This window comes from Nitrospira marina, from assembly GCF_059568365.1.
The window spans coordinates 173,015-288,357 of sequence record NZ_JCANTH010000001.1; the positions used below are offsets into that span (position 1 = coordinate 173,015).

Annotated in this window: 93 protein-coding genes, 1 tRNA gene and 1 pseudogene (1 of these 95 cut by a window edge); 63 read left to right on the top strand and 32 right to left on the bottom strand. The window is 49.5% G+C overall.

The features are described 5' to 3' along the window. Positions 1–64 precede the first annotated feature (64 nt). The 15 genes from LX98_RS00795 to LX98_RS00865 all read left to right on the top strand — a co-directional run bounded on the left by LX98_RS00795 (position 65) and on the right by LX98_RS00865 (position 20,787). Positions 65–1,261 carry an ATP citrate lyase citrate-binding domain-containing protein gene (locus LX98_RS00795; RefSeq protein WP_496427099.1) on the top strand — a complete coding sequence of 399 codons (1,197 nt, stop codon included), beginning with the start codon at positions 65–67 and terminating at the stop codon, positions 1,259–1,261. Positions 1,262–1,296: 35 nt separating this feature from the next. Beyond that, positions 1,297–3,123, top strand: coding sequence for a citrate/2-methylcitrate synthase (locus LX98_RS00800; RefSeq protein ID WP_496427100.1), 1,827 nt, complete (start codon positions 1,297–1,299; stop codon positions 3,121–3,123). Between the two features lie 75 nt (positions 3,124–3,198). Then, complete coding sequence (locus LX98_RS00805) at positions 3,199–5,445, top strand: aconitate hydratase (protein ID WP_496427101.1); 2,247 nt, start codon at positions 3,199–3,201, stop codon at positions 5,443–5,445. 77 nt (positions 5,446–5,522) lie between these two features. Beyond that, entirely contained in the window at positions 5,523–6,239 is a 717-nt protein-coding gene (locus tag LX98_RS00810) for a 2Fe-2S iron-sulfur cluster-binding protein (protein WP_496427102.1), read from the top strand. Positions 6,240–6,260: 21 nt separating this feature from the next. Continuing rightward, positions 6,261–7,838 (top strand): FAD-dependent oxidoreductase, encoded by a 1,578-nt coding sequence (locus tag LX98_RS00815; RefSeq protein ID WP_496427103.1) that lies wholly within the window; start codon positions 6,261–6,263, stop codon positions 7,836–7,838. A gap of 83 nt (positions 7,839–7,921) precedes the next feature. Further along, positions 7,922–9,097, top strand: a complete 1,176-nt coding sequence (gene sucC, locus LX98_RS00820; protein WP_496427104.1) for an ADP-forming succinate--CoA ligase subunit beta — start codon at positions 7,922–7,924, stop codon at positions 9,095–9,097. A gap of 50 nt (positions 9,098–9,147) precedes the next feature. Then, positions 9,148–10,020: a succinate--CoA ligase subunit alpha gene (gene sucD, locus LX98_RS00825; protein ID WP_496427105.1), complete on the top strand. Its 873-nt coding sequence runs from the start codon at positions 9,148–9,150 to the stop codon at positions 10,018–10,020. A gap of 275 nt (positions 10,021–10,295) precedes the next feature. Then, positions 10,296–11,147: a thioredoxin domain-containing protein gene (locus tag LX98_RS00830; protein ID WP_496427106.1), complete on the top strand. Its 852-nt coding sequence runs from the start codon at positions 10,296–10,298 to the stop codon at positions 11,145–11,147. Between the two features lie 163 nt (positions 11,148–11,310). Next, a complete protein-coding gene (locus LX98_RS00835; RefSeq protein WP_496427107.1) occupies positions 11,311–13,641 on the top strand; it encodes a serine hydrolase in 2,331 nt (776 codons plus the stop codon). Between the two features lie 123 nt (positions 13,642–13,764). Then, entirely contained in the window at positions 13,765–16,143 is a 2,379-nt protein-coding gene (locus LX98_RS00840) for a dickkopf-related protein (RefSeq protein ID WP_496427108.1), read from the top strand. Between the two features lie 544 nt (positions 16,144–16,687). Continuing rightward, complete coding sequence (locus tag LX98_RS00845; protein ID WP_496427109.1) at positions 16,688–17,218, top strand: hypothetical protein; 531 nt, start codon at positions 16,688–16,690, stop codon at positions 17,216–17,218. A gap of 159 nt (positions 17,219–17,377) precedes the next feature. Further along, positions 17,378–17,683 carry a hypothetical protein gene (locus LX98_RS00850; protein WP_496427110.1) on the top strand — a complete coding sequence of 102 codons (306 nt, stop codon included), beginning with the start codon at positions 17,378–17,380 and terminating at the stop codon, positions 17,681–17,683. A 111-nt stretch (positions 17,684–17,794) separates the two neighbouring features. Next, on the top strand, positions 17,795–18,496 hold the full coding sequence (locus tag LX98_RS00855) for a ribonuclease H-like domain-containing protein (protein ID WP_496427111.1): 702 nt from the start codon (positions 17,795–17,797) through the stop codon (positions 18,494–18,496). Between the two features lie 65 nt (positions 18,497–18,561). After that, positions 18,562–19,050, top strand: a complete 489-nt coding sequence (locus tag LX98_RS00860; RefSeq protein WP_496427112.1) for an FKBP-type peptidyl-prolyl cis-trans isomerase — start codon at positions 18,562–18,564, stop codon at positions 19,048–19,050. Positions 19,051–20,010: 960 nt separating this feature from the next. Beyond that, a complete protein-coding gene (locus LX98_RS00865) occupies positions 20,011–20,787 on the top strand; it encodes a hypothetical protein (RefSeq protein ID WP_496427113.1) in 777 nt (258 codons plus the stop codon). Between the two features lie 238 nt (positions 20,788–21,025). Here the strand turns inward: LX98_RS00865 and recQ are convergent, their stop codons facing one another. Further along, entirely contained in the window at positions 21,026–23,443 is a 2,418-nt protein-coding gene (gene recQ / locus LX98_RS00870) for a DNA helicase RecQ (protein WP_496427114.1), read from the bottom strand. A gap of 358 nt (positions 23,444–23,801) precedes the next feature. Between recQ and LX98_RS00875 the strand changes: the two genes are divergently transcribed. The 3 genes from LX98_RS00875 to LX98_RS00885 all read left to right on the top strand — a co-directional run bounded on the left by LX98_RS00875 (position 23,802) and on the right by LX98_RS00885 (position 26,460). Next, on the top strand, positions 23,802–24,137 hold the full coding sequence (locus LX98_RS00875; protein ID WP_496427115.1) for an anti-sigma factor antagonist: 336 nt from the start codon (positions 23,802–23,804) through the stop codon (positions 24,135–24,137). Between the two features lie 173 nt (positions 24,138–24,310). Further along, on the top strand, positions 24,311–26,095 hold the full coding sequence (locus LX98_RS00880; protein WP_496427116.1) for a M24 family metallopeptidase: 1,785 nt from the start codon (positions 24,311–24,313) through the stop codon (positions 26,093–26,095). Positions 26,096–26,148: 53 nt separating this feature from the next. Beyond that, positions 26,149–26,460, top strand: coding sequence for a hypothetical protein (locus LX98_RS00885; protein WP_496427117.1), 312 nt, complete (start codon positions 26,149–26,151; stop codon positions 26,458–26,460). Positions 26,461–26,495: 35 nt separating this feature from the next. On the opposite strand, the gene LX98_RS00890 is transcribed toward LX98_RS00885, so the two are convergent. After that, positions 26,496–26,699, bottom strand: a complete 204-nt coding sequence (locus LX98_RS00890; RefSeq protein WP_496427118.1) for a hypothetical protein — start codon at positions 26,697–26,699, stop codon at positions 26,496–26,498. Between the two features lie 127 nt (positions 26,700–26,826). On the opposite strand from LX98_RS00890, the gene LX98_RS00895 reads away from it, so the two are divergent. The 6 genes from LX98_RS00895 (at position 26,827) to LX98_RS00920 (ending at position 33,530) form a co-directional block, all read left to right on the top strand. Next, the gene (locus LX98_RS00895) at positions 26,827–28,056 is read left to right on the top strand and encodes a TraB family protein (protein WP_496427119.1); all 1,230 of its coding nucleotides are present in this window, start codon (positions 26,827–26,829) and stop codon (positions 28,054–28,056) included. A gap of 255 nt (positions 28,057–28,311) precedes the next feature. After that, on the top strand, positions 28,312–29,070 hold the full coding sequence (locus tag LX98_RS00900; protein WP_496427120.1) for an SIMPL domain-containing protein: 759 nt from the start codon (positions 28,312–28,314) through the stop codon (positions 29,068–29,070). A gap of 60 nt (positions 29,071–29,130) precedes the next feature. Then, positions 29,131–30,060 carry a GTP-binding protein gene (locus tag LX98_RS00905; protein WP_496427121.1) on the top strand — a complete coding sequence of 310 codons (930 nt, stop codon included), beginning with the start codon at positions 29,131–29,133 and terminating at the stop codon, positions 30,058–30,060. Positions 30,061–30,637: 577 nt separating this feature from the next. After that, the gene (locus LX98_RS00910; protein WP_496427122.1) at positions 30,638–30,934 is read left to right on the top strand and encodes a hypothetical protein; all 297 of its coding nucleotides are present in this window, start codon (positions 30,638–30,640) and stop codon (positions 30,932–30,934) included. A gap of 224 nt (positions 30,935–31,158) precedes the next feature. Beyond that, positions 31,159–31,329 (top strand): hypothetical protein, encoded by a 171-nt coding sequence (locus LX98_RS00915; protein WP_312644742.1) that lies wholly within the window; start codon positions 31,159–31,161, stop codon positions 31,327–31,329. Between the two features lie 155 nt (positions 31,330–31,484). After that, complete coding sequence (locus LX98_RS00920) at positions 31,485–33,530, top strand: PAS domain S-box protein (protein WP_496427123.1); 2,046 nt, start codon at positions 31,485–31,487, stop codon at positions 33,528–33,530. A gap of 224 nt (positions 33,531–33,754) precedes the next feature. Here LX98_RS00920 and LX98_RS00925 read toward each other — a convergent pair whose 3' ends face one another. From LX98_RS00925 to hflK, 3 genes are all read right to left on the bottom strand, one after another. Continuing rightward, positions 33,755–34,420, bottom strand: coding sequence for a pentapeptide repeat-containing protein (locus LX98_RS00925; RefSeq protein ID WP_496427124.1), 666 nt, complete (start codon positions 34,418–34,420; stop codon positions 33,755–33,757). 66 nt (positions 34,421–34,486) lie between these two features. Next, on the bottom strand, positions 34,487–35,344 hold the full coding sequence (gene hflC / locus LX98_RS00930; protein WP_496427125.1) for a protease modulator HflC: 858 nt from the start codon (positions 35,342–35,344) through the stop codon (positions 34,487–34,489). Beyond that, the gene (gene hflK, locus LX98_RS00935; protein WP_312644733.1) at positions 35,341–36,381 is read right to left on the bottom strand and encodes an FtsH protease activity modulator HflK; all 1,041 of its coding nucleotides are present in this window, start codon (positions 36,379–36,381) and stop codon (positions 35,341–35,343) included. The genes hflC and hflK overlap by 4 nt, the downstream gene beginning before the upstream one ends. Before the next feature lie 770 nt (positions 36,382–37,151). Between hflK and LX98_RS00940 the strand changes: the two genes are divergently transcribed. The 3 genes from LX98_RS00940 (at position 37,152) to LX98_RS00950 (ending at position 41,749) form a co-directional block, all read left to right on the top strand. Then, positions 37,152–37,754, top strand: a complete 603-nt coding sequence (locus LX98_RS00940) for a pseudouridine synthase (RefSeq protein ID WP_496427126.1) — start codon at positions 37,152–37,154, stop codon at positions 37,752–37,754. A gap of 490 nt (positions 37,755–38,244) precedes the next feature. After that, positions 38,245–40,386, top strand: coding sequence for a V-type H(+)-translocating pyrophosphatase (locus LX98_RS00945; RefSeq protein ID WP_496427127.1), 2,142 nt, complete (start codon positions 38,245–38,247; stop codon positions 40,384–40,386). 535 nt (positions 40,387–40,921) lie between these two features. Next, positions 40,922–41,749, top strand: coding sequence for an ATP-binding protein (locus LX98_RS00950; RefSeq protein WP_496427128.1), 828 nt, complete (start codon positions 40,922–40,924; stop codon positions 41,747–41,749). A gap of 362 nt (positions 41,750–42,111) precedes the next feature. On the opposite strand, the gene LX98_RS00955 is transcribed toward LX98_RS00950, so the two are convergent. From LX98_RS00955 to LX98_RS00990, 8 genes are all read right to left on the bottom strand, one after another. Then, positions 42,112–42,579: a helix-turn-helix domain-containing protein gene (locus LX98_RS00955; RefSeq protein WP_496427129.1), complete on the bottom strand. Its 468-nt coding sequence runs from the start codon at positions 42,577–42,579 to the stop codon at positions 42,112–42,114. Between the two features lie 176 nt (positions 42,580–42,755). Continuing rightward, a complete protein-coding gene (locus LX98_RS00960) occupies positions 42,756–43,409 on the bottom strand; it encodes an isochorismatase family protein (protein ID WP_496427130.1) in 654 nt (217 codons plus the stop codon). Positions 43,410–43,414: 5 nt separating this feature from the next. Next, entirely contained in the window at positions 43,415–44,308 is an 894-nt protein-coding gene (gene argB, locus LX98_RS00965; RefSeq protein WP_496427131.1) for an acetylglutamate kinase, read from the bottom strand. Between the two features lie 84 nt (positions 44,309–44,392). Continuing rightward, positions 44,393–45,796, bottom strand: coding sequence for an ATP-dependent protease ATPase subunit HslU (hslU, locus tag LX98_RS00970; protein WP_496427132.1), 1,404 nt, complete (start codon positions 45,794–45,796; stop codon positions 44,393–44,395). Positions 45,797–45,799: 3 nt separating this feature from the next. Further along, positions 45,800–46,336, bottom strand: a complete 537-nt coding sequence (hslV, locus tag LX98_RS00975; protein WP_496427133.1) for an ATP-dependent protease subunit HslV — start codon at positions 46,334–46,336, stop codon at positions 45,800–45,802. Then, positions 46,333–47,280 (bottom strand): tyrosine recombinase, encoded by a 948-nt coding sequence (locus LX98_RS00980; RefSeq protein WP_496427134.1) that lies wholly within the window; start codon positions 47,278–47,280, stop codon positions 46,333–46,335. Before LX98_RS00980 ends, hslV begins: the two co-directional genes overlap by 4 nt. Next, positions 47,280–48,596: a methylenetetrahydrofolate--tRNA-(uracil(54)-C(5))-methyltransferase (FADH(2)-oxidizing) TrmFO gene (gene trmFO, locus LX98_RS00985; protein WP_496427135.1), complete on the bottom strand. Its 1,317-nt coding sequence runs from the start codon at positions 48,594–48,596 to the stop codon at positions 47,280–47,282. The genes LX98_RS00980 and trmFO overlap by 1 nt, the downstream gene beginning before the upstream one ends. A 79-nt stretch (positions 48,597–48,675) precedes the next feature. Beyond that, positions 48,676–49,500: an inositol monophosphatase family protein gene (locus LX98_RS00990; RefSeq protein ID WP_496427136.1), complete on the bottom strand. Its 825-nt coding sequence runs from the start codon at positions 49,498–49,500 to the stop codon at positions 48,676–48,678. Positions 49,501–49,609: 109 nt separating this feature from the next. Between LX98_RS00990 and LX98_RS00995 the strand changes: the two genes are divergently transcribed. The 8 genes from LX98_RS00995 (at position 49,610) to LX98_RS01030 (ending at position 55,025) form a co-directional block, all read left to right on the top strand. Further along, the gene (locus LX98_RS00995) at positions 49,610–50,089 is read left to right on the top strand and encodes a hypothetical protein (protein ID WP_496427137.1); all 480 of its coding nucleotides are present in this window, start codon (positions 49,610–49,612) and stop codon (positions 50,087–50,089) included. Between the two features lie 370 nt (positions 50,090–50,459). Continuing rightward, positions 50,460–51,086 (top strand): carbon monoxide dehydrogenase beta subunit family protein, encoded by a 627-nt coding sequence (locus tag LX98_RS01000; protein ID WP_442432042.1) that lies wholly within the window; start codon positions 50,460–50,462, stop codon positions 51,084–51,086. Between the two features lie 142 nt (positions 51,087–51,228). After that, positions 51,229–52,440, top strand: coding sequence for a transketolase C-terminal domain-containing protein (locus LX98_RS01005; protein WP_496427138.1), 1,212 nt, complete (start codon positions 51,229–51,231; stop codon positions 52,438–52,440). A gap of 67 nt (positions 52,441–52,507) precedes the next feature. Then, complete coding sequence (locus tag LX98_RS01010) at positions 52,508–53,416, top strand: thiamine pyrophosphate-dependent enzyme (RefSeq protein WP_312644699.1); 909 nt, start codon at positions 52,508–52,510, stop codon at positions 53,414–53,416. Positions 53,417–53,445: 29 nt separating this feature from the next. Continuing rightward, positions 53,446–54,150 carry a 2-oxoacid:acceptor oxidoreductase family protein gene (locus LX98_RS01015; RefSeq protein WP_496427139.1) on the top strand — a complete coding sequence of 235 codons (705 nt, stop codon included), beginning with the start codon at positions 53,446–53,448 and terminating at the stop codon, positions 54,148–54,150. Between the two features lie 36 nt (positions 54,151–54,186). Further along, positions 54,187–54,465, top strand: a complete 279-nt coding sequence (locus LX98_RS01020; protein WP_312644694.1) for a pyruvate ferredoxin oxidoreductase — start codon at positions 54,187–54,189, stop codon at positions 54,463–54,465. Positions 54,466–54,581: 116 nt separating this feature from the next. Further along, positions 54,582–54,845 carry a hypothetical protein gene (locus LX98_RS01025; RefSeq protein ID WP_312644692.1) on the top strand — a complete coding sequence of 88 codons (264 nt, stop codon included), beginning with the start codon at positions 54,582–54,584 and terminating at the stop codon, positions 54,843–54,845. 104 nt (positions 54,846–54,949) lie between these two features. After that, a tRNA-Asn gene (locus LX98_RS01030) sits at positions 54,950–55,025 on the top strand. Positions 55,026–55,323: 298 nt separating this feature from the next. On the opposite strand, the gene LX98_RS01035 is transcribed toward LX98_RS01030, so the two are convergent. The 3 genes from LX98_RS01035 to LX98_RS01045 all read right to left on the bottom strand — a co-directional run bounded on the left by LX98_RS01035 (position 55,324) and on the right by LX98_RS01045 (position 57,555). Further along, entirely contained in the window at positions 55,324–55,575 is a 252-nt protein-coding gene (locus LX98_RS01035) for a hypothetical protein (RefSeq protein WP_496430552.1), read from the bottom strand. 3 nt (positions 55,576–55,578) lie between these two features. Further along, positions 55,579–56,172 carry an isopentenyl-diphosphate Delta-isomerase gene (gene idi, locus LX98_RS01040; RefSeq protein ID WP_496427140.1) on the bottom strand — a complete coding sequence of 198 codons (594 nt, stop codon included), beginning with the start codon at positions 56,170–56,172 and terminating at the stop codon, positions 55,579–55,581. Between the two features lie 186 nt (positions 56,173–56,358). Beyond that, positions 56,359–57,555, bottom strand: coding sequence for an outer membrane protein transport protein (locus LX98_RS01045; protein ID WP_496427141.1), 1,197 nt, complete (start codon positions 57,553–57,555; stop codon positions 56,359–56,361). A gap of 492 nt (positions 57,556–58,047) precedes the next feature. Here LX98_RS01045 and LX98_RS01050 point away from each other — a divergent pair, with 492 nt between their 5' ends. From LX98_RS01050 to LX98_RS01125, 16 genes are all read left to right on the top strand, one after another. Continuing rightward, complete coding sequence (locus LX98_RS01050; protein ID WP_496427142.1) at positions 58,048–58,740, top strand: cyclic nucleotide-binding domain-containing protein; 693 nt, start codon at positions 58,048–58,050, stop codon at positions 58,738–58,740. Between the two features lie 287 nt (positions 58,741–59,027). Next, positions 59,028–59,819 (top strand): MBL fold metallo-hydrolase, encoded by a 792-nt coding sequence (locus LX98_RS01055; RefSeq protein ID WP_496427143.1) that lies wholly within the window; start codon positions 59,028–59,030, stop codon positions 59,817–59,819. Positions 59,820–60,507: 688 nt separating this feature from the next. Further along, entirely contained in the window at positions 60,508–60,711 is a 204-nt protein-coding gene (locus LX98_RS01060) for a hypothetical protein (protein ID WP_496427144.1), read from the top strand. A 226-nt stretch (positions 60,712–60,937) separates the two neighbouring features. Next, complete coding sequence (locus tag LX98_RS01065) at positions 60,938–61,504, top strand: hypothetical protein (RefSeq protein WP_496427145.1); 567 nt, start codon at positions 60,938–60,940, stop codon at positions 61,502–61,504. 307 nt (positions 61,505–61,811) lie between these two features. Continuing rightward, positions 61,812–63,140 carry an ATP-binding protein gene (locus tag LX98_RS01070; protein ID WP_496427146.1) on the top strand — a complete coding sequence of 443 codons (1,329 nt, stop codon included), beginning with the start codon at positions 61,812–61,814 and terminating at the stop codon, positions 63,138–63,140. A gap of 182 nt (positions 63,141–63,322) precedes the next feature. After that, entirely contained in the window at positions 63,323–65,680 is a 2,358-nt protein-coding gene (locus LX98_RS01075; RefSeq protein ID WP_496427147.1) for a CHASE2 domain-containing protein, read from the top strand. A 550-nt stretch (positions 65,681–66,230) separates the two neighbouring features. After that, positions 66,231–67,511: an ATP-binding protein gene (locus LX98_RS01080; protein WP_496427148.1), complete on the top strand. Its 1,281-nt coding sequence runs from the start codon at positions 66,231–66,233 to the stop codon at positions 67,509–67,511. 157 nt (positions 67,512–67,668) lie between these two features. After that, positions 67,669–69,639, top strand: coding sequence for a CHASE2 domain-containing protein (locus LX98_RS01085; protein WP_496427149.1), 1,971 nt, complete (start codon positions 67,669–67,671; stop codon positions 69,637–69,639). A gap of 171 nt (positions 69,640–69,810) precedes the next feature. Continuing rightward, positions 69,811–71,376 carry a sigma 54-interacting transcriptional regulator gene (locus tag LX98_RS01090; RefSeq protein ID WP_496427150.1) on the top strand — a complete coding sequence of 522 codons (1,566 nt, stop codon included), beginning with the start codon at positions 69,811–69,813 and terminating at the stop codon, positions 71,374–71,376. A 1,192-nt stretch (positions 71,377–72,568) separates the two neighbouring features. Continuing rightward, positions 72,569–73,282: a hypothetical protein gene (locus LX98_RS01095; RefSeq protein WP_496427151.1), complete on the top strand. Its 714-nt coding sequence runs from the start codon at positions 72,569–72,571 to the stop codon at positions 73,280–73,282. A gap of 64 nt (positions 73,283–73,346) precedes the next feature. Then, positions 73,347–74,309: a hypothetical protein gene (locus LX98_RS01100; RefSeq protein ID WP_496427152.1), complete on the top strand. Its 963-nt coding sequence runs from the start codon at positions 73,347–73,349 to the stop codon at positions 74,307–74,309. A gap of 318 nt (positions 74,310–74,627) precedes the next feature. Further along, positions 74,628–74,999 carry a hypothetical protein gene (locus tag LX98_RS01105; protein ID WP_496427153.1) on the top strand — a complete coding sequence of 124 codons (372 nt, stop codon included), beginning with the start codon at positions 74,628–74,630 and terminating at the stop codon, positions 74,997–74,999. A 233-nt stretch (positions 75,000–75,232) separates the two neighbouring features. Further along, on the top strand, positions 75,233–78,466 hold the full coding sequence (locus LX98_RS01110) for a two-partner secretion domain-containing protein (RefSeq protein WP_496427154.1): 3,234 nt from the start codon (positions 75,233–75,235) through the stop codon (positions 78,464–78,466). A gap of 993 nt (positions 78,467–79,459) precedes the next feature. Then, positions 79,460–80,170: a C39 family peptidase gene (locus LX98_RS01115; RefSeq protein ID WP_496430553.1), complete on the top strand. Its 711-nt coding sequence runs from the start codon at positions 79,460–79,462 to the stop codon at positions 80,168–80,170. A gap of 15 nt (positions 80,171–80,185) precedes the next feature. Further along, positions 80,186–80,971, top strand: a complete 786-nt coding sequence (locus LX98_RS01120; RefSeq protein ID WP_496427155.1) for a hypothetical protein — start codon at positions 80,186–80,188, stop codon at positions 80,969–80,971. A gap of 540 nt (positions 80,972–81,511) precedes the next feature. Next, entirely contained in the window at positions 81,512–84,424 is a 2,913-nt protein-coding gene (locus tag LX98_RS01125; protein WP_496427156.1) for a two-partner secretion domain-containing protein, read from the top strand. Positions 84,425–86,268: 1,844 nt separating this feature from the next. Here LX98_RS01125 and LX98_RS01130 read toward each other — a convergent pair. Next, complete coding sequence (locus LX98_RS01130; RefSeq protein ID WP_496427157.1) at positions 86,269–88,617, bottom strand: CHAT domain-containing protein; 2,349 nt, start codon at positions 88,615–88,617, stop codon at positions 86,269–86,271. A 449-nt stretch (positions 88,618–89,066) separates the two neighbouring features. On the opposite strand from LX98_RS01130, the gene LX98_RS01135 reads away from it, so the two are divergent. Then, the gene (locus LX98_RS01135) at positions 89,067–89,918 is read left to right on the top strand and encodes a DUF928 domain-containing protein (protein ID WP_496427158.1); all 852 of its coding nucleotides are present in this window, start codon (positions 89,067–89,069) and stop codon (positions 89,916–89,918) included. A 541-nt stretch (positions 89,919–90,459) separates the two neighbouring features. Next, positions 90,460–91,122, top strand: a complete 663-nt coding sequence (locus LX98_RS01140; RefSeq protein WP_496427159.1) for an OmpA family protein — start codon at positions 90,460–90,462, stop codon at positions 91,120–91,122. 97 nt (positions 91,123–91,219) lie between these two features. Here the strand turns inward: LX98_RS01140 and LX98_RS01145 are convergent, their stop codons facing one another. Together LX98_RS01145 and LX98_RS01150 are read right to left on the bottom strand one after the other, a co-directional pair. After that, the gene (locus LX98_RS01145; RefSeq protein WP_496427160.1) at positions 91,220–93,028 is read right to left on the bottom strand and encodes a ShlB/FhaC/HecB family hemolysin secretion/activation protein; all 1,809 of its coding nucleotides are present in this window, start codon (positions 93,026–93,028) and stop codon (positions 91,220–91,222) included. A 219-nt stretch (positions 93,029–93,247) separates the two neighbouring features. Beyond that, positions 93,248–93,661, bottom strand: a complete 414-nt coding sequence (locus LX98_RS01150; protein ID WP_312644627.1) for a 2Fe-2S iron-sulfur cluster-binding protein — start codon at positions 93,659–93,661, stop codon at positions 93,248–93,250. A gap of 204 nt (positions 93,662–93,865) precedes the next feature. Between LX98_RS01150 and LX98_RS01155 the strand changes: the two genes are divergently transcribed. The 7 genes from LX98_RS01155 to iscX all read left to right on the top strand — a co-directional run bounded on the left by LX98_RS01155 (position 93,866) and on the right by iscX (position 99,386). Continuing rightward, positions 93,866–94,351 (top strand): RrF2 family transcriptional regulator, encoded by a 486-nt coding sequence (locus tag LX98_RS01155; protein WP_312644625.1) that lies wholly within the window; start codon positions 93,866–93,868, stop codon positions 94,349–94,351. After that, a complete protein-coding gene (locus LX98_RS01160) occupies positions 94,348–95,562 on the top strand; it encodes an IscS subfamily cysteine desulfurase (RefSeq protein WP_496427161.1) in 1,215 nt (404 codons plus the stop codon). The genes LX98_RS01155 and LX98_RS01160 overlap by 4 nt, the downstream gene beginning before the upstream one ends. Before the next feature lie 81 nt (positions 95,563–95,643). Next, the gene (gene iscU, locus LX98_RS01165) at positions 95,644–96,060 is read left to right on the top strand and encodes a Fe-S cluster assembly scaffold IscU (RefSeq protein WP_496427162.1); all 417 of its coding nucleotides are present in this window, start codon (positions 95,644–95,646) and stop codon (positions 96,058–96,060) included. A 41-nt stretch (positions 96,061–96,101) separates the two neighbouring features. Next, entirely contained in the window at positions 96,102–96,455 is a 354-nt protein-coding gene (locus LX98_RS01170) for an iron-sulfur cluster assembly accessory protein (protein ID WP_496427163.1), read from the top strand. A gap of 85 nt (positions 96,456–96,540) precedes the next feature. After that, positions 96,541–97,263, top strand: a complete 723-nt coding sequence (gene hscB, locus LX98_RS01175; RefSeq protein WP_496427164.1) for a Fe-S protein assembly co-chaperone HscB — start codon at positions 96,541–96,543, stop codon at positions 97,261–97,263. 26 nt (positions 97,264–97,289) lie between these two features. After that, on the top strand, positions 97,290–99,107 hold the full coding sequence (dnaK, locus tag LX98_RS01180) for a molecular chaperone DnaK (RefSeq protein WP_496427165.1): 1,818 nt from the start codon (positions 97,290–97,292) through the stop codon (positions 99,105–99,107). A gap of 60 nt (positions 99,108–99,167) precedes the next feature. Then, on the top strand, positions 99,168–99,386 hold the full coding sequence (gene iscX / locus LX98_RS01185) for a Fe-S cluster assembly protein IscX (RefSeq protein WP_496427166.1): 219 nt from the start codon (positions 99,168–99,170) through the stop codon (positions 99,384–99,386). 41 nt (positions 99,387–99,427) lie between these two features. On the opposite strand, the gene LX98_RS01190 is transcribed toward iscX, so the two are convergent. Continuing rightward, a complete protein-coding gene (locus LX98_RS01190; protein ID WP_496427167.1) occupies positions 99,428–101,827 on the bottom strand; it encodes a PBP1A family penicillin-binding protein in 2,400 nt (799 codons plus the stop codon). Between the two features lie 394 nt (positions 101,828–102,221). On the opposite strand from LX98_RS01190, the gene LX98_RS01195 reads away from it, so the two are divergent. Both LX98_RS01195 and LX98_RS01200 read left to right on the top strand, forming a co-directional pair. Beyond that, entirely contained in the window at positions 102,222–102,695 is a 474-nt protein-coding gene (locus LX98_RS01195; RefSeq protein ID WP_496427168.1) for a redoxin domain-containing protein, read from the top strand. Positions 102,696–102,728: 33 nt separating this feature from the next. Continuing rightward, entirely contained in the window at positions 102,729–103,112 is a 384-nt protein-coding gene (locus tag LX98_RS01200; RefSeq protein ID WP_496427169.1) for a thioredoxin domain-containing protein, read from the top strand. A gap of 122 nt (positions 103,113–103,234) precedes the next feature. Here the strand turns inward: LX98_RS01200 and LX98_RS01205 are convergent, their stop codons facing one another. From LX98_RS01205 to LX98_RS01235, 7 genes and pseudogenes are all read right to left on the bottom strand, one after another. Next, positions 103,235–104,029 carry a 6-carboxytetrahydropterin synthase gene (locus LX98_RS01205; RefSeq protein WP_496427170.1) on the bottom strand — a complete coding sequence of 265 codons (795 nt, stop codon included), beginning with the start codon at positions 104,027–104,029 and terminating at the stop codon, positions 103,235–103,237. 94 nt (positions 104,030–104,123) lie between these two features. Continuing rightward, positions 104,124–104,456 (bottom strand): annotated as a pseudogene (gene erpA / locus LX98_RS01210) (iron-sulfur cluster insertion protein ErpA); the annotation flags it as partial. 158 nt (positions 104,457–104,614) lie between these two features. Continuing rightward, a complete protein-coding gene (locus LX98_RS01215; RefSeq protein WP_496427171.1) occupies positions 104,615–105,196 on the bottom strand; it encodes a DUF3501 family protein in 582 nt (193 codons plus the stop codon). Continuing rightward, a complete protein-coding gene (locus LX98_RS01220; RefSeq protein WP_496427172.1) occupies positions 105,193–106,467 on the bottom strand; it encodes a heterodisulfide reductase-related iron-sulfur binding cluster in 1,275 nt (424 codons plus the stop codon). The genes LX98_RS01215 and LX98_RS01220 overlap by 4 nt, the downstream gene beginning before the upstream one ends. A gap of 91 nt (positions 106,468–106,558) precedes the next feature. Beyond that, complete coding sequence (locus LX98_RS01225; protein WP_312644598.1) at positions 106,559–106,987, bottom strand: rubrerythrin family protein; 429 nt, start codon at positions 106,985–106,987, stop codon at positions 106,559–106,561. Beyond that, complete coding sequence (locus LX98_RS01230) at positions 106,971–107,474, bottom strand: transcriptional repressor (RefSeq protein WP_496427173.1); 504 nt, start codon at positions 107,472–107,474, stop codon at positions 106,971–106,973. Before LX98_RS01230 ends, LX98_RS01225 begins: the two co-directional genes overlap by 17 nt. A 139-nt stretch (positions 107,475–107,613) precedes the next feature. After that, complete coding sequence (locus LX98_RS01235; protein ID WP_496427174.1) at positions 107,614–108,546, bottom strand: ABC transporter substrate-binding protein; 933 nt, start codon at positions 108,544–108,546, stop codon at positions 107,614–107,616. A gap of 263 nt (positions 108,547–108,809) precedes the next feature. On the opposite strand from LX98_RS01235, the gene LX98_RS01240 reads away from it, so the two are divergent. Further along, a complete protein-coding gene (locus LX98_RS01240) occupies positions 108,810–109,046 on the top strand; it encodes an Lrp/AsnC family transcriptional regulator (protein ID WP_312644591.1) in 237 nt (78 codons plus the stop codon). 224 nt (positions 109,047–109,270) lie between these two features. Here LX98_RS01240 and LX98_RS01245 read toward each other — a convergent pair whose 3' ends face one another. The 5 genes from LX98_RS01245 to LX98_RS01265 all read right to left on the bottom strand — a co-directional run. Continuing rightward, positions 109,271–109,750 (bottom strand): urate hydroxylase PuuD, encoded by a 480-nt coding sequence (locus LX98_RS01245; RefSeq protein WP_312741846.1) that lies wholly within the window; start codon positions 109,748–109,750, stop codon positions 109,271–109,273. Between the two features lie 295 nt (positions 109,751–110,045). After that, positions 110,046–111,152, bottom strand: a complete 1,107-nt coding sequence (locus LX98_RS01250) for a DNA-3-methyladenine glycosylase (RefSeq protein WP_496427175.1) — start codon at positions 111,150–111,152, stop codon at positions 110,046–110,048. A 259-nt stretch (positions 111,153–111,411) separates the two neighbouring features. Beyond that, complete coding sequence (locus tag LX98_RS01255) at positions 111,412–113,124, bottom strand: SagB family peptide dehydrogenase (protein WP_496427176.1); 1,713 nt, start codon at positions 113,122–113,124, stop codon at positions 111,412–111,414. A gap of 113 nt (positions 113,125–113,237) precedes the next feature. Then, positions 113,238–115,181: a DNA gyrase subunit B gene (locus tag LX98_RS01260; protein ID WP_496427177.1), complete on the bottom strand. Its 1,944-nt coding sequence runs from the start codon at positions 115,179–115,181 to the stop codon at positions 113,238–113,240. 68 nt (positions 115,182–115,249) lie between these two features. Next, positions 115,250–115,343 carry the final stretch of a DNA topoisomerase (ATP-hydrolyzing) gene (locus tag LX98_RS01265; RefSeq protein WP_496427178.1) on the bottom strand. It continues 2,321 nt past the right edge of the window, so the window shows 94 of its 2,415 coding nt (coding positions 2,322–2,415); its start codon lies off the right edge, out of view — the gene reads right to left on this strand; it ends in the stop codon at positions 115,250–115,252.

Sequence of the window (115,343 nt, forward strand, 5' to 3'; positions counted from 1 at the left end):
CAGGCGGGTTGTGCTACGTTTGTCCTTAACCATCATGATGAGTCCCTGAAGGAAGGGTTGGATTATGGCAAAAGTTCTTGAAGGCCCTGGAATGGGTTTACTTCGAAAATGGGGAATTTCAACTCCCAATTATGCTGTCGTGACCTCGAGTGATGAATTTGACCAGTTAGCTCAAGTCAATGATTGGCTCCAAAAAAGTAAACTGGTGGTTAAAGCGCATGAAGCGCTTGGTTCTCGTTTTAAATTGGGGTTAGTCAAGGTCGGCTTGGATTTGGCGGCTGCGAAAGCGGCTGTGCGGGAGATGCTTGGGAAAAAATTGGATACCCTGACGATTAGACAGGTGATTGTTTCCGAGGCGGTTGATCACAAAGAAGAATATTATGCCGCAGCCAAATCTACGCGTGATGGCGTGGACCTCCTGGTGGCAACCTGTGGTGGCATCGAAGTGGAATCTAATTGGGATAAGGTCAAGCATGTCTCCATCGAAACCGGTGAGACCCTGTCGGATTCAGCGCTTTCCTCCCTGGTAAAGGATGCGGGGTTTTCCGGCGATACGGCCGCTAAAATGGCGGAATTTTTGAAGAAATTATATGCCTGTTTTGATAATGAAGATGCTCAATACGTAGAAGTGAATCCAGTTGTGCTCAGTAGCCACGGGGAACTTATGGCTCTGGATGCGGTGACTCTTCTGGATGGTGATGCCAAGTTCCGGCATAAGGACTGGACTTTTCCGTTTGCGGCCGAATTTGGTCGTGCCTATACCAAAAATGAAGAAGAGGTCATGGCGGTTGATGCCAAGGTGAAAGGTTCAGTCAAGCTCATTGAGATTCCCGGCGGCAATATTGCGATGTTACCTGCCGGTGGTGGAGCCAGCGTTTATTATTCAGATGCGGTGGTGGCCCGTGGTGGCAAACTTGCAAATTATGCAGAATATTCAGGTGATCCACCGGACTGGGCAGTGGAAGTTCTGACGGAAAAAGTCTGCTCGTTGCCTGGCATCAAGCATATTATTGTGGGTGGAGCCATTGCGAATTTTACCGACGTCAAAAAGACCTTTGGTGGCATTATCAACGCGTTTCGCAAGGCTAAAGCGGAAGGCAAGCTTCAGGGTGTCAAGATTTGGGTGCGCCGCGGTGGGCCAAACGAATTGCAGGGATTAGCGGCCATGCGTGCGCTTCAGGATGAGGGTTTTGATATTCAGGTATTTGACCGCAAAACGCCGTTAACGGACATTGTCGATATGGCCATGGCCGCAAAATAACCTATTAGACCTTGAGGATGTAGGAGACAGTTTCGATGAGTATTCTTGCAACGAAAGACACGCATGTCGTCATTCAAGGGGGGGTGGCCGGGGTGAATGCCGCTCGTCGTATGGCTGAGTTCAGGTACATGATTAAGCAACCATTAAATGTCTCTGCGTTCGTATATCCTCCAGATGCGGGGAAGACCAACGAGATCATTTGTGGAACCGAGTTAATAATGATCCCCATCTATAAAACCGTCGCCGAAGCGACGGCCAAGCACCCGGAGATTAACACCAGTCTGGTCTATATCGGAGCAGACCGGGCCTATGCCGGTACCATGGAAGCCCTCAATGACCCGCATATTAAAACGGTCTCCATGATTACCGAAGGGGTGCCCGAAAAAGATGCCAAACTTTTGGGGAAGCATGCCCGTAAGCTTGGGAAGACCTTTAACGGCCCTTCCTCAATTGGGGTGGTATCGGCGGGAGAATGTCGCCTCGGAGTCATCGGGGGGGCGTTTGATAACCTGGTGGCGTGCAAGCTGTATCGTCCCGGTTCCTTCGGCGTAGTCACCAAGTCCGGGGGATTGTCAAACGAGATTATATGGATTTGTTCCCAATTTGCAGACGGAATCACAACGGCGATCGGTATCGGCGGTGATGCCTACCCGGGAACGGACTATGTCAGCTACCTGGAAATGTTTGAAAACGATCCGCAAACCAAGGCGGTGGTCATTGTCGGAGAAATGGGCGGAGATTTGGAAGAACGGGCTGCCGAATGGTATGGGGCCAAGAAACGCCGGATTAAATTACTCGCGGTCGTATCTGGGTTCTGTCAGGAGAGTCTTCCAAAGGGTATGAAATTCGGGCATGCCGGGGCGAAAGAAGGATTGAAAGGTGAAGGGTCTGCTCGGGCAAAGTCTGAAGCCCTGAAAAAGGCCGGCGCGATTGTGCCGGATACTTTTGGAGCTCTGGGGCCGGCTATCAAGGCCACCCATGAGGAGTTACTTAAAAGCGGACAGGTTAAGCCCATACCGGATTTGGCTCCGGCGGACATACCGAAGCTCCCCAAAACGGTTCAAGAGAGCATGAAGGAAGGGGAGGTGCTGGTGACGCCCCTGATTCGTTCCACAATCAGTGACGACAGGGGTGATGAGCCCCTGTATCAAGGTTATCCGGCTTCTGAACTGATCAATAACGGATATGACATTCCCCATATTATCGGCTTGCTATGGGACAATCGTCTTGTCTCCAAACAAGAAGCCGAAATCATCAAACGCATTATCATGCTGTCGGCCGATCATGGCCCTTGCGTGAGTGGAGCCTTGACGACAATTATTGCTGCTTGTGCTGGAATTGGATTATCTCAGGCGGTCGCGGCCGGTATGATTATGATCGGCCCGCGCTTTGGTGGGGCGGTGACGGACGCGGGGCGATGGTTCAAATACGCGATCGACAACAAACTTTCGGTCGATGATTTCCTCGTCTATATGAAGAAAAATGTGGGACCGGTTCCGGGAATCGGTCATCGAGTCAAAAGCTTGAAAAATCCGGATAAGCGGGTGAAGGAGCTGGTTGGGTACGTGAAAAGTTTGAACATGCCCACTCCGCACTTGGATTTTGCATTGGAAGTCGAAAAAATTACCGCTGTCAAAAAAGATAATCTCATTCTCAACGTTGATGGAACCATGGCGGCAGTGTTAGTCGATATCGGGTTTCCGGTAGATAGCCTCAATGGCTTCTTCATTTTGTCGCGAACCATCGGAATGATTGGACATTGGACGGATCAAAAGCGGCAAGGGAGTCGGCTCATCCGATTATTTGACTATCTGGTAAATTATGCCTCCCCAAAGCGTCGCGAGGTGCCACCGTTGAAGTAATGATGGTGTGAGTGGACTTTTTTGGTTGAATCTTATCCATTTATCCATGTTGAACCGAACCCAGGAGAAGGTGCTATGTCCCTAGAAATGGTCAAAAAACTATATGCTTCAATGCCGGGAATTGTGGACAAAGCTCGCAAAAAATTTGGGCGGCCTCTCACGCTGACAGAAAAGATTCTGGTCAGCCATGCGGATGATTTCGATACACAAGTCTGGGAGCGTGGAAAGGCCATGTTGGCTCTTCGTCCCGATCGAGTCGCGATGCAGGATGCGACAGCTCAAATGGCCATGTTGCAATTTATGCAAGCGGGAAAAGAAAAAGTTGCTGTTCCAAGTACCATCCATTGCGATCACTTGATCCGGGCTGAAGTCGGATCGGAAAAGGATCTTTTGCGCGCATGTGACGAAAACCGGGAAGTCTATAATTTTCTTGCCTCGGCTGCGAAAAAATATGGGATCGGATTCTGGAAGCCTGGGGCAGGGATCATCCATCAGGTGGTGTTGGAAAATTATGCATTTCCTGGAGGATTGATCATTGGAACCGATTCTCACACGCCAAACGGTGGCGGGTTGGGAATGTTGGCCATTGGGGTCGGTGGGGCCGATGCGGGGGAAGTGATGGCGGGTCTCCCATGGGAGGTCCTCCATCCTAAACTCATAGGCGTTAAGTTAACCGGAAAGCTGAGTGGCTGGGCCTCGCCAAAAGATGTCATTTTGTATATTTGTGGTCTTCTGACCGTGAAGGGTGGAACCAATAAGATCGTGGAGTATTTTGGCCCTGGCGCGGAAACCATCAGCGCGACAGGCAAAGGCACGATTACCAATATGGGAGCTGAGCTCGGCGCCACGACTTCTATCTTCCCGTTCGATGAAAAAATGGTGGCATATTTGAATATCACGGAGCGGGCTGACATTGCCAAATTGGCAGCTGCCAATCGGAGCATGTTGGTTGCGGACCCTGAGGTTTATCAGTCTCCGGAAAAATACTTTGATGAAATCGTCGAAATCGATCTGTCCACCCTTGAGCCGCATGTTGTGGGACCGCATACCCCTGATCTGGCACGACCCATCTCAAAAATGGCAGCGGAAGCCAAAGAAAAAGGTTACCCCGTTCAGTTAAAAGCAACTTTGGTCGGAAGCTGTACCAATTCTTCATATGAAGATATCGGTCGCGCGGCGCATATTGCCAAGCAAGGGTTACAAGCTGGGCTTAAAGCCAAAACGGCCTTTCTGGTCAGCCCGGGATCAGAACGGATTTACCACACCATGAAGCGGGAAGGATTTTTGGAGACCTTTGAAAATATGGGGGCTACCGTCCTGGCAAATGCCTGTGGACCCTGCATTGGTCAATGGAAACGAGCGGATGCCGTGAAAGGCAAAGCCGACTCTATTGTCAGTACGTTTAACCGGAACTTTCCTGGGCGGAATGATGGGGTGAGTGAGACGTTATCCTTCCTGGCCAGTCCTGAAGTGGTCACGGCTTATGCCTTTTCAGGTGATCTGGGCTTTGATCCGATCAAGGGAACATTGAAAACTGCAGATGGGAAAGATTTCAAGTTTGAGGCACCTCAGGGAGATGAATTGCCCGCCAAGGGTTTTGCCAAAGGGGAAGAAGGTTTGGTCGAACCTGCCGAGGATGGTTCAAAGCTTCAAGTGGACATTCCCCCTACAAGCGAGCGATTGCAATTACTAAAGCCTTTCCCAAAATGGGATGGAAAAGATTTCGAAAAACTGCCTCTATTAATCAAAACCAAAGGGAAGACGACAACTGATCATATCTCTCCCGCCGGTCCGTGGCTCAAATTCCGGGGACATTTGGACAAGATTAGCGACAACATGTTTCTTGGAGCCAACAATGCCTTTGCAGACGAGGCGGGGAAAGCCAATGACGTCTTAACCGGAGAGTCAGGATTGACTCCTGCACAAGTTGCCAGACGGTATAAAGAAAAAGGTTTGGGTTCGTTTGTGGTGGGAGATGAAAACTATGGTGAAGGGAGCAGCCGGGAACATGCAGCGATGTCTCCAAGATTTTTGGGCGTCCAAGCTGTCTTGACAAAAAGTTTTGCTCGCATTCATGAGACCAATCTCAAGAAGCAAGGCATCCTTGCACTGACATTTGCGGATCCAAAAGATTATGACCAAATTGAACAGGAAGACCGGATCAGTGTGAAAGGGTTAAGTGGACTTGCACCAGGCAAACCGGTTCAGGTCGTCCTTCACAAGAAAAATGGTCAGGAAGTGGTCATTCAAGCCAATCATAGTATGACCGAGCAACAGATCACGTGGTTTAAGGCTGGTTCCGCATTGAATGCGTTAAATTAATAACCATTTAAGTGGGCCGGGTGGTTGAAACGGACGAGGACAAATTTGTCGATTATATAAGGTACTATCTCTGACCTATGCCTGACACATTGGATAAGAAAAATACTCTGGATCAAGAAGAGAGTCTCCAACCCAAGATGGTTACCGTGGAGATTGAAGGGAAACCGTTCCAGGTTCCCGCCGGTATCACCCTGATCAAGGCCTTGTGGTATGCAGGGCAGGATGTGATTCGTGGAGTTGGATGCCTAGGCGGGTTCTGTGGAGCCTGTGCGACCTATTACCGTACGAAGGACGATCCCAAGGTCAAAACCTGTTTGGCCTGTTCGATGGCAGTCGAGGATGGCATGTCATTTTCGTTTATGCCGGCTTTTCCGGCGAGAAAAGCGACCTACAACCTTCTTGAGCTCAAAGACCCTAAGCAGGATTTGTTTACGCTCTATCCTGAAGCTCCCTTATGCCGGAATTGTAATGCCTGCACAGAAGCCTGCCCACAACAAATTGATGTGCGGGAAGGGGTGTGGAAAGCGGTGTTTGGCGATTTTAAAGCGGTCTCAGAAATGTTCATGGATTGTGTCATGTGTGGAATGTGCGCGCCCGTTTGTATTGCTGATATTGCACCCAATCTGGTCGCGCTCTATGCCAGTCGGGCTCAAGGCGTCCATTTCACCGAAAAACCGGAAGGCCTCTCGAAACGCATTCAAGAGATTACCGATGGACATTTTCAACAGGAATGGGATCGTATCCTCAAGTTGTCCGATGAGGAATTACAAAATACCTCCGCCGCCACAACCTAACCAGTTTTTCTTGCTTCTCTCATGGAACTTACCGATCAGAAAAATTTAGTTCATCAAACCCGAGACGCCCGTCGTTCTAAAAGTTTTCCCAAGCTTTCTCCAGCCGAACGGGATAGCCTTATCAAGAAATACCATCCTGATCATCGGGCTCATGCCTACCGGCCGATTATTTTTGGGCCGAATGCCGGTCAATCAACCGTGACCGAAGTGGCGACTCTGTTGGAAGGGGAGAGCCCGGTTCCGGCCGATCTTAATCTCACTCCCGATTACACCGTGGATGTCCTGGTCGTTGGTGGAGGAGGGGCGGGGTGCGCGTCGGCGCTCCATGCCCATGCCCAAGGAGCCAGTGTGTTACTGGCCACCAAGTTGCGCCTGGGGGATTCCAACTCGGTCATGGCCCAAGGGGGGATGCAAATTGCCGTCGGCTCGGACGACTCGCCTGTCCAGCATTTCTTGGACACCTTAAAGGGCGGGCACATGAAAAATGACCACCAGTTGTTAAAGGTCATGGTGGAAGAGGGACCGTCTATTGCGAAATGGCTGTTGGAATTGGGTGTCTTATTCGATCGGGATGCCGATGGAAATCTGCATGTGAAAAAAGGGGGAGGAAGCTCAAAAGCCAGGCTGTTAACCTGCTCCGATTACACCGGTTTGGAAATCATGCGAGTGTTGAAAGACGAAGTGCTGAACCAGAAGGTTCCGTTGTTGGAATTTGTCGCTGCGGTGGAATTGTTAAGTGATGCCAATGGGGCCTGCACGGGAGCGGTGCTGAAAGACTTAGACAACAATCGGTTCATCATCGTTGCCGCTAAAACGGTGATCCTGGCAACAGGCGGAATTGGCCGGTTGCACATTCAGGGATTTCCAACCAGCAATCATTTCGGGGCGACCGGGGATGCCCTGGTCCTGGCCTATCGTCTCGGCGTGCCTCTCGTTCAAATAGATACCTTTCAATATCATCCTTCAGGTGGGGTGTATCCGGAGCAATTAGTCGGTGCGCTGGTGACAGAAGGCATTCGCTCTGAAGGCGGCCATTTGGTGAATGGGAAGGGCGAGCGCTTTGTGAATGAATTGGATACCCGTGATGTTGTGTCCTCGTCGATCATTCGGGAATGTGAAGAGGGCCGAGGCGTTCGAACACCATCAGGAAGGGTGGGCGTCTGGCTGGATACGCCGTTGTTAGATGTGGAGCATGGACCGGGAACATTGGACAAACATTTTCCCGCAATGGTTCGGCAGTATGAGCGTTACCAGGTCGATATCCGGAAAGATCCGGTGCTGATCTATCCCACGCTGCATTACCAAAACGGGGGCGTCAAGATTGATGTGAATGGAGAAACGCCTGTGGCCAATTTGTTCGTGGCGGGAGAGGCTTCCGGCGGATTACATGGGCGAAATCGGCTCATGGGGAATTCTTTGTTGGACTTAATGGTGTTTGGCAAGCGAACAGGTATTCTTGCTGCAGAGCGGTCCAAGTCTCTGCCGAAAAGCTCGTTGACCTTAGACCATCTGAAGCGATTTCGAGACGAAGCCAAACGCCATCATGTGTCTGCCGGTATCATTTCACCTATGGTCTTGCCGTCTTACACCAACAAGTAATTATCAGGTCGATTGATCACCAAACGGGATGTTGTCATCGGCAAATATTCCGATTTGAGCTGTAGAACCTACGAAGAGGATTTATGAATATTCACGAGTTTCAAGCCAAACAGCTCTTTGCGCAATTTGAGATTCCTGTACCCAAAGGCAAGGAAATCAAAAACGTCAAAGCGGCTGAAAAGTGGGCCTCAGTTCTTGATACCCCGGTATTTGTGGTGAAAGCGCAGATTCATGCGGGTGGACGTGGTAAAGCCGGCGGGGTCAAATTAACCAAAAATAAATCTGAAGTGCCGGAACTGGCTAAGGAAATTCTCGGGAAAACACTGGTGACCCATCAGACAGGTCCCAAGGGCAGAAAAGTTCGGCGCCTACTGATTGAAGAAGGTGCAGGGATTGCGAAGGAATTGTATGTGAGTTTGCTGGTCGACCGTGAGTCAGGTTTTCCAACGTTTATTGCCAGTACGGAAGGTGGCATGGACATTGAGGAAGTGGCCGAACATACACCGGACAAATTGCTGAAAGAGTCCATTGATCCGGCGGTGGGATTCCAGGGGTACAATGGAAGAAATCTGGCCTTCGGGTTGGGACTTCCAGAGCTTGAGCCCGCGGTGGTGAAGCCGTTTTTTCAAATGTTGGAAAACCTGTACCGCCTGTTCATGGAAAAAAACGCCTCGCTCGTGGAAATCAATCCATTGGTCATCACCACGGATAAGCGTCTGGTCGCGTTGGATGGAAAAGTCTCAATCGATGACAGTGCACTATTTAAACATCCTGATATTCAAAAGTTCAGAGATTTGCACGAAGAAGAACCGTTGGAGATTGAAGCGGGTAGCAATAATTTAAACTATGTCAAACTTGATGGAGACATCGGTTGTATGGTCAACGGAGCGGGTTTGGCGATGGCAACCATGGACGTCATTAAGTTGGCTGGATCCGAACCGGCGAATTTTTTGGATGTGGGCGGTGGGGCGACCAAAGAGACGGTTGCAGCCGGTTTTCGCATTCTGTTGAAAGATAAAAAGGTCAAGGGCATATTCATTAATATTTTCGGCGGCATTGTGCGTTGCGAGCGGATTGCCCATGGAGTGATTGATGCGGCCAAGGAAGTCGGCATCAAGCTACCTGTTGTTGTTCGACTTCAAGGAACCAACGCGGAAGAAGGCCGAAAGCTTCTGGCCGAATCAGGTTTGAAGGTGGAAGGGGTCGCTGACCTCTGGGAAGCCGCTCAACGTATTGTTGCTCTCAGAAAAAAGAAATAGTCAACCTGATCTTGGAAATATTCTCCTTGATTGGTGAAAGGTGATGTGGCATGAGCATATTGGTGAATAAAAATACCCGGGTTGTGGTTCAAGGGATCACCGGCAAAGAAGGGTCATTTCACGCGACCCAGTGCAAGGCGTACGGAACGCAAGTCGTGGCCGGCGTGACGCCTGGCAAAGCCGGTCAGGAAGTAGAAGGTATCCCGGTGTTTAATACCGTTCGTGATGCCGTCAAGAAGACTGAAGCCACCACCTCATTGATCTTTGTACCACCTCCCTTTGCTGCCGATGCTATTTTAGAAGCCGCCGATGCCGGCATATGGCTGATCATCTGCATTACAGAGGGGATTCCTGTCAATGATATGGTTCGGGTCCAGCGGGCGCTTTATGGGAAGACCACGCGTCTGATAGGTCCAAATTGTCCGGGAATCATCACGGCCGAGGAGTGCAAGATCGGGATCATGCCAGGATTCATTCATAAAAAAGGGCGGGTCGGCGTGATTTCAAGAAGTGGCACCTTAACCTACGAAGCCGTCAATCAGCTCACCAATTTAGGTCTTGGCGAGACGACCTGCGTCGGCATCGGTGGCGATCCCCTCATCGGAACCGGGTATATCGATTTGTTGCACATGTTCCAGGAGGACGACGAAACGGAAGCAGTCGTGATGATTGGGGAAATTGGTGGCGATGCCGAGGAACGGGCTGCGGCCTATATTCAAAAAGAGATGACCAAGCCGGTCGTGAGTTTCATTGCCGGAATTACGGCACCTCCCGGAAGACGGATGGGCCATGCCGGCGCCATTATCACCGGAGGAAAAGGCACCGCAGCCGATAAAATGGCCGCCCTGGAATCGGCTGGTGTGACTGTCGTCAAGAATCCCGCAGAAATAGGGGAAACGGTCAGAAGCGTTCTACATGCCTAGCCATATTCATTCTTAACGACGCTCTCATTTTAAATTGGTTTTATCCTTTTCCATGAACACTAGGTGGACGGGTGCGTCCTGATTAGAACATGGAGTTAGAGGAGTTTTGATCACTCCTTCCACAATCCCTCTCCTCAAGCCCAACCTTTCCCCAATTTATACTCAATATTTGTCTTCATTCTATGCAATGTCTGCTAGGGTTCCATTATTTTTGCAATATTCTTTATTTTTTTTTAAAAGAATAGTAAGGTTCCTCACTTGAAAGGTGGGGACCGATGTCAAAACGACGCAATACTTCCACGACATATTTCACGTGGCGGATTGGTGGGGGGCTATTAGGATTCATTCTGCTCTTGCCTCTCCTGCTCTTTGCTCAGGAATCTCCGATTCCTTCCTCTGTTGAAGCAACGGATGTTTTTATCCTTCGGCAACTCATCGAAATTCAAAACGAACTGAGGGATGTTCGGAAAGAACTTGCAGAAGTTCGTAAATCGGTGAGCGAATTAAAGGGAAGCTCCAATCTCCCCCGTGCTGCGGCTCCACGTCCTTCTGCTATTGGCAATGTTGAACTCAATCCAGATGATCCTACCCTTGGTAGTCAGCAAGCGAAAGTCGCCATCGTCGAGTTTACAGATTATCAATGTCCCTATTGTGCTAAATATCATTCGGATACATTTGAAAATCTGAAAAAAGAATACATCGACACGGGAAAAGTGCAATATTTCCTTCGAGATTTCCCGTTGGACTTTCATGCCTATGCCAAAGGGGCGGCTATTGCTGCGAATTGTGCAGGTGAACAGGATGCGTATTGGCAGATGAACCATCAGCTCTTTTCCAATCAATCCGAGCTTGGGGATGGCTTATATCAAAAATTGGCCCAGTCTTTTGGACTCAACATGGATCAGTTTGAATCGTGTGTAAACAGCCATGAACAAGTACAAAAGGTTGATGCGGACGTGGTTTACGGGCAAGAGATTGGAGTGAACGGAACGCCGACATTTTTTATCGGACGAGTAGAAAACGGACAACTTACAGATGCCAAAGAAGTGAGTGGGACTCAACCTCTGTCAGCCTTCTCAAGAATCATTGAGCCGCTACTCGCAAGTGACGGGAATGTACGCGAATAGAAAAATGTTTCTAAAGGGAAAAAAGAAAAATTTGCAGGATTGTGATGGGGCTGCAGAGTTTTACGGTTGCGTGACTCTTAAGCTCTGTCAGAAAAAAAGCTGTACCGAGCCTCTGCATAAGGCCCTGAAATGATCGAATAAAAATGGGAGATTCATGAGATACATGAAGACCTTGCTGACTCTTATTGGTCTACTCCTCGTCATGGGTGCCGACGTGGCCGCCTACGAAGTGATTCCAAATGACGAGGCGGATGTCCTCTTCAAACAAATGGAAAAATCCATCTTTTTGTATGACAAGGATCCCTACACAATTAGCAAGGCCATGGAGAAAAACGACGTGGCTGGCATGTCTCTTGCCATTATCTATAATGGTAAGCCGGTCATTCATAAATGGTATGGAGACCGTAACCAGAAAAAGAAGGAAAAGACGACTGCAGACACGATCTACCAATGTGCCTCGACGAGCAAGATGGTGTCATCACTGGGCTTTGCTGCAGCTTCGCGGCGAGGGGAACTTAGCCTCGATGAGAGCGTCACGGATTTCAATAAGAAACATCCTGACACCATTATTACAAAATGGGTCGACAAAGTTTTCAAAGATCACAAGTCCTGGCCTGATGACATTACGTCCCGACGTCTGCTGAGCCATACGGCAGGTTTGGACACACATGGAATCGCGAATAAGCCATGGCTTCCCTCCAGCGACCCTCTCAAAGGGGTCATTCTTGGCAAAAACCTTGCGCATGATGCAGTTAAACCTATCCACGAACCAGGGACCAAGTATGACTACTCTGGAGGTGGGTACACTGTGGCAGAAGCTATGCTCGAAATCGCTACCGACAAACGTTTCGAGAACTATCTTCAACAGAATGTTCTTGAGCCCTATGGCATGAATAACAGCACTTTTGAGGATGGCAGTTCGGACATGGTCCATCTGGCTCGTGGGTGTAGTCGAGGTGTATGTCTCTATGATGTCCAAGTTTCTGAACTCAAAGCTGCAGGTGGATTGCTGTGCCATCCTGTAGATTACGCACGATTAGTTTCGCTGATGATGAACGATGGGGCAGAGTATCTTGAGAAAAATGCCGGAACACAGATCATTCCGAAGAATGATATTTTTGAAGTCCTGACCAAGGTGCCTCCTGCTGAGTATGGACTCGGAGTTGACATTTCGGGGTCTCAATTCTCTCACGGAGGCAAGCACCAAGGATTTGCGACGAACTTTTATGCGCATAGCGAAAAGCAGGTGGGCATTGTCGTGCTCGTCAATGGCAAGTATACATGGGCAAGAAATAAGGAAGTCTACGGAGCAGGCACCCTCAATAACGCGGTGGTCAAAGCGTTTAAAATTGCTTTTGGAGTTAGCAACGAATCAGGGCAACCCCTTAAACCAACCTGTAGCGAAGACGATGATTGTGCTGAGGGTCAATACTGTGACAAAGGCCCTGTCGCGACATTTGGGATTAACAAGTGTAAGTCAGGCAAGAAACGTAATGAAACCTGTAGCCGGAACGATGTCTGTGGCCCCGACCTCACGTGTTACGGCGAGCCGATCGGGAAATGTGGTTTCCTGGGAACGGTCGTCGTCGGCGATCAGTGCTTTAAAGACAAGGAATGCACATCCGGCAAGTGCGAAAAAGAGAGATGTGTGTGTAAGAGTGATGGGGACTGTCCCAATGGGCAAGCCTGTTATACCCCAATCGGGAAAGCCAACTATTGTGCCAGTACGAGTAAGGCCCTTGGGGCCAGCTGTTCCAAGAATAGCCAATGTGCCTCGGACAAGTGCCAACAGAGCAAGTGTGTGTGTAAGGGGGACGGCGACTGTCCGAACGGACAAGCCTGCTTTACCCCCGTCGGGAAGGCGAACTATTGCGCGAGTACAAGTAAGGCCCTTGGAGCCAGTTGTTCGAAGAACAGCCAATGCGCCTCGGGTAAGTGTCAACAAGACCAATGCGTGTGTAAGGGGGATGGCGACTGTTCGAACGGGCAGGCCTGCTATACCCCCGTCGGGAAGGCCAACTATTGCGCGAGTACGAGTAAGGCCTTGGGAGCCAGTTGTACCAAGGATAGTCAATGTGCCTCAGACAAGTGTGAACAGGGCAAGTGTGTGTGTAAATCGAACGGCGACTGTCCGAACGGGCAGGCCTGCTATACGCCGGTCGGCAAGGCGAACTATTGTGCGAGTACGAGTAAGGCCTTGGGAGCCAGTTGTACCAAGGATAGTCAATGTGCCTCAGGCAAGTGCGAACAGGACAAGTGTGTGTGTAAATCGAACGGCGACTGTCCCAATGGGCAAACTTGCTATACCCCCGTTGGGAAGGCGAACTATTGTGCGAGTACGAGTAAGGCCCTGGGAGCTAGTTGTTCGAAGAATAGCCAATGTGCCTCGGACAAGTGTGAAAAAGGAGAATGTGTGTGTAAATCGGACAATGATTGTCCGGGATCGCAGAAATGTAAAACACCTGTGACCAAAAAGAATTACTGTACGAAATGAGGTCAACCTGAAAAGGCCAAGAATAGAGGACAGAATTGGAATGTCATAAAAAAAAGGCTATGAGTAATACCCAAATTTCCCCCTACCGGTTTTATTGAGAACTTTTGACAAGGTGGGTGAACGATGAAACGAAGGTTGTGGTCTCAAATCACGATTTGTACCGGTCTAGCGATCATGTCGGGCAATCCCATCACTTCCAAGATCTATAAAAATAAAAAAAGCGAGCGACTGTTGCGAGTTTTAAGTGCTTTGTTTTTTCTTGCGATTTTTGGTGTGAACGAGGTATCGGCGAATTTATGTAACACGGTGAAGGATCTTTCGACGATTCAGGAGACTAAAGATGAGATTGAGTTGTATAAGGAACTTTTTCCCGATGCGGACTACCACGGCAGTCATGTCTATAACGGCTTTGTGCTGGAGTGTAATCGTAGGCGCGATAATAAGGGCGACGAAGTGAGAAAGATGCTCACGAATAAAGATTGGGCCGAGATGAAGAGCATTTTGAAAGAGAGCGATCTTTCGCCCTTTTTATTTTCGGCGAAGTATAAATTCTTCGGATTCGCCTGGTTTGAAATGAGCTACCTGATCTGGAAAGAGGGTGGTGTCTGGAAGATGGTGCTTCCCTATGATCCAATTATTAATGATGTGGTTGAAAACCGGATCGATTTTGACATGACCCACGCTGGGAATCTCTACGATAAGGATCAAGTCGACGAAGGCGGGAGTGGTTCGAGTAGAACGTATACCCTGAAATCAACCGCGCAGCCAATTAGCGTCACTAAATGTGCCACCACCACGTTCTTTGCTGGCAAAGAAAATAAGTACGATGGGCAACATGGTGTCGATGCCCATAAGAGGGACCCCGCCAATAAGCATATTAGCCTCGGAAAAATTCAATACTCTTATAAAAACTCCAGCGGAAACTATTGGGTGATGAATGGTTGTCGGGTGAAAAAAAATGAGCATCTCTATGGCACCAATCCCGCCACAGGAGATTTTGAAAAGATTTTGCCAGCGGATTGGATTTTAAATAATTTTGAAAAAGTCGCCGAGGATTATTGGAGTATTCCTGACAATTTTGACCTTTACGTTCTTTTAAAGGGTCATAATGAAGATCGACTCGATTCATCCGTAAAAACCAAAATCAATAATCATATTAAAAATAAGGATTATTTAACGATACGCTTTGGAACGAAGTTCCTTCCCGGCGCCAACCAAATGTATAAGACAAATGCCTGGCAGCCTAATAATTTTTCTACCATGACGGACGATGGAACCTATATTCACGAAGTCGGTCACGCCTTTGGTTTAGATGATGAATACGCACAAGGCTCACCAAGTAAAAATAAAGACCATTGTTCTCATTCCCAATTTGATCAATTTGATGGCATCTCGGGGTCAACCACTTACACCATCGACAATTACACCATGTGTAATGGTTATGGGAAACAAACCAATACCATTTATCATTATATAGCGGTCACCCGCTATATCTTGGGAGAGACCTGCAAGGAGGATTCCGATTGCGGAGGCGGTCGCTATTGCAATAACCGCATGGGACTCAACCGCTGCTTAGCGGACGGAACAAAAGATGTAAATCAGAGCTGCATTAAAGACAGGGAATGCACATCCGGCAAGTGCGAAAAAGAGAGATGTGTGTGTAAGAGTGATGGGGACTGTCCCAATGGGCAAGCCTGTTATACCCCAATCGGGAAAGCCAACTATTGTGCCAGTACGAGCAAGGCCCTTGGGGCCAACTGTTCCAAGAATAGCCAATGTGCCTCGGACAAGTGCCAACAGAGCAAGTGTGTGTGTAAGGGGGACGGCGACTGTCCGAACGGACAAGCCTGCTTTACCCCCGTTGGCAAGGCGAACTATTGCGCGAGTACAAATAAGGCCCTTGGAGCCAGTTGTTCGAAGAACAGCCAATGCGCCTCGGGTAAGTGTCAACAAGACCAATGCGTGTGTAAGGGGGATGGCGACTGTTCGAACGGGCAGGCCTGCTATACCCCCGTCGGGAAGGCCAACTATTGCGCGAGTACGAGTAAGGCCTTGGGAGCCAGTTGTACCAAGGATAGTCAATGTGCCTCAGACAAGTGTGAACAGGGCAAGTGTGTGTGTAAATCGAACGGCGACTGTCCGAACGGGCAGGCCTGCTATACGCCGGTCGGCAAGGCGAACTATTGTGCGAGTACGAGTAAGGCCTTGGGAGCCAGTTGTACCAAGGATAGTCAATGTGCCTCAGGCAAGTGCGAACAGGACAAGTGTGTGTGTAAATCGAACGGCGACTGTCCCAATGGGCAAACTTGCTATACCCCCGTTGGGAAGGCGAACTATTGTGCGAGTACGAGTAAGGCCCTGGGAGCTAGTTGTTCGAAGAATAGCCAATGTGCTTCGGACAAGTGTGAAAAAGGAGAATGTGTGTGTAAATCGGACAATGATTGTCCGGGATCGCAGAAATGTAAAACACCTGTGACCAAAAAGAATTACTGTACGAAATGAGGTCAACCTGCAACGATTCTCGGTTTTGCCGGGCCGGGAGTAGTGAACCCGAAGCAGCATGGCCTGAATTCTGGTATAGCGGGCCGGCTTGCATGCAGGTTTGAATTCAATGCGCCTGATTCCTTATACGGTTGAGAATTGGCGCGCATAATTGAGTATCTTGATGGGCGTATCGTTCATGGTGATGGTCATCCCTGATTATGAACGAAAATCGGACTCGGATAGTATCACCGTCATGGTCGGAACACATCATTCCTCTGATATAATCAGAATAACGGAAAAGGATCTCTTAGGCCTGTGCCCGCTGGCTGTTTTAGAGTAATACTTACTTCGAGCGCCCAGATGAAGCCGGGAGAGCACTTTTTCGGTATGTGGTGCATGCGATTTGGTTCACACAAAAAGAAAGTCGTCCTGTTTGGAGGCCAAAACTTTCTTTTCAGACCGATTGATGAAAAACACGAGAGCCTATTTGGTCATGAAAGAAATCAGAAGGCTGATGTGCGTCCTCGGAATAGTCTTTCCATTCCTGGGATGTGCCACGAAAATGACACCGTTGCCTGCCAGTCTTTCCGCCGATCAAACCATCGTGTTTGGGAAGGTTCAAACAAGTCTCACCGGACCTACCACCCGATGGTATACTCCGCAGGTTCGATTTTTTGAGCTCATGAATCACTCTACGAAGGAACGGTTCCGGGTGGATATTGAGTCTGCAGACTCGCCATTTTTTCTCGTACTTCGGCCGGGTGAATATGAGTTGGTGCGGCTCCAGATCAATGAAGGGGCTTTCCGATCTATGGCCCAATTGAATTTGACGTTCCAGGTGAGTCGGGGTGGACTGAATTATCTGGGAAGATGGGAAGTGAAAATACACCCCCCCACGTATCTTCGATTGATTGATGTTTCCGTGGAAACTGATTTAGAGGACGCAAAAGCCGAAGTTCGTTCACTTTATCCAGATTTAGCCGGTCTTCCTATCCAATCGCAAATCCCGACACCCAAGGATTTGGAAACGCGTTTAGTGGAAATATCTGCCTATCCTCGGGTATGGTGGTTTTGCCGCCATTTAACCTGTTAATTTTGGATATGAGGAACATCAGGTCTTAAAGATAGATTGCAGATGGGCAATTCCGATCCAAAAAACGAAGCCATCAAAAGCCGCCAATGAGGTTTTCTCGGTATTAGGGAAGTGGTGAGACAGCACAATCCTGTCGAACTTGATGATTGGAAAGTAGGAATGAGAAAATTGTCGTTTGTTTTTTTAGCAATTTTAGGGTTTTTCGCAATGGGCTGCGGTTCTTTTCCTCAGGGCCAAATGAATGGGTGGAATGGCGTGCATCGTGAAGAGCTTATTCGGGTCATGGGGCCGCCGACTAAGCAAACGGCCCTGCCTAATGGCGGACAACGATTGGAATTTATTCAACGCATTACTCGCCATCCCTTGGGGGGTGAAGTATATGGCACTTCGTATGAGTGTCATAAAACGTTTGAACTCGATACCGAAGGTGTCATTCAAAAAGCCGTTTCTGAACCGGCGTGTTGATCAAAAATCACTTACACCGCATTGTTCCAGAAAACCCAAAACAACTGTGGGATGGCGCGGGATTTGACCCCCAATCAGGCCATCCGGATCAATCGTGGGGAGGGTTGACCAATGTCCCGTAAATATCTGGCCTTTGATATCGAAACGGCAAAGATTTTGCCCGAAAATTTCGTTGACTTACATGATCATCGGCCGCTCGGCATCACCTGTATGGCGAGCTGGTGTAGCGATGAATCCTCGGCGGCGACGTTTTACTCGAAAAATCCAGATGGATCTCCTGCGCTGCAAATGAACAAGGTGGATGTTGCCGCCTTTGTCGAACATCTCAAAACCAAGTTGCAGGAGGGCTATACCATTATCACCCACAATGGGTTGGGATTCGATTTCGTGATTGTGGCGGAAGAATCCGGTCAGGTTGATGATTGCCGTGAATTGGCGATGAGCCACGTGGACATGATGTATCACTTTTTTTGCGGAAAAGGGTTTCCTGTCAAGCTCAACGCTGCGGCGAAGGCCATTGGTGTGAGTAAGCCCGCGAATGTGGATGGTTCCGTCGCCCCGAAGCTGTGGAAAGATGGCGACTTCCAGACGGTCTTGGATTATGTCGCTCAGGATTGTCGGTTAACGTTGGATGTGGCCGGAGCCAGTGAACAAGCGAAAAAGATTAGTTGGATAACCGGACGTGGCACAACATCCCATTTTGAATTGCCTGGTGGATGGCTGACCGTTCAAGAAGCCTCCAAGTTACCTTTGCCTGACACGTCATGGATGGATAAGCCATGGCCGCGATCAAAATTTATGGTGTGGTGGTGAGCGTGGAAGATGCACCTTTGCGTGTGTGAATGGTCATAGAAAAAATAGGAAAGGAAGGAGAGATTATGTCTGTATTGATTGGGAAGAATTCGGTAGTCAGCGTCAATTATAAGCTCACTGACGATGCCGGTAAGGTATTGGATAGTTCAGATGGGTCAAAGCCAATGGTGTACCTGCATGGTGGGGGGAATATCATTCCCGGGCTGGAGAAAGCGCTGGCCGGTAAAGGAGAGGGTGATGCTTTGAAGGTAAGGATTGAGCCTGCCGATGCCTATGGAGAGGTCATTCCTGACGGGATCAAGAGCATCGAAAGGGCTGCGTTTGAGGGGGTAGAATCGGTTGAACCGGGAATGGTGTTTGAGGCCCAGGCGCCGGACGGCACGACGCAGCAAATTATGGTGGTGAAAGTAGATGGGGATAAAGTCACCATTGATACCAATCATCCACTGGCCGGTATCGCGCTCAACTTTGATATTAAAGTTCTGAGTGTGCGAGAAGCGACAAAGCAAGAACTTGAGCATGGGCATACCCATGAGCACGGGCATGACCACTAGCAGGATGTTGAAAAAGTTCGCCAGCGGCGTTCTCGGCGCTTTGTCGTGCTCACGTACTTAGCGTGCGCTCCGCTCGCCCAATCGCCTGCGGCCTTGCTGGACGAGTCTTTTTGAACATCCTGCAGGATTGTATATCAATGATGGGAAATTCTAGCAAAGCAATGCAGACGGACGCGGCTTTGCCGCACCGCTGCTCCACAAGGCGTTATCCTCGGGTTCCCTAAGAAGGGCACAGCAGGATTTAATGTCCTCATAAACAATGAGCCAGACAATTTTATTTTCTGTTCAGGCGAATGCAAAAGGAGGGATACTAAGTTATTCTGGGCCCTTCAGCAGTATCAGAGTAAGTTCCAGGAAGGATATCGCATGCCAGAGCGTCTTCAATTTGGACTCAGATCCTTCGCCGTTAATTCAGGATGACGCTTGAATTGAAAACAATATGAGTTAAAAGTCATTTCTTATTTGCATTACAATATTTCAGGTTTTCCCATGAATGGTGCGGGAGAGGCGGAGTTGGTCGTAATCGTGGAGATCGCGGCATAGCTCTTTGGCGCCGGTGAGATTTCTAAACCCTAGTTTCTCAAAAGCCACTGTCATTTCTTATTCCTGCTCTGGTGTCCGGAGAGGGGTGGGGTCTAACGGCCCACCGCCTTGGATGGCTCGTTCCAGATCCTCATTGATAGTACTGGCCGCTCATCCCCCGTTGATTGGCGATGCCGCCTACAGAAATCCCCTTTAAAGAAGCGTAGTGTCTTTTGTGATGGTGCCACTCAGGGGCTTTGCCCTTGACCATTGGTTGAATCATCCCAAGCCAGAACGTGCGCGACTTACTAATGGGAGGGTGGGTCCCCTGGTATGAACAGTTTTCGGCCGTGGGTGAAATTATTTTGCTCCGTGGTGCTTTCCTTTTTCGAATAACCAACCGATGTATTATTCATAACCACACATTTGGAGGATGTTATGAATTTGGTCGATCGAAGAAGGAAAAGAACATCGGTATGGCTCAGTGCAGCTTTTACGGGTGTGTGTATTCTAGGAACGGGTCAAGTTGAAGCTGCCAAGATGCCTAAAGTGGAGATTTGCCATTTTGACGCGGATGAAGGGGTTTTTAAGAAAATTTCCGTCAGTGGTAACGCAGTCCAGAATCACCTGGCCAACCACGGGGACATATTTCCCGCAAGTTCAAATGGTGCTGGAACGATCACCCTGGATGCAGAATGCAACGAGGTCATCGCGAGGCATGTTTTTTCCCGGGCATACATCGATACAGACCGGGACGGTACGTACGACCCGCAAGTCGACGTTGAAATCTCGGAGCTTGTTGATGCCAACATGGACGGCGTTATTAATGCGGGCGACACTGTTGAATTCGGCCAATATCCAAAGACGTTTGACCCTTGCTCATCTCCCCCCGACGCCAATTGCCCGGATCTTGGCAATCTCAACCCCGCTCCAGTGGTTGTTACCCACGTTTTTTCCGCCACGCCCACTTCCATCATCGTACAATCTGCTTCAGGTTCGCTCTTCAACTGGGAAATTCCAGGTGAACTGGAAATAGTGCGGCTAGGAACAATACCCGAGCAAATACTATTTGATAGTTTTCTTGATCAACCGAATGATGCTATAAAAATTCCCTTAGGAGGGGAAGCCGATCCGAGTGATGCCATAGAAATTATGAGGCCAGGAAACGGCGCCAACGACTACTTCTTCAATGTCGAAATCAACCTCGCCCCTTAGTCTGATTGTCCATTAGCGAGCCCTTTTATCCTGCGGATAAAAGGGCTCGTCCGGGTATGACCTTTTTCATGTACCAGAATGAAACTCGGGGGCAACATAAACCGGCCGCGCCTGCCCGGGACACTCCTATGATATTTCGACTTCCAGCCAACGTAAACACCTTCTCCACTACTCCCCAATACGCTTGTAATAGGCACCCACTTGGAATATTAAATGCCTAAAATGGGATCTGATTCACTCATAACCCCCTTTTCCCATGAACGGCGCGGAAGAGCCGAAGTTGGCCGTAATCGTAGAGATTGCCGAGTAGCTCTTTGGCGCCGGTGAGATTGGCAAACCCCGTTTTCCCGAAGGCTTCTGCCATTTCTAATTCCTGCTCCGATGTCCACAGTTGGGTAAGGTCTACCGGCTCACCGGCTTGGATGGCATGTTCCAGATGTCCATAGATGGTGCTGGTGACCAAGCCGCGCTCACTGGCGATCTGTTCGATCGAATGCCCCGACCGAAAATAGCGCAACGTATTTTGGACGGTATCTCCAAGCGGCCTTCTGCTGGCCGGCCTAGTGAAAAAGTCCGCCGCCGGCGTTCTCGGGTCATGGTCGTCCTCCCGTAATTCCTTTGCGCTCCTGGCGCCCATTCCCCTGTGACCCGGTTGTACGAGCCCTTTAGAACTGTCCGGTCCTTCATAAGCATCTAATTCCTGCCGGTACTCAATATCTTTTTGATTGTTTGCCGGGTTTTGATTCCTTAAATAGAGTGCTGAAGTGGGATTGGATTCCTTTGGAATAGTCAGGGGAGCGAAGTTTTCCAGGTGCTTTGCGATGACTGCCAGGAACTTAGGTCCAAATTCCTGTAATTTCCGATTCCCGACTCCACTAATCTGGAGGAATTCCTGTTCATTGGTCGGATAGTCTCGGGCCATCTGCCGTAGTGCCACATCGGAAAATATGACGTAGGCAGGGACATCAGCCTCATCAGCTAATGTTTTGCGCAGTTGACGGAGGCGAGTGAAGAGCATCTCATCGTGACCAGGGTCCTGCCCAGAGAGCGCCTTGCGTTCCGGTGTGCTTATGGGCTTTGTAAGCATGAGCGTCTTGGGGTCTTGAAGAAAATGCTGACCCTGGTCGGTGACCTCCACCACAGTGAATGGGTCTGCCGATTGTCGGAAATATCCCAGCCGGATGAGTTCCCGGCTGATGGCGGCCCATTCGGGCCTCCGGTGGGCTTCCCCTTTCCCGTAGCTGGTTAATTGGTCATGACGCCATCGTCGGATTTTTTCGGTGTTGGCTCCGGTGAGTACGGCGATGACGTGATTGAGTCCGACGCTAAATCCACTTGTTCCACGTATCTCTTCAACGCAAGAGAGAACGGTCTGCGCGGCATCCGTGCCGTCGAAGATATCCCTGGGCGTCAGGCAGTTATCACATCCGCCACAGTTTTCGGATTCAACCTGTTCTCCAAAATATTGGAGCAATGTGCGGCGCCGGCATGTGGCACATTCCGCATAGTGCACCATTTCCTGTAATTGCCTGCTGGCGATCTGCTGCTCCTGGAAGTTAGATTTCTCATTGATGAAGCGTTGCTGCTTGACCGTATCCCCGGCGCTGAAGAGCAGGACACACTCGCTTGGCAGGCCATCCCGACCGGCACGCCCGGTCTCTTGATAATAGCTTTCGAGGTTTTTTGGTAAATCGTAGTGAATGACAAATCGCACGTTAGGCTTGTTGATTCCCATGCCGAAGGCAATGGTGGCGCAGACCACCTGGACTTCATCTCGAAGGAACAATTCCTGATTCCGGGTCCGCTCCTCGGCACTCAGGCCGGCATGATAGGGCAGTGCCTTCAGCCCATAATGCTGTAAACGATCCGCCACACTTTCTGTGGTCTTCCGGCTCTGGCAGTAGAGAATACCTGAGTCCTTGGGGCGTTTCCGGAGAAAGGCAAGGACTTGTCCAAACGGATTGTCCTTTGGCTGCACCTGGTAGGTCAGGTTGGGCCGGTTGAAACTGGCCACATAGCAGGCCGGGTCACGCAATCGGAGAAGTGTGACAATGTCTTTTTGCACCCGCTCCGTGGCGGTCGCGGTGAGCGCGATGATCGGAAGACTCGGGACCTGATCCCGGAGTTCCACAAGTCGCCGGTATTCCGGCCGGAAATCATGGCCCCATTCACTAATACAGTGAGCTTCATCAATAGCCAGCAGATTGACCTGAAAATTTCGGACCAGGCTGAGGTATCCGGGGACCATGAGGCGTTCCGGTGCCATGTAGAGGAGGCGGTAGTCACCCTGGTGCAGCCCCCGCAAGCGGGTCTGGGATTCCTGCGTGCTCAGAGTTGAGTTGAGATATGTTGCAGCAATGCCATTGGCCCGGAGCCCATCCACTTGATCTTTCATCAGCGCAATGAGCGGCGAGACGACGATCGTCAGGCCCGAGCGGGCCAGCGCCGGTAACTGAAAGCACAGGGACTTCCCTCCTCCCGTGGGTAACAGGGCCACCACGTCCCGCTCAGCGAGGACATCCCGAATGATTTCTTCTTGTAAAGGCCGAAAGGCCGTGAAACCAAAATGCTCTTTTAACAGAGACAGGAGGTGAGGTTGTATTGAGGGGTGCAGGTGACGGGAGTTGGTATGTTGAGGGGAGAGGTTGTTCTTCACAATCGGAGTTGTCGCAAATGTAGGAGATGTTGATGGAATGTCTTGATAGGAATATTCTGATCTGCCGAGAGGCTCATCTTGTGGGGGTATCCCTCGTGTGCCTCGGTTGCCTTTTCCTTGCCCACTCCAACAGTTTTCTGCCGCTCAGGCGCGATATTCTGTATTTTCTCTCAGTTTCCTCGTAAATTCAGTATGTTGTTTGCCGGTGAGCGGCCCAAGATCCGTCATAATGCTCTTTCCATAATGGTACTGTCTACCTGTGTAGGCACAAGACCCTCGACATCATGAGGAAATCTGGGGCATTCAGCAAGAATCGGAGGAAATTGCCGAAAATAACAAAATAACCCCTGGTGTCGAGATGCAAGTAGCCGAACGAATGCAAAATACAACGCTGGTCTTGATGATTTCAGGACGGGTGACCGCATACTCCCGGAAAGTGTTCCAGGGGATGGTGAAATCCGCCAGGTTCTCCGGCGCCAGGCATATCATTTTTAATATGGAGGGCGTCACGTTCATGGACACCATTGGGTTGGGGGGACTGGTGCTCGCCTACCTTGACTTGAATGACAATCATATGGCCATGAGTGTCGTAGAACCCCAACAGCCGGTGAAAACCTTACTCGAAGACGCAAAATTTCCCGAACTGATTCCGACATATCCCACTGAAGAGACTGCCTTGCAAGCCATCCAATAGATTCCCGGGTGCGCTTCCCTGTTTTCATCGTTTAAAATGAAGTGAGTCGATTTTCCTCGCCGGGGTACGTGTGTTAAACAATCGGCAGACAGTAGCGAATGTGTTATCCTCACATGGGGTTCGCTAAAGGAAAGGGGTGTAATCCAAATGCTTATGGTAATAGGAAAGTTGTGATGGCATCTGAGCAGCTTATGGCGTTGCGAGCGGAACTGGTCCGTCAACAATTGACGGGCTTTGTGGTGCCGCATACGGATGAATATCAGAATGAATATCTGCCTTCCTGCGCAGAGCGGCTTGCCTGGTTAACCGGGTTCACCGGTTCGGCGGGGACGGCGATTGTCCTACGGAATGAAGCCGCAATGTTTGTGGATGGCCGGTATACGCTTCAAGTGGCTGACCAGGTTGATGAGAAAAGCTTTACGCTTCACAATAGTGGGGACACTTCACCGGATGAATGGTTGGCACTTCGTGCAGCACCAACCGATCGAATCGGCTATGACCCTTCCCTGCATACTCCGCAGGATCTCGAACGGTTTCAGTCAGCAATCGAACGAGTCGGTGCACAACTCGTCCCCTGTGTCTCGAATCCTATCGATGTGGTCTGGCATGATCGGCCTCAACCACCCTCGGGTGTAATCAAGCCTCATCTCCTGGATTTTTCCGGTCAAAGTTCTCAGGTTAAGCGGGAGATCTTAAGCCGGAGGTGTTTAGAAGACCGGATCGATGCGGCCATCATTACGGCACCCGATTCTATTGCCTGGTTATTGAACATTCGCGGATCGGATGTAGCCCATACTCCATTACCTTTGTGCCGGGCTATTCTATATGCCACCGGGCGGGTTGCCCTGTTTGTCGATCCGAAAAAAATCAGCCCGGGCTTACAAGCGCATTTGGGTCCGGACATTTCCTTTGCACTACCGGAGGAATTTGAAGCTGGCTTACAACAGTTGGGAGTCCATGGGAATCGGGTGCTGTGTGATCCAGCCAAGACCAATTCCTGGATTTTCACCACATTACGCCGGAGTGGGGCTGACATTGTACATAAAAATGATCCCTGTGTGCTGCCAAAGGCCTGTAAAAATCCGGTGGAAATTGCAGGAGCCTATGCGGCGCATCAACGGGACGGAGTGGCCATGTGTCAATTTCTGGCGTGGCTGGCCCGGGAAGGACCCAAGGGGCTGGTGACTGAATTAGAGGCCGTGGACTATCTCGACGGCTGTCGTCGAAAACAGGCGTTGTGGGAGGATTGCAGCTTCCCTACAATTTCGGGTGCAGGGCCAAATGGCGCCATTGTGCATTATCATTCGACCCCGGAGACGAATAGCCGCCTGGAGCCAGGGACATTGTATCTGGTTGATTCCGGAGGGCAATATTTGGACGGAACGACCGATATCACCCGGACCATTGCGATTGGACGTCCTACGGACGAACATCGTGATCGTTATACACGCGTGTTACAAGGCCATATTGCTCTGGCTACGGCCAGATTTCCTGAGGGGACCACAGGCAGCCAATTAGATGCGCTGGCACGTGCGCCCCTATGGGCAATGGGGTTGGATTACGATCATGGGACAGGCCACGGTGTCGGGAGTTTTTTGGGGGTCCATGAGGGTCCACACCGAATCGGGAAAGCTGCCAATGCGGTTGCTCTGAAGCCGGGGATGATTGTGTCAAATGAACCGGGTTATTACAAAACCGGTGCCTATGGGATTCGCTTGGAAAACCTGGTGACGGTGGTGGAAGATGAGTCCTTCAAGAACTCATCGCGGAGGTTTTTTGCCTTTGATACCCTGACGATTGTGCCTTTTGAGCGAGCCCTTATCGCCATCGAAGTGTTATCGCTCAAAGAACGTCAGTGGGTGGATACCTATCATGCTCGCGTGCGGGCGGAACTCCAATCTGTCGTGGATACGGATACTCGTGCCTGGTTGGAGCAGGCAACGCAACCTCTCATCTAGATCCGCCAATTCCCTCCATGCTCTTCGCAACATAGTCAAACTGGAGTTATTATATGAAGACCCAAAAATCGAATGCAGAGATAGTGGATGCCATTAAAACCCAAATGGGGCAAAATCCTGAGATTACCGATGTGACTGTGAAGGGTCATCTTCTCCAACTTCATGTGACCCAGGGACTGTTTCATCGTTTGTCGGCCGATCGCGAACGAGGGCGGAAAATTATCCTGGTCCTCATGGAACAGATGAAGCGACTCACCGGATTATCGGATGTGGCGGTATGGGTGTATTCAGAGAACGAAAAAGTGATTGAGGGAACGGTCAAAGCCTTTGGCGGGGATAATGTCAACTTTCTATTTGACTTGTAAGTTTCCCAGGAGAATCTCAGTGCAAGGGGAGTTTCCTATTCCTGATTGTTGCTTTTTGGCCAGGAATCCAGGCTAGGAGGAAGTCCGGTTTTCCAAGATCCCACGCGTTTTCCCCCGAGACCAATCCGACAGGACCACACGCCGTTCGGTGTATGATTAATCCGCCATCGTCCTCCATCGGCACTGATCCACATCCAGACGGGAGGACGTTGAACGGGTCGTTGAGATTCAGTTGGCAATTAAACCTCCATGTTGTCGTGCTGAAAGGGTCTTGTGGTAGGCGCTGAATTCAATTTTAATGAAAGTATTGTGATCGATAACGATGAGGCTTGACAAGTTCCTTGCCGGATATGCCATGGTGTGCCCATGAAAAATTCAGATTATACCCCACCAGGAATTGTGTCGGAAGCATCCACAGGCTTGGTGGGACGGTACGAGGCTGATGTCTTGTGTCTGTCCGTGTATGGGAAGACTGTGATTCTTATTGGCACCGCTCATGTGTCACAAGAATCTGTGGATTTGGTCAAACTCGTCATTGAACAGGAGCATCCCGATCGTGTCTGTGTAGAATTGGATGCCAAGCGGTTTGAAGCCATTTCGCATCCCAATCGATGGGAATCGTTGGACATCAAGGAAATCATCCGCAAGCAGCAGCTCAGTACCCTGATGGTCAATCTTATTTTGTCTTCCTTCCAAAAACGGTTGGGAGATAAATTGGGCGTCATTCCAGGTACCGAAATGCTGGAGGCCATTCGTATGGCCGACAAGCATGATATTCCCGTGACCCTCGCTGACCGGGACGTGCGAGTGACGATGCGTCGGGCCTGGCGCAACACCCCATTTTGGCGAAAAAGCCTGTTAATGTCCTCGCTCATGCTGAGTATCTTTGATACCACTGAAGTCTCCGAAGAGGAGATTCGGAACCTGAAAAAGCAGGATGTGCTTTCAGAAATGATGAAGGACTTAGGGAAAGAGGTGCCGACGCTTAAAACGGTGCTCATTGACGAGCGGGATCACTATTTAGCTAAAAAAATTGCCGATGCGTCGGGGACCAGGATTGTCGCCGTAGTTGGCGCCGGGCATGTGGAAGGCATTTCCCGCACATTGCATGGCCGGGAGCAGGTGGACTTGGAGGAGCTGGAAAGCATCCAGCCCGTCTCTCCGGTCTGGAAAGCAGTGGGTTGGAGTATCCCTGTGCTGATTGTGGGGTCAATTGCTTGGATAGGATGGCAAAAGGGGTTAAGTGCTGCCGGAGAGAATTTATTGTTTTGGATTTTGGCCAATGGTATTCCGAGCGGGATTGGCGGGTTGTTGGCCATGGCCCATCCGCTCACCATCGCCGCCGCATTTATCTCGGCACCGTTTACCAGTCTCACCCCCGTTATTGGAGTCGGATATGTGACGGCGTTTGTCCAGGCGTATTTGCAACCGCCTTTGGTGCGGGAGTTTCAAACGGTGGCGGAAGATATTGCCATTCCACGAAAGTGGTGGAAAAGTCGACTCCTTCGTGTATTTTTAGCCTTTCTCCTTCCCACGATTGGGAGCCTCATCGGCACGTGGGTAGGGGGCACCCGCATTGTTTCCAATTTGTTTTAATCAGGAGCCAAACAACGCACCGCACCGTGAGGCTAGGGTTGGGGCGCGGGGACTTTCGACGTATGCTGGAAAATACATTTCGGGCAGGTATAGTGAATAAATCGACCATCGCCAACGAGACGTTTCAGCATAGAAGTTTGACACCAGGTGCAGAGACGGTCCGGCAGATCCGAGGTAGAAGGCCTCAAAGGGGGAAGAGAATCGGTGTTGGTCATGACTAGAAGCCATTCTCAAAAACATTCAGGGGGTTTGTCAATGTATACGACCATGAATGCCTCAAAAATAGTGAATGGTGTGGTGCTGGGATTTTTTTTGCTGCTCCCGGTATCGGGGTGGGCGGGAACGAATGATGAGGATCTTCCACGATTAACCGTTTCCGCAGAGGGGACGATCAATGTGGCTCCTGATAAGGCGGTGTTGAGTTTTGCGGTCGAAACAGTCGGAGAAAAGCTGTCCGATGTTCAAAAGGAGAATCAGGAGCGGGTAGCGAAGGTCTTGGAGGAATGCCGACGATTTAACATTCCGTCTGAGTTCATTCAAACGACGTCATTGAACGTCATTCCTGAATATCCACCCCCCCCTCGTCGTCCAACCGATGGAACGTTAGAGAACAGTGTTCCTCGTATCATTGGCTACCGTGTCGTCCACCACGTCAATGTGGAGGTGCGTAATCTTGATGTGGTGGGAAAGGTCGTTGACCGGGTCTTACAGGTTGGAGCCAACAGATTTTCAGGCATTGCCTGGGGCTTGCAAAATGAACAACCCACCAAGCTTGAAGTCTTGAAACAGGCTTCTGCCCAAGCCCAATCCAAAGCTGAAGCGTTGGCTCAGGCCTTGAACCTTAAATTGGTACGTATGATCATTGTCTCGGAAGGTGGCGTTTCTCCATCCCCTCCTGAGGGTCGATACCGCATGGCGATGGCGATGGATAGCGGTGGAGATGCATCGGTGTCGGCAGGTGAAATCTCAATACGTGGTTCCGTCCTCCTGGTGTATGAAATCAGTCAGAAATAATCAATTCTGTCTTTACCCGACTCCGGCCCCCGGTCCTTAGTGCTCAGGAGCGTTTCCTCCATGAACAATGAACAACCAGAAGCTGTTGCACGAACTGGAAAAGCTGGACCAGATCTTGGTGTTCCGGCATTGGTGGTGTCCGGTTTCCTTGGGGCTGGCAAGACGACGCTTGTCAAGCATTTGATTGCGGATGCTCAACAACAGGGGCTGAAATTGGCTGTGATCTCCAATGAATTTGGTGAATTAGGCATTGATCGGGCTCTGCTTCAAGAAGAAGGCGGTCCAGGCTATGTGGAACTGGAAGGAGGGTGTGTGTGCTGCCAGCTTTCCGGTGAATTACTCAACACGTTGCAGAATCTGTGGGAAACTATTCGTCCGGATCGAGTGGTGGTGGAAACATCCGGCGTGGCATTACCCTTCGAAACGCTCCTGACCTTTTGGCGTGAGCCCGTCACGGAGTGGGTGGGTGAGAGTTTAGCGGTGGTTGTCGTCAATGCGGAACAAGTGGCTCAAGGACGGGACTTGGAGGGCACGTTTGAGCAACAGGTATCTTCGGCAGATCTGTTGGTCTTCAATAAAGTCGATTTAGTTCCATCAGACTCAATCGGTCGATTGGAAAACCTTCTTCAGGATATGGCCCCTGGTGCTCCAGTGATCCGAAGCATTCAGGGTGAAATCGATACGACGATTGTTTTTCCTTCCCTCCCCGAAAAAAAGGTTTCACTTAACTCTCAACGAAAGCCTGAACTCCTTCCTCACACGCATGAGGAATTTGAGGCAGAGGAACTCTCTTTTTCTGACGACCTCACGCCTGAACAGCTCATACAACAACTTCAATCACTTCAAGCCCTTCGCATCAAAGGCATCGTGAACACCTCAGAAGGTCCGAAGCTGGTTCAAGGCGTGGGTTCCCGCATTGATCTGAGCTCGCCTCCCTCACAATTTCCCAAAGAAATGCTTGGCCGCTTGGTCGCCATCCGCCGAAAATAGAGACTTCGGCCTTGCCCATCTCCACGGATCGGGTTCTCATTCATGGAGGACTTGTGGGAATCATCAGCTTTTATTGTCGACTACCCCCGAGACACACATGGTGTTGCCTTGACACCCTCCTGTTTAAGGTATAGCGTAAAGGTATGACGTATGAACCTACGTTGACTCTCCTATCCCTCGCGCTCCAATTTTCCCTCCTGCGCGTCTGATTCTTCTGTCTCCGCAAGCCTACGCCTAAACTCTTCTCACCAATCGGTGCCGTCCAACGGCTTTGATTGTAACGCTGGTCGTCAGATCAGGTTTTGGGAGAGTTCATTCCTGACCCCTGCGGTCCCAGGAAAGAGGTGAACACTATGAATCCATTGGAAGCTCTCTTAGGCATTATGTTTCTCTTTTGGGGTGCGGCCATTTATGCGTCTTTCATCGAGAGGCCAACACCTCCTGTCTAGGGACCTGCCATCGAGAGAGTAAGAATCCCTACTTTCTAGGCAGGTTGCCAGTCTTGTTTGCTGCGTCACATGGACTCATGTGACGTGGGGGACACTTTTTTACACTATTTTTAGAAGGAGAGAATATCATGAAACACACTCTATTGATGAAACGCACCATTCTTGTTGCCGCTATGGCGCTCATCCCTTGGATTCTGCCGGGACTGACTTTGGCCGCCCCACAAGGGACAGAACCGATGTCTTCTGCCGAGGCACAGGCTCAAGGTCTCACGCAAATTGCGGCGGGAAGTGTCCAGGACACATTAAAAGCCTGTCTGGGAAGAATTCCCCAAGATGCCAGTAGCGGGCAACTTATGTTGGCGGAAGGAAGCTGCCAACAAGTTGAGACTGCCCGGACAATCAATCGGACGTCACTGACTTTCTGAGGCCCAATCCGGGTGCCCCTGCTTGTTGGTGTCCAAGGAGTCTTCCTGAGGCAAGTGTCTCACGACTGGCTCGGAGCAGTGAAGTTGAATCTCTGCCGTTGTTGAGTATGGCTCTTTCGCCTCACCGTTTCCCTCGGAAGGGAAGGGTGAGGTGAGAGCGTCCAACGGGAGATCCCCCTGCCTCATATCTAGACTTTTCTGAGCTAATTAAATGGAGGTGAAACATGGAACTGGTCATGTGGGCCCTGTTAGGAATCGTCATGGGCTTGGTGGGTCTTGTGTTGATTCCGGTTTTAGTGGTCGGAACCTGGTGGGTGGTCATGACTGTCATTTTGGGGTTGTCTGACGGGATCATATGGTTTCTTGATCGCAAATGGCGGACTTCTGCGCCGTAACGGGTATTTCAATACAGTTTTGATGGTTTAATTTTATAGAATTTTGTAATGGATTTCATAAGACAATGAAAAACACTCAATTGACAGAAAACGAACTCATAACAACCCACACCCATACATCAAAAGGTACGGCTTCCAGGAATTCTTCTAGGGAATTGACTCTGAAGTTGACAGCCAGTGAAGAACGGTTTCAATCTGTCGTACAGACCGCCACGGATGCCATTATTTTGTGGGATCAGCATGGCTCCATCTTGTCTTGGAATAAGGGTGCTAAAAGAATGTTTGGGTATGTCCGCGAGGAAATCGTGGGGAGGCCACTGACTCGCATTATCCCGGCTCGCTATCACGAAGCGCATCGCTATGGAATGGAACGGGTGGGATCAGCAGTCGAAGGGGGCGGTATCGTGAAAACCCTCGAGCTGCATGGCTTGAGAAAGAACGGGGAGGAATTCCCTATTGAGATGGCTCCTTCAAAATCAGACCTCGAAGATGAGACATTTTATTGCGGCATCATACGCGACATTTCTGAGCGGAAACAGGCTGAGAGGGTGCTGGAAGAACGGAACCGATTGTTGGCCTTTGAGGCGGAGGTGGGGCAGGTTCTGAACTGTGACCAAACATTGAGTGTCCGCCTGCAGGGTTGCGCGGATTCATTCATAAGTCATCTGGATGGGGCTTGGGCCGGCTTCTGGACAATGCCTTCTCTGGAGGAAGGATTGGAGCTGCAGGCTAGTGCCGGGCTTTCTACTCATTTGGCCGGTTCCGTGCCGTTTGGCCATTCGCAAATCGGTCAGATTGCCTTTGAGAAGAGGCCGTATCTGACCAATGCAATCATTGAGGATGCCGGGGTTCCAGAACGGGCATGGGCTACGAAAGAAGGGCTGGTGTCCTTTGCGGGGTATCCGCTGCTGGTCAATCAGGAAGTGGTGGGGGTCATGGCGGTGTTTTCCCGGCATTTCCTGACTAGTTTTACGTGGCACAGTCTGGGTTTAGTGGCTGATCGCATCGCCACGGCCATTGAACGTCAAAGAGTGATGGAAACACATCAAAATCTCGCGAGGCACTACGCACGAATCCTCGCCGCCTCGGGAGAGGGGATCTATGAATTGGATAGAGAAGGCAAAACCACTTTTGTGAATCCGGCAGGGGCTCTTATGCTGGGATACAAGGTCGAGGAATTAATTGGCGAGCCGATGCACGAGCTGATTCATCATACGAAACCCGATGGGTCACTCTATCCCAGAGAGGCCTGTCCTATTCATGCCGCGCTCAAGGAGGGAAGGGTTTATCATAATGATACAGAGGGGCTCTGGCGCAAAAATGGGACCTCTTTCCCCGTGGACTACTACATTTCGCCGATCCGGGAAAATGGAATTTTGATTGGGGCCGTGGTGACGTTCAAGGATATCAGCGAGCGGGTACGAATGACTGCAGAATTATTGGAAGAGACCAAGCTCGCTGGTGTGACGGTGATGCTTGGGGATATAGCCCACGATATTAAGAATATGCTCATGCCGGTGCTGAATGGCGCCAAATTGTTAGACGACGATCTACAAGAATTGTTTACGAAGTTCCCTGACGTGACTCCGAAGGAATTGTCCGCCTCAAGAAAATTTTCCAGGGAGGCGGTCGACATGATCGTCAAGAATGCCCGTCGGATTCAAGGTCGCATGCGGGAGATTGCTGATACGGTCAAAGGTATATCCAGCCCGCTGCGGTTTGCTCCATGCCAGGTGTCAGAAGTGGTCGAAGGCGTCTTTGGCATCCTTCGCTTCTATGCCACCGAGATGGAGGTTTCCCTGCACACGCAAGGTCTTGACGTCCTTCCGCCCATTCAGGCGGATGAGAACCGTTTGTTCAACGCCCTCTACAATCTGGTCAATAATGCCATTCCGGAAACCCCTGCCGGTGGATCAGTCACCATTGGTGGATCAGTAGGGTTAGATGGAAGAACTGTGGTGTTAACGGTCGCAGATACGGGTGGGGGAATGCCCCCTGAAATCCGTGACAGATTATTTACTAAAGGAGCGATTAGCGGTAAAGCCGGGGGAACCGGATTGGGGACGAAGATAGTTAAGGATGTGGTCGATGCTCATTCAGGAACGGTCAGCGTACAAAGTGAACCACGGAAAGGCACCACCTTCACCATCCAATTACCGATGACCCCAGAGATTTCGGGACCAGAAGGAATGCATCCATAGCGGGATTCTTGATCCAGGGGAACGGTCATTCATACGTGAACTTGGTCCATTGTTATACTTACCTGCGAATCTGTACCTTTCGCCTGCCAAAGTGCCAACCGCTTTGCTGAACAAGACTATTTCGACTACTTACCGACTTGCATCGATACGTACGATACTGTCATGGACAAAACTTCCTAAATTAATCGTTCCAAGGGAAAATTAAAATTGCCTGAAGCACTTTTCTATAAGTCAACTGGTTTTTCAAAAAGGTGAGAGTGGTATTGCAAAAGGGTTCCCTTTAGGTCCGGATCAAGTATGGTTTGATACAGAGATTTGGCTTTGGCGAGCAGATCAATGGAGATATGAGTAGCGCTTTGGAGATTGGCTTCCTGTAGGTTCGTCCCGGTCAGGGATGTATCCTGAAGTGAAGCCCCTTCCAGATTAGCCTGTATGAGTTGAGCCTCACGCAAATCAGTTAGGTGAAGCTTGGCTTTGGCCAGATTGGCTCGGGTAAGATTTCCCCATGGAAGCGAAGCACGTGTAAGGGTGGCCCCCTCAAGATTCGCGCCCTCCAGGTTGCAGGCAATGAGCCCGGTTCCAGACAAATCAATCCTGGTCATGGTGGCACGTGAGAGATTAGCCTTGATCAGATTGGCTTCCTGCACATCGGCTTCAGTGAGGTTCACGCCGGAGAGGTTGGCTTCTGTTAAATTGGCATGAAAGAGATAGGCGTCTGAGAGGTCTGCCCCTTCCAGATTGGCTTGGCTTAAATCAAGCCCGGTAAAGTCGTACCCGGAAAGATCAGCTCCGCCAAGATCGGGTTGAATCGTCTGATTTGTCCGTCGAAATTTGTTCCATTCCCCGACCCCCCCCTTGATGAGGCGTTCAACATGTTCAGGATTGGCCATGAGGAGAGTGTCGGGATTGAACGACGAACCGGATCGCCTGGCTGAAGGTGGTGGGTGTTTGTTTCTTTACCGTTTTTTGAGGTACTTGAGGAATTCCGAATCCGGGGAGAGAACCAACGTCGTATTGTTCGCAAACGTTTTCTTATAGGCTTCCATCGTTCGGATGAATTCAAAAAATTCCGGGCCTTGTTGGTAGGCCGTCGCATAGATTTTATAAGCTTTGGCTTCCCCGTCTCCACGTATTTCCTGGGCGGTTTTATAGGCCTCCGCCAAAATAATTTGTTTGTCTTTTTCGGCTTCTGATCGAATTTTTTGCGCTTCTTCCTCACCTTCCGCCCGATATTGCTTGGCCTGCCGTTCCCGTTCGGCCTGCATCCGTTGGAAAATAGCCTTTTCATTTTGCTCGGGCAAATCAGCCCGCTTGATTCGTACATCCAAAACTTCCAGCCCGTAGGCCGAGGCTTTTTCGTTGGAACGATCCGATACGACCTTCATAATCAATGCACGGTTGGCGGAAACGATTTCCGTCAGTTCATGCCGGCCCAACTCAACACGCAATTCCGAGTAAATGATATCGTCAAGGCGCTGGAGGGCTCCTCGTTGTGTCTGAAATGCCTGATAGACTTTTAAGGGATCCACTATGCGCCATTTGGCGAAATTGTCGATCACCATGGACTTCTTGTCACTGGTTATGACATCTCGTACGGGAGCGTCATAGTCCAAATAGCGCTTATCAAAAAAGGTGACTTGATGATAAAAGGGAATTTTAAACTTCAACCCTGGTTCCGTGATGGTTTGGACAGGTTTTCCTAATGCGACCACAATAGCCGTTTCGGTTAAGTCGACCACAAAAAATGGAGAAAGACCTAAGACCAAAAGCAGTCCAAAAACTAAGATGACACCCACGAGGAGATTTTGTTTCATCGGGAGTCCCCCCCTTGCGTGTTTGTTGCTCCGCGAGAGCCGGATTGGCGGTCTAACGGAAGAAAGGGCAGGACGTTGCCGGCTGCCTTAGAGTCCAGAATAATTTTTTCCGTGTTCGCCATGACTTCTTCCATCGTTTCAATGTATACCCGTTTACTGATGACATCCTTGGCCAGTTTGTATTCTTTTAAAGTCTGGAGAAAGTAATTGGCTTCTCCCTCCGCACGTGCAATCCGTGACTGTGCGCTCCCTTTGGCCTGGTTGATGCCTTGAGCCGCTTCCCCTTTGGCTCTGGGGATTAGATCGTTTCGGTAGCCGTGAGACTGGTTAATGAGTTTTTCACGGTCTTCCTTGGCGCTGGCGACATCTTTGAAAGCCGCGGCGACGGCATCCGGAGGATTCACATCCTGAAGTTGGATTGTGGCCACTTGTACGCCAGCCAGGTACTGATCGAGGATGCCTTGAAGCAGGTCTTGAGCTTCCTGTTGAATCTGGGCTTTGCCGATCGTTAGCGCTTCATCAATTTTACTTTTGCCGATGACTTCTCGCATGGCTGCTTCAGCGGCGTTGTGAATCGTGGACTCGACATCGGCGACCTTATATAGATAATTTTTAGCTTCTTTGATTTTATATTGAACGATGAACTCGAGAGACAGAATATTCATGTCACCGGTCAACATGAGGGCTTCTTTTGGAATGAATTGGGTGCGTCCTCGGTCGGTGCGGAATCCCACCTCTACTCGATGGAGTTTTTCAACTTTTGGGGTATCCACTGTTTCCACAAATGGAATTTTGAAATGTGGGCCGGATTCAACCTCGCGAACAATATCGCCAAACCGTTTAACCAGACCTTGCTCGTCCGGGGCCACAATAAACACCGATTGCCAGAGAGCCAGGACTGCTATGACGATGTAAATGATTGATTTGAAACCCCGGCCAGGCACGAGTCGAGTGAGTTGGTCTTGTGCTTTCCGAAGCGCTTCATCGAGGGGGTCTTGACCGCTTCCTCCCCACGGATCTTTAGGTTCCCATGCCATACGTTAGTCCTATAGTTTGAGTTACAAGCGGGACGTGCGAGGTGATTACTGTAGTTACAGTAAACCACGGTAACAGAAATTTTCGAATGGGGCAATAAAAGATCAATGAATCCTATTCCAAACAGGCAGGGAGTGCAGTGCTGCAGCTCTTTATCGGATAGAGATTCGTTCTATTGGCTTTTTGGTTAAGCGGGCCTCGTCAGAGACTTGGATTGGTATCCAGGAATAAAAATTCTCTTATTCCTGTTAGGACTAAACGAAGAAAATAACATATTTGTATGGTCTGATCTTTTCTTATGATATTTGAAGTGAATGGAGGCTGGGTTGATCGGTAGGAGACCTCCATACGGTAGTCAGGTTGGAGGCGTTTCTCACTTGCCCATAAGTGGTTGATGTTGATCCAATAGCCGCAGAGGGCTTGGTAATGGCAACGATGAAATAGGTTTTATTTTTTTGGGGAGGGATGTTTATGAGGACAGGGAGAAAACAATAAGTTGTCTGTTTAAGGCTTGTAAGTGTTTTGGGGGTGAGCCGAGCTTTTTCAGGTCCTGTCGTTTCTACCAATGAGCATCTTATTCCTGGTCGTTATCAAGGGGTGAGAGTTGACGGGGTGCAGGGAGGCATGTATGTGGTAGATACGGCGTCAGCTAAGGTGAAGTTTTGGGGTATCACTCCCGTCACATGTTCTCTTAAATAATTGAGTAAGGCAGTGGAAATATCATGGAGAAAGTTAGGAGAAGCGTTTGTTGATTGACCGGACGCGCAGACAAATGAAGTCCAAATTTCAAGCTGGGACATCCTCGCAATTATTTCATCGTCATCTGATGCTGCATAAGCCTTACGGGGTCCTGTCAAAATTTACCGATTCTGAAGGGCGTCCGACGTTAGCCGACTATGTAGCTGAGTCACGGGTGTATCCGGCCGGTCGATTGGATATGGATAGTGAGGGCCTCCTGCTCCTGACTTCCGATGGAGATCTGGCTCATCGTCTGACCTCGCCATTTCAAAAAGTTTTTAAAACCTATTTGGTGCAAGTGGAACATATTCCGGATGAACCTGCCCTCGTGGGGCTTCGGGAAGGCGTCATCGTCAAGGGCAGAAGGACCCGATCGGCTAAGGTGCAGCTTCTTTATGAGGAGCCAGAGGTCTATCCTCGTCCGGTCCCTATTCGTTTTCGCAAATCCATTCCTACGGCATGGTTGCGGATGGAAATTCAGGAAGGCATGAACCGGCAAATTCGACATATGACTGCTCAGGTGGGACATCCGACACTAAGGATTATTCGTGTCGCCATCGGGCCGATTCGGTTGGGATCTCTTGCGCCAGGACAATGGAGGGAGCTTCGAACAGGAGAATTGCGCGGGTTGTCTTAGGGCTTTCTGGGTCGCATGTGTGGACAGGAAAAATCCATTCGGATGAAATAATTACCAAGAGACGAAAACATACCTCAAGATTAACCTTGATCAGGGCATTGGTGTCGGTAAAAATGGGTATTAGGGTTTTTACCTTGAACATTGTTGCCCGGACAGGTAAAATTCAACGCTTGTCATCTAATGAACATGAGTTGATGACCGGCGGAATGGCGGCATGACACATTTTTAAATCAGGCCGATGTCATGATGGTGTCTGGTCGGTCCAGGGCAACCCCTCGCGCGCTGCTTTGTCCCCAAGCTAGAACGATAGAAGGAAGTTAATTAGAGAGTGAGGCATTTCTCTGTGGGCAAAAAGACGGTCGGGTCTTAGGTTGTGCCGTATGGTCTAAGCCCATATCCGGAATTCGACCATCTCATCCTATAGTTCCTGTTGAGCCGGTGCGAACAATTCACTATTGGTCACATACATAAGAATGGAGATATTCCTAACATGTCGGTAACTATTATTCTGGCTCTGTCTGTTCTTGGGTTAGCTGTTGCGTATTATTACTCTGCATCGGTCCTGAAGATCCCCATTGATATGGGTGTCGAAAATCCGGAAACCCGGAAGCGTCTGGCGAAAATCCATTCGGCTATTGCCACCGGGGCTATGGCATTCCTGAAACAGGAATACAAAATTATGGCCATCTTCATGGTGGTTTTTGCCGCAATCATTGCGGTGTTAATTGATGATCATCACACCGACTACGTGAATGAAGGTTTGTATACCGCTATTGCATTTATCTTTGGCGCCATCATTTCCATTGCCTCGGGTTTCATCGGGATGAAGATCGCGACACAAGGCAATGTGCGGACGACGGTTTCTGCCAATCAATCTCTCTCCACCGCATTCAATGTTGCGCTGCATTCCGGCGCTGTAATGGGCTTTGCCTTGGTCAGCTTGGCGGCCTTAGGACTCTTAATTATCTATCTTGGGCTCAAAAGTATCATGCCGGCTCAACTCCCGACGCATATTCTGATGGAAGTCATTGCCGGCTTCGGTCTCGGGGGATCGTCTATCGCGTTATTTGCGCGTGTGGGTGGTGGAATTTTCACAAAAGCTGCTGACGTCGGGGCCGATTTGGTGGGAAAAGTTGAAGCGGGGATTCCCGAAGACGACCCGCGTAACCCTGCGGTGATTGCCGATAATGTGGGCGATAACGTGGGCGATGTAGCCGGAATGGGGGCCGATCTATTTGGTTCTTGTGCGGAAAGCACCTGCGCCGCCATGGTGATTAGTGCTGTCGCCTTTTCCGGAATGGTTGATGCGTTGTTGTATCCAATCCTTATTTCTGCCATTGGCATCCCGGTGAGCCTTCTCACGCTGATGATGGTCAAGGTTACCTCCGAGGACCAGGTTGGCCCGGCGCTGAAAAAGATGCTCATCATCTCCAGTGCGTTGATGGCGGTGGTGATGTTATTTGTCACTAAGGCCATGCTTCCGGATACTTTTGAGATTGGTGGGCAGGCGTATACTGATCTGGGTGTGTATTTTTGCTTCCTGTCAGGTCTGATTGCGGGGCTTGCGGTGGGATTGATGACTGAGTACTACACTTCCCATGACTATGGGCCTGTACGGGAAGTAGCGAAATCATGTGAAACGGGTGCAGCCACGAATATCATTTTTGGACTGGCACTCGGCTATCAGAGTGCCGTGGGCCCTTATCTCGCCATTGGTCTCGCCATCTATATCCCGTGGATGTTAGCCGGTATGTACGGGGTGGCCATTGCCTCTCTTGGGATGTTGGGGACACTTGTCATTGCACTCACGATTGATGCCTATGGACCGGTTTCTGATAATGCCGGGGGTATCGCTGAAATGGCCGGTATGCCCGAACATGTTCGTAAACGGACGGATGTGTTGGATGCTGCCGGAAATACTACTGCCGCCATCGGGAAGGGCTTTGCCATCGGTGCAGCTATCCTGACGTCATTGGCCCTGTTTGCGGCGTTCCTTACCAGGGCGGATTTACTGCTGAAGGAACAACATGGCCAGGATTATGATCTGTTAGGCAGTATTAATTTGCTGGATCCCCTAGTGTTTACCGGGTTGTTTATCGGTGCGGTGTTGCCTGCCTATTTTTCCGCTATGACGATGAAATCGGTGGGGTCGGCGGCTTATAAGATGATTGAAGAAGTCCGACGTCAGTTCCGCACCATTCCCGGCCTCATGGAAGGAAAGGCCGAGGCTGATTATGAGCAATGTGTCGCGATTTCAACTCAAGCTGCCCTGAAAGAAATGATTGCACCAGGCATTCTGATCATGGGAACGCCGTTGATCACTGGATTCCTGTTTGGCATTCAAGCGGTGGCTGGGGTGCTCGCCGGATCCCTTGTCGCCGGTGGGGTCATCGCCATCTCCTCATCGAATAGTGGTGGGGCTTGGGATAATGCAAAGAAATATATTGAGGCTGGAAATCTTGGGGGGAAGGGTACGGACACCCATAAGGCCGCAGTCGTTGGTGATACCGTGGGTGATCCCCTGAAAGACACCTCAGGGCCCTCGTTAAATATCCTGATCAAACTTTCAGCTATTCTGTCATTGGTGTTTGTGCCCTTTTTCGTTCAGTACGGGGGGCTCTTGATAAAGTAATTTCCACAGATCAGGGGGCCGCCCAACAGGACCGGATCTCCCCTTTGTGTTGTTGGGCCGAATGCTGCTCTCCTTGTTATAATGGTTGATGTAGATGATGGTGTTTCCATTTTAAGTTATATCGCGAAACTGACCTTGCCTTTGTAGGGTGTCTTCATTTTTATCTTGATGTTGTGTTTGTCATTATTCCATTCCTTGTACAGTTTTTATCTCTCTCTTCATCCCCTTTTTCTTTCCTTTGCGGTGGTTGACCAAGATGGTCATTCCATCGGTTTTTCCCCTCTTTTTTTGGCCTCATTTCAACAAAGATTAATGTATTAAAATTTTAAGGGCGAGATCTCTGTTTTGATGATACTGAGAGTCGCAATGAGGCACTCCCGTTGTTCTCATTCGTTGTTCCGGTACTTTTAGAATTTCAGGGACGACGCTTTCAGAGGGACACGGCGATCTCTCTCCATTGGCATATGTCCTGCCAAGGTCCGGTAGGCGGGTTTCTAACTGACTGTGATGGCGGGCGGAAAAGGAGTCACCCGGTATGGAGCCACCCAAACAACCAGGAGATGTTTCTTTTCAGAGGAAGACAAAATCTGAGGCGGTTTCCTCCACAGATGTGGATCTGTTGTTACAGGTGATCTCCCAGGATCTTCCTGCCTCACTGACAACTATCCAGGACGCCTGTCAGACACTCACCATGGCATGCAGTTGGCTGGATGCATTGTTTGAGGAGGAGGTGCTGTCCCATTATGCGCGGGAGCCACTCGGTGCTCTCCCCACAAAAGATATTCCCGAGGCCGTACAACGTATTCAGGGTGAGGTGGATCATGTGCGTGGTATCACGTCGGGACTTCTTCAGTTTATCCGGCTTGGGCAGATTGGCCTTCGGTGGGAGGGCCTGGACGTGAATCACCTTGTGATGGGAATCGTGACTTCGATGGAGAGAAAACTCAAGAGCAGGGAAGTTCTTGTGCGGATTGAGGATCTTCCGGATTGTATGGGGGATATGGTGTTAGTGACTCAAGTTTTTTCGATTTTGATTGATAATGCCCAGAAATATCTCGATCCTGCACGTCCGGGAGAAATTATTATCTCCGGTAAAACGAGGCATGGTTGGTCGGTCTATTCTGTTGGGGATAACGGAACCGGGATTGCGGGAGACCATCATGCCGGAATTTTTGAGGCATTCTCCCATCCTGCCGTGGAGCCGGGTAGTCGTCAGGGGGTGGGGTTGGCCATTGTGCGTCGCATCATAGACCGGCATCAAGGAAACATTGAAGTCGATTCAATTCCGGGGCAAGGCTCGACCTTTCGGGTGTATTTTCCTCGGGCAATTATTGTCGAGGAGGGAGAAGGGAAAGAAAAATGAATCGAAGAAAATGAAGACGTGTTTTTCCCAGCACTCAGTCAGCCACTTAGGCAGAGGCCCTGGCCTGCTTCAAATGATTTTCTGAGGTTGTTGTTAGTTGCGGTGTGTCTGAAATCTTCTTGCAGTACTCCGGGAATCGAAAGATTTTTGCGGAGGTTTGCATATAACATTCCCTTGGAGTTTGCTTGTAATAGACAGAAAGGTCCTCTGAGCTGAACGTGGTGGTGAATGGCAGTGGAAGGACGATCTCTAAAGAAAGTTGAGAAGATATCGAGAAATGAAGCACGAAAGGGATATTGGCCAAAAGTCGAAACTGACCTCTCGGTCATGGCGGATTGAAGTGACCTCCATCGAAAAATTTCTTATCGATGGCGGCGGGATTGGCCTAAGCGCCGGAGGCGTGGTTGGGTCGTTCTACTGTTTTTTTTAATCCTGCTGATTTTCATTTTATTTTTCCAACCCAAACCTCGCAAAATCCGACTCACATGGTCGGGGTGATACTTGACCCCGAAGCATTGGCGAATCATCCGGCCAATCAGGCGACAGGTCCAATGATCACTCCGCATCTTTGCGGCTTGTGGTCCGCGTTTGAGCATAAGAAGGAGATGTTGGCGTTGTTTGGGCGAAAGGCGGGATGGACGACCGGTATGGGGTTTAGACTTTAAGGCATTTTTCCCCCCTTGTTCGAGTGCATCTTTCCATCGTTTGACGGACGAGGGGGCTGCCCCGATCGTTCGTGCGACCTCGCGAATGCCTCGGCCTCTGGCCAACAGACTGGCAGCTAATCGGCGTCTCGACTCTAGTTTTGCTGCACTACCCTTTGGTCTCATAAATCCACTTCTCGGATTTCTCCATACAACTCTTGAGGATAAATGTGCACCACTGGTTAAAAGATCAAAAGAAGGGTTCAGGAAAAACGCGGATGTAATGATCGCGCAATTTTCCCAAGTCGAAGCATAGGGAAATCACCCTCCGTATGGTAATTAAGGAGTGGGGCAGAAACTGGTCAGCGGAAAGAGGCGGGGATTCCGATATCGCGACTATGGGCGAGATAGGCGCCTGCATCGGTCATTTCTTTGAGGACATTCGGGGAGACCTCCTGTTGGAGGTCGCTCCCTTTTGTGGCATCAGTGAGCAAGACGACTCGAAGCCCGCGTTGACAGCCATCGAGAACCGTGTGCTTGACGCAGTGTTCGGTCGGTAGTCCCAGGACATAGATTGTTTGGACGTTGAGATCTTCCAGTCGGTCGGCCAGACTCGTACCGTCAAAGCCGGATCTCGAATCTTTCTTCGGGTCGGTTCCTTTAGAAATGACCATCATCCCGGGAGGAAGGACCAAGTCGGAATGAAATTGAGCTCCGCGTGACCCTTGAACTCCGTGGACCGGCCAAGGCCCGTGTTGTTCGGTGAAGGAGCTGTGATTAGCGGGGTGCCAATCTCTGGTTGCCAGTATGGGCCAGCCTTGCCGGCTAAAGTGCTTGATGTAGGCGTTGATGAGAGGAATAAGGCTGTTTGCCTCGGGAACGGCCAGTGCTCCACCCGGAAAGAAGTCATTTTGTAAGTCGACTAAAAGGAGCGCGGAATGCTGATCGGGTTGGGGAGCGGCCGAGGTCTGAAAAGGTGAAGAATCCGATGAAGAGGAATGCTTGGAAAGCTTCATGTTCGTTATGCCACAATTTCTGTCCCGATACCTTTATCGGTGAAAATCTCGAGTAACACCGCATGAGGCACCCGTCCATCAATAATGTGCGCCTTACGGACACCACCCTGAAGGGCGGTCAAACAGGCATGAACTTTGGGGAGCATGCCTGCACTGATGACCTGCTTTTTGACCATGCGTTCCATGTCTTTTCTGGAGAGGGTAGAGACGTGCCGATTATTGGCATCACGAATGCCTTTGACATCGCTTAAGACCAGTAATTTTTCGGCTTGAACCGCTGCAGCTACGCTGCCGGCTACCAGATCGGCATTGATGTTGTGCGTTTCCCATTTGGCGTCGACCCCAATTGGCGCAATGACCGGAATGAAATTCGCCTCTTGGAGTGTATGGAGTAAGGTGGTGTCGACATGGCTGACCTGGCCGACGAAGCCGTAGTCTTCAGGGTGCAGCACATCGGTTGATCCGCTGTAGGTGTGAATCAGGCTCTTGGGATTAAATGGTTTCGTGGTCAGGAGGCGACCATCCTTGCCGGTGAGTCCGACGGCTTTGGCACCATGCTGGTTCAGCAACGACACGATTTCTTTATTAATTTTTCCACCGAGGACCATTTCCACGACTTCCATAGTTGGCTTATCCGTGACTCGAACTCCATGCAGGAATTTTGCCTCAATGCCGAATTTATCCAGTATCTTGTTTATTTGTGGTCCACCGCCATGAACGATAATCGGTTGCAACCCGACATATTTTAATAAGACCACATCTTCGGCGAAGCCTTCCTTGAGTTCTTCATGGACCATTGCGCTCCCTCCGTATTTGATGACCACGGTTTTTCCAGCCAGGGTCCGAATATAGGGAAGCGCTTCAATCAGGATGTCCGCTTTTTTAATCAGTTTGTTCATGCAACCTACTCAAAAGCTCCAGGGTTTAGGGGGAAATGGGAAAGGCGAAAGGGAAATATGACCATAGTAACAGAAGTGTGGATTTTAAAGAATGTACCGGCTGAGGTCTTCATCCTTTACAATACTTTGAAGGTGATCCCGCACATACTGCGCGTTGATCACGACCTCTTTTTCCTGAAGATCTTGCGCTTCAAACGAGACATCTTCCAATAACCGTTCCACGATGGTGAAGAGCCGTCGTGCGCCGATGTTTTCGGTTCGGTCATTCACCTGCACAGCGGTCGCCGCAATTTCTTCGATCCCGTCTGTGGTAAATTCCAACGCGATCCCTTCGGTGCTCAGTAACGCGTGATATTGTTTGACCAGGGCATTTTTGGGCTCGGTTAAAATGCGGATGAGGTCATCCTTCGTGAGGGGCTCCAGTTCTACACGGATAGGGAACCGGCCTTGTAATTCCGGAATTAAGTCCGAGGGCTTGGCCACGTGAAATGCTCCCGCGGCAATAAACAAAATATGATCGGTTTTGACCGGCCCGTGCTTGGTGTTGACCGTCGACCCTTCTACGATCGGGAGGAGGTCCCGCTGCACGCCTTCCCGGGAAATGTCGGGGCCTGTGTGTTTCTCCCGTCCGGCAATTTTATCAATCTCGTCCAGGAAGACGATGCCAGATTGTTCCGTGCGGGTAATGGCCTCCTTGGTGACTTCTTCCATGTCAATAAGTTTTTGCGCTTCTTCCTGGGCCATGAATTTCAAGGCTTCTGAGACTTTCATCCGCCGATTTTTCTTTTTTCCCGGCATTATGCCGCCGAGCATATCCCGAAGGTTGTGCTCAAGATCTTCCATTCCCCCAATATTTGAAATGATTCCGACCGGAAGTCCTCCTCGTTCTTTAATTTCTATTTCCACCATTCGATTATCCAATTTGCCCTCGCGAAGTTGGAGCCGCAGTTTTGAGCGGGTGGAGTCCTGTTGATCCTGTTTTTGTTGTGTAGAAGGGGCTGCTGACTCCTCAGTGGTCTCAAACGAGGGGCTCGACGGCGAGGGCGGAAGCAGCATATCTAAGACCCGCTCTTCGGCCATTTCTTCAGCCTTTTTTTGAACCTTTTCCAGATAAGCCGTCTTGACCATATTAATGGATAGATCGGTGAGGTCACGAATCAGAGATTCCACGTCCCTGCCGACGTACCCTACCTCGGTAAATTTGGAAGCCTCAACTTTAATGAATGGCGCATCTGCTAATTTTGAAACTCGTCGGGAAATTTCTGTTTTCCCCACCCCTGTAGGGCCAATCATGATGATATTTTTCGGGACGATTTCATCCCGGAGTTCCGGGCTGAGCTGTTGGCGCCGCCAGCGGTTTCGTAAGGCGATCGCGACCATACGCTTGGCGTCCCGTTGTCCAATGACGTAGCGGTCTAACTCCTCTACGATTTGGCGTGGGGTGAGGGAGTCCAGATTTTTGGGTGTTGGTGAGGTTCCTTGTTCCATACGTTATGACGATAACTCCTCGATAACAATGTGATGGTTGGTATAAATGTCGATTCCGGCCGCGATTTGCATGCTTTGTTCGACAACCTGTGACGGTTGGAGTTGGGTGTGAGCCAGGAGGGCACGAGCAGCTGATAACGCGTATGGTCCTCCTGATCCAATGGCCAAAATCCCGTCTTCCGGTTCGACCACATCACCTGTGCCGGTAATAAGAAATGAATGCTCGCGGTCGGCCACCGCTAACAGTGCTTCTAATCGTCGAAGGACCCGGTCGGTTCGCCAATCCTTCGCCAGTTCAACGGCGGCTCGGGTCAGATTCCCTCGATATTCTTCCAGCTTTGCGTCAAATTTTTCAAATAAGGTAAACGCATCCGCGGTGGCCCCGGCAAAGCCAGTCAGTACCTTGTCTTGATGCATTTTCCGGAGTTTCTTGGCGTTACTCTTCATAATGGTGCTGCCGACGGTGACTTGGCCATCACAGCCCATAGCCACTGTAGGCCCCTTGCGTACGCACAAAATCGTCGTGGATCGAATCTTCATTGTTTCAGAGGGTCTCCTTCTGGGGGTATGGAGTGAGAAGAGCCGGATCGGGGGTGTGCCCGGTCATAAACGGCCATGAGTTGATCAGTTGCCACATGGGTGTATTTTTGGGTTGTGGCGAGCGAGGCATGGCCCAAGAGTTCCTGGATGGCCCGCAGGTCCGCTCCTTCATCAAGGAGGTGGGTGGCAAAGGAATGGCGCAGGGTATGGGGAGTGACCGTCTTAGTGAAACGGTGTTCGGTCTCTTGCTTCATCATGCGTTCCACGCTTCGAGCGGTCAACCGTCCTCCTCGGGCATTGAGAAAAAGAGGTTGCGATCCTGAGTAAGGCACCCGTGGGGCCGGTGTTCCGGTTTGTACAATCTTGTTCTTGTGGGGCGGATGACGTTGATATTCCAAGATGGCATCAGCAGCGACTGTGCCAATAGGCACCATCCGCTCTTTTTTCCCTTTTCCCCGCAGTCGGATCGATCGGGTTTCTAGATCCACATCCGCCCAATTTAACCCGACTAATTCTGATACCCGAGCCCCGCTTGCATACAAAGTTTCTAGAATGGCGTGGTTTCTCAATTCAATCCATTGCCGGGATGCTGACGAGTCTAATAGGGTGTTGGCTTCGTCTTTGGTGAGGACGGTGGGAAGACGTGTCCCATGTCGAGGCGAACGAACCGTGGATGCTGGATTACGCGAAATCCGTCCGTCTTCAACTAAAAAACGAAAAAAGCTTTTGAGGCATGCCAGTTTTCTGGCAAGGGATGTTTTTTTTAACCCTTGATCGCTGAGGCTCTTGAGATAGGATCGAATATGGAGTGAGTCAATGACACCAGGCTCTGAAAAATCGTTCCCGGAAAGGGTGTGTCGAATGTGCGCCATGAATTGCTTGAGGTCGGACTGATAACTTCGGCGTGTTTCAGGCGAAACTCCCCGTTCCAATTGAAGGTACATTACGAAAGCTCGGATTGCGTCATCCATGCTTTGAAATGGGTAGTGGCCCGTTCTTGGATGAGTTGTCGTTTTTTCTGTTTGTCTCGCACCGGTGTATCAAGTGGCGGGTATAGCCCAAAGTTTGAGTTAATTGGTTGAAAGTACTTTGGCTCACAAGTCGTAATGTAATGGAGCAGTGCTCCATGGGCGGTAGAGGGCGGTGGGGTGACCGGAGCACGCCCTGATAGGATGCGAGCGGCATTGATTCCGGCTATCCCTCCACTGGCCGCAGCTTCCACATAACCTTCTACCCCAACCAATTGTCCGGCAAAAAAGATGCGTGGCTGTTTTTTCACCTGCAAGGTGTTTTGTAAGAGGATTGGTGCATTAATATACGTATTTCGATGGATGCTTCCACATCGTAAAAATTCAGCCTGCTCCAAGCCAGGGATCATTCTGAAGATTCGGCGTTGTTCCGGGTAGGTGAGTTTGGTTTGAAACCCTACCAGATTATAGCAGGATCCATGAGCGTTTTCTGGACGTAATTGTAACACAGCATAGGGCCGTTGGCCGGTTTTGGGATCAATTAACCCCACAGGCTTGAGGGGACCAAACAATAGGGTTTGGCGACCACGGTCGGCCATGACCTCAATCGGGAGACACCCTTCAAAATACGGCACGTTCTCGAAGGACTTTGGCTGGACGCGTTCAGCTTCGATCAACGCGTTAAAGAAGGCGTTGTAAGTTTCTTCATCCATAGGACAATTCACGTAATCCGCCGTTCCCTTTTCATATCGTGATGCCATAAACGTCCGGTCTGTGTTGAGTGAATCCGCATCCACGATTGGTGAGATGGCGTCGAAGAAAAAAAGGTTTTTCGATTGGGTGAACTGGATGATTGCCTCAGACAGTTTCGGTGAGGTCAAGGGGCCGGTGGCAATTATGCACAGCGCATCCTCGGGAATTTCATGAATCTCTTCTCGAAGAATTTTGATATTCGGGTGTTCGGCTAATGCCCGGGTCACCTTGGAGGCAAATTGGTCTCTATCCACCGCTAATGCCGTTCCTGCAGGGATCCGCACCTCGTCGGCAACTCGGATGATCAAGGAGTGCAATTGCCGCATTTCCTCTTTCAACATTCCAGGAGCACTGAGAGGATCATTCGACCCCAAAGAGTTTGAGCAGACAATCTCGGCCAGATGTTCCGTCTTATGTGCGGCTGTTTCTTCCTTAGGCCGCATTTCATACAGGGTCACTCTGGCTCCAGAGTTGGCCGCCTGCCAAGCCGCTTCCGATCCGGCCAGGCCGCCTCCGATAATAACAAGGTCTGTTCTCATGATTGTGTGAGAGTGATAGTGGCCAAAGCCGCTGAGAAAGTATTAAGGAACGAATTCTAAGAATTGCCGGAAAAAGGTGTCAACCTTCACACGAGTCACACCGACCCGTCAAGGCTTGAATGACACGTTGATGAATGTCTGGAGTACTTCCGACCAACCCATGAAGATTGCGAAAATTATTGACTCCATATTGGATGGGTTTCCCGTGGATATCGGTAAAACACCCGCCGGCTCCTCGCAAAATGGCTTCGGGCGCACAGGCATCCCATGCCTTGGTATACGGACTCGGTTCAAGGTAGAGGTCAGCTTTTCCTTGGGCAATCTGGCCAATTTTCAGTCCCACGCTTCCTAACGGTTGTTCATTATGGATGGGCAATGATTGTTGAATGATAGAAAGAACGGGGGATCGATGGGATCGAGAGGTGACTAGCGAAATGTTAGTGAGGCTTTGGGATACGAGAGCTGAGAGTTTTTGGCGGGCCCCATTGTGTTCCATCCAGGCTGTCTGATCCGTCAGGCCGGCATAGAGGTGGTCACGGGTAGGCCAGTAGACAACGCCAAGTTTGCTGCGAGCATCAATAGTCAGTCCGATCATGATAGAAAACTCCCCGTTGCGTGCAATAAACTCTTTCGTTCCATCCAGGGGGTCTATGTACCAGACTCGGCCTGTCGTCAAAGATTTGGAGGGGAGGGGGCTTTCCTCCGCCACAATGGAATCCTGTGGGAAATGGGTGCGTAATTCATCTACGATAAGGGCATTGGCTTGTTGGTCGGCCTTGGTGACGGGATCGTCGATGCCTTTGTACATGACCGCAAAATCATGTTGATAGATATTCATGATAACCTGCCCTGCCCTCCGGGCCAGGTGAGAGGCGATTTCAAGTTCATGAGAAAAATCTGGCATTGCTTTCTCCAGTGAAAGAAGGGATTCAGGAAACCGATAAGATTAAGAGGAGATTAAGAGGAGTAGAGAGAAATAAGAATTTTTCTCCCACCCGCTGCCTGAAAAAATTATGCTGCCTATTGCCATTATTCTGTTGATATTAATCATGATTTTCATGGCGACGTATTTGCCAAAATTGCGTCGCGTTCTGGGGATGGTCCTGATGGTCATGTTTGGAGTTATCGGGTTCATTATTTGGCAGGATACTCAGGAACGGGAGTTGGAATTTCAGCGGATTCCTCCCAGCCAGACCCAACTTTCTCACATGGAGGTTCGACCCGGACTGAACTCCCGGTCGTTTGTGCTGACCGGGAGGCTTGAAAATTCAGATCAAATCTTTACCATACTATCAGTAACTATCCAGGCTACGATTGAGGACTGCCATGTGAAAGAATGCGAAATCGTTGGGCAAGAGGCCGCAGAGATCTCTTTGGAAATTCCTCCGAACCAGGCGAGAGATTTTTCTCTAACCATACCTTTTCCCACGATTCCAAAAATAATTGGAGAAGCGAGGTGGCAGTATGCTATTTTGGAAGTCAGAGCCAGATAGCCAGGATTTGCCTGCCGTCGGTTTTCTCTCTCCTCCTTTTTCGTACTGGATCTTTTCTTTTTCAAACCAATGAACGAGTTGACAGTCATGGGACTCTCAGGACTCTCACCCCTAAAAAATCTATTTTCCCGTCTGATATCAACAATATTCAAATTGACAATATTTATAGCGCCTTCTTATACTAGGCTAGGTTATTTAGGAAAATTTTGATTAATAGGGCAAAAGACTCATAGATATATTCTCAAAAAGTCCAATATTTTGGACAGGTGGGTCTTTTTCGATCTTGAGATTTGTTTATTCCCTTCTTACAGTAAGAAGGTGAAGCGGTTAGTATTTGTCCAATTTTTTTTAATGGAGACATGAGGGTAAGATGACAACTTCTTATAGGGTAATGCCAGGCCCCGAACATTTTTTGCCACCGTCTGCGGCCTCAATGGGGATTAGGCTTCCCGATCCAGGACAAGGGCATATCCATGGTAGCATTGTTTCCGAAGAGGAAGCATTGGAGGAGGCGGCCAGGCAGTTTCTTTCGGCAAAGGTGCCCACCATCTTTCCTGGACCATTGGTTTTGTGGGCATGGAATGACAAGGCCGCCAAAAAGGCCAAAGCAATCCGTCATTTGTATGAAACCATCAAAGAATGCGTGGATTCCTCTTGCCAACATGCCATGTTGATTCCAATGCCGGACTATAGACCGAAATATCCTAAAATTAATCCTGAAATCGAAATAAATCCAAACCACCCAAATTTGACTATCTGGCATAACAAAATTGATGCCTGCATGTTTGTGGGCGTTCATTGCCATCAGGCCAATCTTTCTCTCAAGATTATTCGTGGTGGGACGAACTGCTACACCATTGCCATGTGTGCTCAAGCTGGTCATGAAGATGCGATGGTATCCGTTCGTGATGCGACAGCCGATAAGATAATCAGATTGGCGGATTGGGTGAAGAAATTGAAGGGATCTGTCGCCCCTCCAGCGAAAAATTCAGTGTAATTGTTCTGAGTTTTCATCATACATACAAAGAGATGGGAGATGAATGACCTGTTTTGAGAAACTTTCATCTATGAATTTTGATATTGTCGTTTAAGAAAATCGGAAGTCTTTCACCCTGAAGCAGACAAAGGAGGTCAAAATCATGGCCGCTCAAGCTTCTTTCATAGGACAAAAAAACAAAAAAGAGCAGGTGTATACCGATCCTTGGCACATGATGAATGAGGCGCCAAGAACACCGTCTTTCTTTACAGGGAGTGAAGTCATAAAGGAAGCCGTACGGCGTGCCTCCTGTGACATAATGGTCGCGTATCCCATTACCCCTCAAAGTGAAGCTGCTGCCTTGTGCGGGGAGCTCTTTGCCGAAGGCTATATTGGTGATTACTTCCGAGGGGAAAGCGAATTTGCCGTCATGTCTCAATGCGCAGGAGCCGCTTTTGGTGGCGCCAGAGTATTTACCACTACGGCCGGACCAGGCACCATGCGTGCTATGGAAAACTTTCCTATGTGGGCTGGAGCACGGTTACCTATTCAGATGATTGTGACCTGTCGGGGTATCAACTCTCCCCTTTCCATTCAGCCGGATACTCTAGAAATTTCATATTTAATGCAAACGGGCATGCTGGTGTGGCATGCGGAGACCGCCCAAGATTTTTATGACTGGATCCTCAAGGGCTACATGGTATCGGAAGAACCTGATGTCCATTTGCCACTGGCCTTGTGCTGCGATGGCTTTTTTGTGACCCATACGAAAGATATGGTAGATCTGACTCCCGTGGACATGTGCTTACCACCGTACGATCCCTATCGGTCACCGGTTCCGTGTATGGATATGGAATGTCCTCCTGTTCGCATGATGCGAGATCCTTTTGTAATGAAAAGTAACTATATTAGTTATGCTACCCATGCGAGCTGGCAGCAGGAAGTATGGGCCGCTGTTGAGCGGTCGAGGAAGCACACCATCCGTTGGATGGATGGCTTAATCGACACCGAAAATACGGATGCTGAAGTGATTGTGGTGGCCTCTGGAACCGCGGTTTCGCAAAGCCGGGAAGCCATCGCGATATTGGAAGAGGAAGGGATTAGGGTCGGTCTGGTGAAGGTTAAAACCTTGCGGCCATGGCCTGGAGAGGAGATCAGGGAGGCCACCAAGCATGCCAAGCACATTATTGTTCCTGAATTTAATGTTATTGGATGGTTAGCCCGTGAAGTGAGCGCAACGGTTCCGAATAATGAACGGGTTCATGCGGGTCCCCATGTGTGTGGCGGAATGACTATGCCGCCTGAAATCATCGCCGCAGAAATCAAAACTGTATTAGGAGTCAAGGCACCCTCGTTGGCTGGGCGTGGGGGTTGATGCAACAACGGTAAGCACCCGGTGAAAGTATGGCTTTCAAGCAGATCACGATTATAAGGAGAAACTCATGAGTAAAGAACGAATAAAAATCGCAGAGGAGTTGTTTGACATCATGCCCGCTGAGTACCAGGATCTGGTTAAACGGGCGACGTATGGTAATGAACAACGAGGATGGAAAGATATCGGTAACGCCAAGGAACTCATTGAAGAGCACTCTCTTTGCGCCGGATGTCCGGAGTCCATGGCATTTCGCTATATCCTCGCCTCTTTGCCGAATCCAGAGGATACTGTCATGGTGGGCTCAACCGGATGTACCAGCTTGGTATTTCCACATGTGGCGGTCCACAATATTCATTCATTGTTCGGCAATCAAAATGCTATTGCGTCAGGGTTAAAACGGGCCTTGACGGTTCGTTTTCCTGATCGTCATAAAGATGTCGTGGTGTTAGCAGGAGACGGGGCTACGGTGGATATTGGTTTAGACATGACCTTGCAGGCCTGGTTCCGCCAGGAAAAATTTACCACCATTTGTTTCGATAACGAGCTGTATGCCAATACAGGTGGTCAAGAGAGTGGGCTTATGCAAAAGGGTTTTGTTGCCAAGATGGCCCCGGTAGGCAAAACCTTTGAAAAAGTCCGCCTTCCAGAAATTGCCAGGGAGTCCGGCTGCCACTATGTGGTGAATTGCACGGTCAGCAAACCAAATCTCATTGAAAAAGTGATTAAAAATGCTGTGCACATTGCGCGGGAAATTGGACCGACTTACCTCCAGTTGTATACGCCCTGCATCCTGGAAATTGGGAAAAACAGTATGGAAGGTTTGCAGGAAATGCGTGATTCTGAAAAGCCAACGGAACGGTTTGCCTATAAAGAGTATGTAAGCGAACCGGCTAAGGAATTATTGGCCGAATTGGCTGCGAAGGAAAAAGAACGAAAAGCTGAAGCCAAAAAGCAACTCGCCGGCCAAACGGCATAAACGTAGAGACAGGTGAGAGGAGCTAATCCATGATTATACGTCGAATCAATATCCGAATGTCAGGTCTGGGAGGGCAGGGTGCCGTGACTGCGGCTCATGTCATGGCTATGGCGGCATCCAAAGATGGGAAGTTTGCTATTTCAAACCCATTCTTTGGAGCGGAAAAACGCATGGCGCCAGCCGAGAGTTACTGTCGAATAGGACTGAGGAAAATTTACGATCGGGGCGAGCTTGTGTTCCCTGATGTGATTCAAGTATTTCACCCTCAGGTCATTACGATGGGTAAGAGTTACACGATGCCATTTTATTCAGGGATTAAAGAGGGTGGGCTTGTGATCATCAATACTGACATGCCTCTCTTGTCCGATGAAGACGTGAAACGACTCAAAGACCTGAATGTAGCGGTCTTTAATATACCAGGGACGAATATTGCCTTAGAAATTGCCGGGACTGAATTGGCGACAAACATGACCATGATTGGTTCGGTAGCCGGAATCACGAAGTGTGTATCCATGAATGGATTGGACCTGGCTTTACAGGAACGCTTCGGGAAAAAATTCGTGGCCTCCGGTGGTACGGCAACCCTGGACGAGGCCATCAAGAAGAAGTTTGCGAAAAAAGAAATGTTGTTAAAAAAGAATCTCGATACGGTAGCCCGATCCTATGAAATAGCAGCCGAATGGGCCGAGAAAAATCACGTGGAATTGATGGTCGGAGAAGCCACGGCCGCATAAATACCGAGAACCTCAGCGAAGGAAAGAGATAGATAGATGTATAATGTTGCCCAAGTGACAGATGAGAAATGTGTGGCGAAAAAAGGCTGTCGGCTCTGTATCATGTATTGTCCGGAAGCCAATTGTCTGGATCTTAATTCGGACAAAATGATAGCCGAAGTGCATATAGAGCGGTGCAAGGGTTGTGAGCTGTGTAAAGTCGTATGTGACGCCGCTAAACACGAAGCGATTGAAATGGTCGCCGTAAATTCAGATGGGACCTTAATGGATAAGGCTGGAGAAGCTGCGGAGTTGGGTCAAGCCTATCAGGGATAATTCAAAAAGACGAAAAGCCCTACGATCTCCGTATTGTGATTGGTCGTAGGGCTTTTTTATTTGTTTGCCGAACCGTCATCCATTAATGGATGCACAGGATGTAGGGGTAAGATTAAATGAGTACCGATTTAAATCAACAAGTGCGGACGTTGACGGAACAGATGGAAAATTTTCATCATGCGTTAGAAACCAAAGCACGAGAGATTGAAATCAGTGGGGGAGATCAGGAAGTTGTCGGTAAACTTATCAAAGGTACCGATGCGATGAAAGACAGCGCCAATATATATTTATCCTGGGCCCGCCACTATGTGAAGTTATCCGAGGGTGGTGCGTCGGAGGCGGATGAGGGTGAAGAGGATTCTGCCGATTTTCAGTTCTAATTTATAAAAATCCCTTAAAAGGGTTCATCGGTTCTTGAAGAAATCCTGCGGTCACGCTATGATCACCTTTCAGAAGAGAATATTCGCAATAAATAAATATTCGTTCCTCGGTAGCTCAGTTGGTAGAGCGTTCGGCTGTTAACCGAATGGTCGCAGGTTCGAGTCCTGCCCGAGGAGCCAACTTCCATGGGCTCCATGATTAGACCGCCATTTGTGTATCGCGTGTTTTGCTTGGCACCTCCCTCCCGTATTCTAACCCTGCTTTGCTGACCAGTCTTAATTCGGAATCCCATCAGTGGTGTAGGGGGCAGAACGTCATCCCCATCCTGGCGCTGCATAGACAAGCTTGGCTATCAACCCATTGTAGGAGTCTGTGAATCAGTGAAAATTTCATTGGTCTACATGAGTCGGTTTCCAGACTTGACCAAAAGGGATCTAACGGAATGGTAGTGTTGATACCTCCGAAGAGGGAAATCTCCTAGATTTTTGCAGCGGCAAGAAGATCTGAGAGTCCATGTCGGTCCAGCATACCTTTGATTTTTGGTGAAATCCCAACGAAGCTCCCCTGACTAACCTTTGCTTTGAGATCTAAACAGGTCATAGCAATTTGGCCTAATCCAGAATTACCAATCAACGCCACAAGATTGAGATCCAGCGCCATTTGAGTGTAGCCACCCGATAGGATCTCAATGATATTGGAAACCTTAAAAGCTTCCTTGATCGTTGCTATTGGTTAGCCATTTTCCAGGGACAAGAGACCTTTTACGACGCTCCAGTAACTACCTCGCAGACGCGGCCATTCCGACTTGAGCCATGGTGTAAAGGCATCTGGCTTTTCAACGAGCTCTCGGTCGAGCGACTGTGCGCAGATCATCCGCCAGGCCCCCACCTCGAACTCATTTATCTTCGGCTCTCCGGCTAAGAGACCGGCGTAGACATAGCAAAGTTCGTGCTCTGAACCACGTCCATCGTAGCGGGCACGATATTCGAACTTGAAGAGAAAGTGCAGGCACGAATCGAGGCCTAATTCCTCACGAACGCGTTTTTCGGCGGCGTCGAGGGTGTTCTCATGCGGGCGCGGATGGCTACAGCAGCTGTTTGACCAGAAATCCCCCCAAAGGCGCTTGTGGTGGCTGCGTTTTTGCAAAAGAAGCCTTCCACTTTGGTCAAAGAGGAACACGGAGAAGGCACGGTGCAATTGGCCGTCGCCATCATGACAGGCCTCTTTCTCCTGAAAGCCGATGACTTCATCGTTTTTATCGACAAGTATTAACATGTCTGATTGGGAAAATGTCATTTGTCTTGGTCCAACTTCCTTGACGTTCATGTGGTATCCGTTATTTCCCATTTCCAAATGAGTTTAGTGTCGATTCTCCTCATGAGCTTAGACAATTGCAAGGCATTCCACAACAATACAATTAGATTCACACCGACTGCTCTATGAAAGAATTTAGCCGTAGTCAACGCTAACACACTTCATATACTGGTGGTGTGCAGAATATTGCTATGTCCCTTAAAAGATCAGACCGATACTGAACGATCCGATATACCAGTCGGTCGTTTTGTACTTACCATTGATGGTGGGGCTAATTTCATTTCCAGCGATCGTGCGGGACTCCCAGGGAGCCCATTGAAACGCAAGATCCAAAACAATGGCTTCCAAGTAGCCCGAGGCAGGGTTGGGATCTCCGCAACTGATGAACCCCAGGAAGTGTGACCCCCGTTTGCACCTCAATCCGAGCCCGGTCGCAAAGATGTTCCAATTGGAATCAGGAATGGCAGGGGTGTAAGTGCGAGCTGGGTTCGCATAATTAGAGCGTTGATAGCCTCCGCGGACCGAAATCTCCCAATTGGGGAGCGAGGTGAGCTTGAGCCATTTGTATTCGGTGCCGGCGCTGAACGTGAACGTGTTCTCCCAATTCGCGGGTTGTGAGATGTTTGGCCCGTTGGAAAGATGTATATCTAAACTCTTAAATTGACTCCATCCGACATAATCCACGTCAACTTCTACTTTCCAGGCTCGAGCCTTGTCCCGAATCGGCCATACTGCGAGCCCGGCGCTCAGAACCCATGGAAGTGGTAATTTCGTCTCGGCATTGTCCACCTTTTTGCCGTTCACGAGAAAATCTCCCTTCAGATGAAGCGTTGCCTGATGCCTATAAACTATTCCCAGATTCACGAGAGGTTCCCCCGCGTTATTTCGTAAGGGAGTCAAGAGTGCACTCACATTGAATCCGACGGCCGTATCGGTTCCATTGATTTCGGTCGCTTGAGTTTTTAGTTCAGCCTGTCCTTCACCAATGAATTTCGCAAATGTATAAATATCCATCCCGGCTCCGAGAGAAACCATGTCATGAATCTTATAAGCCAGGGTAGGTTTAATATCTAAGAGAGGGACGGTTGCTTCCGTTACGACGCTCGAAAACGGAGCGTCATCGGGCCATTTTGACCCGAGCCCGTATGGGGAGTTCAAACCGATTCCCACTACGAGAGGCCCGAGGGCCGTGTAGCCCAAGTCCTCAAGGTTTGCAGTCAAATAAATGTGACCTGGGGGCGGCATGACCACAGGTTGCCGGAGATCACCATCGACATGTTGGCCCGTTGGACTGGTATATTCGAATTTCCCGGTAATGAAATTTGCGCCAAAATAGGCCTGAACGCCTCTCACCTGGGTAAGACCTGCGGGATTGTAATAAGGCCGACGCATCATCAGCCTGGGCGATAAAGGCCTCCGCTTGACCAGCCGCGGCGGTGCCCTGGTATGGAAGTCGAAATCCCTCACCGTACGCAACCCCCTGCGCGGCCAAAAGAAGGGCACTTGCCAGAAAACCCGCGTAAGAGACGATTCTTTTAGGGTTTCGTGAGTGGGCTTTCACTTGGGCTCTTTCCTTTTTTCGGCTCCTCGGTCTCAAGGGTCGTTTTTCCAGGGCCAAGGGCAATTAGGAGGTTCGATCAATCATGTAATGAAGACTTTGCTGAATGAAGGCTTTGTCCTCGCTTTCCGGCAATTTTCACCGGTTTGATCGAGCAGGCGTGTATGCCTGGAGGCTCAGTGGATAGTGGTCGCCATGTACAAGAGTGTTGTCTTTATTGAAATATTTTTGCATGATGCCTCCATTTGAAATTTTGAAATGGGCTAATGCCAGAATTATTGTGTTTTTTTTTCGAAGTAGAGCTAATCCCTTCTCAATCCAAGGGAAGAATGACTCCCAGAAAATTTCCTGTCATGGTGATGTACAAACAAGCGATTAAAAATGTCCCACTCTTTTCCGAATTAACGGATCAGGAACTCAATCTGTTGACCGCTTCTGGGAGTCGTCAAAAGTTCCCTGACAAAAATGTCATATTCCAAGAAGGCGATTCAGGCGAAGTGTTGTTCATTATTTTGTCAGGCAAAGTTAAGGTGCTGTTAACCGGGAAAAACGGGCAGGAATTTATCCTCTCGCATTTAGGTCCAGGGAACTTCTTCGGTGAGATGGCCATCCTGGAATCGGCTCCTCGATCCGCATCAGTGATAACGGTGGAGCCGAGTGAATTTTTTTTATTGGGGCGGAAGGCATTGACGGAACTTTTAAGGCACCATCCAGACATTGCGATGAAAATTCTCAAAAACCTTTCCCAACGATTGCGAAAAGTCAGCGAACAAGTTCGCAGTCTCGTGATGTTTGATATGTATGGGCGTGTGGGTCGCTGTCTTCTTGATTTAGCAGAGTTTCAGGATGGAGTTCAGACTCATGGGAAACTATTGATATCCAATCGTCCATCCTTCCAGGAATTAGCCAACATGGTAGGATGCTCTAGGGAAACATTGAGTCGGACCCTTAAGGCTCTCAAAGAAAACGGAAGTCTTTCGGTTACCCGGAAGACGATTTATATCAATAGATTATGGGAATAAAACCCAACAATTTTGGTTTGGTGCTATTGATAGATTCAAAGGAAATACGGCGTTGACGAAGTGTGAGGAGAATCACACCAAGAATGTGATGAATATCACAGACAGGAGGCCTGGAATGGGATACATTAAACACTAGAAAAGATTCTCGGATTGTCTTTCCCATCGGAGAGGTGGTTACCCCCTAGGATTCCATGACTTGAACTTGCTCGCTCATCCCTGCATTTTTTGAATATGGCAGACTAGGAAGGCAAGGGTATGGATCATTGCTGTCATTCAAGGGATTTTTTGTGAACATTCGGGTATTGGGAGCCCATGGGTCTGATCTGCTCTTGAATGGACCGACCAGTCAGCATATTTGTCGGAGCGTAGGGTTTTTGGTTAATGAAGAACTGATGGTAGACGCTGGAACATTAGCTTCAGGACTTACCTTAGAGGAGCAAAAGCGGATCACCCATATTCTCCTTTCCCACTTGCATTTAGATCACGTCAAAGGCATTCCCCCACTTGTCGATAATATGTCCGGGCGGGTGGATCATCAAATCGTGGTGGCAAGTTTACCCTCGGTTTTAGTTGGACTTCAGAAGCATGTTTTTAACGATTTGGTATTTCCGAATTTCTTCCATCTACCAGAATCTCAATACTCCATGTTACGTGGCGAGAAGTTAGAGCCCAAACGGGAATGGCGCTTGCCTGGAAGAATTAGAGTAACCCCCATTCCCGTTAACCATACCGTCGAAACAGCAGGGTTTATTATTCAGGATGACGAGGTGGCCTGGATTTATAGTGGAGATACCTATGTGACGGAAAACCTTTGGCAAGAGGCGGCCCGAATACCAAACTTAAAAGGAGTCTTTATTGAGGTATCCTTTCCCGATTCAATGAAAGATATGGCCTCTCGAAGTAAACATCTCACGCCAACTCTTTTAGCCCACGAATATCGAAAAATCGGGAAACCTGATCTCCCCTTATATGTCTACCATATGAAGCCTACCGTACGAGACCAAATCATTGATGAAATAAGCCATCTGGACATCCCTCACGTCACGATATTGAAAGAGGGCCAGGAAGTGAAATTCTAGGAGCCTGTTGGACTTCGGGTGAATCGGCTGCAAAAGTGCCTAAGCGGTCCATATTTCCCCGCTTCCCTGGCCCATAGTCCCACTATGGGCCGGTAAAATCTTCAAAATCTGCTCTTGCTCAGCCACTGTCGGCAACCCAGACATGTATCTAAATAGATAAACTATGTATCCAAATGGATACTCTTCCGTTGTGCCTAAAATGGCCTAACAACAGTTGAAATGTTTTGAAAACGAAAATATCTGTTTTCAGCCAATTGGTTATCTTCAGGAAAATCCGTAAGGCCACCTAACATACGGATGGTATTGAAGTTGCCTCAATGACCACTAACGTGATCAAAATCACAAAAACCATGAGTCTCAATTATCTCCATGGCACGATCTCACAATCCATGAGAAAGACTTGTAGGTGTGGCGACATATTCAGAGAGAATAGCTGCGGCTCGTGTTTCTAAACACGCAATCGTCTCTTCTTATGAACCCGCTTCTCTGGATTTGGTTCTTTGCTGTCGCCAAGGAATTCATGACGAAAGGAATCGGATTCGGAGGTAGGTGAGGTAGGTAGAAGGTGCCATACACGGATGCTCCCTCCTCCTCACTAGTCTCAGATTTTATAAAACAGGATTCGTCAAGTTGTTGAGGCATAGGAACGATTCGATGACCCGTTGCGCAGAAATGTGAGAGAAGGAACATGCCCATGCAACAAGAAACCGTCATCTTTAACCGACAGATCATCCGTCTCTTTAAAGGTATTCTTAAAGCATGGGAACAATGGGTGGATGAAGTCGAAGATGTCAAAAACCACAAAGGGCGCGGTGTGGAGAGCAAAGATTTGACGGCACGAAATGTCAGAAAAAAAGAAGGAGATCCAAATGGCAGGACCCTGAACCTGTAACGAACTCTAACCTTCGTACGCTTTCTCCCCTCGCGTCATTCGACGCCTCGTGTCGTCTAAGCCTCCGAATTCAAGCCCCGGGATCATTGCTAGGAAAACTGAGAAAAAGAGGAGTGAAATACTGTATGGATATTCTTAACCCAAATTCCCCGGTTTCCGCTTACCAACAGATCGAAAGACGAGAACACAGAATCCGTCTTCTCCATACACTAAACATGGGTGAAATATGACCAAGCACGCGGGCCCTGTCTGTTCCCCCTGGCTCCTGTGCATCAGCTTCTTGGCTGTCGGGCTTACCACGCCGATCACATCGGCTGCGGAATGTAATCCGGTTGTGGCGACGGTCGTGTCCGTTCAGGGCAGAGTGGAGGTGCGCCGCGTGAATGTCGAGCAGTGGCAGCCGGTGAGTCTCCACGATATCTTCTGTGCCGGGGATCGCGTTCGGGTAGGTGACGGAAGCCGGGCGGATATCGCCCTCGCCAATCGAGCGGTACTCCGGTTGAATCAAAACACCACCATCACGCTGGGAGGAATTCAAAAAGAACAGACAGTTCCGGTCGTCCTCATTGAAAGTGCCACCGATGTTTTCATCCGTGCCATTCGCGCGATAGAGATAAGCACCTCATTTCTCAAGGCAGGTGCAGAGGAAACGGGAGGTTTGATTCGGATCAGAGACACTCAACCGGAAATCATCATCCTTGATGGAAAGGGTGTGGCGGCCAGGGATGAGAAAACGTTTTCTCTCACCGGGTGGGAATCGGTCGTTTCAGCAAGAGGACAAGCGCTGGTGTAACCACATGTTGTCATATCCGGTGATGGTCGTGAGGCTGAAGAAGGGAGTCAAGAGGATTGGCCGGTACACCAATGTTATTTGTTCATGGCTGTCTGCTTTGGAGATGCGTACTCTTGAAGAACTCGTTGAGGTGATCGAAGCTCTTTCCTATTCATCCATCGTCAAAGGAAAAAGGCAGCCAGAAGGGTGAGAGGCAATGGTATTTAACGTGGAAACAAACCATGCATTGACCGGCTGTATGAAATTTTATGAATCAGGTGGGTAGTCTGTATGGGATAGCTCACGAACCTTTATAGGAGATATATCTGTGGAATTAGAATGTAAATCCTCCTCGTTTCAGATGTCTGTTCCGGAACGCCGAAAAGAGCCTCGCCGGATAGAAGATCGACGATTGATACAGCGCAACCGGGAGTTGGAAGCGGCCTGCCGCATGACGGAAGTGCTTTTCCAGAATCTCCACACCGATGAGTTGGTTAAAAAAACACTTACTACTGCGCTGGAGGTTGTTGGAGCGGAGAGCGGATCCATTCTTCTAGCGAGTCAGGATTCCGAGGAACTCGTGTTCCGTCATTCCATTGGAGCCAGCCCGGTAGAAACCGGAACGGCGATTCCATGGGACAAGGGGATTGCCGGGGCCGTGTTTCATTCCGGACAGCCGATTGTGGTCCGGGATGCCAAACGGGATCAACGGCATTATAAAGCCATCGATGAGTTAACCGAGCACGTCACACGGGATATGATCGCTCTACCCTTAAAACGGTGGGAAGGAAAGCCTATCGGTGTGTTGGAAGTCCTGAATAAACGCGAATCGCTTCTTGATGAAGAAGACGTGGCCATCCTGACAATTGTGTCCGCCTTTGCCGCTAACTCGATTGAGCAATCCCGCCTGTATCGCGAAGCGAAGCTCGCCGTCATCGTGCGAATGTTGGGTGATGTCAGTCATGACATTAAGAATATGTTGATGCCGGTGTTATCAGGGGCCCAATTATTGGAGGATGAATTGGATGAGCAATTTCCTCATTGGATGGAAGTGAAGATGAAAGGGGCTGAGACCAGTTATGCCAATTGTCAGGAACTCACCAGGATGATTGTGAACAATGCCAGGCGGATACAACGGCGCGTGCGGGAAATTGCCGATGCGGTCAAAGGTGTCACAAGTCCACCCCACTTCGCCCCCTGCCAGATTTCCACTGTGGTGAGGGCCGTGTTCGGAACTCTTAAAACCTATGCGGCGGAGCACGCGGTCCTACTTGAAACCGACGGTCTGGACACACTCCCTGTCATTGAAGCGGATGAACACCGTCTTTTTACCGCGTTTTACAATCTCATCAGCAATGCCATTCCGGAGATTCCCGGAGGAGGCCTGATCTCGGTTTCTGGAGGGGAAACCAATCCGGGAGACGGGATTCTCATCACTGTTTCGGACAATGGCCGGGGCATGTGTCCCGACGTGCGGGATCGCCTTTTTCACTCCGAGGCCATCACCACCAAGCAGGAAGGGACGGGGCTGGGGACCAAAATTGTCAAAGATGTGGTGGATGCCCATGGAGGACGCATTGATGTCGAAAGTGAGCTGGGTGTGGGTACAACATTTTATCTGCATCTTCCTGTGCACCCTCCTCCACCGGGATTGTGAAAATTTTCCAGACGGCTGTGTTCTTTTGCGAGGAGAGCTGATTGGTGCCTGCTCCTCAGAGGCCGACGAGAATGAAGCTGATGGGATAGGTCGCGTGGAAATGCCCACATGGAGCAGTGGGTACTGACGGTTCTGGTGGTTTCTTCAGGAACGAGATTCCCAGAATCAGATGAGAGGTATTCGTGGCCAAACTCATAAAAGCCGGTTTGTTTGGTCTGCTCATTGGTGTCGTTGGAGTTATTCTCAGTGTTGTCCCGCTTTTTCGCAGTATAGAAGAAGATGTTGGTTTAGGCCTTTTGTTCCAATTGCGGGGTGTCATGCCGCCACCGACTGACGTCGTGGTCATTCCTATTGATCATGATTCTTCAGCGTACTTCAACGTCCCAAACAATCCGGATGAATGGCCTCGCTCTCTGTATGCGCGGCTGACGGAGCGGCTGGTGCAAGCCGGAGTCAGGGTCATAATCTTTGACGTGAATTTTCTGGAAGCCCGATCGCCGGAGGAGGATGTATATTTTGAAAACGCTATTCAACGAGCCGGGAATGTCGTATTGGCGGATACGGTGATCGTCAGAGACGTTCCCGCGGGGATGATAGCAGAGGCGAGGGATGACGCAGATAACATCGTGAAAATCTCCAAACCATTTTCAGCCTTTAAGGAAGCGGCCGCCGGAACCGGGCCGTTTGTGCTTTCAAGTATCCCGGCTAAGGTGTTCCAGGATTGGATGTTTCAACAAGGAGCGGGGGAAGCGCCAATCTTTCCCATTTTGGCACTCCAATTGTTTGTTTCACCCGTCTATCAACAGTTTATTAAGCTCCTTGAGCAGGTCCGCCCCAATGTAACCGGCCAACTTCCCAAGGATTTTGAGTCCGCACGAACAAGTAAAGGGCTGGTGGAGGTGGTGCGGGGTATCAGGAAACTCTTTCAGAGCGATCCGCGTCTAAAGGAGGACATGCTCAGGGCCCTCAGTCATGCGGGACCCCGCCCAACCAATGAGAAGAACTTTAAGCAGCTCAGGGCGCTGATCAAGGTTTACGGGAGCGCGCAAAGCCGTTATCTCAATTTCTATGGACCTTCACGGACCATTACGACCATTCCGTATTATCAGGTTCTGGATTCCCGGCCCGACGCTACCCGAGACGCCCGAACAGATCTGAAAGGCAAAGTCGTCTTTGTGGGACGTTCCGATATTTTGCCAGGAGAAAGCAAAGATCGTTTTTACTCGATGTTTTTCCAGGCGAATGGGCTTTTTATTGGTGGCGTGGAAATATCCGCCACAGCTTTTGCCAACATGCTGGAGGACTCTTCCGTCACCCCCATGAGCCTGCGTGCCAAGGTGTTGTTTCTTCTGTCTTGGGGCCTGCTTGTGGGGGTCGTTTGCCGGATGCTTTCAACGGTAATGGCAGCCGGCGCAGTCCTTGGCTTGAGTCTCTTGTATCTCGGAGGGGCCGCCTATGCATTTCAGGACGCCTTTATGTGGTCTCCCCTCGTGATTCCGTTGTTGGTGCAGGGGCCATTGGCCTTCGGGAGTGCCGTTTCGTGGAACTCTTACCAGATTGATAAGGAGCGGAAGAATATGCGCAAGGTTTTTGGGGACCACCTGCCCAATGATGTGGTGGATGCGCTGTCTCACGACCTTGCCGATCTCAAGGGTGGTCCTCGGGTCGTCTATGGAACCTGTTTGTTTACGGAGGCCGCGAATTATACGACCCTATCGGAAAAACTGAATCCTCAGGACCTGCGCGTGTTGCTCGGGAAATACTTTAACGCGCTCTTTACGCCTGTTCGCCACCATGGTGGGCTCATTGTCGATTTGAGGGGAAATTCGATTCTTGCGATCTGGAAAGCGAATCAGGATCATCTGGGCCTTAGAAAGCAAGCGTGCTTCGCAGCCTTGGATATTGCGAAATCGATTGATCGGTTTAACCAAGGGGTACGGCCATACAGTCTCCCCACAAGGATCGGATTGCATAGCGGGCAGTTTACCATCGGCATGGAGAGGGCGGTCGATTATGCTGAGTACCGCCCGGCCGGAGAGATCGTGAATATGGCTTGCCGGGTGAAAGGGTGCAATAAGTATATGGGAACGACAATTGCCGTGACGGGTGATGTCGTCCATGGACTTGAAGCAGCCTTTCTCTTGAGAGAGCTTGGACAGTTTAACCTGAAAGGCCATGAGGCTCCGTTTGTCCTTCACGAACTCATCAGTCGCCTGGAGGAGGCTGATCAAAACCAAATGATAGTGAGTCGGATCTTTGCCAAAGGTCTCGGGGCATTTAGAACGCAGGATTGGAATGTTGCACGAGATTTGTTTTCTCAATGTCTTGACCATATCGAGGGAGATGGACCTTCGAAATTTTATCTTCAGCTCTGTGAGCAGTACAGCAAAAATCCACCTCCTGAACCATGGGATAAAGTGGTGACCATAGAGAACGATAGCTCTGGCCTATTCTGGGAGGCGCTTCATGCCAATGATCATGACTCTTCCAGATCCAATCATATCCCTGGGTCCAATTCATTTGAAAATCATGGCAATTGATGTCTTTATTCTTATGTACCCTGAATTGTGAGAGGCATGGCAATACTCTCTTATTCAGGCTCTTGCGCCAAATCGGTAGGATTGACCTCACCCGGGATCCTATGGAGACGCATGCCGATCCAGCACCAATCTTTTTATGTTTCTTTCCTGTTGAGTGTGTGTGGGTGGTGCGGACAACATGGATCTGCGAGTTGAGCCCCCTTCTTTGTAAGCAACGGTCGCCCCCTGCGGGACATTTCAGGCAATAGCGAGGGGAGGTAGAAATGCCGGTTGCTAACTTGCTGCGAGAACGGTTGGCGCAATTCCAAGAGCACTCAGCTGAATCTCTACCCCACCTACACCTCCCCTTACAAAGGGGAGGGATGTGTGGGCGCTTGAACTTTTAGGGACGTGGTCGCAAGCTTGGGCAGATAGATGACCCACGCTAAACTCTGAAGAGCCCCTATAAGCTTTTTTATTCAAATTTTGCTACCCTTTTCGAATAACTCTCCAGATGTGAAACGGCTATGGTGAAAATCGGGTCAACCTTGACATCATTGCGGAGCCGGATGTGAATCCCTCGAACCAATTGGATCGCAAAGAGCGGGAACTGGAAGCCGCCCGGAGAATTAGCCAGGCGCTATTTCAGCATCTCAGCGTGGAAGATGTGGTGGAACAGGGGTTAAAGATAGCTTTGGAGATTGTGAACTGCCGAGCCGGTTCCGTGTTGTTGGCCAATCCGGAAACGAAGGAATTGGTGTTTTACCATTCAATTGGTGACCAGCCACTCAAGCCCGGAACGGCATTTCCATGGACGCAAGGTATTGCGGGATCGGTTTTTGCCACGGGAGATCCTGTGGTGATTAAGGATGTGAAGGAAGATCGGCGGCACCTTGAGAAAATCGATCAACTCAGCGGATTTCATACCAGGGACCTGATTGCCATTCCTCTGAACCGATGGGAAGGACATCCGATTGGCGTTCTGGAGGTGATGAACAAGCGCGAGGACAGGTTAAATCAGGACGACGTGGCCATCTTAATGATCATCGGGGCTTTCACGGCACTGGCCATCGAGCAGGCGCGATTATTTCAGGAAGCCAAATTAGCGGAAGTGGCCCGAATCCTGGGAGACATTGGGCATGACGTAAAAAATATGCTGATGCCGGTCATGTGTGGGACGTCACTCCTGAGGGATGAGATGCATAACGTCTTCGCCGATCTTCCAGCGTTCGATCCTGACAAAGGCCGGGCGAGCTATGAATTATGCCTGGAAGTCATTGGGATGGTGGCCAATAACGCCAAACGGATTCAAGAGCGCGTGAAAGAAATTGCCGATTGCGTGAAGGGTTTGACGAGCCCTCCACGCTTTGCCCCTTGTAAGCTTCACCATGTGATAGCTTCGGTGTTTGATACCTTGAAACTGGCCGCCCAAGAAAAAGGGATTTCTCTGGCTCATGAAGGAATTTTGGAATTACCGGTGATGCAAGCCGATGAATCCCGGCTGTTTAATGCCTTTTATAACCTTGTCAATAACGCCATCTCCGAAGTTCCTAATGGCGGGTCTATCACGATAACGGGACAAATGGAGGCTATGGGAAAGACGGTTCATGTGTCGGTGATAGATACCGGGCGTGGCATGCCCGCTGAGATTCGAGACACGTTATTCACGGCCAGGGCGATAAGCCGGAAGCAGGGTGGAACCGGGTTAGGAACAAAAATTGTCAAGGATGTCATCGAAGCGCATTCGGGAGTCATCGGTGTCGAGAGTGAAGTGAATAGAGGCACCGTTTTTCATATTCATTTGCCTATGGAAGTGTGGACTACGTTTTCTTCGGATCACGTGTCTTCTTAAATCTTTTGAAAAACAAGTACAAGGCGCAAACACTGTTCTTCCCGTTCATTGCACCATCTTCAGTATGTACTTGCTTGTGGTGACCATCAAAACACAGCAGATATCTTCCCGTTTTCTGGTTCATTCATATCGTGCCTAAGCTGTTTAGGGGATCTCCGTGGGCCATTCATCTCTTCGTTCTCCCGCCTGTCAAATCGGGGTCATGACTCTCCTGGTTTTTCTGGGTGTTATGGGGCTTCGGTGGGAAGGCTTTTTGGAAAGCGCGGAACTGGATGCTTACGATTGGTCAATGCGTCTTCGTCCGACCACCACACAGCCGACCCCCCCGATTACACTGGTGTCGATTACGGATCAGGATATTCGAACATTAGGGCATTGGCCGGTAACGGATGAAGTCCTTGCCCGAGCCCTGGACGTCATGATGGCACATCACCCTCGAGCGATCGGAGTGGATATTTACCGGGACTTGGAAGTGCCGCCCGGTCGGCAGGAATTGGACCGGGTACTTGAGTCGCATCAGGAAATTCTGATGGTTATGAAATTCGGAAAAATTGAGAAGGGGGGTATTCCCGGTCCGGCCATGTTGCAAGGCACGGATCGTCTCGGGTTTAACGATGTGGTCGTCGATTCCGGCGGGATCGTTCGGCGGGGTCTCTTATTCCTGGATGATGGGACCAATTTCTATCGGTCCTTTTCTTTGCTGCTGGCCCTTCAATATTTACAGCAGGAGAAGATCGTCCCCAAGCCGGCCGTTGAGAATTCTAATTGGTTGCAACTTGGGAAAACGGTCATCCGCCCTTTCGAAGCGCACGATGGGGGGTATGTGGAAGCCGATGCCCAGGGGTATCAATATCTGTTGGATCTTGAACGGGGGAAGAACGTCTTTCCGACCATTTCTTTTGGAGCCATACTGGAAGGAACGTTCAATCCGGAACTACTTCAAGACCACATCGTGCTTGTCGGGGTTATCGCCCAAGGCGTCAAAGATTATTTTTATACCTCACAATGCGGAACACTCACGGTGTGTCCCCTAATTCCCGGACTTGAACTACATGGATATATGGTGCACCAACTGCTCCGCTTAGCGAAGGGAGAGGGCCAGGCCCTCATTGCGACATTCCCAGATTCCCTGGAAGCAGCCTGGATCGGGCTATGGGTGCTCGGGGGAGGATTCATCGGCGTGTGGGTTCGAGGTGCGTGGCGTTTCTCTCTGGCTGTGCTCATGGGGATGCTGCTGCTAAGCGGGGTGGTGGTGAGCGGAATGATGTATGGGACGTGGATCCCGTTTATCCCGCCGGTCATTGGATTGGTCGTTAATGCCATGGTGGTGACAGCCTGGCTTTCGAACCGGGAAAAGCAGGAACGGGCGCTCCTGATGTCGCTTTTTTCCCGGCATGTCTCTTCAGAAGTGGCTCAGGCTGTCTGGGAGAAGCGGGAACAATTTTTGGAAAAGGGCCGGTTACGCCCACAAAAATTGGTGGTGACGACGTTGTTTACGGACCTTGAAGGGTTCACGACCGTGGCAGAAAACATGGAACCCGACACGGTACTGGACTGGCTCAACACCTACATGGAGCGCATGGTGAAAATCATCACCAACCATGGCGGGATGGTTGATGATTATCATGGAGACATGATCAAAGCGGATTTCGGGGTATTCCGGCTGGGACAAACGGAAGCCGACAAGCGGCAGGATGTCAACAATGCAGTCAGTTGTGCCGTGGCCTTGGAACAGGAAATGCGACATCTCAATACTCAATGGCAGCAGCAGGGGTTGCCCGAGGTGCGGATGCGGATTGGCATTCAAACGGGGCCGGTGGTCGTCGGAAGTCTGGGCAGTGAACAACGACTGAAATTTACAACCATTGGAGACTCCGTGAATGTTGCCTCTCGGTTGGAAAGTTTCCAAAAAGACTCGTTGGAGACCTGGCCCAAAGATGAAGTCTGCCGGATTCTTATTGGTGAGACCACCAAATATTACCTCGGGGACCATCCATGGAGACTCAAAGAAGTCGGCATGATCACATTAAGGGGGAAAGCCAAGCGCATTTCCGTTTACCGGCTGTTCACGAAGCCCGGTAGTCCGGAACCATGTTCGGTGACTTCCATCGAACAAGCCAGGGGATAGGTCTTGGCCTGGGATGTTGAATGGTAAGAGGATAGCCTCTTTCAGTGAACAGAGAATGGGAAGGCTGGCCGGGTAGTTGCCTTCTCCATTCACACCTGGTCATAATGTGTACAGTTGATGCTCCCTGCTGTCCAGCGGTGTGGGCTCAACGGAATTTTCAGGAACACCGCCATGGCGAGTCGATCCGGAAAAGAGGAAATCTCTCACAAGAGTATAGACCTCCCTGAAACATTTCTGCTCCAGATCAACCAGGAGCAGGAATTACAAACCTTGTTACAACTCATTGAAAAAGAATCCCGCCGGTTATTGCAGGCGGAGGGAATCAGTGTGTTTCTTCTGGATCGGAAGGAATGTGAGCTGTGGTTTCCTCTCCCGGTAAGTGGACGGCTACTTCGGCTGGATGCTCGCTTAGGAATTGCGGGCGCTTGTGTGGCGACCGGAGAATTAATCAATGTCAAAGATGTGCAATCGGACTCCAGATTTTTTTCCGGCATTGACTCACAAATGAAGCGGCAAACGCAGACCCTGTTGGCGCTGCCGGTTCGGGACAGAACCGGCGACATCATTGGGGTCTTTGAAGCCGTGAATAAAAAGGGCAAGGATTTTACCGCCCAAGATGAAATGGTGGCTCAGGCGTTGGTTGACAGCATCGCCATCCCTCTTCAGAAATTCCACTTCATGGAGCAATTGCGGCGGGAACGCGAACGGTTGCAAGAGGAAAACGCGCATTTGTGGAGAGAGGTCGAAGGACAGTACTCCACGAAAAAGCTGATGGGAAATAGCCTGCCCATGCAGCGACTGATCAGAATCATTGATCAGGTCCGGGATAGTTCAGTGGATGTGCTTATTACCGGAGAAAACGGAACCGGAAAGGAGTTGGTGGCCAAAGCCATTCATTACAATAGCCCTCGAGCCCGTCAACCGTTTGTCGCGATCAATTGTGCCGCCCTGCCCGAAACGTTAATTGAAAGTGAATTATTCGGCATCAGCAAAGGCACGGCGACGGATGTAGAGGCCAGAATAGGCAAATTTGAACAGGCCAACAAGGGCACGCTGTTTCTGGATGAAATCGGAGATCTGGGCGTAAGCGCCCAGGCCAAAGTATTACGGGTGCTTCAGGAGCGGGCCGTCGAGCCGGTGGGTAAGCGAGAGTCCATTCCCCTCGATATCAGGATCATTGCAGCCACCAACAAAAACTTAGAAGCCGCTATTAAAGCCGGCACGTTTCGAGACGATCTCTACTATCGTCTCAAAGTCGTGCATGTGCATACGCCGGCCTTACGGGAGATCCCGGCAGATATCCCCCTGCTCGTCAATTATTTTCTGGACCTCTACACCTCGCAGATGGATCGACCCAGGAAAAAACTGTCCGCCAAGGCCATGCAGCGATTCATGGAATATTCCTGGCCGGGAAATATCCGGCAGTTAGAGAATGAAATCAAACGGCTAATGGTCATGGTCCGTGGAACCACGATAAACGAGGATGAGCTCGAAGAAGGCATCCGATGCCCTGTTCAAACGACCGGAGGCACCATAGATTCGAAAGGCCGGAGTCTTCATCAAGCCGTCGATGAATTGGAGCAGCGTATGATCAAGGAGACGTTGTTGGCCTGCCGGTTCAATCAGGTCCAAACGGCCAAGCGGTTAGGCTTAAGCCGCCAGGGACTCATCAAAAAAATCAAACGTCATAACATTCAGGTCAACAACCTACGCGATGAAGTCTACGAGTCCCCCTGATCATCAAATTGAACTTCGACGAGTTCTCCTAAGATCCCACCCAGGCCCACAAGTTCACACTTCTCTCTCCCGCTAGAAGCACATCAAAAACGCTAGACCATTTCTTTGTCTGAAAGGGTAAGCCCGCTTCATGAGGCATTGGCACTTAGTTTTATTCCGTTTCCTTGGAAATGAGTTCAGGTAAAAAAAATCGGATACCGTCGTTTTTCCAACTTTGGCCAGTTGAAGTTCCCAAGGCAATTTTCTCTGGCCAAATAAATATTATTGTGTATCCAATCGGATACAACACGTATCTGATTAGATACGCGTCCCGCCCTGAACAAGAACAGGCCAATATCCATTTCCCTTTTAAAGCTTCGAGAAAACTCTTGTGAATGAGATGCTTCGTCGAGATTAGCTGAGATTGCTGGAAGTTTTTGCTGAATGCGGCATTGCAATTGCTGTTATTGCAATAAATATTAGGTGACGATAAAAATTTCGCACAGCATGTCATAAAACTATAGGGAGGTCACAAATTCATAATGGAGTGGTTGGAAAAAAGGGGAGCATCGGTTCTCTGACAACTGCAATACCCTAAATTGAACCATCTATTTTTTATGAAAAGGTATTGCTGATCCCAGCATCATACTCGAAATCTCCTTTTTTCCTTTTTCCTTCCTTCAAAATCACGGGTGAAAGATATCGCCCTTTCAATACAATGGTGGTCTGTGTAGGCGTCATAAAAAACGGAAGCATCAGGGTATGACCTGATTATAAGGTCGAATGATGCAACTAAGCGAGAAGCTAAAAGTGACTTTCTGGGCTGGAGAGAATTATCCGAAATGCCTATGAGGTTCAAGTGGATATACTGACAAATTCATCTTTTAGTCGTGATAAATTTAAGTGCTCGAGGCTCTGTCAAAGCACGTGTTCAACTTGAAATTCCTGGACACAAAACTCCTGTGATAAAGATATGTGAAGGCTCATTGCTATTGTTGACCCCTTACTGTTTAAAAATGCTTTATGCAAGTGGATCTTAGCGACCAGAGGATTATTTAGGTGCGATGGATTACTTGACCCTAACATTAGGGAATAAACTAAACCAACTGATGATCCCTTCAGGGGTTCGTGCTGGGAGCCCACAAAGCGAAAGATGAAAAGATTCAACTATCATTTGCTAGTGGCAGCTCCGGGGGAGAAGAAAGGAATTTGAATGAAAATCATCCCGAGGTTCAATTTATTATTTTTCACCTTGTTCTTGGGATCGATCATTACTACTAATGGGTGCGTGAGGGTTCATGTTCATGTTCATGTAGACGTACTTGAAAATTCCAACCTGCAGTGTTCTGGCTGCCCATCCTCCCCTGACCCTCCGGAACACAATTCGCCTCTAACATCTGTAGGCTCCCCGGTTGAAACAAAGATTAAAATTAAAAAGCATCAATTGGTAGAACTGACCGAAGACGAAGCCGTTGGAATTTTAGAGGTTGCTACCAAAGTGGCCAATACGAATGACCAATGCAATCTCAAACTGGTTCGTGACGGAGAGGGAGAAATTGAGAATTTTACATGGCCACAAGAGGGTGAGAGTGCTGGCGTAATTTCAAGCGAGCTTGATTTTATAATTGTCACCGGGTTACCGGGTGTGAAGGTGGTTGAGGATGTCTCATGGTGTTCAAATAAAAAGGGCCCCTGGATGGGCTGTGCCGAATTGCCAGGTGATGCTCTGGCTGTTGAAATGTGGAGAGAAAAAGATGGGGAGAGAAAGCCATATTATCAAACGTTAGGTGTTCTGTGGCTTCACGAACTCGGCCACAATAAAGGTAACCATCATCGAATAGATTCTACGGCGGTCATGAATCGGCAAATTTTGTCAGACCACGTAGATCTAACTTCCAACGAATGCGCGAATTACCGGATGCCATAGAAGGCAAGATGATAGCTAAAAGATCGGGTACCCTTTTACCACAGAGAGAAAAGAGAGAATCCTCATGAACAAAAAAATATTGATACTGGGCATACTCTTGGTGATTGGAGAAGGGTTTCACTTCAATCATTTTTCTTTGGCCCAGCAGGTACATGTTGGGAACGTTGAACTTCGGCCCGTCGAGGAATTCGTAAAACGAATCTTTGTTGATAGCCTGCCATTCGAGAAAATTAAGCAATACAGCTCTGAACCTAAAATTCAAGAAGATACAGTTAAAAGGCTATCTGTTTTGTTGGAAAAGGATTGCACCCCGTATTGTAGCAATATTCTCGCTATGTTGGGCATTATTGGGGGGGAGGATTCCGGAGATGCCATAATAAAGTTTCTTCAACAGGACAATGAATCTTTATTTGGTAAGGAAAAAGCAGATGCCTTAATGATATTAGGATATTGGATTAACAATGCTGAGGAAATAAAGAGAGAGAGCTTTAGGAAGATGAAGGCCGTAGGATATCGGACTAACAATGCTGAGGAAATAATGAGAAAGAGCCTTAGGAAGATGAACGCCGAAGGTAAGGAAATGGGAGGTGATAATAATGGTACAGATAAAAAAATGTTCGAAGAAGCGAACGGCGAACGAATGAATAAGGCAACTAAATTCAGCAATTGTCTGGTTTCTGAGATTCAGAATGGCAAGAGTGATTGTTCAGGGAACCAAAAAACGGAATCAGTTCCCTTAAACCAAACGATAATTAGAAAACGAGCTGCCATTACAGGGCTTGCCCTAACAGGATCCAAGGAAATCAAAATAGAAGTAGAGGAGAATGGCGAGAAAAATAAGATGATAGTGAAAGATTACCTGGAACTTCTCCTCAAAAATGCAGAAGTTGGCACCTCCTCACGGGCACACATCATTGAGGCGATAGAAGCCCATAATAGAATTGCGGCTTTGGGGTTAGCTTGCTATTACGAAATGCGGAGCAGGGAATGTCAGGGAAATATAAAAAGGTTTGTTGACCAAAAATAGCTTATGAAAAACAGTTTCAATTAGTCCACAAAATACGACGAAATCTGTTCGCAATAGTTCCATTTTTAGAACTTTTGAGAAGGGGAAACAATTTTCGGCGAGAATTTCAAAGTTTAATTTAGGTGGGGAAAGTGATACTTGGCTTATGTTTTGTAGGAGAGCTTAATCAAGATACACAGATCCCAAAGGGGGTCCCTAAATTACAAATTAAAACATTATGTACTAAAGGAGAGGAGAGGAAAATGCCTTTTAGAACATGAGAATTTCCTGTGCCAGCCCCATTTTTTTTTATAAATCACCTACGACAAGGAGGAATAGATGGCTCTTCCGAGAATTACCATTATCCTGATTTTTTCATTTGGTATGTTGACTGGCTGCGAAACACCATTAATTGATGTCCATGTTAGTAGTCATATTGGTGCACCAACTGGGGGTAATCCGGATGACACTGGCGGTGCCTGTAAGCCAGGAACTCCTTGGTGGGCTTGTGGTGTGGTACTTAAACATGGGGTCATCAAGAATATTTTTGATAGTGATGACCGTAAAGTTTATGAAGTAGAGGTTGCAGAGGAAGGCCGAAGGTTATATTTCTCTGATCCGCCTGATGATGTTCAACCTGGTCTTAAAAAAAATGACACCGTGGCTTTTACTTTCAAGGATCAAAAAAGTAAATTACTCAAAGCCCAGTAAAGGTTCTATGTGCCGGTCGTATTGATTAACACCGGAAGGGCAAAAACATTTTGTGCCTGGGTGTAATTTCCCGATTTCCTTTTGTTGATAGTAGATAAAGGCCGAGAGTCTATACATGCTCCTGTACTTTTAAGAAAAAAGATGCTTGGGCTTATTTATAAAGGACGGAAATAAAGTTTTTTTGCAAAAACTCGATATTATAAATCCTGTTCTGAAGGACACACGGTTTTTTAATGTTGGTTATCCATAAACGAATGTTATTTCGGTTTTTTGGCACACTCATACCGGTCCTGACGTTGCCATTGACCCTGGCGACCTTCAGCCGGAGTCAAGTGACGACGGCCATTACCTCCGATGGCACAATGGGCACGGCGGTTACTCAGATTGGAAGCCTTCATGATATCACCGGGGGGACCAGGCCGCGTAATGGCCATAATCTATTTCATAGTTTCGGTCAATTTAGTGTGGCAGGAGGGGACATTGCCAATTTTCGCAACAACACTGGACTTCCAACAGAAAATATCCTGAGCCGTGTCACTGGCGGTAATCCCTCGAACATTTTTGGAACGATTCAGACCCAAGGGTTCAGCAACGCCAACCTGTACATCATGAATCCTGCAGGCATCATCTTTGGTCCTGATGCCTCTTTGAACGTAGGCGGGTCGACACATTTCACGACCGCTGATTATTTACGGCTTAGTGACGGCATCCAGTTCACCGCGCTTCCCAGCGCTCAAGATGCATTGCTGACTGTGGCGCCCGTCGCGGCCTTTGGATTTCTGGAATCGAACTCTGCTTCAATTGTAGTTGAGGGAAGCTCGTTATCGGTTTCCGAAGGACAAACGTTTTCGCTTAAGGGTGGAGACATCAATATTATTGGCAGTGAACTCAATGCACCAGGAGGAAAGATAGCCTTAACCAGTGTGGCCTCGCCTGGTGAGGTGTTGGCCACTACTACTTATGACAGTGCACCTAATGTCAATGGGCAATCATTCACCACGATGGGCAACATAGCACTTTTGGAAGGCACGACGCTGGATGTGTCCGGCAAGCCGGCAGGGACGGTCGTTATTCGTGGTGGTCAACTTATGGTCGATGGTTCAACCATTTCTGCCAATACCACCGGACCTGCAAGTGGACTTTTAGAGTCTCCAGGAGCCGGAATTGACATAGCGACTACTGGAAACTTTCTTATCGATAATGGGTCTCTCATTGAGGCAAATGTTTTGGAGGGTTCCCTGGCTGGCAAGGACATCATTTTGCACTCTGGCCAGACCCTGGAGATTCGGAATGAGAGCTTAGTTCAAACGCAAGCGCTTGGCGGATCAGGGGACTCCGGCAATATTGAGGTGTCTGCAGACAAGTTTCTAATTTCCGGTTCCTTCGATACCTTTCAGGGTATTCAGAGCTTGACAGTTGGGGCTTTCTTTGGAAATTCAACAGGAAATGCAGGGAATGTCAAGGTAACTGCTAAGGATTTTGACCTGGTGGGTGGTGTGATAACTGCCACGACTGTTGGTGGTACGGGCCAGGGAGGAAATATTGAGGTGAATGTCCAAGGAGGAGATATATCTTTCGATGGTAGTACCATCTCAACGAACGCCGCTGGTTCAATTGGCGATGCGGGAGAAGTGGAAGTTGCAGCACGTAATGTGACCATGATGAATGATTCTAACATCCAATCGAATTCTTTCCAGGGAGCTACCGGCAACGCTGGCGGCGTTAATGTGGTGGTCGATGGCCAACTGGATATCAGTGAGAGATCGGCAATAGCCGTCCGATCTGACATTGCAAAGGTAAGTAATGATCTGACGATTAGGGCCGAGGACATTTTCATCACCGGTATTCGAGGGGGGATGGACCCGTTAGATCCAACCAAACAATTTACTGGTCTTAGTACGATAACCACCGATGGGGAGGGTGGAGACATGGATATCACGGCCCGAAATTTCCAGTTGACAGATGAAGGTTTCCTTAACGCTTCCACAGCTGGATCTGGACCCGCCGGAAACATTTTCATCAATCTTTCAGGAGAGTTGAAGATTGCTGATGGCGGAGAAATTAGGGCTATTACCACGGGGACCGGCCCTGCCGGCCAAATCGAGGTCGCTGCTGATACCGTCGAGCTGTCCGGAAAGAATGCCTTTCCCATTTTTGAAAGGGATGGTTCTGATGGTTTAGCGTTTGGTCGAATCTCTGCTCAAACCGATGCAGGCGGTGCGGGTGGAACAATTGTGATAACCGCCCGCCAGATCAGTTTACTTGATGGAGGTTCCGTGACTTCAAATTCACTGGGCGAAGGAGACGGCGGGAACATTCGTCTCAGCGCCGACACGCTTTCAATCTCTGGCGGGAATCCAGCGAAGGCGGCATTTGGTTTGGATCCGCGTTCGTCCATCACCGCTGAAAACGAGGGTCGCATTCCGGGTCCGGAAGCTCCAGGCGAAGCTGGTTCAATTGACATTCAAGCTGAGACGCTTGAACTAAAACAGGGACTACTCAGTGCTCGAACGTCAAGTGCCGGGCAAGGAGGAAGCATTGGAGTCATTGCGGGAGAAATCTCCCTTACTGAAGGGTCCACTATTTCGGCGGAGAGCACCGCCACCGGGAACTCCGGGGGCATTAATCTTATGGCTGATGGCCCTATTTTAATAGACAACAGTAAAGTCACAACCGAAGCCGACGAGAGTGTGGGCGGCAACATTTTTCTCAGGGCTAATAATGTTACCCTAGATAACAAGGCAATCGTTTCAGCATCAAGTTCAGGGCAGGGTAACGCTGGGAGTATTCAAATTACGGCCCATGATACGATCTTCCTCGACAAGGCCACCGTGGCCACGGACGCTCAGAAGGCTTCAGGTGGCAATATCACACTCACCGCCAACGAGATGATTCAATTGGTCGACAGTACCATTGCGAGTTCGGTCCAGGGGGAGGCAGACACGGCCGGAGGCGATGTCATGTTGGATCCGGATTTCATCATTCTTCAGAACAGTCATATTCTGGCCAAGGCCGTGGCGGGTAAGGGCGGCAATATCAACCTGGTTGCGAGCAAGGCCGTCTTATTGGATGCGCAGAGTACGCTGGATGCCTCGTCGCAAACGGGGATCAGCGGCTCGGTCACGATTGAGTCGCCCATCCAGGTGCTGAGCGGCACGATTGCGCCTCTGCCCGATCAGCCGGTGAATGTGGCCACGCTCTATGCATCCCGCTGTGTGGCGGGAGAGGGCGGCCACTTTAGTACGTTTGTGGATTCTAAGTCCGACAGTGTAGCGCCCACCCCCGGCACCTTTTTAGCCAGCCCGTTTCTTCCGCTCTCGCATGTACCCCAGGCTGGAATTTTTGGAAATGCGGGAAGGTTCTCAGAGGTGTCCGAAAAAGAGCATGCTACTCCTCTCCAGCTAGCTTCGTATTTGCCGCCCGTACTGTTCGGGCAGCCCGATGGCATTTCGGCTGCCTGTCCATAATGTGCGTTGTGTGACCTCACCCATTTCCTTTTTGTACACACGCTCTCTTCTATCTTCTCAAAAGAAGTTACAGACTGTGTCTCGGATGGATCACCCGCCGTCGACTTACTGGGGTCCCGAGCGCAGCCTGGTATTCCTGTTATTGGATATCAGGAATGCCTTTGGGGTTTCGTCTCAGATGGATCCCCGAGAGGGATCGGGGGAGGAAGGAATAAAAGCAGGTCAGCCATCTTAGAGAGACGCCTCTACCAATTTGAGACTTTTTCATGCCTTCCTTCAGCCTCATCTCCCCTTTCCGGAAATCCATCAATAGTTCAGGCAAATGGTCATGACAATCGCCTCACAGGTAATGAAATTATTACGGTTCGTATCTAAACAGATACGAATCTGTATCCGTTTAGATACGAGGTCACCCTAAACAAAATCAAGGTCGCACATTTTAAAAATTACAAAGGCTTAGAAATCTCTATGGATGTGAAGGGGTGCTGGTTGGAAGAAAGTGCTGGAAGTTGATGCTGAATACGGCATTGCAATTGCTTTTCTTGAATTTTTATTTGGGTTGAGTAACAATTCCGCAGCATGCCATAAAAAATATCAGGAGGTCGCAATTTCATAATGGAGTGGTTGGAAAAAAGGGGAGCATCAGTTCTCTGACAACTGCAATACCATGAAGTGATCCATCTCTTTTTTATTTACGGTGTTGCTGATCCCGTCATCATAATTGGTCACTGCCCCATCTTCTTTTCCCCACTCCACAATTTTATTGACTAGCAATCAAAGAAATCGAGAGATTCGTTCAAATGCATTTCATTAATAATGGCTCCCAGAAACTTACAAGCAGAAATACTTATCAACATTCTTAAGGAAACCTAAATTGGATATTTATTTTCTGGAAAAGGGACTAAAATGAGAAATGCTAACTATATGTGCATGGCAATTCTAATGTTGGCCTGTTTCGGCTGTACTGCTGTCAGCGTGGAAATAGATTCTGAGATGGGATCAGAGTATCAACCTCCTCTTGTCAGGCCGAAGGCGCCGATAGATCCCAAGGAACTTCCAAACCCTCCTGTCATAATAAGTAGGGGGCCAAATGCGAGTATTCAGAATGAGCCGGTATGTCCTGCCAGGGGTCCTAACGGGGTAAACGCAAAAGCGACGGCAACGCCCCAGCATACGGATGCGTGGTGTTGGGCGGCCAGCGCGGAAATGGTAATGCGAGCTCATGGAACAGATGTAGATCAGTGCAGCATCGTAAATCGGGTTCAAAACAGAGATAGAGAATTGCCTGCGGGTGACAAGCCATTTTGTTGTGGTGAGAACGGAATATACCCAGCACCATGCTGGACAAATGGCTGGCCTGATCAAGCATTTGATGCTTATGGATTCAGTTGGGGCTTCACGGAAGGCGCATTACCAGCAGAAAAAGTGGAGGGACAACTCTGTGATAACGGTCCGTTCATCTATGTTCTTCTTTATGAGGGAAGGGGAGGGCATTCCATTGTTGTCAAAGATTATGAGGAAATAGATGGAGAGTTGGTTTTATGGGTTCATGACCATCGGTGGGTCGATAATACAAATCCCAGAGTGGCTACTGAACCCTATCCCATATCCTATAGTGATTTCCAAGATGGAATATGGGAGGGACGCCGTTATAAACATGAATTAGATTATGTTCAGATAAGACCAAGACCAGCATCACCATAAAGGTAAGGAGTGCCTATGTACACAATCAAAGTTTCGATAATTTGTGTGGTGCTCTGTTTGTTGCCATTGCAATTTTCTGGATGGCAATTGGGAATTCAATTAGTCTATGGAGAGGATAATAACATTGATTTTTCTAAGATTGAACTCGGAGACTCAGATCGCCAAGGTATCCTAGATAAAACGATAAATTTCTATGCAGGACGACACATGGGAGGTCCTGAAAAAGATATGCCTATGGTGGAAAGCGAAAAAACGAAAAATTTGATTTTAGGCGAGCCTTTGAAAATCTTTCACATACGGATGGATCGAATCCGAAATTACCAGTCTGGAATGAAACCTGAAGATGTTCTTTTTCCGGCAGAAGGGGGAATTGTCGCAATTTATACACCCAAAAAACAGCCTGGTGATAAGTTGAACATCCATTCATTTGCACCTTTGATTCGCGGCGGGAAAGATAAGCCTGAAAGTGCAAAGTACCAAGCCGGTTTACCACGAAATCTCCCGGATTATGATTTGTTATATAAGAGTTGGAAGGAGATCGAACATGAGAAAACGGGGCCACCATTTGGCATATTTTATCCGGTCACAGGCCAATATTTTATGGGTTATATAAACGAAAGTGGCTTATTTAAAATAAAGGTGTTGCATGACGGACCCGGTTACCTCAACAAGGGGCAAAATCTTAATGCCAACGACGTTTTTGTCGAGTTGGCGAAGGATGCTAACAAAAGGAAGTATATAGAATACGACCCAAGTGGGAATCCTTTAGAAAAGCATCGGCGGTTTCAAAGCGGACAATAACTATTGGCTAAAGGAGGGCTGTCTATGAGGTTACTAGGAACGAGCTTGAGAGGTGAGTGGGGTATTATTATCGCAGGGCTATTGCTGGTATTTTTCCTTCAAGGCTGTACTACTGTGAATGTGAAGGTTGGAAAATGCGCGCCTGGGGACGCGGATAATGGGATAGGATTATGTCCTGGTACTACTCTCCAATCACAAACCACTCTTATTAATGCTATGGGGCAATCAGTCACTTGTGCGGGCGGCACTAAGAAATGCCAGGTTGAAGGTGATGATGTTTGGTGCTCTCGCGGGAAGAAATGTACAACAGTAGATCAGGGTGGTAATCAATGTGTATGCAAATGCCAACCGTAGCTATATTTGGCGTTCTTGTGCAATTCATAAAACATTATTTTTCATGGGCCGTGTAATATAAATGGTCAATTAAGGATTCCCATGGATTTCAGGGTTGCAAACGGCTTAATAATTAGGTATCTGCTGGCCTTCGTTAAACTTGGAATATTCATAATACTTAGTGTAGAGGGGGGCTTCGGTCAAGCGATGCCTCCCATCACTTCGTCTGGACTCAACACCCAGGTGAGTGCCCCGGTATCTTCTGGGGGAGCGGTTCAGTACAACATCACGGGTGGGACGAGGCCCGGGGGTGGGGGAAACCTATTTCATAGCTTTGGGGAATTCGGGGTTCCGACGAACAGCACTGCCAACTTCTTGAATGATACGGCGCTCCCGACAACCAACATTCTGAGCCGTGTGACCGGTGGGAATCCTTCGAACATTTTCGGGACGATTCAGACCGAAGGATTCGGAACCGCAAATCTATTCCTGATGAATCCGGCCGGCATCGTGTTTGGACAGAATGCCACTTTGCATGTGGGTGGTGCCGCCTATTTCACCACGGCGGATTATTTGAGGCTTGACGACGGGGTGCAATTCACCGCCATGCCGGGTGCGCAGGATGCGTTGTTGAGTGTGGCCCCCGTTGCCGCCTTCGGGTTCCTGAACAACAACCCCGGCACGATTTCGGTTGATGGGAGCACCTTGTCCGTTGAGGATGGACAAACTATCTCTCTTGTTGGCGGAGATATTACGATCGGCGGTGGTCTCAGTGCGCCGGGAGGGAAAATTGCCATCGCCAGTGTCGCCTCTCCGGGCGAGGTATTGGCTGACACGTTTGCCAGTGCACCAAATATCAATGGGGAGTCGTTCACCACGATGGGCAACATTGCTCTGGTGGAAGGTGCGACGTTGGATGTTTCCGGCGATTCGGCGGGAACCGTGATTATTCGTGGAGGGGAATTGATGATGACCAATTCCAGGATCGCAGCCGATACCGTCGAAAACGATGGCACTCCCGTTGCTGTGGATATTCACCTTTCCGGCAATTTTACTCTTACCGATACCCAGGGCAGTCCTGCAATAACTGCACAGACAAGCGGGGCGGGCGATGCGGGAGAGGTGCGAATAGCTGCCAATAATTTGAATGCCACGTCCACTTCAACAGATTTATTTTTTTCTCTAATTGATTCTCACACCTCCGGGAGCGGGGCAGGGGGTAATGTGAATCTAATGATAGCGGACACTTTGCATTCTACGGGTGAAAATGCTGGTGCGATGTCCATTATCAATAGCGGTACGAGCGGCCTGGACCGGGGTCAGGGGGGAGATGTGACAATTGCTGCTCAAAAAATTGAGCTAACGGATGCCGATATCAATACCGGCGATTTGATTGCCCGGCAAAAAAGAGAAGGTTCCTCTGGTTCAGGGGGTAATCTCACAATCCTCGCGGATTCGGTTCGATTAACCGGCACCGCTCTAGTCTCGGATGGGTTTAATGCGGGGAAGGCGGGAGATATCACCATGAACGCCCGAGATATTCAATTAAATAATAATACTATAATCCGTGCGTCGGAGGTGGGTGGGGGAGGGAGAATCAGTATTTCAGCGAATAGCTTATTCATGGACTTCGCGGGAATTGAATTAGAAACGCTTGATGGAATAGGAGTAGGAGTGCCATGGGAAGGAGTAACGATCTCCGCTGCTCACGTAGAACTCAGGAATGGGGGCCTTATTAAAAGCCAAACCTTCGGAGATGGGGCGGCGGGTAACATCAGGTTAACAGCGACCGATCGTCTGATTTTCTCCGATGATCCTAAAGCCTTGGGGACCTTAACTAATCCAAGTGGCCTGCTTACAAATTCCTTTGGGGAGGAGGGGGGCGATCAGGGACCGGCCGGGTCTATTAATGTAGCAACGGGGCAGTTGGACATGTCCGGTGGTGCGCGTATTGATAGCACCACTCAAAGTAGTGGGCGGGGGGGAGATGTCATAATTACGGTTACAAACGGAACTTCCCTTTCGGGTGCACGACCGGCGTTTCCTTTCGAAGAATCAACCTCCATATTAGGAAGTACTCGTCCTAGCGGTATTTTCTCCCGTACCGTAGGTAGTGAGTTTTGCACGGGCCCTTGTGGCGATGCCGGTAATGTCTCCCTCACGACCGGATCGCTTAACGTGGCTGACGGGGCGGCAATCAACAGCGGGACTACCAGTACGGGAAACGGTGGGACCATTACCGTCAATGCGGCTCACAATATTTCTATTTCAGGGATGATCGATGACGGAACCCCTGGCGGGGTTTTCAGCCGTACCACTGGAACCGAGCCCGGCTCCGGAGCCGGAGGGACGATCACTTTAGCGGCTGGCCAGAACTTCACCCTGAGTGACGGGGCCACGGTCTCGTCGAGCAGCGACGGTCCTGCCAACGCCGGGAATATTCACATCATGGGAAAGGACACGATCCTGATCGACAAGGCCACCGTGACCACAGAGGCGACCCAGGCTTCAGGCGGCAATATCACCCTCACCGCCAACGACAGGATTCAACTAATGGACAGTAAGATTGCCAGCTCGGTTCAGGGTGATGTCAATACTGCAGGGGGCAATATCTTGTTAGATCCGGACTTTATCATTCTTCAGAACAGCCAAATCCTAGCCAAGGCCGTGGCGGGTAAGGGAGGCAATATCAACCTGGTTGCGAGCAAAGCCGTCTTATTGGATGCGCAGAGTACGCTGGATGCCTCCTCGCAAACGGGAATCAGCGGCTCGGTCACGATTGAATCGCCTATTCAAGTGCTGAGCGGCACGATCGTGCCGCTGCCTGATCAGCCGGTGAATGTGGCCACGCTCTATGCGGCTCGCTGTGTGGCGGGAGAGGGCGGCCACTTTAGTACCTTTGTGGATTCCAAGTCCGACAGTGTGGCCCCCACGCCCGGCACATTCTTAGCCAGCCCGTTTCTCCCCCAAGTGAGTCCATACCCTGCGGGCGCGTTGGGTGATACCGGTACGCGCTCCGTGGATTCTGGCCAAGATTCAACTCCCTCTATCCAGTTGGCCGCCTATTATCCTCCCGTGCTGTTTCAGCATGAAGATGGAATGCTTTCGGCCTGTCCTTGAATTCTATGTGGGACTTCAGAATTTCCCTCCTGTTTAACTCCACTCGTCTGAATTAATTTCTAAAGAATTTCCCGACATCGTCCTGGGTGTTTTTGCACAGCCATGATTCTTAAACCTTGTCATGTCCGGCAGTTGTTGCCGGAAATCTCTCTTGGGGGGTGTTGAATAATACTAATTTCCAAAGGCATATTGATCCACAGGCACGTTGGATATCAGAGACCTCGGGGAGGTTCCAAAAAGCATGCCCTGAGCCTTTCGAAGGGTTCGTCCAGCAAGGCCGCAAATTCCTGCCGTGTCCCGAAGGGCACAACTTTTGTTTTGCGCGCAGAGCGTACTTCCAGCACGTGAGCACGGGAAAATGGCGAGAACGCCGCTGGCGGCTTTTTTCAACAGCCCCCTCTTGGTTCGGGTCGTATGGATTTCGCTAAGGACCGGCGGGGATGACGAAGAGGGAAGGGAGTGAGAGAAAGAGGAGAAAGTTGTCACGCAGACCATTGTCATTCGTTCGGATTCCACAGAAATAACAACCATCCGACTGCCAGTCCGATCACGCAGCTTATCGAGATTCCGAGGGAGATAAGTTGATAAAGCTCATAGATTTGCATGATAGAAACCGAATAACCGTTAGAAGGAGTCTCAAATTGATTTTCTGGTGATCGTTCTGGTTACTTCTCTTTAAAGCAACCGTGATGCCGTTTTGGCGCGAGAGCCATGCTGTACGGATGTCATGAATGAATCCAGTGGTTTATGAAAGAAATAGCCATACAAACCGCGAAATCGGCATTTAATCCTATTTTTTTCCCTCAATAAAAGGTTGTCATTCTGTCAACTTCCGTTCCTCTCTGATTGAGCGAAGGAAAAGAATGGGCGTCGCGAAAGGTGCGAAACGCTTGTATCAGGAGCTCTTTAGCATACGGATGGTTCCACCGACAGGCCGAAGGTGATGACGGAGGAGGACGGAGATGATCGTGATCATACAGAATATAGGGTTCTACATTCTGCAGCGCTCATTTTTGTGAACAGATGAATCCTGATGGGGTTCATTGAACGTCTTAGGATGACCAGAAGATCGTGGGGGAGACAGCCTCAACGGAGTTATCATGCTGAGCTGCGGGAAACATTTGGCTAGACCAAAGCCCGGATGGCCAAGGCACAAATTCTTCGTTTTACTCAGAACGACAATTTGATGAGGGCCCAACGGATTATGGCTTGTACATTGAATGGCTGAAGGGTGAAATCGACGTTTTTCCTTGTTATTTGCCTCGATTTGATAGGAAAAAGACCCATGCAACCGCCAGACCGATTACACATGTTATCGATGTTCCGATGACGATGTTTTGGTAAAGCTCGTAAAGTTGCATGATAGAAACCTCTTCCAACTGAGAGGAAAGTCTCCTCAGTGTTGCTGTTTCATTGATGTTGTTACTTCTTATTAAAGCAACCATGGTGCCGTTTGCAGATCATTTCATTGTGGCGAGAAATTCATGTTTAAAATTAATAACTTGCGAGCCAATAATCCCACGAAAATTAGGGGTTTCCTATTCAATCGTGTTTGTCTAAGTGGTCACGGCGTAGTCACCTTGTTAACGGCTGTCCTCATTAAGGCTCCATAAGTCAGCAGTTTGGCTTGACCGGAATATGGGAACCGCCAGAGGTGACCGGGAAGGGAATCTAGGCGTTAAAGCGGACAGGAGCGGAAGATAGCGCGTGTATCGGAACGGGTCGAAGCAGGATCTGGCAATGAGGGCTGGTTGTGACGGCGTGATTTTTGAGAAAGGCGGCTTTCGACGCAAAGCAAAAAAAACGACTTGCCCCGTCCAGAGATCAGTCTTGGAGATGAACAACTAGAGCCAGTTGTTGATCAGGAGGAACGGTGCCCAATAACTGGGATGCCGATAGATGGGATGGTCGAGCAGAGTTACTTGGGCTTCACGAAGGGCCTGGGCTTTGGAGAGCGATGATTCTTTGAGCCGGACGTAAAATTCATTGATCAGCGTTGAGGATGCCTGGTCATTGATAAACCATAAGGTGGCCAAGGCGCTTCGCGCCCCAGCTTTCACGGCTACTCCGGCCAGTCCCAAAGCGGACTGATCGTCTCCGGCTGCCGTTTCATAGGCGCTCAATGTTAAGAGATCCAGGGGGACCTTGCGGAATTGAAATAACCCGATGAGTTCTCTGAGATGATCCATGCTCAGTTTTTTGTCATACGTGAGGATGAAAGAATTCTCGGGCTCCTTCGCAAATTTTCCATGTGAGGCAATATGAATAATCGTAAAGTTTTCCTCTTTCATATCCTGTTCAAGATTGGGAATGCGGAATTCTTCGTTCAAGAGCGTCTTTCCGCCAAAGAGATCTTGAAGTTCCCTCACCTCCTGTTGTGTATTGGGGAGGGGTGAAAATCCCTGAACGCCTTCGGACAGTCCAATCGACAACAGATTGACCTGCTCCCGGTTCAGGGGATGGGCATCGGTGAGCGTCAATCCCGGAGTCGTCGCGATGGCATATTTTTGTATGAGGAATTTTTCTCCGTCATGGAGGGGTCCCATGGGAATGGTTCGCAATGGTCCATCCGGGACGAAGACGAGCGTTTCAATCCCGAATTCACTCAGATACGGTTCAAGCGGCCGGATAAGCAGGTCATACAGGGCCTGCGCATGTGGTAAATATTGATGAGTGGTCCGTTTTTCCAATAGGGTCCGGAACAGGTGAATTTTTTCTGTCAGGTCACGTTTTTGAACCGGAACGGTGATTTTTTTCATTGTTCCTCCAAGGCTTATCAGGAGGGCCATCCGGTCAGGGAAGAGAATCGGATAAATAATCGCCGTGGTGTCGGATACTTTATCGATGGCTTGGATTCTCCCCTTGTTCGCTTCCACGCAATCGTCTTTGAAGTAATCCTGGAGCTCTGCGGCCTTGAATGCTTCAATGGTATCCCGGGTGTGGAACAGGAGCACTTCTTTTCTTGTGGCATCTGTCACTTCATCAGCTTGCTGGAGTAAGAGAGCAGCGGTTTCAAAAAATAAGGCTCCCAGCGAATCTCGAAACGATGCCGGGTTCTGGGGGAGCCCGACAGACAGTTGCTGACGAATGGGTTGGAGTGTATCGATCGCTCGCTGGTAGGCGGCAATGGCCTCGTCCGTCCGACCCAGATTTTTGAGGTGCCGGCCCGTGTTCCATTCCCAGCGATAGAGGGCTTCCGGGGCCTGGCCCTTTTGACTCGTCCGAATCGCCAGTTGCGTGAGTTGGAGGGCTTCCTCATGGCGGCCCCCTTCTTCGTACAATTCTCCTAAAAATCCCCACCCATATGATTCATTTTTCCAGTCTCCAATTGCTTTCGCGCTGCCTATGGCTTCCCGAAACGACTCAGCGGCTTGGGTGAATACCGTGGCATGTTCCTCTGTGAGCTGGTGGCTGAGGTCTCTCAATCCCATTCCGATGGTGAGCAGGTTTTGGATTTTTTCGTGTGAGTCAGGAAGTGTTCGTGTTTTCTCCAATGCCTGTTGCAAATGGATTTTCCCATTTTGTGCGGACTGCTGCCTGATTTCCACCAGGGCCGCATTAATCATGGCTCGAATGGAAAGAGGTTGCAAATCCAGTGAATCAGCAAGAATGCTGGATTCTGTATAAGCCGCAAGGGCTTCTGTCTCGTTCCGGCGAACCCCATGTGCATTGCCCAGATCATTGAGAATGGTAGCCATGAGCGGTCGATCTTCGATTTCCCTGGAGACCTTCAGCCCCTGTTGCAGGATCTCAAGTGCCGAATCCAACTCTCCCATATGGAGATGCAAGGTTCCCAATTGGCTGAGTGCCTGGGCCATCAGGCGGAGCTGGGTGGTCTCCTGTGCTGATTGGACGGCTGTGCGAAGGAGTTGTTGGGCCCGTTGGTATTGGCCCATATCGAGCAGGGCTCTCGAGAGATAAATGAGCGATTGAATGTGATTGGGAGAATCTCCGGATTTTTCATAGATCTGGGCGGCTTGAGTCCAGGACCGGGCTGCCTGTTCCAACTGGCCCTGCTGATACTGCCGGATTCCTTCCGCTAACAAATCTTGAGGGGACAGTTCCGCCGCAACGGCAGTCGTCATCCCTATCCCGCCGACTCCCAGGAGGAAGAACCACACCCCAAGACCATAACGAGAAAAGTTGGGAAACCCGCGAGTTCGGGACATGGCCGACCCTTTCTCTGAAGTCATCTAGGCATTCAACAGTCCCATTCTAGGAATTGCCGTCAATAAGGTCAAAGCAAGGGTTTCCGAAACGGGGCGGTTTTGAGGGTTCTCCTGGATCCGGTTGTGAATCTGGAAGAGGAAGGCGATTTTAATTATGAAGGTCTACGGTCGTCAGTTTGTGAGCGTGAACCCCTTTCTCTTGAAATTGTTCTCAAAGTAGACACACAATACACCAAGTAGACAGGTGAGATATCCAAACATCTTTAGACGGAAAGACCATGTGAGAGAGGGTATCCATGAAATCTATAGCAATAGCACGTGGTTCGAAACGATTATTTCCAAGTGGGAAAAATTTGGCTTGTGGAACGAAGCTTGCTTTTTAAATATCTGTATTCCAGGTGTGAGCAGATCCGAGAACGTCTTACGTGAAAATGTACCGGGAGGACGGTCCGGACGATGACAGGAGGACCATAATGAGCCAGATGATGACACGATGCAGGTGGGTGGCGGTAATAGGCGTGACCCTTGGTCTTAGTGTTCAGGCCATGGGAGGAGCGGAATTCCCAGACCAGGCAACCCGCACACATATGAAGGACGTCGCGTCTGTAGCCCTTGAACCAGGGTTTTTGGAGGAGACACTCCTTTCTGGTGACAGTCCGGTTATCCAAATATCGGATGACAAAACTGACAAGCAGGCGGCTTCATCACGGGAGGGAGCGTTGTACCAACCTCCACAACGAGGGGCTCCGGGAGGACGGGTTGGTGGAGGCACCAGAGGTCCTATGACGGATCTTCCGTTACTCTTGGCCCTGGCTCCCGATCACGTGGGATTGGCGAGTGAGGTGCAGCCACAATTGGTGTGGTATTTATCAAAGGCGACAAGCTACCCTTTGGAATTTACCCTTATTGACGAATCAGGGGTGACACCGATTATTGAGAAGCGGCTTTCCTCTCCCACTGAACCCGGGATTCACATTATTCAGTTGGCTGATTACGATCTGAAACTGGAGAAAGGGAAAACCTATCAATGGTTCGTGTCTCTGGTCTCTGATCCCGAGCATCGATCAGCGGATATTATCGGCGGAGGAATGATTGAGGTGGGTGAGGTCCCGGCCTCGCTGACCGAGGAATTGAAGAACGCCAATCCGGTTGAAGCGACGAAGCTATGGGGGCAAGCCGGATTTTGGTATGACGCCATAGGCGTGATTTCCACCAATATTCAGTCTCATCCTTCCGATGCCGAGATGCATCATGTGCGGGCGTCATTGCTTGAAGAGGTTGATTTGGATACGCCGGCGCAGGTGGATCGCCAGCATGGATTATGACTGTGGCTGTTTGAAAATGGGAATTGGAGGTGTTTATGGACAAGTCCACGACGGTCTTGTCTGGGCGGGTGTTGACAGGACCAGATATTTCCCCCAGTCCGTGATGCCCGTGTGTTAATGAGCCTGCGCTTTCTGTCCTAGGAAAGCAGGTTCATTTTCCCCTTTTCATTGCACCCGCAGTTATGGAACCTGTCCCCGCCGTTATGGCGGGGGCAGGTTTTTTTTACTCCCGTCCGTTGTCTCCCGCTCGACTGTTATTCAACAACAGTTCACGCACTCCTCAGGCTAGACCTCGCACCTCATTTTAGCTGCGGATTTTCCATGCTGAGCCAGGCTGTTTGGCGATACCTGGCTTCTCTCACTCGAATTAAGTTTCATTCTGTCGGACCGATACTGACTCCAAAGGGGTGTGGCCAAAACCATACCAACCCTGAGGCGTTTTTTCGATGAGCCATCAAACGGCTCCTCGTTGGTTCATGCTGCCATGTTTCTCTTCCATCTGAATAGATTCCACAGGTTTTTACTGGCATGGTCCCTTCTGTTGGGAACAATATGGTCTGTTCAGGAATCTCTTGCGAATACCCTGGACATTGCGCCTGCCTTTTTGAGTGTTCGGGTAGACGTGGACGAAGAAATTCATGATGCATTGACTGTCTCTATACCGGTGCCGTTGTTGGGGAAGGGTCGGGGTTTGGGACTATCGGTCGAAGACATGTACCGGGACCCTGTATTTGCCGACGTGTATTTTGATGATGTCCGGTCTTCGATTCAGGGTGGTGTCGAAGATTTCCTCCACGAAACAGTCGCGCTTCTGAAACAGGAAGATCAGTGGGGATTACGGATTGAAGGACATTGTGATTCGCGAGGCCCGTCGGCCTATAATCTCGCCCGGGCCGACTATCATCTGAGATCCCTTGCCGGGTTTTTGGTGCAGTTGGGAATTCCCTCCGGGCGAATTCATCCGGTGAATTTTGGCCAAACTCCTTTTTCCTGTCAGAGCGGGAGTGAACGGTGTCAGGAAGATAACCTTCGCGCGGAACGAATTTTTTCTATCCTGGCAGTTGACCGGTTTCAACGGGGTTGTCTGGCGCGATTACGTCTTATCGCCGGAAAGGATTCGGATCGAGCAACTGGATATTTGAAGCGCCCGCCGTATTTGCAACGCATTCAACTCGCGTCCCCTGTCATCACTTCTTTCCGCTGAAAGCGTGGTATCTATCGCTTTTTTTTCATTGAACGAAAAAGCCTGTTGCTGTTCCGAACAACCGGCTGCCTCGTGAACGCCTTTCTATTCAGAAGGGCTACAAAATATCCAGGACAAATTCCCAATGCACTCCCTGATCCTGAACGCCTCCGCCAGGAGGATCCTCCACGTGATTCAACTGTTGCCCCCAATATAGACTGGCATGTGCCCGATTGAAGAAGGAGAATCGGATTCCTGCGCCAATACTGGCCAGAGTCTGCGGATCGGGCGTATTGCGTTTGGCCTCCCATGACCGTCCCACATCTATGAAGGGAGCCAGTGCCACCGCCACCTTCGGACCTAAAAAGCTGGGAAACATCGGGATTCGTGACTCTACGTTAAACAGAAATGCATTATCCCGCACCAGATAATTTTCCCAGTACCCCCGGACGCTGTACCGGCCGCCGACGGCAAATTGTTCCAGTGCGAATAAGCTGTCGTTGGCAATCTGCAAGGTCAGGCCGCCGAGAAATTCGATGCCGAGAGGATCTACGCGTCGGACATATTGGGCCTGGCCTAACCAGACAAAAAATTCCCCGTCCGGATCATCAGAATTTTGTTTATTGTTGGTGGCATCCAGTACGTCTAATCCCACACTGAACCGGGATCGAACCGCGAGGACCTGATTGGGTTCCCGGTGAATCCATTCCTGCCCGAATCGGAGGGCTGACACGATAGCCTTGCCGTTGTTGGTTGCGCCGCGCTGGAAGGAGAACCCCGTTCCACCCAGGAAACTCTGATTTTCCAGGTGTTCTCCGATGAGGGAAAGGGCAATTTCGTCATTGAGTGTGCGATAGACGGGTTGACGCAAGGCGATTTTGTATATTTGGGACTTGGTCCTGATGTCCAGATCATCGAATGGTTTTGTGACGACGTGAAAGTCATTGAACCGGAAATTCAGTTCCAGGGTGGTATCACGTGCCGTGAGCGGGATGATGTAGTTGGCTTCGATGAGAGGCTGCAATCCCTTGGATTGGCCATAGGTGAAGCGAAAGGCATCTCCCAATCCGAACGGGTTCTGCACAGCGATATTTCCGAGACCCCGCGATTCGCCAACCGTTGGTGATTGAAAGTTGTTGAATTCTATCCACGCATTGAAGGGGGACGCTTCCTCGACTTGCACATGGAGGACCCCTTCGCCCGGTTTCAGTCCTGGTTTCAGCTCCGTGTTTAACCGTTCCGTACGGGGATCTTGAAGGAGGAGTTGGAGCTTTTCTTTCAACGGATTGATGTTGAGCGGTGGTCCGCTACTCAGGGCAATCCGGTCTTCAAAATAAAAGGGTAGAAAATATTTGGTGCCTTCGATTTGGATGTCCGTCAGTTTTCCCTCAATAATCTGAATGGTGACAACCCCATTCTGCAGTGTCTGGTCGGGGATCACCGCTCCGGAGTTCACATACCCTTTATTGACATAGAGCAACGTTAAGGCCCGGCGCAGTTCCTCCAGATCATTGGTGGACAACTCCCTGTCTTCGTAAGGGGCAGTGACTTTGGCTAGTTCCTCTGCTGAAAAGACGGTGCTTCCCTCAACTTGAATTTTCCGGATCATAACCCGAATTTGAGGAGGAGCCCCTTTCATTTCAGGAATGGTTTCCACTGGAGGCAGTGTGATATCGGGAGCAGTTTTTGGTGTCAGAGGCTCGGTTTTTTTTTCTAGAGGCGGGGGTTCACCGAACCGTCCGGTGGGATCAAAGCCTGGCTGGACCTGTGCGAAGAGTTGATTGTTTTGTCCTATTCCCGAAAAAAAATGTAGGGATAGGATGAGGAAAACAGGCAGTCCTTTTCCAATATCAGCGACCCGGATAATCCGGTGGACGGATGAATGGAAGAGGGGCTTTGAACCAAACAACGTATGCCTCCTTGCCATGAATGGCATCCGTAGAAGAGGTTGTCCGCTGTAAGGTTTTTTTTATACAGGAAGAAGTCAATAATTGCTAGGGAATCATCTGATTGTCGATGAAATCTCGTAATGGTCCCTATTAAGTGTGGACCTCATCCTTCGAAGAAGGTCGGACGGGAAAATATGGAGAAAGTGAAAGAGGACATCCTTCTCACCCCCCTGTCTCATTTAAACAACCGTGTTTCCTTAGTGACTTTCTTTGACCAGGTTTTTATTCCATTCCGGGATTTCAATGATGAGGTCTTTTTCCCCATTCGGGACGCACTGGCACCCCAGTCTTGATTGCAGGGTAAGCCCGGGAGCTTCATCTAATTGGTCATTTTCGTCATCCGTGGCCTCGTTACAGGTGTCCAGCCCCTGTTTCACAATAATATGACAGGTTGAGCAGGCACAGACTCCGCCGCATGCATGTTCCACATCTATCCCGTTTCCCAACGCGATATCGAGGATGCTCCCAGGCAATCCCGTCTCACCATAGGGAAACTTTTCCGGGTCAACCTCAATTTCAATAGGCTTTTCAGGTGTGATAAAGGTGAGTTTGAATGGTTTCTTAGCGACTGCCGTTTCGCTTTTCTCAATATATGGATTACTGCCTCCCATGTAATTCTCCTTACAAATCAATGTGTTGAAAGTTAATTTTCAAAAAAAGTCCGTGGTTGATTATGTTTGTCCTGACTAATTCCGACTAAATGGATCTCCGACCATTTTAGTCTTGACTGACCCAAGAGGTCAATGCTATGTTAAACCCGATCATATAAGTCGGCATTATGGACAGATAAACACTATCAATATTAATACTTAATTATGCTGAAGCTTTCGAAAAAAGCAGATTATGCCCTGATGGCTCTCCAATATATGGCCATGGTCCGGTCTGGAGAAACCAGTCCTTTTAATCCGAATAGGGTTGTTAACACCAAAGAAATCGCTGAGGAACATCATATTCCCTTGGAGTTGTTAGCCAAAGTGCTTCAAACCTTGGCTAAATATGACATGGTGGAAAGCCAAAACGGACCAAAGGGAGGCTATCTCTTGGCCCGTGAGCCACGGGAGATTTCCATCGCGCAGGTGCTGGAAGCTATTGAAGGCCCACTGGGGATTGCTGACTGCTATCATGAGAAAGATGAACATGCCTCTTGTGAACAAATTGAGCATTGTAATATCCGGACGCCTCTGTTGCGCGTCCAAGAAAGCATTTTTCATTTACTCAGTAGCATGTCTATTGAGGACATGATGGCCGAGCCCCCCTTAATCATTGTGGAATCTCGTAAAACAAAAGGAGTTCAATTATGAAGTTGCCTATATATTTGGATAATCATTCAACGACCCCCTGCGATCCTCGGGTGCTTGAAGTGATGCTCCCCTTCTTCACCGAGAAATTTGGGAATGCGGCCAGCCGGAATCATACTTTCGGTTGGGAAGCTGAAGAGGCGGTGGAAATAGCCAGAAAACAGATTGCGCATCTTATCCACGCCGATGCCAAAGAAATTATTTTTACCAGTGGGGCGACGGAATCGGATAATCTGGCCTTGCAGGGCGTGGTGGAGATGTACCGGGAAAAAGGAAACCATATCATTACAAGTTCGACGGAACACCGGGCAGTGATTGATACGGCGAAATATCTGGAAAAGAAGGGTGTCAAGGTCACTTTCCTCCCCGTTGATAAAGCCGGCATGGTGAGCCCTGATGACGTACGCAACGCCATTACCGACCAGACGATTTTAATTTCGATTATGATGGCCAACAATGAGATCGGTACGATCAATCCCGTGGCGGCCATCGGAAAAGTTGCTAAAGAAAAAGGTGTCCTTTTCCACTGTGACGCGACACAAGGGGTGGGAAAAATCCCTGTGAATGTTCAGGAAATGGGAATTGACCTGATGTCCTTTACCTCCCATAAGATTTATGGTCCCAAAGGCGTGGGGGCCCTCTATGTCCGACGGAAGGCGCCGAGAGTGAGGTTGGAGGCGATGATGTATGGTGGGGGCCATGAGCGGGGTATGCGTTCGGGAACCTTGCCTGTGTCGCTCATTGTCGGATTTGGGAAAGCCTGCGAACTAGGCGAGCAGGAGATGGCTACGGAGTCTGTTCGTATGGCCAAAATGCGCGATCGCCTTCAAGAAGGCATCATGAAGGGTATGGATGAGGTCTATTTAAACGGGCATCCGACTGAGCGGTTGCCGAACAATCTCAATATTAGCTTTGCGTACGTCGAAGGAGAGGCGTTGCTCATGGGGGTCAAAGAAATTGCTTTGTCTTCTGGTTCGGCTTGTACCTCGGCCACGCTTGAGCCCTCTTATGTGTTGCGTGCCTTGGGAGTTGGATCGGATTTGGCCCATTCCTCGATCCGTTTTGGGCTTGGTCGATTTAATACCGATGAGGAGGTGGAATACACCATTGATCGCATGATCAAAGCCGTAACGCACCTACGCGAGATGTCCCCGCTCTATGAGATGGCCAAGGAAGGGGTCGATTTGAAAAGCGTTCAATGGGCAGCTCATTAATTGATATACTTGAAGAAGAAATATTCAAAATGGTTTTAAAAAATACACTGTCTTACCATACAACAAAGGGAGGGATAGTCCATGGCCTATAGTGAAAAAGTTATTGATCATTACAACAATCCCCGTAATGTGGGAAGTTTTCAAAAAGATGCCGACGATGTCGGAACAGGCGTTGTCGGAGCCCCGGAATGCGGAGATGTGATGAAACTCCAAATTAAAGTCGAAAACGACACCATTGTGGATGCCAAGTTCAAGACGTTTGGGTGTGGGTCGGCCATTGCCAGTTCCAGTTTGGCGACCGAGTGGCTCAAAGGGAAAACCATAGAAGATGCTCAAAAAATTAAGAATACGGATATTGTTCATGAATTGAACCTTCCACCCGTCAAAATCCATTGTTCCGTGTTGGCTGAGGATGCCATTAAAGCGGCCTTGGGGGATTACCAGAAAAAAGCGGGAGAGAAAAAGGGCAAGCCGGAAGCAGCCACGACCTCATCCTAGCTCAGGGAACTGTTCACGATTTGTTTTAGGGAGAAATGGCGATGGATACAAATACCACGGAAAGCAATTCAACGGTTGCCATGACCGATGAGGCCTTGAAAGAGGTCAAGCGGTTATTGGACCTTCAAAGTATTACTGAGGGTGGTCTTCGCTTGGGAGTGAAAGGTGGCGGCTGTTCGGGATTGAGCTATACCGTCAACTTCGATGACAAGATCGGGGAGTTTGATACCGTCACTGAAGTGGATGGCGTAAAAGTAATCGTCGATGCCAAAAGCGCCATTTATCTCCAGGGGATGACCTTGGATTACCAAAAAGACATGGTGAGTGGTGCCTTCAAATTTATCAATCCCAATGCCACCAAGACATGTGGGTGCGGAGAGTCGTTTTCAGCATAAGACCAATCTTCTTCAATCACATAGTGACGTAACCACTCGGGCATGGGGCAGTTCACCATGCCCGAGTCGTCAGAGCCAGAAACACATGGACCATCAATATCCAACCACGATAAAGGCCCGGGAACTTCCCATGGCCCGCAGTATGTGCTGGCACTGCCAATCTGAAGTGACGGGAGAATATCTCTGTGGGCAATGCGTCAAAGTTCAGCCGCTTTCAAAGGACTTGGACTATTTTGCCTGCTTTCAACTCCCTCGTCTGTTGAACATTGACGAGCAACAATTGGAACAGACATTTTATGAATTAAGTCGTACTTTTCATCCGGACTTTTATTCCACTAAAGATGAATCGGAGAAAGCCATTAGTTTAGGGAATTCTGCTTTTTTGAATGCCGGCTATCGCACACTCAAGGATCCCATTCAGCGGGCGGAATATTTGATCCGGTTGGAGGCTGGAGCGGTGAAAGATATTCGATCGAATCCCCCGGCGGATTTGTTTGAAGAGGTTCTTGAGCTGCAAGAAGATTTGGAAATTTTCCGACAACTGGTCCCCAAGGGCGCGTCACCTGAACTTGAGGCCCTTCGGAAAAAGTTGCAGGGCGAACGAGAGCGTTTGGAAAAACGCCAGACTGAAATGGAGGAGTCGCTGAAGTGTCAATTCAAACAATGGGATCAGGTGCAAGCACGCGCTCCCCTTCCAGGTGAGGCGCGTGAGGAAAAAAATTCTATTTTGCGTGCTATGCAGGAAATTCTTTCTAATCGAACATACGTGCGGAATATGGTCAACGATTTGCTCGAAACCACGGGCTAATCATTCTCAGCTAAAAGGAATATATTGTGAGTCGCATTGTTGGTATTGATTTGGGAACGACGAACTCGCTGATCGCCTTTATGGATAAGGAGGGGCCTCATGTCATCCCCGGTCCGGATGGGCAGACTAAAGTGCCTTCCATCGTCGGGTTAACTGATAATGGGATGATCGTGGGAGAGCCGGCAAAAGCCCATTTAATTCGTGATCCTTCCAGCACCATTTATTCCGTGAAGCGGTTTATGGGCAAGGGGCTGGATGACGTGAAGGACGACCTGAAGTATTTTCCTTATCAGCTTCATGAAAAAAACGGGGTCATTCGAATTGAAATTGGAGACAAAACCTTTTCTCCCCCTCAAGTGTCCGCCATGATTCTGAAAGAATTAAAACGGCGAGCCGAGGATTATTTAAAGGAAGACATCTCCAAGGCTGTGGTCACCGTCCCGGCCTATTTCAATGATAGTCAGCGGCAGGCCACGAAAGATGCCGGGATGATTGCCGGGTTAGAGATCCTGCGTATCATCAATGAGCCGACGGCCGCTTCCTTAGCGTATGGCCTGCAGAAAAAGACACAAGGTCTGATCGCGATCTATGATTTAGGCGGAGGGACGTTTGATATCTCTATTCTCAAATTAAAAGATGGAATCTTTGAAGTTCTGGCAACGAATGGGGATACCCATTTAGGGGGAGATGATTTCGATCAACTGCTCGTCGATGTGATGGTTGATGATATTGTTCAAACTCAAGGCCTTAAGGTTGGGGAGAATCCCGATTTAATGCAAACCATTCGGTTGGAGGCGGAACGTGTCAAAATCCGGTTGTCGGATGAAACTCAAACTCAGGCGGTGATAGAGCTTCCCAATTCGACGTATGAAAAGGTATGGACGCGGGAGAGCATGGAAACGTTAACGATGGGTTTGGTGGAAAGAACCCTTGCGCCTTGTCGGCTTGCCCTCAAAGATGCAGGCTTAACCGCCGATCAGATTGATGAAGTGGTCCTGGTTGGCGGGAATACTCGCATGCCACTGGTTTGGCGAAAAGTGGAAGAACTGTTTGGCCAAAAGCCGCACTCTGAACTGAACCCTGACGAAGTTGTCGCGTTAGGGGCGGCTGTCCAAGCTGATATTTTAGGCGGGAATACCACAGACCTGTTGTTACTGGACGTGACTCCCCTGTCATTGGGAATCGAAACGATGGGCGGGGTCATGAGTGCGCTGATCCGTCGAAATACCACGATTCCAACCAGTGCAAAGGAAATGTTCACGACCTATGTCGATGGGCAGACCTCGGTGGATATTCATATCCTCCAAGGAGAACGGGAATTGGTTAAGGATAATCGAAGTTTGGCCCGCTTCCAATTAAAGCTTCCACCGTTGCCGGCTGGGGTCCCTCGCGTGGAAGTCAACTTTCTCATTGATGCCAATGGGATTTTACAGGTGACGGCCAGAGATATCCGGACCGGTCAAGCTCAATCGGTTCAGGTGAAACCTTCTCATGGACTGACCGACGATGAGGTGGAAGGAATGGTTCGAGATTCTTTCCAATTTGCCACCGAAGACATCAAAGCCCGTCAGATTATAGAAGCACGCAATGAAGCCAATGCGATTATCGTGGCGACCGAGAAAGCTCTGGGACGTGCAGCGAATTTAATTCAGGAAAAGGAAACGGAAAGCATTCGTCAGATTCTACGGCAGCTTGGTGAAGTTAAAGACGGGGATGATCATCGTGTCATACGTGCGAAAATTGTTGAGGTTGAAAAAACGACGCACCATTTGGCCGAAGTGTTGATGGATGCCACGCTGAAAGAAGCTCTCGAAAGTAAAAAATTATCTGACGTCATTAAGTAATCCCTCAAATAGGGAGACTTTCGACATGGGCAAAACCCATTAATCCAAGGGGAAGAAATCATGGCTCAGGAATTCATGTGGGGTGATACTGAAGATATTGCTATCCGGCTGCAGGAAGAGCACCCCGACCTTGATCCGTTAACGGTCAGGTTTACGGATTTACATGCGTGGGTAGTGGCTCTTCCTGAATTTAAGGACGATCCCAAAACGTCCAATGAAAAAAAGTTGGAGGCCATTCAAATGGCCTGGTATGAAGAGTATCAGGATGCCCAGTCCTGAGAACGCGTGTTACGGTGTAATCGGCCGGTTGAACCGTTCTATCAAAATGGAGAAAGCTGGTTGGATGAATCCGAGTTCAACCGGTCAAACTCAAAAAAATCCATAGGGTTCGACTTCTGAGGAGCCGCTTTTCCTGGTTCCGTTCCTTTACGAAAAACTTCCGTACTGATGTTTCGACTGGTCTTGGACGGCAGGTCACCCGTCTCGGTGTCGATCTGCGCGAATTGAATGTCATTAGGAATAGGAAAGGTCATAACTGGTGAGTGTAGCAGCGATTGATCAACAAACTTGGTCCAAATTGGCAGGGCCGCATGCGCCCCGGATTCCAATCTGCCGAGTGTTCGGACCCCATCAAAGCCCACCCATACTCCTGTCGCCAAATTCGGGGCATACCCGACAAACCACGCATCGTTATAACTATTTGTGGTTCCAGTCTTCCCTGCCAATGGCCGGCCAATAGATTTGGCGAGTCTTCCGGTTCCGCTTTGAATGACATCCATGAGCATATTGGTGATCAAGTAGGCGTTTTCCTTGGTCATGGCTTGTCGCGGTTCGAACTGGTGTTGTTCTAAGATCTCCCCGTTGAGGTTCTTGGCATGTGTAATCAGGTAGGGCTCAAGCCACAAACCTTGATTTGCGAAAACGCCATACGCGGAGGTGATTTCTTGGAGGGTCACGCTGGAGGAGCCCAAAGCCAAAGAGAGGTCCTGGCTGAGCGGACTTCGTATTCCCAGATTGCTGGCAATATTGACGACCTCGGGAACTCCGATTTGTTCAAGCAATCTGACGGTTGCGGCGTTGCGGGAATGGCGCAGGGCTTCACGAAGGGTAATGGTTCCAAAAAAGCGTTTTTCATAATTTTCCGGCTTCCATACCCGGTCTAAATCCTCGTCTTCATAGACGACGGGGGCATCGAGAATCAGGGATGCCGGTGTCAGGCCTTGTTGAAGCGCCGAAGCATAAATGAGTGGCTTGAAGGCAGAACCGGGTTGTCGACGGGCAATTACGGCACGATTAAACTGACTTCGAGTAAAGTCATACCCGCCAACCATTGATTGCACGGCGCCTGTCCTCGGATCCATGGCGATCAGGGCGCCTTCCACGATTGGAGTTTGCTCTAAGACAAATTCGCCTGACTCGACAGTGCCGTTTTTCGGGGCGACTTCAATAATGTCTCCGACCTTCAAGAGTTGGAGGGGAGAGGCTTTATCACGAACGACCGCTGTTCCCACATCCCCGCTTTTCTCCAATTGACGCTGGGCCCATCGCATATCCTCGAAAAGAATAGAGCCCTTATAGGTATTTCCAATCAAGATTTGAGCGGATTGTTTGGTCACGTCGGTCACGAGCGCTCGGTAGAGGCCATGGACAAGAGCTGCCTTTGGACTCTGTAGCTCCGGAAAGGTGTCGGGAGGGGTGAAATCTTTGGAAAAGACAATATGTTCAATTGGCCCTCGCCAGCCTTGACGTTTATCTAATTGGCGGAGTCCTGTACGAACCGCTTCTTCTGCGTTTTTCTGCATGGCAATGTTTAAGGTGGTGTAGATTCGTAGCCCACCCTTATACACAAGGGTTTCTCCGTACCGATCTACCAAGTGTTGACGCACCTCTTCCAGGAAATAGGCCGCAATCGGTTCTAAGGATTGGTGACGGTAGGATAGGGTTGTGGCCATGGCGGCGTGCGCCTCTTCGTTGGTGATATACCCGGCCTCTACCATGCGCCCTAAAACCAATTCTTTGCGCGATTTAGCCAGATCTGGATTCCGATAGGGTGAATAAGTGTTGGGAGCTTTAGGAAGACCAGCCAAAAATGCTGATTCAGGAAGACTCAAATCCGAGACGTTTTTATCAAAATAGGTTAAGGCGGCGGCGGCCACTCCATAGGCACCGTGACCGAAATAAATTTGGTTTAAGTACATTTCTAGAATTTGCTCTTTGGTCAACACCCATTCCATTTTCACTGCGAGAATGAGCTCTTTAATTTTTCGCTGATACGTTCGTTCGGGAGAAAGAAAAAGAGCTCTGGCTAACTGTTGGGTAATGGTGCTAGCGCCTTGAAACCGGCCACCTTTTTTGAGGTTGGTCCAGGCGGCCCGGCCGATGCCGACAATGTCCAGCCCAGGGTGATCAAAAAAACGGGTATCTTCTGTTGCAATGACCGCTTGCGTGAAGGCTTTGGGGATTTTGTCAATGGGTGTATACAGACGACGTTCGATGAAAAATTGCCCAATAAGTTCACCGTTATCTGCATAGACTCTAGACACTAAACTCGGATGGTAGTCTTGAAAGGAGTCGAATGTGGGAAGGTCACGGGTCGCAATCCAGAGAATTCCCGCAAGACCTCCTACCCCGACACATAAGGCAAGGAATGTGGTGATCATCGTTATTCGAAGCCAGGACCAGCCGCGTAGCGTGGAAAAAAACCTTTGAAATTTACTCATAAAGGATTCGTAACCAACGATAACCTAGAGATTGGGAAGATTTGGATGGTATCAAGGAGGAGGAGGATTTCACTTGCCTTTTAATTACGATACCCCGAGATAGCCTAAAACACAAGATCGATATTTGTTTCCGATTGGACGGCATATATGCCGCCATGGCATAGGTCAACGATGTTAGGATTAGAGGCGGTGAAAAATGGTGTGAGGAAAGATAGCAGATTTGAACTTCTTACGGCTCTCTGGCTCAGCAAACAGGGTCGGGAGTGGAGTTTCGTTAGGGCTAAATGGACAATTCTGTAGGGCTTCTGCCAGATTGACAAACTTTTTCACCCCATGTTACCACAAAAGGTCAAGTGAATTTTCGGCATTTCCATTACAACGAAGGAGAGCAATCATGTCTACAGATGTTGCCGCAGAAGTTAAAGTCGGAGACGTAGCCCCCGATTTTACATTAAAAGACCAGGACCAAAAGGATGTTAAGCTCAGCGACTATCGCGGAAAGAAGAATGTGGTTCTGGCATTTTATCCTCTGGATTGGAGCCCGGTTTGTACCGGAGAAAACAAATGTTTAACCGATGATTTTCCCAACTTTGGATCAGTTAATGCCGAAATTTTTGGCATAAGCTGTGACAGCTTTTTTTCCCACAAAGCTTGGGCGGATTCCTTAGATCTTAAGCATCAACTACTCGCCGATATGCATCGGACGGTATCTAAGGCCTATGGATTATATTTTGAGCCGTTGAATTGCTCAAAGCGGGCTACCGTCATCGTGGATAAAAATGGAAAAGTGGCCTATGCAAAAGTTCAAGATATCAAAACCGCTCGTGACGACAAAGAAATTTTGGAAGCTTTGAAAAAGTTGAATTAATCCTGAGGATGGTCTGATCGAAGGAGTTGGTTCTTGAACCTACTCCTTCGGTCTGTAATTTTGGATCGCGAGGCTGTGATGTCCGGTATTGTTGAAGATGTGAACGATGACAACTATGAAGGGTTCACGGAGGCTTCAGCTGCGGTTGTGGCCTATGGCATTGCGACCTGCGAACCGTGTAAAGCCTATGATCCTGTTCTTGCGGACATTGCCCAACAGTATTCGAATGTGCGATTTGGAAAGGCTAAAATGCACGTTCCGGGGCGGTGCCGGGCCATTAAAAAGCGGCATCAATTTGAAACGTATCCCACCACTCATTTCTTTTCCAATGGAACGCTCGTGCTTACCAAAGAGGGAAAATTAGAACCCGCCGAACTGGCCGACTTGATTCGGCAATCGTTCTCTATCCAAACCTAAATTCTGTTTTGGGGAAACCTCACCCGGTCCTGGTTCCGTCCGGCCTGCAGAGGGTCTTGCAGCTGGCAGGGTATCCTGATTGAGTCGGTGCGCGTCCTCAAGACGGTGCTTCCAGATGCAGGCTATACAGAATACACAGCCACGGCACCTGATTGTTGGCTCACGGAGACCCGGCATAGCGGGGGTGTGTGGAAGTGGGGGGCCAATGTTTCCCAGATGACCTTCGCAAGCGACGAGTCTGTGACGGGAATGTTGGCAAAGGCCTGATCCTGGCTTAAATTTCGCTGATCAAATCGTGCAAGGATCTGGTTTCTGACGATTTGATCCACAGTCTGTAAATTCATAACCTGCCCGGTGTCGCTGGAAATTTGGCCCTTCGTAGCAATCCACAGATCATAATCATGTCCTTGCGTATGACCTGTCCGGGATTGATGCAGGGCTGAAAACGCATAGCGTCGAGCGATGATGGCCGAGTCCCCGTTAGCAGGTTGGAGGGCACCATCCATGAGACTCGCATTCACCTCGGCATAGAGGGTTTCGTCCTCATAAAGACGAAGGGCATCTGGATTAGGAAGGTCTGGATGTTTTTCCAAAATGTGCCAGAGAGTGACGGCGAGATTTTCGGTCGTGGGAATTCTCTCGGAAAAATATGGGGTATCGAGATTTAAGTTTTTATGATCAAATTGTTCCAGGACCTGATTTAAAATGAGTTTCAAGTCATATAAATTGATGATCATTCCTGTGACAGGGTCGATGTCCCCCCGCAAGGTGACTTCCAATAAATAATTATGGCCATGGGTATTCACATTATTACAAAGACCAAAAACCGCACGATTTTTTGCGTCATCCCATTCAGGATTGTGGTAGCGGTGAGAGGAGCAAAACTCTAAACGTTTGGTAAGGGTCGCTTTAGGCATGAAGTCTCTATAGAAAAGAAAAAGGGCTGGATCTTGGTCGCCTATGGAAGTCCAAGTCCAGCCCTAATTGGTTAGGGTTCTGAGTGAATATTTTCTAGGTCGAGAATGAGCTTCCACATCCACAGGTGGACTTCGCTTGAGGATTTTTGATGGCAAATCCCGACCCTTGCAGACTATCAACGTAATCGACTTCTGCGCCGCTGAGCATTGGGGCACTTTGGGAATCCACAATCACCTTCACGTCGCCTTTTTCGATGATGGTGTCATCATCGCTGGTTTTATCTTCAAACGACATTCCATATTGATAGCCGCTGCATCCGCCGCCTTTGACGTAAATGCGCAAACCGACGGAATTTTCTTCTTCTTTAATCAGTTCCTTAATTTTCTGCTCTGCGATTTCAGTAATTGTTACCATAGTTGTTGTATCCTCCTTATGATCACATTATTTTTGTAGATTCATCATTCCTTTCAATCGGTTGAAAGGGATCCAACGTTGAGTTTACATCTTAAAGCACGACTTTTAATCTTGTCAATTTATAGGAGGATCTGCGAAGTTGGGAAGTTATGCACGGCAAAAATGATGAATCACGTGAGATCCTTTAACCATTCCTGCCTCAATTCCTGAGGTACTGGGGCTTCTGTGCGATATTGAGGGTGGAGGATAGTCAGAAAGGCAGGGACTTCCTCTTGGGCCAGGAGGTCTCGAAAGGTTGGGGTGGTGGAAAATCGTATAAAGTGCACGGCACTGATTTTATCTTCCTTGCTATGCCCGGCCTCAAAATTTGCAAAAACTGAGGTATCGCCAACCTTGATGCCCACGGTATTGGCCTGGTCTATATTCTTAAAGGAATCCAGAAGCGGTTGAATGTTTTCGGAATCGGTGATTTCGATAAACAGTGTTGCGCTCAATTCATGACGATCTGGTAGAAGCGCATTATACACGTCACATTCTTCCTGAATTTTTCCCGGATCAAAAATGCGCTCTATTCGAACCATTTCTTGTATTTGAAATAGCAGGGTGTCCCGATTCTCAAACACGAGCGTTACGAATTTTCCTACAGAAATGCGGCGCCGTTTTTTAAGGGCAATAATTTTTTGCCGAATGGCGGGGCGGTTTTTTTCATATTGAGCAGCCGGGAGAAGATCTTGTGGTGTGAGCAGTTTCATGGTGTTAATCCATAGGCGTTACGAACGACTTGAATAGGATGAAGGGCTGATTGAGTTGGCGCAGTTTGAAGTGCTTGGTCCAGTTGTAGTGCCGACAGGGGGCAATCGGAGGCGACGACGTCGAACGGCTCCTCTTGAATTTCTCGCACGGCTTTCTTGGCGATTTTCATCGAGAGATCAAAGAATTCAGTCTTGGCACTCCAGGCTCCATCGTGTCCGGAACATTTCTCGATCAGATGAACCGTGGCCCCGGTCAACTCCATCAATTCTTTTGATTTAAAGCCGATGTTCTGATCACGTAAATGACAGGGAATTTGATACGCCACGCGTCCTGGATTAGCTTGAAAATCAAGAGAAAGCTTACCTTCCCGTTTGAGCCGCATTAAATATTCGCAAAGATCAAACGTGCGCTCGCTCAATTGTTTCATTTCAGGTGTGGGTTTGAGGTAAGGGTATTCCCGTTTGAACATCAGGCTACAACTGGGTGCTGGAATGACGATGTCATATCCCTGATCGAGATAGGGCGCAAAAAGTCGATATTGAGACTCGGCAATCTTGGCCATTCCATCGGTATCACCTAAGTCAAACCGTGGCATCCCACAGCACTGCTGATTTGAAGGTACCACGACCTCAATGCCGTTTTTCTCCAAAATTTGCACGGTAGCTTTTCCAATATCAGTCACCTGATACGTCACCAGGCAACTTGGGAAGAAGGCTACTTTTCCCTGGCTGTGGGTAAGTGCGGGAGCCGGCTTTCGCTGATCCCACCATTGGGTAAAGGTCTGGGATTGAAACGAAAGGACTTGGCGGTTTTTGTGCACTCCGACCATCCGCTCAACCAGACTTCGAAGCCACGGTGTGCGAAGGGCCCAATTGGTCAGTGGGGCGGTCAGGCTTCCCAGTTTTCCGATCAAATCGGTTTGGATCAGGAGCTTGTCGCGCCATGTGGCCCCACCCTCAGCCGTCCGTTGTTTTTTCCAGGCAGCCATGAGCCTGGGAAAATCCAGATCATATTGATGGGGGGGAGAATAGGGACAATGGTTGAAACAGAGCTTGCAGTAGTAACATTCCTGTTCAATCCTTGTGAAATCCTGTGCAGTGAACTGCGTTGAATCGCTCTCATACTCATCAATCCGGTCAATAAGGGTATTGAACGACGGGCATAAATTAAAGCATCGTCGACATCCGTCACAGACATCGAAAATGCGTCGTGTCTCGGTTTCGAGTTGAGACCGGGTCCACCCTGGAGTGATAAGGTCAAATTTTGTCACAGATTATGACTTCGTTTGAAAGTCTGTGAAAGAGTGTGTACAAAGCGGCAGCCTTTATCGACCGCCGCCGTGTGTCATAATGCCGGAGTTCTCAGCTCTGTTTTAGGGATTCCAGCCCTTTGGTGAACCGGTTCGCATGGGATCGTTCGGCTTTGGCCAACGTCTCGAACCATTCTGCGAGTTCCTCAAGTCCTTCATCACGAGCGGTTTTTGCCATGCCGGGATACATCTGGGTGTATTCATAGGTCTCACCTTCAATTGACGCTTTTAAATTGGCTTCGGTGTTGCCAATCGGCACGCCGGTGGCAGGATCACCGACTTCCTTCAAAAAGTCCAGGTGCCCAAACGCATGTCCGGTTTCAGCTTCAGAGGTATCACGAAACAGACCGCCGATATCGGTAAAGCCTTCAATGTCCGCCCGCCGGGCAAAATATAAATAGCGTCGATTCGCTTGCGATTCACCGGCAAATGCCGCTTTTAAATTTTCGTGGCTTTTTGTGCCTTTAAGAGCTTTTCCCATGGAGTCCTCCTTTGACGGTTGTGGGGTGTAACCCCGGTGATGAATGGTTGATGGAGCGCCCCGTGTGGTGGCGACAGGAGCCGCAAATTCCACGGAAAGCGACCTGATAACTCGTAATTTCAAAATCTTTGGGAATGCCGGCTGGGGAGGTCAGGCGATTGAGTCGGGGATCGATGACATCGACAATGGCCTGGCACCCCAAGCAAATCAAATGGTGATGGGGAGACAGGTTGGCATCAAATCGAGCCCGGGTATGGCCAATATTGACTTCATGAATCAACCCGGAGGTACGCAAAGCCCCAAGTGTGTAGTAGACGGTGTTTAGAGACATCATCGGAAATTGCGGAGCGACTTCGGCAAAGAGCTCTTCCGCGGTCGGATGGGTAGTGCTGCGGAGGAGGGCGTCATAAATAGCAGTTCGCTGCGGGGTCGTTTTTAATCCGCATCCCTGAAACTTCTGTTTGATGTCCTTGAATGGAATTTCCATATCATTCCTGTTTAGGAATAGTTACTATTTAACAAAACCCTAAAGAGATGGTCAACCGGAGTACGCCGGCTGCACAGAAAGCCAGGCAAAAGCGAAATTGGGAAGACCCGTGCTCCGGTGATTTGCGTTTTCCAGGAATTTAACGTTTTGCAGGAATCCACTGACGCCATCCCTGGCCTTCGTGCCCAAACTGAAAATGAGTGGGATAAAAAATCTCAGCCAAAATTTCGAGGGATTCAACGAGGCGCGGCCCCGGACGGTTAAAAAACTGGTTCCCATCCGTCAGGTACACCTTCTGATTTTGTACTGCTCGTAACTGTGGCCAATATGGATGTGATGTCATGACCGGCAATTCTTCTTGAATGCGAGCCATGGAAAATCCACAAGGCATCAAGACCAGAATATCCGGATCCGAAGCGGCCAAGGCTTCCCAGCTTATCCATGGGGCGTCTGTCCCTGCCTGTCCAAACACCGATTGCCCTCCGGCCAAATGAACCAGTTCGGGTACCCAGTTGCCGGCAGCCATCAGCGGTTTCATCCATTCGATGCAGGCCACAGTGGGGGGAGTAGGTTGTTGTTGGGCGCGGTCCGCAATATCGCCCATGCGTTGGTGGGCCTGTTTCAGAAATACCCGTCCTGCAGTTTGCTGTCCTAAGCCGTCCGCCACTCTGGTCAGATCGTCCCAAACCCCTGATAAGTCCTGCGCACCCAGGGAAATCAACGTGGGTGACATTCCTATCAAGTCGCGAAGGGCCCGCTGTACCTCATCAGCGCTCACGGCACACACCTCACACTGGGTCTGGGTTACGATGACATCCGGACGTAAGTCCTGCATTTGGTCGACCAAGACCTTATACAAGGAAAGGGCTGACTGGAGACGTTCTGAAACCTGGGCATGAATAGCTTGGCTCGTTCCCTCACTATCCACCGTGGCTTGAGTGCAAACAGGAAGAGAGGTAATGTCGGAAGGAAAATCGCATTCGTGTGACCGGCCGACGAGCTGGGCACGGCAACCTAAGGCGCAGACCATTTCCGTCCCACTAGGAATCAACGACACAATACGAGAAGACACAATATTTCCTTGTTAGGTGAATAGAACGGGGGAAAATTAATCGCTCATCCTACCTGAGGAAGGCAGGGCGTCCGCAACTTTTTTTTGGTTGCCTGGGCTGTTGAGGAGAGAGCGGGAAGAGAATGGAAGCTACTTTCCATCTATGGTACAAAGGTACTTTCAGCATGGCTCGGCAAAACGATCACGATTATGTCTTTTGTGTTCCAACACCAATTTCACTATTGATGACCGAAATCCGATTTGCATTCATCAAGGAGGTATGTATGGCAGCTAAAGCGTATATTCTCATGAAAGTCAAAGCAGGAAAAGTCCAAGATGTGTTAGAGACCCTCAAAGCCCTTTCTGGAGTGGAACAAGCTCATGCCTGTTTCGGTCAGCCTGATATCTTTGGTCTGGTCAATGCGCCTGATGACCGGGCTCTGTCCAACCTCATCATGGCCAAGATTCACACCATCCCGGGAGTGGAAGAAACCGACACGCATATCGTCGTCCAGGATTAGTTGCGTTCATTATCCTTGCCTCAGAAGCGGGGGACGAACTTAAGGGGATAGATAGAGCATAGCTATTTTTGCTCCGGATTGTGGGGTGTGGCTTCCTGGTTTATACAATCTCTCCATGCTCTTCTATTGAGCCAAAAAAACAAGGGTACTTATAGAAAAAGCCGGGGTCTTTCGACCCCGGCTTTTGTTTTAATTCTGATTCGAAAGAAAATGGACGATTGAGATCAGAACAAACCGGAAGCATGGCCGGAGTTGGCCATGAAAAATAACATGGGGATGGAAAGCATGGTATTTGTGCGAGACGCCAGGAGTGCCATCCGTCCGGCCTTGGCTTTTTCTTCAGGTGTGGCTTCCTTGAGCCCAAGGACTTTTTTCTGATTGGGCCAAATAATTCCCCACACATTCAGCAACATAATGGTCCCAAGCCAGGCACCCATCCCGATCACGGCATCCGGTCCCTGCAGCATAAATGCACTTCCCATCCGATGCTGATTCATCAGTAGGGCGGCCCCAAATATCCAGGTGAACAGGGCTCCCCAGCGAAACCACCAGAGCGCATTGGGCACCAGGTGTTTAAAGGATTCAGCCTTGGTTTCGGGGGTGACGGCTTTGAGAAATGGCACTTGGATGAAATTAAAGTAGTAGAGAATTCCAATCCAGGTAATGCCCGCGAGGTAATGTCCCCACGCTAATAAACTTTCCATAAGATGTCCTCGTATTCGTTAGGTTGATTAAATAAGTCTTTGGAGGTGATGAGGTGTCACACCAGCATTTTGACCAGGCCGTACAGGACCACAGTCAATACAAAGCCAGCAGTGATGGTGCCAGAGATCGTATCGAGCGGATTGCCCATTGTCTTCCTCCTTTATTGTTTCGTAGAAATGAGAAGCGGGTTGTGTCATGTGGCTTACGGAATGTAGCCAGCAACTATCTGGTGCCTTAGCGTAACGTAGACCGGCTATCTTGTTCAAGATATCTGGCAACAGGATTCGAAAGCATTTACTTCGGGGTGGCTCGACGTGTTTTTGGGGGAGTCGAAGCCGGCAGACAGAACCGCCACAATTTCTTTGCCCATTCTCCCGCATAGTCCACGCCAATTCGAGGCAGAGATTGAATCTGTTTTGGCAAAACGGCCAGACCGTGATCTTCGATCCAAAGTGTCAGGCCGAGCGTGGTATCCAATCCGTTATGCGTCCGATTAACTTCTAAAAATCGGCAGACTCGGCCGGGACCGTCGATGCGCCTGGGCAAACCCGGCGAATCCCCTCCCAAGATTTCCAGTCCTCGAATTAAGACTGCAGCAGGATATTGCTCTTGTTCAGTCACGATATTGAGACAGTGGTACATTCCATAAATCAGGTAAACATAGGTGAAGCCAGCAGGGCCAAACATAATTTCTGTACGTTTCGTTCGGCCTTTGGAGGCATGGCAGGCTCGATCCTCCGGTCCCACGTAGGCTTCCGTATCCACAATTTTGGCCTGGATGATCCCGTTTGGCGTCTGTTTGATCAGTACCTTCCCCAGCAGTTCTGACGCAACTTTCAAGGTTGGCCGCTCAAAAAATATTCGCGGTAAAGGATCCGGAGAGTTACCAAGCCCTTGAAGTGTGACTGGAAAATAGGGTTCCGGATTTGCTTCCTTTGGAGGAAATATTCGAGGTCTACGGTTCGTGACTAGCAGGAATTTCGAAGGAGAGTCATTTTTTTGCCTTCCCCTCCTTTGTATGGAGGGGGTAGGGGCGGTAGAACTCTTGGCCACATGTAACGCAATATCTTCTAAAACCCCATTCAGATTGTGCAGAATGTCGTCATTGTTGTACCTAATGAGCTTGATCCCCAATGAATGTAAATTATTCTCTCGTTGTCGATCGCTCTTGATTTTACTTTCGTTCGCGTGCACATCGCCGTCAACTTCAATCGCCAAGGATCTCTCCGGGCAATAGAAATCTACAATGTATGATCCGATTCCATGTTGGCGACGAAATTTGAAGCCGTGAATTTGAAAACCACGAAGTTTTGACCAAAGCAATTGCTCAGCCGGAGTTTGGTTTGATCGAAGCCGACGTTTTACCGGAAGAAGGTCTGATTTTCCTTTTTTGGTGGTCATGCGTCTCTGATCATATGTGGTTTGTTTTCGCCTCTTTTGTAAGGAGGGGAAAGGGGAGGTAGAGACTTTTGTCTTCTCGTTGAGATTTCCAAAATTTGTGTGATCTCTGATCGGGTGGATGAAGTCTACCCCACCTACACCTCCCCTTACAAAGGGGAGGAGATGAAATCACTACACATAATGGGATTCAAGGATAGGATGTTATCCCACCTCTTTAATGGCTCTTCGGAATTAAACCCCTTACGAAGGGGAGGGAGATTCAGGTGACGTGAGGGCCGTAGGGTGGCAATGTCGTGAGACGACCATCGTCCAGCGGGCCGCCAACAGTGAAATGATACAGCGATTGCCACGTGGTTTGAGGATGAAAGCCGAGAACCCGATGGACCGGATCATCAAAAAAACAGCCGATCCCCGTTGACCGGATGCCAGCCGCTTCGGCCTCCAGATAGAGCACTTGTCCGATCACCCCGGTTTCCCAAAACAACCGTTTGTAAAACCACGGGCCATACGTTTCTAAGCTCTTGTCGAATTCGGCTACCATTCCAAGCGCAAAGGCACTGTCTCCGGCAATGTCCTGCCCGCAACTGAGTTGTTTGGCCAGATTTTGCGCGTTCCCTTCTTCCAAGAGATAGAGCGGAAGATTGGAGGGGCAGGCTTCAGGGGTCGACCAGACAAACTGCTCGTGCATCGCATTTTTGAAAAACATGAGGTCTCGGTGTTCTGGATTTCGATTGACCCAATACAGTCCTGGCGGTATCCCGTCTATTCGATGAACGAACAAGATGAGGTGAATCGAGGGTTCCCAGGGAATGGCATCCCAGGGCATGAGTCGATCCGGTAAAGGCAAGTCCTCTCTTGGCATGATCCGTTGCAGCATGGTGAAAAAACGATCGGCAGGGAGGCCGGTTCGTCCGTCAAATGCGACGGCGCTTCGTCGTTGATGGATGATGTGACCAGCCAGGGGTTCAGATTCAACCACTTTCCCTTCGTTCATGGGAGCAACTGAGGTATGAAAGGCAATGCGTTCGGGTTCTTGAGTCGATTTCCAGGACGCCTCCGTGACCGAATCAATAATTTCCCACAGGACTGGTTCATCTTGGCTCAAACGGTTTGCCGTGCCTTTCCATTCTCCTGATGTGAGCACCGTATCATCAAGATCGTTGAATGCCAGATTCAGCGTGGGAGAGGGTTGAAGGTTTCTGCGCCAGACTGCCGCCAGCAATTCCGGGTATTCCCGTTCTGCCTGTTGGAAGTCCTGCGGTCTCGTCAGACCCAGGAGGCGTGCAATCGTCTCGTCTGAGGTGCCACTCAACACCAACAGATTCCAGCCTAAGGTCGCCGCTGCAATTCGCAATGTGCCGATCGCATGGCCCGTATCATGTTGGCAATATCGAAAGGCCCGCTCTCCATATTTCCATGCTTCCCGCCAATGAACGGACGTGAGGCCTACCAGAAATCCTTCAGAAGGCATGCCTTGAAGTATCGATTGAGCAGGTTCAGGAGGAAGAGCCCAACGGTATTCGAGGGCATGTTCCTTCGGGGCATAGTGGTATAGGCCTGGTTCCACGGCAAGGTGAGGTAGGGAACCCGTGAAGAGATAACCCTCGGTGGGGTGGAGGTTGCCGCTGGAAGGATTACTCCGCAAAGCCCAGCTTGTTCCGTTGTAGGCTTTCCACGCCGTCAGTGATAACCCATATTCAAAAAAGCGAGAAAGGGTGTTAAGGGTGATGGGTTGCGAGGGGATCGAAGACGGATGAAAGAGTGATTCATACGGTGGAGACAGCGGGTCTTCGTTGAGTGGGAGGTGTGGAAGCGGAACAAGCGGAGCGCCATCGAATCGGCGGAAGGGATTGGGCTGATTGGCCCAATCCAAATATCCTAGCGACCGGGCGTACCGGTTGAACTCATGCTTAGTCTGCTCGTGATATTGTTTGACGTGGTCAAGGGCTGTTTTCAATTCCTGCTTGGACATGTGGGTGTTCATGTGGACAAGTGTAACACCGTGAGAGGTGAGTGAAACAATACGGCCTGCCTTACCTCGATGAGTCGGTGTTCCCACCGTTTGTGTTTACAGCTGACGGGTTGTTACACGTCGAGGTTGTCAGCTAACCCGGCATTGGCCATCAAAAATTCATACCGGGCCTCGGTGCGTTTGCCCATCAAATCCTGAAAGGTCCGGTTGGTCTGGAGTTCATCTAACAGCTCGACTTTGAGTAAGCGACGAGTGGCGGGGTGTAAGGTGGTGACTTTGAGCTGTTGAGGAAACATTTCGCCCAAGCCTTTGAAGCGGCTGATGGTGGGATTGGCGTTGCTGCGGGCACTTGACACAATCCGTTCTTTTTCCTCGTCGGTGCCGGCCCAGTGGACTTCCTTTCCGATTTCAATTCGGTAGAGTGGCGGTTGGGCAATGTAGACGTGGCCTCCCCTGATCAGATCAGGCATGTGCCGGAAAAAAAACGTCAGCAACAGTGTGCTGATGTGATAGCCGTCAATATCCGCATCCATCAACAAAATGATTTTATGGTACCGGAGTTTCTTGAGATCAAAGTCTTTCCCGACTCCACAGCCCAAGACTTTGACGACATCCGCCAGCTCTTTGTTCTCAACCACTTTGGCAAGTGTGAGTTCTTCCGTGTTTAGCACTTTGCCCCGTATGGGAAGAATCGCCTGATTTTTTAAGTCACGGCCTTGTTTGGCCGTCCCGCCTGCAGAGTCCCCCTCGACGATAAACAGTTCGCTGATGGTTGGATCCGTGCTCTGGCAGTCGGCCAGTTTTCCCGGCAGGTTGAGGCGATGGCTCACGGCCGACTTCCGCATCACGGCTTTGGAGGCTTCACGAGAGGCTTCGCGGGCTCGTGCCGCCAGGATCATGCGACCCACGAGAGTTTCCGCAATGCTTTGGTTTTCGTTCAGATAGGTTTCAAGTGCCGGCCGGACCAGATTATCCACTTGTGCCTGCACTTCCGGATTATTGAGCCGCTCCTTCGTTTGCCCCTGAAACTGCGGGTGGAGGACGAGGACGCTCAGTACGGCCGCCATGCCCTCGCGAATATCTTCGGCTTGAAGGGAGAGGCCTTTGGGCGTGAGATTGTGGGTGTCAATGTAATTGCGTGCAGCTTTCACAATGCCGCCACGTAATCCCATTTCATGCGTGCCCCCATTCGGAGTGGCCACCCCATTGACATAACTTTTGACGAATTCGGCGGGTTCATCGGTCCATTGCAAGGCGACTTCCATTTTCAGCGCCTGTGCCCCGCCTTCAGGGCCTGATGCGCCATTTTTAAATTGGCGTTCCAGGTAAAAGACGAAATCGACGGTCGTTTTTCGAGCGCGATCCGCCACTAATTTGCGCAAATATTCCTGAATGCCCTGTTCGTGATGAAACAGGTGGGTTTCTCCAGTGGTGCCATCTTTAAAGGTCAGCTTGAGCCCCTTGTGCAGATAGGCTTTCGCATCCAGCGTGTCCTGTAACACCGCGGGATCGAATTGAATGGTTTTGCCGAATATTTTGGGGTCGGGACGAAAATAGACCGAAGTCCCGGTTCCTCGTGCATTGCCCAAGGCTTTGACGGGACCTTGAGGTACCCCGGCCTGATAGGTCTGTTCCCACTCCTTGCCGTCACGTTTCACCTGAACTTCCAGGTGACGGGACAGGGCATTCACCACCGAGGCGCCGACTCCATGCAATCCGCCGGAATGGATGTAGCTTCCCGTATCAAACTTTCCTCCGGCATGTAAGGTTGTCATAATAATTTCTAATGCCGACTTTTTGTGTTTGGGATGTTTATCCACCGGAATGCCACGACCGTTGTCCGTGATGCGAAGACCTTCACGCGATTTATCCAGTTCCACGATGATGTGAGTGGCGTAGCCATTAATGACCTCATCGATCGCGTTATCCAGAATTTCCCAGACTAAGTGGTGCAGGCCCGTCTTATCGGTGCCTCCGATATACATCGCAGGGCGGCGTCGGACGGGCTCAATACCCTCCAGCACCACGATGTCACTGGCATCATATGTTTTACCCATGAACGGACCCTCGGGAATAAGTGGGATTCGAAATGTTCAACAGCTTCATAGTGTCGTGCTCCAGGGAACTAAGCGGTAACTTCGGTTTGAAAGATTGGAACGGTCAATTCAGCTGGAACTATGTCGGTCAGACGACCCCGCTTAAACAACGGATGCCCCTTC

Bases quoted from the DNA above. Each gene is read 5' to 3' on its own strand.
- LX98_RS00795 (WP_496427099.1), top strand. From the start codon at position 65: ATGGCAAAAGTTCTTGAAGGCCCTGGAATGGGTTTACTTCGAAAATGG.
- LX98_RS00800 (WP_496427100.1), top strand. From the start codon at position 1,297: ATGAGTATTCTTGCAACGAAAGACACGCATGTCGTCATTCAAGGGGGG.
- LX98_RS00805 (WP_496427101.1), top strand. From the start codon at position 3,199: ATGTCCCTAGAAATGGTCAAAAAACTATATGCTTCAATGCCGGGAATT.
- LX98_RS00810 (WP_496427102.1), top strand. From the start codon at position 5,523: ATGCCTGACACATTGGATAAGAAAAATACTCTGGATCAAGAAGAGAGT.
- LX98_RS00815 (WP_496427103.1), top strand. From the start codon at position 6,261: ATGGAACTTACCGATCAGAAAAATTTAGTTCATCAAACCCGAGACGCC.
- sucC (WP_496427104.1), top strand. From the start codon at position 7,922: ATGAATATTCACGAGTTTCAAGCCAAACAGCTCTTTGCGCAATTTGAG.
- sucD (WP_496427105.1), top strand. From the start codon at position 9,148: ATGAGCATATTGGTGAATAAAAATACCCGGGTTGTGGTTCAAGGGATC.
- LX98_RS00830 (WP_496427106.1), top strand. From the start codon at position 10,296: ATGTCAAAACGACGCAATACTTCCACGACATATTTCACGTGGCGGATT.
- LX98_RS00835 (WP_496427107.1), top strand. From the start codon at position 11,311: ATGAAGACCTTGCTGACTCTTATTGGTCTACTCCTCGTCATGGGTGCC.
- LX98_RS00840 (WP_496427108.1), top strand. From the start codon at position 13,765: ATGAAACGAAGGTTGTGGTCTCAAATCACGATTTGTACCGGTCTAGCG.
- LX98_RS00845 (WP_496427109.1), top strand. From the start codon at position 16,688: ATGACACCGTTGCCTGCCAGTCTTTCCGCCGATCAAACCATCGTGTTT.
- LX98_RS00850 (WP_496427110.1), top strand. From the start codon at position 17,378: ATGAGAAAATTGTCGTTTGTTTTTTTAGCAATTTTAGGGTTTTTCGCA.
- LX98_RS00855 (WP_496427111.1), top strand. From the start codon at position 17,795: ATGTCCCGTAAATATCTGGCCTTTGATATCGAAACGGCAAAGATTTTG.
- LX98_RS00860 (WP_496427112.1), top strand. From the start codon at position 18,562: ATGTCTGTATTGATTGGGAAGAATTCGGTAGTCAGCGTCAATTATAAG.
- LX98_RS00865 (WP_496427113.1), top strand. From the start codon at position 20,011: ATGAATTTGGTCGATCGAAGAAGGAAAAGAACATCGGTATGGCTCAGT.
- LX98_RS00875 (WP_496427115.1), top strand. From the start codon at position 23,802: ATGCAAGTAGCCGAACGAATGCAAAATACAACGCTGGTCTTGATGATT.
- LX98_RS00880 (WP_496427116.1), top strand. From the start codon at position 24,311: ATGGCATCTGAGCAGCTTATGGCGTTGCGAGCGGAACTGGTCCGTCAA.
- LX98_RS00885 (WP_496427117.1), top strand. From the start codon at position 26,149: ATGAAGACCCAAAAATCGAATGCAGAGATAGTGGATGCCATTAAAACC.
- LX98_RS00895 (WP_496427119.1), top strand. From the start codon at position 26,827: ATGAAAAATTCAGATTATACCCCACCAGGAATTGTGTCGGAAGCATCC.
- LX98_RS00900 (WP_496427120.1), top strand. From the start codon at position 28,312: ATGTATACGACCATGAATGCCTCAAAAATAGTGAATGGTGTGGTGCTG.
- LX98_RS00905 (WP_496427121.1), top strand. From the start codon at position 29,131: ATGAACAATGAACAACCAGAAGCTGTTGCACGAACTGGAAAAGCTGGA.
- LX98_RS00910 (WP_496427122.1), top strand. From the start codon at position 30,638: ATGAAACACACTCTATTGATGAAACGCACCATTCTTGTTGCCGCTATG.
- LX98_RS00915 (WP_312644742.1), top strand. From the start codon at position 31,159: ATGGAACTGGTCATGTGGGCCCTGTTAGGAATCGTCATGGGCTTGGTG.
- LX98_RS00925 (WP_496427124.1), bottom strand. From the start codon at position 34,420: ATGGCCAATCCTGAACATGTTGAACGCCTCATCAAGGGGGGGGTCGGG.
- hflC (WP_496427125.1), bottom strand. From the start codon at position 35,344: ATGAAACAAAATCTCCTCGTGGGTGTCATCTTAGTTTTTGGACTGCTT.
- hflK (WP_312644733.1), bottom strand. From the start codon at position 36,381: ATGGCATGGGAACCTAAAGATCCGTGGGGAGGAAGCGGTCAAGACCCC.
- LX98_RS00940 (WP_496427126.1), top strand. From the start codon at position 37,152: ATGAAGTCCAAATTTCAAGCTGGGACATCCTCGCAATTATTTCATCGT.
- LX98_RS00945 (WP_496427127.1), top strand. From the start codon at position 38,245: ATGTCGGTAACTATTATTCTGGCTCTGTCTGTTCTTGGGTTAGCTGTT.
- LX98_RS00950 (WP_496427128.1), top strand. From the start codon at position 40,922: ATGGAGCCACCCAAACAACCAGGAGATGTTTCTTTTCAGAGGAAGACA.
- LX98_RS00955 (WP_496427129.1), bottom strand. From the start codon at position 42,579: ATGAGACCAAAGGGTAGTGCAGCAAAACTAGAGTCGAGACGCCGATTA.
- LX98_RS00960 (WP_496427130.1), bottom strand. From the start codon at position 43,409: ATGAAGCTTTCCAAGCATTCCTCTTCATCGGATTCTTCACCTTTTCAG.
- argB (WP_496427131.1), bottom strand. From the start codon at position 44,308: ATGAACAAACTGATTAAAAAAGCGGACATCCTGATTGAAGCGCTTCCC.
- hslU (WP_496427132.1), bottom strand. From the start codon at position 45,796: ATGGAACAAGGAACCTCACCAACACCCAAAAATCTGGACTCCCTCACC.
- hslV (WP_496427133.1), bottom strand. From the start codon at position 46,336: ATGAAGATTCGATCCACGACGATTTTGTGCGTACGCAAGGGGCCTACA.
- LX98_RS00980 (WP_496427134.1), bottom strand. From the start codon at position 47,280: ATGTACCTTCAATTGGAACGGGGAGTTTCGCCTGAAACACGCCGAAGT.
- trmFO (WP_496427135.1), bottom strand. From the start codon at position 48,596: ATGAGAACAGACCTTGTTATTATCGGAGGCGGCCTGGCCGGATCGGAA.
- LX98_RS00990 (WP_496427136.1), bottom strand. From the start codon at position 49,500: ATGCCAGATTTTTCTCATGAACTTGAAATCGCCTCTCACCTGGCCCGG.
- LX98_RS00995 (WP_496427137.1), top strand. From the start codon at position 49,610: ATGCTGCCTATTGCCATTATTCTGTTGATATTAATCATGATTTTCATG.
- LX98_RS01000 (WP_442432042.1), top strand. From the start codon at position 50,460: ATGACAACTTCTTATAGGGTAATGCCAGGCCCCGAACATTTTTTGCCA.
- LX98_RS01005 (WP_496427138.1), top strand. From the start codon at position 51,229: ATGGCCGCTCAAGCTTCTTTCATAGGACAAAAAAACAAAAAAGAGCAG.
- LX98_RS01010 (WP_312644699.1), top strand. From the start codon at position 52,508: ATGAGTAAAGAACGAATAAAAATCGCAGAGGAGTTGTTTGACATCATG.
- LX98_RS01015 (WP_496427139.1), top strand. From the start codon at position 53,446: ATGATTATACGTCGAATCAATATCCGAATGTCAGGTCTGGGAGGGCAG.
- LX98_RS01020 (WP_312644694.1), top strand. From the start codon at position 54,187: ATGTATAATGTTGCCCAAGTGACAGATGAGAAATGTGTGGCGAAAAAA.
- LX98_RS01025 (WP_312644692.1), top strand. From the start codon at position 54,582: ATGAGTACCGATTTAAATCAACAAGTGCGGACGTTGACGGAACAGATG.
- idi (WP_496427140.1), bottom strand. From the start codon at position 56,172: ATGAACGTCAAGGAAGTTGGACCAAGACAAATGACATTTTCCCAATCA.
- LX98_RS01045 (WP_496427141.1), bottom strand. From the start codon at position 57,555: ATGATGCGTCGGCCTTATTACAATCCCGCAGGTCTTACCCAGGTGAGA.
- LX98_RS01050 (WP_496427142.1), top strand. From the start codon at position 58,048: ATGACTCCCAGAAAATTTCCTGTCATGGTGATGTACAAACAAGCGATT.
- LX98_RS01060 (WP_496427144.1), top strand. From the start codon at position 60,508: ATGCCCATGCAACAAGAAACCGTCATCTTTAACCGACAGATCATCCGT.
- LX98_RS01065 (WP_496427145.1), top strand. From the start codon at position 60,938: ATGACCAAGCACGCGGGCCCTGTCTGTTCCCCCTGGCTCCTGTGCATC.
- LX98_RS01090 (WP_496427150.1), top strand. From the start codon at position 69,811: ATGGCGAGTCGATCCGGAAAAGAGGAAATCTCTCACAAGAGTATAGAC.
- LX98_RS01095 (WP_496427151.1), top strand. From the start codon at position 72,569: ATGAAAATCATCCCGAGGTTCAATTTATTATTTTTCACCTTGTTCTTG.
- LX98_RS01100 (WP_496427152.1), top strand. From the start codon at position 73,347: ATGAACAAAAAAATATTGATACTGGGCATACTCTTGGTGATTGGAGAA.
- LX98_RS01105 (WP_496427153.1), top strand. From the start codon at position 74,628: ATGGCTCTTCCGAGAATTACCATTATCCTGATTTTTTCATTTGGTATG.
- LX98_RS01110 (WP_496427154.1), top strand. From the start codon at position 75,233: ATGTTGGTTATCCATAAACGAATGTTATTTCGGTTTTTTGGCACACTC.
- LX98_RS01115 (WP_496430553.1), top strand. From the start codon at position 79,460: ATGGGATCAGAGTATCAACCTCCTCTTGTCAGGCCGAAGGCGCCGATA.
- LX98_RS01120 (WP_496427155.1), top strand. From the start codon at position 80,186: ATGTACACAATCAAAGTTTCGATAATTTGTGTGGTGCTCTGTTTGTTG.
- LX98_RS01125 (WP_496427156.1), top strand. From the start codon at position 81,512: ATGCCTCCCATCACTTCGTCTGGACTCAACACCCAGGTGAGTGCCCCG.
- LX98_RS01130 (WP_496427157.1), bottom strand. From the start codon at position 88,617: ATGACTTCAGAGAAAGGGTCGGCCATGTCCCGAACTCGCGGGTTTCCC.
- LX98_RS01135 (WP_496427158.1), top strand. From the start codon at position 89,067: ATGAGCCAGATGATGACACGATGCAGGTGGGTGGCGGTAATAGGCGTG.
- LX98_RS01145 (WP_496427160.1), bottom strand. From the start codon at position 93,028: ATGGCAAGGAGGCATACGTTGTTTGGTTCAAAGCCCCTCTTCCATTCA.
- LX98_RS01150 (WP_312644627.1), bottom strand. From the start codon at position 93,661: ATGGGAGGCAGTAATCCATATATTGAGAAAAGCGAAACGGCAGTCGCT.
- LX98_RS01155 (WP_312644625.1), top strand. From the start codon at position 93,866: ATGCTGAAGCTTTCGAAAAAAGCAGATTATGCCCTGATGGCTCTCCAA.
- LX98_RS01160 (WP_496427161.1), top strand. From the start codon at position 94,348: ATGAAGTTGCCTATATATTTGGATAATCATTCAACGACCCCCTGCGAT.
- iscU (WP_496427162.1), top strand. From the start codon at position 95,644: ATGGCCTATAGTGAAAAAGTTATTGATCATTACAACAATCCCCGTAAT.
- LX98_RS01170 (WP_496427163.1), top strand. From the start codon at position 96,102: ATGGATACAAATACCACGGAAAGCAATTCAACGGTTGCCATGACCGAT.
- hscB (WP_496427164.1), top strand. From the start codon at position 96,541: ATGGACCATCAATATCCAACCACGATAAAGGCCCGGGAACTTCCCATG.
- iscX (WP_496427166.1), top strand. From the start codon at position 99,168: ATGGCTCAGGAATTCATGTGGGGTGATACTGAAGATATTGCTATCCGG.
- LX98_RS01190 (WP_496427167.1), bottom strand. From the start codon at position 101,827: ATGAGTAAATTTCAAAGGTTTTTTTCCACGCTACGCGGCTGGTCCTGG.
- LX98_RS01195 (WP_496427168.1), top strand. From the start codon at position 102,222: ATGTCTACAGATGTTGCCGCAGAAGTTAAAGTCGGAGACGTAGCCCCC.
- LX98_RS01205 (WP_496427170.1), bottom strand. From the start codon at position 104,029: ATGCCTAAAGCGACCCTTACCAAACGTTTAGAGTTTTGCTCCTCTCAC.
- LX98_RS01215 (WP_496427171.1), bottom strand. From the start codon at position 105,196: ATGAAACTGCTCACACCACAAGATCTTCTCCCGGCTGCTCAATATGAA.
- LX98_RS01225 (WP_312644598.1), bottom strand. From the start codon at position 106,987: ATGGGAAAAGCTCTTAAAGGCACAAAAAGCCACGAAAATTTAAAAGCG.
- LX98_RS01230 (WP_496427173.1), bottom strand. From the start codon at position 107,474: ATGGAAATTCCATTCAAGGACATCAAACAGAAGTTTCAGGGATGCGGA.
- LX98_RS01240 (WP_312644591.1), top strand. From the start codon at position 108,810: ATGGCAGCTAAAGCGTATATTCTCATGAAAGTCAAAGCAGGAAAAGTC.
- LX98_RS01245 (WP_312741846.1), bottom strand. From the start codon at position 109,750: ATGGAAAGTTTATTAGCGTGGGGACATTACCTCGCGGGCATTACCTGG.
- LX98_RS01250 (WP_496427175.1), bottom strand. From the start codon at position 111,152: ATGACCACCAAAAAAGGAAAATCAGACCTTCTTCCGGTAAAACGTCGG.
- LX98_RS01255 (WP_496427176.1), bottom strand. From the start codon at position 113,124: ATGTCCAAGCAGGAATTGAAAACAGCCCTTGACCACGTCAAACAATAT.
- LX98_RS01260 (WP_496427177.1), bottom strand. From the start codon at position 115,181: ATGGGTAAAACATATGATGCCAGTGACATCGTGGTGCTGGAGGGTATT.